Origin of the sequence: Pseudoduganella sp. RAF19 (assembly GCF_052114165.1) — a bacterium.
Taxonomy (GTDB): Bacteria; Pseudomonadota; Gammaproteobacteria; order Burkholderiales; family Burkholderiaceae_D; genus Rugamonas.
Window position 1 is genome coordinate 1 of sequence record NZ_JBFREF010000004.1, and the last position, 113,452, is coordinate 113,452.

General features: G+C 62.3%; 105 protein-coding genes and 1 rRNA gene (1 of these 106 cut by a window edge). 63 read left to right on the forward strand and 43 right to left on the reverse strand.

Annotated elements, in window-relative coordinates; translation table 11 throughout:
• Positions 1–55 precede the first annotated feature (55 nt).
• Together rrf and AB4Z19_RS11170 are read left to right on the forward strand one after the other, a co-directional pair.
• Positions 56–168, forward strand: a 5S ribosomal RNA gene (gene rrf, locus AB4Z19_RS11165).
• Positions 169–429: 261 nt separating this feature from the next.
• Positions 430–2,154 (forward strand): M4 family metallopeptidase, encoded by a 1,725-nt coding sequence (locus AB4Z19_RS11170; RefSeq protein ID WP_442023564.1) that lies wholly within the window; start codon positions 430–432, stop codon positions 2,152–2,154.
• A gap of 56 nt (positions 2,155–2,210) precedes the next feature.
• Here the strand turns inward: AB4Z19_RS11170 and AB4Z19_RS11175 are convergent, their stop codons facing one another.
• On the reverse strand, positions 2,211–2,756 hold the full coding sequence (locus AB4Z19_RS11175) for an acyloxyacyl hydrolase (RefSeq protein WP_442023566.1): 546 nt from the start codon (positions 2,754–2,756) through the stop codon (positions 2,211–2,213).
• A 156-nt stretch (positions 2,757–2,912) separates the two neighbouring features.
• On the opposite strand from AB4Z19_RS11175, the gene AB4Z19_RS11180 reads away from it, so the two are divergent.
• On the forward strand, positions 2,913–3,797 hold the full coding sequence (locus tag AB4Z19_RS11180) for an NAD(P)-dependent oxidoreductase (RefSeq protein WP_442023584.1): 885 nt from the start codon (positions 2,913–2,915) through the stop codon (positions 3,795–3,797).
• An 89-nt stretch (positions 3,798–3,886) separates the two neighbouring features.
• Here the strand turns inward: AB4Z19_RS11180 and AB4Z19_RS11185 are convergent, their stop codons facing one another.
• Positions 3,887–5,080 carry a M20 aminoacylase family protein gene (locus AB4Z19_RS11185; protein WP_442023568.1) on the reverse strand — a complete coding sequence of 398 codons (1,194 nt, stop codon included), beginning with the start codon at positions 5,078–5,080 and terminating at the stop codon, positions 3,887–3,889.
• A 94-nt stretch (positions 5,081–5,174) separates the two neighbouring features.
• Here AB4Z19_RS11185 and AB4Z19_RS11190 point away from each other — a divergent pair, with 94 nt between their 5' ends.
• The 5 genes from AB4Z19_RS11190 (at position 5,175) to AB4Z19_RS11210 (ending at position 12,451) form a co-directional block, all read left to right on the forward strand.
• Entirely contained in the window at positions 5,175–7,253 is a 2,079-nt protein-coding gene (locus AB4Z19_RS11190) for a molybdopterin-containing oxidoreductase family protein (RefSeq protein WP_442023570.1), read from the forward strand.
• A gap of 9 nt (positions 7,254–7,262) precedes the next feature.
• Complete coding sequence (locus AB4Z19_RS11195) at positions 7,263–8,393, forward strand: aminopeptidase (RefSeq protein WP_442023572.1); 1,131 nt, start codon at positions 7,263–7,265, stop codon at positions 8,391–8,393.
• A gap of 205 nt (positions 8,394–8,598) precedes the next feature.
• On the forward strand, positions 8,599–10,296 hold the full coding sequence (locus tag AB4Z19_RS11200) for a long-chain fatty acid--CoA ligase (protein ID WP_442035274.1): 1,698 nt from the start codon (positions 8,599–8,601) through the stop codon (positions 10,294–10,296).
• A gap of 38 nt (positions 10,297–10,334) precedes the next feature.
• A complete protein-coding gene (locus AB4Z19_RS11205) occupies positions 10,335–12,005 on the forward strand; it encodes a long-chain-fatty-acid--CoA ligase (RefSeq protein ID WP_442023576.1) in 1,671 nt (556 codons plus the stop codon).
• Between the two features lie 71 nt (positions 12,006–12,076).
• Positions 12,077–12,451 (forward strand): glycoside hydrolase family protein, encoded by a 375-nt coding sequence (locus AB4Z19_RS11210; protein WP_442023578.1) that lies wholly within the window; start codon positions 12,077–12,079, stop codon positions 12,449–12,451.
• Between the two features lie 155 nt (positions 12,452–12,606).
• Here AB4Z19_RS11210 and AB4Z19_RS11215 read toward each other — a convergent pair whose 3' ends face one another.
• Both AB4Z19_RS11215 and AB4Z19_RS11220 read right to left on the reverse strand, forming a co-directional pair.
• Entirely contained in the window at positions 12,607–14,187 is a 1,581-nt protein-coding gene (locus tag AB4Z19_RS11215; protein WP_442023580.1) for an alkaline phosphatase D family protein, read from the reverse strand.
• A complete protein-coding gene (locus AB4Z19_RS11220) occupies positions 14,187–14,627 on the reverse strand; it encodes an acyl-CoA thioesterase (protein ID WP_442035275.1) in 441 nt (146 codons plus the stop codon). Before AB4Z19_RS11220 ends, AB4Z19_RS11215 begins: the two co-directional genes overlap by 1 nt.
• A 64-nt stretch (positions 14,628–14,691) precedes the next feature.
• On the opposite strand from AB4Z19_RS11220, the gene AB4Z19_RS11225 reads away from it, so the two are divergent.
• Positions 14,692–16,533, forward strand: coding sequence for an ABCB family ABC transporter ATP-binding protein/permease (locus tag AB4Z19_RS11225; RefSeq protein ID WP_442035276.1), 1,842 nt, complete (start codon positions 14,692–14,694; stop codon positions 16,531–16,533).
• A gap of 12 nt (positions 16,534–16,545) precedes the next feature.
• Entirely contained in the window at positions 16,546–18,015 is a 1,470-nt protein-coding gene (locus AB4Z19_RS11230; protein WP_442035277.1) for a M20 family peptidase, read from the forward strand.
• Here AB4Z19_RS11230 and AB4Z19_RS11235 read toward each other — a convergent pair.
• Positions 18,012–18,311 carry a hypothetical protein gene (locus AB4Z19_RS11235; RefSeq protein WP_442028299.1) on the reverse strand — a complete coding sequence of 100 codons (300 nt, stop codon included), beginning with the start codon at positions 18,309–18,311 and terminating at the stop codon, positions 18,012–18,014. The genes AB4Z19_RS11230 and AB4Z19_RS11235 overlap by 4 nt on opposite strands.
• 129 nt (positions 18,312–18,440) lie before the next feature.
• A complete protein-coding gene (locus AB4Z19_RS11240) occupies positions 18,441–19,736 on the reverse strand; it encodes a dicarboxylate/amino acid:cation symporter (protein ID WP_442035278.1) in 1,296 nt (431 codons plus the stop codon).
• 146 nt (positions 19,737–19,882) lie between these two features.
• Between AB4Z19_RS11240 and AB4Z19_RS11245 the strand changes: the two genes are divergently transcribed.
• The 8 genes from AB4Z19_RS11245 to AB4Z19_RS11280 all read left to right on the forward strand — a co-directional run bounded on the left by AB4Z19_RS11245 (position 19,883) and on the right by AB4Z19_RS11280 (position 27,095).
• On the forward strand, positions 19,883–20,608 hold the full coding sequence (locus AB4Z19_RS11245) for an amino acid ABC transporter ATP-binding protein (RefSeq protein ID WP_442035279.1): 726 nt from the start codon (positions 19,883–19,885) through the stop codon (positions 20,606–20,608).
• Between the two features lie 72 nt (positions 20,609–20,680).
• On the forward strand, positions 20,681–22,135 hold the full coding sequence (locus tag AB4Z19_RS11250; protein WP_442035280.1) for an amidohydrolase family protein: 1,455 nt from the start codon (positions 20,681–20,683) through the stop codon (positions 22,133–22,135).
• A 118-nt stretch (positions 22,136–22,253) separates the two neighbouring features.
• Positions 22,254–23,303, forward strand: coding sequence for a dihydroorotase (pyrC, locus tag AB4Z19_RS11255; protein WP_442025967.1), 1,050 nt, complete (start codon positions 22,254–22,256; stop codon positions 23,301–23,303).
• 2 nt (positions 23,304–23,305) lie between these two features.
• Positions 23,306–24,106 (forward strand): DUF3025 domain-containing protein, encoded by an 801-nt coding sequence (locus AB4Z19_RS11260; RefSeq protein WP_442035281.1) that lies wholly within the window; start codon positions 23,306–23,308, stop codon positions 24,104–24,106.
• A gap of 16 nt (positions 24,107–24,122) precedes the next feature.
• Positions 24,123–25,106 carry a Gfo/Idh/MocA family protein gene (locus tag AB4Z19_RS11265; protein WP_442025965.1) on the forward strand — a complete coding sequence of 328 codons (984 nt, stop codon included), beginning with the start codon at positions 24,123–24,125 and terminating at the stop codon, positions 25,104–25,106.
• Positions 25,107–25,176: 70 nt separating this feature from the next.
• Positions 25,177–25,677 (forward strand): hypothetical protein, encoded by a 501-nt coding sequence (locus AB4Z19_RS11270; RefSeq protein ID WP_442035282.1) that lies wholly within the window; start codon positions 25,177–25,179, stop codon positions 25,675–25,677.
• Positions 25,678–25,743: 66 nt separating this feature from the next.
• Positions 25,744–26,967 carry an MFS transporter gene (locus AB4Z19_RS11275; protein ID WP_442035283.1) on the forward strand — a complete coding sequence of 408 codons (1,224 nt, stop codon included), beginning with the start codon at positions 25,744–25,746 and terminating at the stop codon, positions 26,965–26,967.
• Positions 26,964–27,095 (forward strand): hypothetical protein, encoded by a 132-nt coding sequence (locus tag AB4Z19_RS11280; protein WP_442025970.1) that lies wholly within the window; start codon positions 26,964–26,966, stop codon positions 27,093–27,095. The genes AB4Z19_RS11275 and AB4Z19_RS11280 overlap by 4 nt, the downstream gene beginning before the upstream one ends.
• Positions 27,096–27,102: 7 nt before the next feature.
• On the opposite strand, the gene AB4Z19_RS11285 is transcribed toward AB4Z19_RS11280, so the two are convergent.
• Positions 27,103–27,873, reverse strand: coding sequence for a M23 family metallopeptidase (locus tag AB4Z19_RS11285; RefSeq protein ID WP_442025962.1), 771 nt, complete (start codon positions 27,871–27,873; stop codon positions 27,103–27,105).
• Positions 27,874–27,956: 83 nt separating this feature from the next.
• Between AB4Z19_RS11285 and AB4Z19_RS11290 the strand changes: the two genes are divergently transcribed.
• Both AB4Z19_RS11290 and AB4Z19_RS11295 read left to right on the forward strand, forming a co-directional pair.
• Positions 27,957–28,205, forward strand: a complete 249-nt coding sequence (locus AB4Z19_RS11290) for an AbrB/MazE/SpoVT family DNA-binding domain-containing protein (RefSeq protein ID WP_442025961.1) — start codon at positions 27,957–27,959, stop codon at positions 28,203–28,205.
• Positions 28,199–28,519 carry a type II toxin-antitoxin system PemK/MazF family toxin gene (locus AB4Z19_RS11295; RefSeq protein WP_442035284.1) on the forward strand — a complete coding sequence of 107 codons (321 nt, stop codon included), beginning with the start codon at positions 28,199–28,201 and terminating at the stop codon, positions 28,517–28,519. The genes AB4Z19_RS11290 and AB4Z19_RS11295 overlap by 7 nt, the downstream gene beginning before the upstream one ends.
• 5 nt (positions 28,520–28,524) lie before the next feature.
• On the opposite strand, the gene recG is transcribed toward AB4Z19_RS11295, so the two are convergent.
• Complete coding sequence (gene recG / locus AB4Z19_RS11300; RefSeq protein WP_442035285.1) at positions 28,525–30,603, reverse strand: ATP-dependent DNA helicase RecG; 2,079 nt, start codon at positions 30,601–30,603, stop codon at positions 28,525–28,527.
• 65 nt (positions 30,604–30,668) lie between these two features.
• On the opposite strand from recG, the gene queA reads away from it, so the two are divergent.
• The 7 genes from queA (at position 30,669) to AB4Z19_RS11335 (ending at position 40,113) form a co-directional block, all read left to right on the forward strand.
• Positions 30,669–31,694 (forward strand): tRNA preQ1(34) S-adenosylmethionine ribosyltransferase-isomerase QueA, encoded by a 1,026-nt coding sequence (gene queA / locus AB4Z19_RS11305; protein WP_442028899.1) that lies wholly within the window; start codon positions 30,669–30,671, stop codon positions 31,692–31,694.
• Between the two features lie 25 nt (positions 31,695–31,719).
• The gene (tgt, locus tag AB4Z19_RS11310; protein WP_442035286.1) at positions 31,720–32,859 is read left to right on the forward strand and encodes a tRNA guanosine(34) transglycosylase Tgt; all 1,140 of its coding nucleotides are present in this window, start codon (positions 31,720–31,722) and stop codon (positions 32,857–32,859) included.
• A gap of 143 nt (positions 32,860–33,002) precedes the next feature.
• Positions 33,003–33,281, forward strand: coding sequence for a preprotein translocase subunit YajC (gene yajC / locus AB4Z19_RS11315; RefSeq protein WP_442026254.1), 279 nt, complete (start codon positions 33,003–33,005; stop codon positions 33,279–33,281).
• 59 nt (positions 33,282–33,340) lie between these two features.
• Positions 33,341–35,209: a protein translocase subunit SecD gene (secD, locus tag AB4Z19_RS11320; RefSeq protein WP_442026253.1), complete on the forward strand. Its 1,869-nt coding sequence runs from the start codon at positions 33,341–33,343 to the stop codon at positions 35,207–35,209.
• A 17-nt stretch (positions 35,210–35,226) separates the two neighbouring features.
• The gene (gene secF, locus AB4Z19_RS11325) at positions 35,227–36,252 is read left to right on the forward strand and encodes a protein translocase subunit SecF (protein WP_442026252.1); all 1,026 of its coding nucleotides are present in this window, start codon (positions 35,227–35,229) and stop codon (positions 36,250–36,252) included.
• Between the two features lie 184 nt (positions 36,253–36,436).
• Positions 36,437–37,762 (forward strand): MFS transporter, encoded by a 1,326-nt coding sequence (locus tag AB4Z19_RS11330; RefSeq protein WP_442026251.1) that lies wholly within the window; start codon positions 36,437–36,439, stop codon positions 37,760–37,762.
• Positions 37,762–40,113 carry a GH36-type glycosyl hydrolase domain-containing protein gene (locus AB4Z19_RS11335; protein WP_442035287.1) on the forward strand — a complete coding sequence of 784 codons (2,352 nt, stop codon included), beginning with the start codon at positions 37,762–37,764 and terminating at the stop codon, positions 40,111–40,113. The genes AB4Z19_RS11330 and AB4Z19_RS11335 overlap by 1 nt, the downstream gene beginning before the upstream one ends.
• On the opposite strand, the gene AB4Z19_RS11340 is transcribed toward AB4Z19_RS11335, so the two are convergent.
• A complete protein-coding gene (locus AB4Z19_RS11340; protein ID WP_442025581.1) occupies positions 40,110–40,604 on the reverse strand; it encodes a gluconokinase in 495 nt (164 codons plus the stop codon). The genes AB4Z19_RS11335 and AB4Z19_RS11340 overlap by 4 nt on opposite strands.
• 60 nt (positions 40,605–40,664) lie before the next feature.
• Positions 40,665–41,693 carry a LacI family DNA-binding transcriptional regulator gene (locus AB4Z19_RS11345; RefSeq protein ID WP_442025582.1) on the reverse strand — a complete coding sequence of 343 codons (1,029 nt, stop codon included), beginning with the start codon at positions 41,691–41,693 and terminating at the stop codon, positions 40,665–40,667.
• Between the two features lie 82 nt (positions 41,694–41,775).
• Here AB4Z19_RS11345 and AB4Z19_RS11350 point away from each other — a divergent pair, with 82 nt between their 5' ends.
• From AB4Z19_RS11350 to AB4Z19_RS11370, 5 genes are all read left to right on the forward strand, one after another.
• On the forward strand, positions 41,776–42,468 hold the full coding sequence (locus AB4Z19_RS11350; RefSeq protein ID WP_442025583.1) for a helix-turn-helix transcriptional regulator: 693 nt from the start codon (positions 41,776–41,778) through the stop codon (positions 42,466–42,468).
• Between the two features lie 63 nt (positions 42,469–42,531).
• Positions 42,532–43,149 carry a glutathione S-transferase family protein gene (locus AB4Z19_RS11355; protein WP_442025584.1) on the forward strand — a complete coding sequence of 206 codons (618 nt, stop codon included), beginning with the start codon at positions 42,532–42,534 and terminating at the stop codon, positions 43,147–43,149.
• A 184-nt stretch (positions 43,150–43,333) separates the two neighbouring features.
• Positions 43,334–44,008 carry a methyltransferase gene (locus AB4Z19_RS11360; RefSeq protein WP_442025585.1) on the forward strand — a complete coding sequence of 225 codons (675 nt, stop codon included), beginning with the start codon at positions 43,334–43,336 and terminating at the stop codon, positions 44,006–44,008.
• The gene (locus AB4Z19_RS11365) at positions 43,989–45,245 is read left to right on the forward strand and encodes a hypothetical protein (RefSeq protein WP_442025586.1); all 1,257 of its coding nucleotides are present in this window, start codon (positions 43,989–43,991) and stop codon (positions 45,243–45,245) included. Before AB4Z19_RS11360 ends, AB4Z19_RS11365 begins: the two co-directional genes overlap by 20 nt.
• Positions 45,242–46,063, forward strand: a complete 822-nt coding sequence (locus tag AB4Z19_RS11370; RefSeq protein ID WP_442025587.1) for an arginase family protein — start codon at positions 45,242–45,244, stop codon at positions 46,061–46,063. Before AB4Z19_RS11365 ends, AB4Z19_RS11370 begins: the two co-directional genes overlap by 4 nt.
• Here the strand turns inward: AB4Z19_RS11370 and cysC are convergent.
• Positions 46,054–46,686, reverse strand: a complete 633-nt coding sequence (gene cysC, locus AB4Z19_RS11375; protein WP_442025588.1) for an adenylyl-sulfate kinase — start codon at positions 46,684–46,686, stop codon at positions 46,054–46,056. The two genes, AB4Z19_RS11370 and cysC, sit on opposite strands and share 10 nt — an antisense overlap.
• Before the next feature lie 7 nt (positions 46,687–46,693).
• On the opposite strand from cysC, the gene AB4Z19_RS11380 reads away from it, so the two are divergent.
• Complete coding sequence (locus tag AB4Z19_RS11380) at positions 46,694–48,028, forward strand: FAD/NAD(P)-binding protein (protein ID WP_442025589.1); 1,335 nt, start codon at positions 46,694–46,696, stop codon at positions 48,026–48,028.
• On the opposite strand, the gene AB4Z19_RS11385 is transcribed toward AB4Z19_RS11380, so the two are convergent.
• The 3 genes from AB4Z19_RS11385 to AB4Z19_RS11395 form a co-directional block, all read right to left on the reverse strand.
• Positions 48,021–48,857, reverse strand: a complete 837-nt coding sequence (locus tag AB4Z19_RS11385) for an HDOD domain-containing protein (protein WP_442035288.1) — start codon at positions 48,855–48,857, stop codon at positions 48,021–48,023. The genes AB4Z19_RS11380 and AB4Z19_RS11385 overlap by 8 nt on opposite strands.
• 110 nt (positions 48,858–48,967) lie before the next feature.
• Positions 48,968–49,249 (reverse strand): hypothetical protein, encoded by a 282-nt coding sequence (locus tag AB4Z19_RS11390; protein ID WP_442025592.1) that lies wholly within the window; start codon positions 49,247–49,249, stop codon positions 48,968–48,970.
• 17 nt (positions 49,250–49,266) lie between these two features.
• The gene (locus tag AB4Z19_RS11395; protein ID WP_442035289.1) at positions 49,267–49,704 is read right to left on the reverse strand and encodes a MarR family winged helix-turn-helix transcriptional regulator; all 438 of its coding nucleotides are present in this window, start codon (positions 49,702–49,704) and stop codon (positions 49,267–49,269) included.
• Positions 49,705–49,854: 150 nt separating this feature from the next.
• Between AB4Z19_RS11395 and AB4Z19_RS11400 the strand changes: the two genes are divergently transcribed.
• From AB4Z19_RS11400 to AB4Z19_RS11445, 10 genes are all read left to right on the forward strand, one after another.
• On the forward strand, positions 49,855–50,772 hold the full coding sequence (locus AB4Z19_RS11400; protein ID WP_442025334.1) for a DMT family transporter: 918 nt from the start codon (positions 49,855–49,857) through the stop codon (positions 50,770–50,772).
• 1 nt (position 50,773) lies between these two features.
• A complete protein-coding gene (locus AB4Z19_RS11405) occupies positions 50,774–51,712 on the forward strand; it encodes a GlxA family transcriptional regulator (protein ID WP_442035290.1) in 939 nt (312 codons plus the stop codon).
• 91 nt (positions 51,713–51,803) lie between these two features.
• A complete protein-coding gene (astC, locus tag AB4Z19_RS11410) occupies positions 51,804–53,042 on the forward strand; it encodes an acetylornithine/succinylornithine family transaminase (protein WP_442025332.1) in 1,239 nt (412 codons plus the stop codon).
• Positions 53,043–53,127: 85 nt separating this feature from the next.
• Positions 53,128–54,159, forward strand: coding sequence for an arginine N-succinyltransferase (locus AB4Z19_RS11415; protein WP_442025331.1), 1,032 nt, complete (start codon positions 53,128–53,130; stop codon positions 54,157–54,159).
• A gap of 14 nt (positions 54,160–54,173) precedes the next feature.
• A complete protein-coding gene (astA, locus tag AB4Z19_RS11420; RefSeq protein ID WP_442025330.1) occupies positions 54,174–55,223 on the forward strand; it encodes an arginine N-succinyltransferase in 1,050 nt (349 codons plus the stop codon).
• Entirely contained in the window at positions 55,216–56,682 is a 1,467-nt protein-coding gene (astD, locus tag AB4Z19_RS11425; protein WP_442025329.1) for a succinylglutamate-semialdehyde dehydrogenase, read from the forward strand. The genes astA and astD overlap by 8 nt, the downstream gene beginning before the upstream one ends.
• 8 nt (positions 56,683–56,690) lie before the next feature.
• Entirely contained in the window at positions 56,691–58,031 is a 1,341-nt protein-coding gene (gene astB, locus AB4Z19_RS11430) for an N-succinylarginine dihydrolase (protein WP_442025328.1), read from the forward strand.
• 30 nt (positions 58,032–58,061) lie between these two features.
• Entirely contained in the window at positions 58,062–62,780 is a 4,719-nt protein-coding gene (locus AB4Z19_RS11435; RefSeq protein ID WP_442035291.1) for an NAD-glutamate dehydrogenase domain-containing protein, read from the forward strand.
• A gap of 4 nt (positions 62,781–62,784) precedes the next feature.
• Complete coding sequence (locus AB4Z19_RS11440) at positions 62,785–63,846, forward strand: succinylglutamate desuccinylase (protein WP_442035292.1); 1,062 nt, start codon at positions 62,785–62,787, stop codon at positions 63,844–63,846.
• A 54-nt stretch (positions 63,847–63,900) separates the two neighbouring features.
• Positions 63,901–64,413, forward strand: coding sequence for a DUF1993 domain-containing protein (locus tag AB4Z19_RS11445; protein ID WP_442035293.1), 513 nt, complete (start codon positions 63,901–63,903; stop codon positions 64,411–64,413).
• A gap of 51 nt (positions 64,414–64,464) precedes the next feature.
• Here the strand turns inward: AB4Z19_RS11445 and AB4Z19_RS11450 are convergent, their stop codons facing one another.
• Positions 64,465–65,013, reverse strand: a complete 549-nt coding sequence (locus AB4Z19_RS11450) for a glycine zipper 2TM domain-containing protein (RefSeq protein ID WP_442035294.1) — start codon at positions 65,011–65,013, stop codon at positions 64,465–64,467.
• Between the two features lie 116 nt (positions 65,014–65,129).
• Between AB4Z19_RS11450 and AB4Z19_RS11455 the strand changes: the two genes are divergently transcribed.
• Positions 65,130–65,696: a YceI family protein gene (locus AB4Z19_RS11455; RefSeq protein ID WP_442035295.1), complete on the forward strand. Its 567-nt coding sequence runs from the start codon at positions 65,130–65,132 to the stop codon at positions 65,694–65,696.
• Positions 65,696–66,808, forward strand: a complete 1,113-nt coding sequence (locus AB4Z19_RS11460) for an NADH:flavin oxidoreductase/NADH oxidase (protein ID WP_442025302.1) — start codon at positions 65,696–65,698, stop codon at positions 66,806–66,808. Before AB4Z19_RS11455 ends, AB4Z19_RS11460 begins: the two co-directional genes overlap by 1 nt.
• Here the strand turns inward: AB4Z19_RS11460 and AB4Z19_RS11465 are convergent, their stop codons facing one another.
• The 18 genes from AB4Z19_RS11465 to AB4Z19_RS11550 form a co-directional block, all read right to left on the reverse strand.
• A complete protein-coding gene (locus tag AB4Z19_RS11465; RefSeq protein WP_442025301.1) occupies positions 66,809–67,585 on the reverse strand; it encodes an FRG domain-containing protein in 777 nt (258 codons plus the stop codon).
• An 18-nt stretch (positions 67,586–67,603) separates the two neighbouring features.
• Positions 67,604–69,205 (reverse strand): methyl-accepting chemotaxis protein, encoded by a 1,602-nt coding sequence (locus AB4Z19_RS11470; protein ID WP_442025300.1) that lies wholly within the window; start codon positions 69,203–69,205, stop codon positions 67,604–67,606.
• A gap of 51 nt (positions 69,206–69,256) precedes the next feature.
• Positions 69,257–70,339 carry a porin gene (locus tag AB4Z19_RS11475; protein ID WP_442025299.1) on the reverse strand — a complete coding sequence of 361 codons (1,083 nt, stop codon included), beginning with the start codon at positions 70,337–70,339 and terminating at the stop codon, positions 69,257–69,259.
• Positions 70,340–70,418: 79 nt separating this feature from the next.
• Entirely contained in the window at positions 70,419–71,372 is a 954-nt protein-coding gene (locus tag AB4Z19_RS11480) for a PDR/VanB family oxidoreductase (protein WP_442025298.1), read from the reverse strand.
• Between the two features lie 18 nt (positions 71,373–71,390).
• Positions 71,391–72,416: a Rieske 2Fe-2S domain-containing protein gene (locus tag AB4Z19_RS11485; RefSeq protein WP_442025297.1), complete on the reverse strand. Its 1,026-nt coding sequence runs from the start codon at positions 72,414–72,416 to the stop codon at positions 71,391–71,393.
• A gap of 16 nt (positions 72,417–72,432) precedes the next feature.
• The gene (locus AB4Z19_RS11490; protein ID WP_442025296.1) at positions 72,433–72,657 is read right to left on the reverse strand and encodes a recombinase-like helix-turn-helix domain-containing protein; all 225 of its coding nucleotides are present in this window, start codon (positions 72,655–72,657) and stop codon (positions 72,433–72,435) included.
• A gap of 12 nt (positions 72,658–72,669) precedes the next feature.
• On the reverse strand, positions 72,670–73,635 hold the full coding sequence (locus AB4Z19_RS11495; protein ID WP_442025295.1) for a VOC family protein: 966 nt from the start codon (positions 73,633–73,635) through the stop codon (positions 72,670–72,672).
• On the reverse strand, positions 73,635–75,122 hold the full coding sequence (locus tag AB4Z19_RS11500; protein WP_442035296.1) for an aldehyde dehydrogenase: 1,488 nt from the start codon (positions 75,120–75,122) through the stop codon (positions 73,635–73,637). Before AB4Z19_RS11500 ends, AB4Z19_RS11495 begins: the two co-directional genes overlap by 1 nt.
• Before the next feature lie 9 nt (positions 75,123–75,131).
• Positions 75,132–75,932, reverse strand: coding sequence for an aspartate dehydrogenase (locus tag AB4Z19_RS11505; protein ID WP_442029384.1), 801 nt, complete (start codon positions 75,930–75,932; stop codon positions 75,132–75,134).
• Between the two features lie 10 nt (positions 75,933–75,942).
• Positions 75,943–77,622 carry a thiamine pyrophosphate-binding protein gene (locus AB4Z19_RS11510; RefSeq protein WP_442035297.1) on the reverse strand — a complete coding sequence of 560 codons (1,680 nt, stop codon included), beginning with the start codon at positions 77,620–77,622 and terminating at the stop codon, positions 75,943–75,945.
• A complete protein-coding gene (locus AB4Z19_RS11515) occupies positions 77,615–78,421 on the reverse strand; it encodes an SDR family oxidoreductase (RefSeq protein WP_442035298.1) in 807 nt (268 codons plus the stop codon). The genes AB4Z19_RS11510 and AB4Z19_RS11515 overlap by 8 nt, the downstream gene beginning before the upstream one ends.
• Before the next feature lie 10 nt (positions 78,422–78,431).
• Positions 78,432–79,268 carry an IclR family transcriptional regulator gene (locus tag AB4Z19_RS11520; protein ID WP_442026218.1) on the reverse strand — a complete coding sequence of 279 codons (837 nt, stop codon included), beginning with the start codon at positions 79,266–79,268 and terminating at the stop codon, positions 78,432–78,434.
• A 16-nt stretch (positions 79,269–79,284) separates the two neighbouring features.
• Entirely contained in the window at positions 79,285–80,160 is an 876-nt protein-coding gene (locus AB4Z19_RS11525) for an alpha/beta fold hydrolase (RefSeq protein WP_442026219.1), read from the reverse strand.
• 1 nt (position 80,161) lies between these two features.
• Positions 80,162–80,701 carry a cupin domain-containing protein gene (locus AB4Z19_RS11530; RefSeq protein WP_442026220.1) on the reverse strand — a complete coding sequence of 180 codons (540 nt, stop codon included), beginning with the start codon at positions 80,699–80,701 and terminating at the stop codon, positions 80,162–80,164.
• A 19-nt stretch (positions 80,702–80,720) separates the two neighbouring features.
• Positions 80,721–81,485 (reverse strand): SDR family oxidoreductase, encoded by a 765-nt coding sequence (locus AB4Z19_RS11535; protein ID WP_442026221.1) that lies wholly within the window; start codon positions 81,483–81,485, stop codon positions 80,721–80,723.
• Positions 81,486–81,495: 10 nt separating this feature from the next.
• Positions 81,496–82,290 carry an ABC transporter permease gene (locus tag AB4Z19_RS11540; RefSeq protein ID WP_442026222.1) on the reverse strand — a complete coding sequence of 265 codons (795 nt, stop codon included), beginning with the start codon at positions 82,288–82,290 and terminating at the stop codon, positions 81,496–81,498.
• A 35-nt stretch (positions 82,291–82,325) separates the two neighbouring features.
• Positions 82,326–83,300, reverse strand: coding sequence for an ABC transporter substrate-binding protein (locus AB4Z19_RS11545; protein ID WP_442035403.1), 975 nt, complete (start codon positions 83,298–83,300; stop codon positions 82,326–82,328).
• A 36-nt stretch (positions 83,301–83,336) separates the two neighbouring features.
• Positions 83,337–84,125: an ABC transporter ATP-binding protein gene (locus tag AB4Z19_RS11550; RefSeq protein WP_442026225.1), complete on the reverse strand. Its 789-nt coding sequence runs from the start codon at positions 84,123–84,125 to the stop codon at positions 83,337–83,339.
• Positions 84,126–84,422: 297 nt separating this feature from the next.
• Here AB4Z19_RS11550 and AB4Z19_RS11555 point away from each other — a divergent pair, with 297 nt between their 5' ends.
• From AB4Z19_RS11555 to AB4Z19_RS11575, 5 genes are read left to right on the forward strand one after another with little or no spacing between them, the layout of a single operon-like run.
• Complete coding sequence (locus tag AB4Z19_RS11555) at positions 84,423–85,898, forward strand: APC family permease (RefSeq protein ID WP_442035299.1); 1,476 nt, start codon at positions 84,423–84,425, stop codon at positions 85,896–85,898.
• A 4-nt stretch (positions 85,899–85,902) separates the two neighbouring features.
• On the forward strand, positions 85,903–87,864 hold the full coding sequence (locus AB4Z19_RS11560) for a S9 family peptidase (RefSeq protein WP_442035300.1): 1,962 nt from the start codon (positions 85,903–85,905) through the stop codon (positions 87,862–87,864).
• 3 nt (positions 87,865–87,867) lie between these two features.
• Positions 87,868–89,484 (forward strand): diguanylate cyclase, encoded by a 1,617-nt coding sequence (locus AB4Z19_RS11565; protein WP_442021768.1) that lies wholly within the window; start codon positions 87,868–87,870, stop codon positions 89,482–89,484.
• Positions 89,485–89,496: 12 nt separating this feature from the next.
• Positions 89,497–90,123, forward strand: coding sequence for a Vat family streptogramin A O-acetyltransferase (locus tag AB4Z19_RS11570; protein ID WP_442021770.1), 627 nt, complete (start codon positions 89,497–89,499; stop codon positions 90,121–90,123).
• A gap of 17 nt (positions 90,124–90,140) precedes the next feature.
• The gene (locus AB4Z19_RS11575; RefSeq protein WP_442035301.1) at positions 90,141–90,557 is read left to right on the forward strand and encodes a hypothetical protein; all 417 of its coding nucleotides are present in this window, start codon (positions 90,141–90,143) and stop codon (positions 90,555–90,557) included.
• On the opposite strand, the gene AB4Z19_RS11580 is transcribed toward AB4Z19_RS11575, so the two are convergent.
• Positions 90,554–90,859 (reverse strand): YkgJ family cysteine cluster protein, encoded by a 306-nt coding sequence (locus tag AB4Z19_RS11580; RefSeq protein WP_442021774.1) that lies wholly within the window; start codon positions 90,857–90,859, stop codon positions 90,554–90,556. The two genes, AB4Z19_RS11575 and AB4Z19_RS11580, sit on opposite strands and share 4 nt — an antisense overlap.
• A 25-nt stretch (positions 90,860–90,884) precedes the next feature.
• Here AB4Z19_RS11580 and lhpI point away from each other — a divergent pair, with 25 nt between their 5' ends.
• A complete protein-coding gene (gene lhpI / locus AB4Z19_RS11585; RefSeq protein ID WP_442021776.1) occupies positions 90,885–91,814 on the forward strand; it encodes a bifunctional Delta(1)-pyrroline-2-carboxylate/Delta(1)-piperideine-2-carboxylate reductase in 930 nt (309 codons plus the stop codon).
• On the opposite strand, the gene AB4Z19_RS11590 is transcribed toward lhpI, so the two are convergent.
• The 4 genes from AB4Z19_RS11590 to AB4Z19_RS11605 all read right to left on the reverse strand — a co-directional run bounded on the left by AB4Z19_RS11590 (position 91,811) and on the right by AB4Z19_RS11605 (position 97,341).
• Positions 91,811–94,075, reverse strand: coding sequence for an FUSC family membrane protein (locus tag AB4Z19_RS11590; RefSeq protein WP_442021778.1), 2,265 nt, complete (start codon positions 94,073–94,075; stop codon positions 91,811–91,813). The genes lhpI and AB4Z19_RS11590 overlap by 4 nt on opposite strands.
• A gap of 9 nt (positions 94,076–94,084) precedes the next feature.
• On the reverse strand, positions 94,085–95,770 hold the full coding sequence (locus AB4Z19_RS11595; protein ID WP_442021780.1) for a M14 family zinc carboxypeptidase: 1,686 nt from the start codon (positions 95,768–95,770) through the stop codon (positions 94,085–94,087).
• Positions 95,771–95,831: 61 nt separating this feature from the next.
• A complete protein-coding gene (locus tag AB4Z19_RS11600) occupies positions 95,832–96,395 on the reverse strand; it encodes an NADPH-dependent FMN reductase (protein ID WP_442021782.1) in 564 nt (187 codons plus the stop codon).
• Between the two features lie 46 nt (positions 96,396–96,441).
• Positions 96,442–97,341 (reverse strand): LysR family transcriptional regulator, encoded by a 900-nt coding sequence (locus tag AB4Z19_RS11605; protein WP_442021784.1) that lies wholly within the window; start codon positions 97,339–97,341, stop codon positions 96,442–96,444.
• Between the two features lie 66 nt (positions 97,342–97,407).
• On the opposite strand from AB4Z19_RS11605, the gene AB4Z19_RS11610 reads away from it, so the two are divergent.
• Genes AB4Z19_RS11610 through AB4Z19_RS11620 form a run of 3 tightly spaced genes read left to right on the forward strand, consistent with a single transcriptional unit; the run spans position 97,408 to position 98,765 of the window.
• Positions 97,408–98,055 carry a glutathione S-transferase family protein gene (locus AB4Z19_RS11610; RefSeq protein WP_442021786.1) on the forward strand — a complete coding sequence of 216 codons (648 nt, stop codon included), beginning with the start codon at positions 97,408–97,410 and terminating at the stop codon, positions 98,053–98,055.
• Positions 98,055–98,369 carry a DMT family transporter gene (locus tag AB4Z19_RS11615; RefSeq protein WP_442021788.1) on the forward strand — a complete coding sequence of 105 codons (315 nt, stop codon included), beginning with the start codon at positions 98,055–98,057 and terminating at the stop codon, positions 98,367–98,369. Before AB4Z19_RS11610 ends, AB4Z19_RS11615 begins: the two co-directional genes overlap by 1 nt.
• A gap of 18 nt (positions 98,370–98,387) precedes the next feature.
• A complete protein-coding gene (locus AB4Z19_RS11620; protein ID WP_442021790.1) occupies positions 98,388–98,765 on the forward strand; it encodes a GFA family protein in 378 nt (125 codons plus the stop codon).
• Between the two features lie 39 nt (positions 98,766–98,804).
• Here the strand turns inward: AB4Z19_RS11620 and AB4Z19_RS11625 are convergent, their stop codons facing one another.
• The gene (locus AB4Z19_RS11625; protein WP_442021792.1) at positions 98,805–99,074 is read right to left on the reverse strand and encodes a GlsB/YeaQ/YmgE family stress response membrane protein; all 270 of its coding nucleotides are present in this window, start codon (positions 99,072–99,074) and stop codon (positions 98,805–98,807) included.
• A 191-nt stretch (positions 99,075–99,265) separates the two neighbouring features.
• On the opposite strand from AB4Z19_RS11625, the gene AB4Z19_RS11630 reads away from it, so the two are divergent.
• Positions 99,266–99,745 carry a hypothetical protein gene (locus AB4Z19_RS11630; protein WP_442021794.1) on the forward strand — a complete coding sequence of 160 codons (480 nt, stop codon included), beginning with the start codon at positions 99,266–99,268 and terminating at the stop codon, positions 99,743–99,745.
• A 63-nt stretch (positions 99,746–99,808) separates the two neighbouring features.
• Here AB4Z19_RS11630 and AB4Z19_RS11635 read toward each other — a convergent pair whose 3' ends face one another.
• The 4 genes from AB4Z19_RS11635 to purB form a co-directional block, all read right to left on the reverse strand.
• Positions 99,809–100,375: a YceI family protein gene (locus AB4Z19_RS11635; RefSeq protein WP_442021796.1), complete on the reverse strand. Its 567-nt coding sequence runs from the start codon at positions 100,373–100,375 to the stop codon at positions 99,809–99,811.
• 19 nt (positions 100,376–100,394) lie between these two features.
• Positions 100,395–100,940 carry a YceI family protein gene (locus AB4Z19_RS11640; protein WP_442021798.1) on the reverse strand — a complete coding sequence of 182 codons (546 nt, stop codon included), beginning with the start codon at positions 100,938–100,940 and terminating at the stop codon, positions 100,395–100,397.
• Positions 100,941–100,959: 19 nt separating this feature from the next.
• Complete coding sequence (locus tag AB4Z19_RS11645) at positions 100,960–101,484, reverse strand: cytochrome b (RefSeq protein WP_442035302.1); 525 nt, start codon at positions 101,482–101,484, stop codon at positions 100,960–100,962.
• 199 nt (positions 101,485–101,683) lie between these two features.
• A complete protein-coding gene (gene purB / locus AB4Z19_RS11650) occupies positions 101,684–103,057 on the reverse strand; it encodes an adenylosuccinate lyase (RefSeq protein WP_442035303.1) in 1,374 nt (457 codons plus the stop codon).
• Positions 103,058–103,187: 130 nt separating this feature from the next.
• On the opposite strand from purB, the gene AB4Z19_RS11655 reads away from it, so the two are divergent.
• The 8 genes from AB4Z19_RS11655 to AB4Z19_RS11690 all read left to right on the forward strand — a co-directional run.
• The gene (locus tag AB4Z19_RS11655) at positions 103,188–103,799 is read left to right on the forward strand and encodes a glutathione S-transferase family protein (protein ID WP_442021804.1); all 612 of its coding nucleotides are present in this window, start codon (positions 103,188–103,190) and stop codon (positions 103,797–103,799) included.
• An 8-nt stretch (positions 103,800–103,807) separates the two neighbouring features.
• Positions 103,808–104,830, forward strand: a complete 1,023-nt coding sequence (locus AB4Z19_RS11660; RefSeq protein ID WP_442021806.1) for a LacI family DNA-binding transcriptional regulator — start codon at positions 103,808–103,810, stop codon at positions 104,828–104,830.
• 169 nt (positions 104,831–104,999) lie between these two features.
• On the forward strand, positions 105,000–107,357 hold the full coding sequence (locus AB4Z19_RS11665; RefSeq protein WP_442021808.1) for a TonB-dependent siderophore receptor: 2,358 nt from the start codon (positions 105,000–105,002) through the stop codon (positions 107,355–107,357).
• Positions 107,358–107,389: 32 nt separating this feature from the next.
• The gene (locus AB4Z19_RS11670; RefSeq protein ID WP_442021810.1) at positions 107,390–109,237 is read left to right on the forward strand and encodes an alpha-amylase family protein; all 1,848 of its coding nucleotides are present in this window, start codon (positions 107,390–107,392) and stop codon (positions 109,235–109,237) included.
• A 17-nt stretch (positions 109,238–109,254) separates the two neighbouring features.
• Positions 109,255–110,175 carry a PfkB family carbohydrate kinase gene (locus AB4Z19_RS11675; protein WP_442035304.1) on the forward strand — a complete coding sequence of 307 codons (921 nt, stop codon included), beginning with the start codon at positions 109,255–109,257 and terminating at the stop codon, positions 110,173–110,175.
• Positions 110,176–110,193: 18 nt separating this feature from the next.
• Complete coding sequence (locus tag AB4Z19_RS11680; RefSeq protein ID WP_442021814.1) at positions 110,194–111,552, forward strand: MFS transporter; 1,359 nt, start codon at positions 110,194–110,196, stop codon at positions 111,550–111,552.
• An 84-nt stretch (positions 111,553–111,636) separates the two neighbouring features.
• On the forward strand, positions 111,637–112,569 hold the full coding sequence (locus tag AB4Z19_RS11685; protein ID WP_442021816.1) for a PfkB family carbohydrate kinase: 933 nt from the start codon (positions 111,637–111,639) through the stop codon (positions 112,567–112,569).
• 194 nt (positions 112,570–112,763) lie between these two features.
• Positions 112,764–113,452, forward strand: the 5' portion of a protein-coding gene (locus tag AB4Z19_RS11690; protein ID WP_442021818.1) for a hypothetical protein. Its footprint extends 913 nt past the window's final position; 689 of the gene's 1,602 nt are visible here — the first part of the coding sequence; the start codon lies at positions 112,764–112,766; the stop codon falls past the right edge of the window.

The following is a 113,452-nucleotide window of genomic DNA, read 5'->3' on the forward strand; positions in this document are numbered from 1 at the left end:
CTTACTTCTTCCGGATTGCGCAGCGCGTTGAGCCAACGCGGTGCTACAAGTTATGCCTGATGACCATAGCAAGTCGGTCCCACCCCTTCCCATCCCGAACAGGACCGTGAAACGACTTTGCGCCGATGATAGTGCTGCAACCAGTGTGAAAGTAGGTTATCGTCAGGCTAGTTATTGAAAAAGCCCACCAGGCGCAGACGCCGGTGGGCTTTTTTGCTTTCTGAACCCAGGACCTGAACCAGGTGGCTGCCACGATGTGGCAGCCACCCGCTTTTGCGCCGTGGGTTACAAATGTCCTATTTGAGACAAGTGTCATCAAACTGTCTCAATTCCCAGAATTTTTGACTTCGCTTCTCCCCACCCGCTAACGTGTGCCGCACGAGATGGCATAAGCCTCCGCACATCACAACGGGACATAATGGAGAACGCATGAAAATTCGCAAGACTCTGATCGCCACCGCTATCGCTCTGGCTGCAGGCCAGGTTGGCGCCGCCAGCACGATGGCATCCCCGGTTGCTTTTTCCGCGCAGGAGAAAGCCCGCCTGATTTCCGCCTTGAACAGCGAACGCGGTAAGCACGGCCTCGACGCCGACTTCGGTTTCGCCATCGCCAGCCAGCATCCCGGTGCGAAAGGGCAGGCAATCAGCCGCCTCAATCACACTTATAAAGGCATTCGCATCTTCGAATCCGAATCGGTCGTGGTGACGGACGCCGACGGCAATATCGTCAGCGAATCGATCGGCGAGCGCCGCAAAGGCCTGGCCGGCAAGCGCATGAACCTGAAGCCTGCAATTAACGAAAAGGGCGCGATCGATGTCGTGATGAAAACCGTGCCGACCGGTAGCGGCCATATCGATCCACCGTTCGCCGAACTGGTGATCTATCCGGTGGTGATGACCGAGCGCGTCGCCGGCGCCGAGAAGAAGGCGGAGAGCGAACTGAATGCGATGGATCTGCAGGACGTGGTGTCCGGCTACAAGCTGGCCTATTTCGTGAAGACCCGTATGGTGAACGGCAATAACGCCGTCTTCCACAACACCATCGTCGACGCGCAGGATGGCTCCATCATCGAGCAGTGGAATATGGTGCAGAACGTTGTGGGTACTGGCCACAGCCAGTACAACGGCGATGTGCCGGTCAACACCACGCTGAATGGCAGCACCTATTCGATGATCGACGGCACGCGCGGCACTGGCGGCACTTTCGGTGCGATGGCGATCACCAATGCGAATCACACCACCAGCGCCGGTTCGGTGTACACCAACAGCACGAATGTCTGGGGCGACGGCAAGCAGTACATCTCCGGCGGCAGCACTACTAATGCCAACGGCCAGACCGCGGCAGTCAATGCGCTGTGGGGTTTGATGAATACCTACGACATGCTGAAGAACGTGATGGGCTGGCAGTCCCTGGACGGCAATAACACCGCCACCTACATCGCCGCTCACGTCAACACGGCATACGACAACGCCTACTACTCCGACACCTGCCGCTGCATGTACATCGGTGATGGCGGCACGTCCTTCAACAGCCTCGGTTCGATCGATGTGATCGGTCACGAAATGGGGCATGGCGTTACCGCTGCAACGTCCAATCTGACCTACAAAGGCGAGTCGGGCGGTCTGAATGAATCCGCATCGGACATCAACGGCGAAGCAGTGGAAGCCTATGCGCGCAACGGCGGCACCGGCACCGTGCTGCCTGTGCCGAGTGCAAACGACTGGATGATGGGCAAGGAGATTTCGAAGAACGGCCAGCCGCTGCGCTGGATGTGGAAGCCCAGCAAAGACGGTTCAAGCCCGGATGCGTGGAGCACATCCATCAAACGTCTTGATGTGCACTACAGCTCCGGTCCGAACAACCGCATGTTCTACTTCCTGGCCATGGGGTCAAGTTCCGTCAGCACCAGCGAATACTATTCGAAGTACCTGACGCAGGCACCGAAGGCGATGACCGGCATCGGCATCGACAAGGCTTACCGCATCTGGTTCAAGGCCAATACGACCAAGTTCACTTCGTCCACCAACTATGCGGACGCGCGCAACAAGGTGCTGGCGGCAGCGCAGGAACTGTACGGCGTGAACAGCGCGGAAGCGAAGGCTGTGCAGCGTGCTTACGCTGCGATCAATGTGGGCACCGACATCGCGGAATAAGCGCCGCATCCACGAAAAAAAACCGCTGGTTTGCCAGCGGTTTTTTCATTTGAAGATCAGAACTTGTAGGCGACGCGGACGGAGACCACATTGACGCCGCTGTTCGGCTCTTTTATACCGCCGTTGGAATAGTGCTGATACTTCGCGCCTACTTCCCAATTCTTGTCGAAGGTGTAGCCTACACCCAGGTGATCGCCGAACTCGAATGCGGTGGACAGGCGGTCGCCGTCGTTATTGTAGGTCTTCGACAGCAGGTGAGCGCCGATGCCGATCTCCGCGAAGAAGCCGGTCTTGTCGATGCTCTGGTAGCGAAGCACTGGGGTGAAGCCGATATCGGCGATGCGCTGCTTTGCGCCCGGAATGTCGTTGTACTGGCTGCCTTCCCAGTAGCCCAGTGACGCATCCCAGTAACCGGTGAGGTGGCGGCCATTCGACTCGAACCAGCTCCAGTTGGACGGCCAGTCCTTGGTAACGCCAATATGGCCCATTTTGACTTTCGCGCCGCCGGAGTATTCGGCGTACACACCGTCCACCAGATTGTCGGAAGCGAAGGCTGGTGACAGGGCCAGCGTAGCGGCAGCGGCCGCGATCAGTTTTTTCATTAGCTATTCTCTCGTGTTTTTGCTGCTGTATGCGCAGTTGCTACGGCAATGTCCCAAATTGTAGCGAGGTTCAGGAATCGCTGCTGATAACTGCTCAGTTGTTAAAATTAGCGCAATATTGTTTAAAGGGGGATTAAAGTGACCCTTCCTACACGGATTTCTTTTCTTGGCATTGGCCTGATGGGCGAGCCCATGGTACGCCGATTGCTGGCCGCAGGTTTTCCGTTACGTGCGTGGAATCGCACGCCCGGCAAAGCGGAGGCGCTGGAAGAGGCGGGTGCGCTGGCCGCGTTGACGCTGGCCGATGCGATGTCCGATGCGCAGGTCGTGATCTCGATGCTGTCTGACGGTCCGGCAGTGGGGCAGGCGATTGATGCCTGCCTGCCGTCGATGGCGCGCGGTACGCTGTGGATCGATATGAGCTCGACGCGGCAGGACGAGGCGCAGGCCTTTCACGCGAAGCTCACCGCGCATGGCTGCCGTTTTATCGATGCGCCGGTGTCCGGCGGCGTTGGCGGTGCGCAGCAAGGCACGCTGGCCATCATGGCGGGTGGCAGCGCTGCGGATTTCGCAGAGGCGCAGCCGGTGTTTGCAGCGATGGGGCGGGCGACGCTGGTTGGCCCGGCTGGCGCGGGACAGGTGGCTAAACTGTGCAATCAGCTGATCGTTGGTGGCACCATCAATATCGTGGCGGAGGCCTTATTGCTGGCGCAAGCGGCGGGCGCTGATCCAGCGGCAGTGCGCGCGGCGATACGCGGCGGCTTCGCGGAGAGCCGCGTGCTGGAGGTGCATGGACAGCGCATGCTGGAGCGGAATTTCCTGCCGGGCGGGCAGGTGCTGACGCAGCTGAAGGATCAGCACAACGTGCTCGCGGCGGCTGCAGCTGTGGGCATTGCGCTGCCGGTCACCAGCCTGGTGACGCAGCGTTATGAGTCGATCAAGGATGTGTATCCGCAGGCCGATCATTCGGCCGCCTTGCTGGCGTTGGAGCAGTTGAATCCAGGCCAGCACGTTGGCGCCGGGCCGGATAAGTTGCCGTAAGCCGCCAGCAGCGGCGGGTCGAATGACCCGCCCTACGTGGTGCGCCGGGCGCGTGCCGCTGGCGTAGGGCGGATCATTGATCCGCCATCTCAGCGCAGTGGCAGCGCCGCTTCGGCCAGGTGCACCCAGTAGCTGGCGCCGATTGGCAGCAGCTTGTCGTTGAAGTCGTAGCTGGCGTTGTGCAGCACGCAGGGACCAAGTCCGTGACCGCCGTCGCGATGATCGCCTTCGCCGTTGCCGATGAAGAGATAGCAGCCCGGTTTCTCCTGCAGGAAGAAGGCAAAGTCCTCGGCGCCCATGGTGGGTTCGACCTTATCGTCCACCTTGTCCGCGCCCACCATCGCCTTCGCGACTTCCACCGCAAACGCAGTCTCCTTCGCATGGTTCACCAGCGGCGGGTAGTTGCGTTTGAAGACAAAGTCCACTTGCGCATCGAAGGCCGTGCCGATGTTTTCCGCCAACGCCTGCATGCGCTTCTCGATCATGTCCAGCACTTCGGTGGTGAAGGTGCGCACGGTGCCGACCAGCTGCGCTTCATCAGGAATCACATTGGTCGCGCTGCCGGAGTGGATCTGAGTGATCGAGATGACCGCTGTATCCAAAGGGCTCTTGTTGCGCGTGATGATGGTCTGCCAGGCCTGAGCGATATTCACCGCGACCATGATCGGGTCAATGCCCTTGTGCGGCTGGGCCGCGTGGGCGCCTTTGCCGCGTACGGTCACGTGGAATTCGTTGGATGAAGCCATCATCGGACCTTCGCACACGCTCAGCGTGCCCGCAGCTGCGCCGGGCCAGTTGTGCATGCCGTAGATTGCGTCCATCGGGCAGCGCTCGAACAGGCCGTCTTCCATCATCTTGCGCGCGCCGGCGCCGCCTTCTTCGGCAGGCTGGAACACGAGATAGACGGTGCCATCGAAGTTGCGGTGCCTGGCCAGGTGATGCGCTGCACCGAGCAGCATGGCGGTGTGGCCGTCATGGCCGCAAGCGTGCATCTTGCCCGCGTGCTGCGACGCGTGCGGGAAGGTGTTGATCTCCTGCATAGGCAGGGCGTCCATATCGGCGCGCAGGCCGATGGCGCGTTCGGATGTGCCGTTCTTGATGATGCCGACCACACCGGTCTGGCCCATGCCGCGGATGACGGGGATGCCCCACTCAGTCAGCTTGGCAGCGACAACATCGGACGTTCTCTTTTCTTCGTAGCAGAGTTCCGGGTGCGCATGCAGATCGCGTCGGATCTGCTGCAACTCGGATTGAAACGCAATAATCGGATCGATCAGGTTCATTCTGGTGCCTCCATGGGGCCATTGTAGCCTCTGGGTGTCAGTTGGCGGAATGGTTTACGATAACGTTTTCTGCACCCGCTTCCCCGGAATTCTGATGACAAGCACACAAGTTGTTCGTGCCACCTGCCCGCACGATTGCCCCGACACCTGCGCACTCCTGGTTACCGTCGAAAACGGCGTGGCTACCGAAGTGAAAGGCGACCCGGACCATCCCACCACAGCCGGCGTGCTGTGCACCAAGGTGGCCCGCTACACCGAGCGCACGTATTCGCCGGACCGCCTGCTGCATCCGATGCGCCGCGTGGGAAAGAAAGGCGAGGGCAAATTCGAGCGCATCAGCTGGGATGAGGCGCTGGACGAAATCGCGGCGCGTCTGAAACCCCTGGCTGAGAATGAGCCGGAATCCATCGTGCCTTACAGCTATGCGGGCACCATGGGACTGGTGCAGGGCGAGTCCATGTCTTCCCGTTTCTTCAACAAGGTTGGCGCCTCGCTGCTGGATCGCACGATTTGCGCGACGGCAGGCGCCACGGGCTACAAGTACACCATTGGCGCGTCCATCGGCACGGATCTGGAGCAGTTCCAGAATGCGAAGCTGATTCTGATCTGGGGCGGCAATCCGATCGCATCCAACCTGCACTTCTGGACCCGAGCCCAGGAAGCCAAACGCCACGGCGCGAAGCTGATTGCCATCGACCCCTATCGCTCGCTGACGGCCGAGAAATGCCATCAGCACATCGCTCTGCTGCCCGGCACGGATTCCGCACTGGCTCTTGGTCTGATGCATGTGCTGATTGCCGAAGATTTGCTGGATCACGACTATATCGCGCAGTACACCGTCGGCTTTGAACAGCTGAAGGAACGGGCGGCGGAATGGACGCCGGAGCGCACCGCTGCCACCTGCGGCATTACGGTAGAAGAAGTAGTGGAGCTGGCGCGCGAATATGGCCGTACTGCCAAGGCGGGCGAGCCGGTGGCGATCCGCATGAATTATGGCGTGCAGCGCGTGCATGGCGGCGGCATGTCGGTGCGAAATATCGCCTGCCTGCCGGCGCTGGTCGGCGCCTGGCGTCACGCAGCAGGCGGCGTGCAGTTGTCGACCAGCGGTATCTTCCCGAAAAACCTGCCGGCCCTGCAGCGTACGGATTTGCTGAAGAAGCAGCCGCGCACTATCAATATGGTGACCATCGGCGACGACCTGCTGCGTCCTGCCTCGCCGGAATTCGGCCCGCAGATCAAGGCGCTGATCGTCTACAACTCCAATCCCGTGGCGGTGGCGCCGGATTCGCCGAAAGTGGCGGCCGGTTTCGCGCGGGAAGATCTGTTCACCGTGGTGCTGGAACACTTCCAGACCGACACCGCCGACTACGCCGACATCGTGCTGCCTGCGACGACCCAGCTGGAGCACGTAGACATTCACAACGCTTATGGCCACCTCTACATGATGGCTAATAATGCAGCGGTGGCGCCGATGGGCGAGTCCAAGCCGAACACCGAAATCTTCCGTCTGATCGCGGCGCGCATGGGCTTTGATGATCCGTGTTTCAAGGACAGCGATGACCAGCTGGCATCGATCGCTTTCCGCAAGAACGATGCGCGCGCGGTGCACTTTGACTGGGAGTCACTCAAGCAAAAGGGTTGGCAGAAACTGGCGGTACCAGATGCGCCCTTTGCGTATGGCAATTTCCCCACACCATCAGGAAAATGCGAGTTCTACTCGGAAAGCATGCTGCGCGATGGTCTGGACCCGTTGCCGGCCTATATTCCGAACTACGAATCGCATGCATCCAGCCCGGAACTGGCGGCAAAATACCCGCTTCAGATGATATCTCCGCCAGCCCGTAACTTCCTGAACTCGACCTTTGTCAACGTGCAAAGTCTGCGTGCAACGGAGGGCGAGCCGCACCTCGATATCCACCCTGACGATGCGGCAACACGTGGCATCAATCCCGGCGATCCGGTGCGCATCTTCAACGATCGTGGCTCCTTCGTGTGCAAGGCGCGCGTGACGGCCAAGGCCCGAAAAGGCCTGGTTGTGGGCCTCTCGATCTGGTGGAAGAAGCTGGCCAGGGATGGCAAGAACGCCAACGAGGTCACCAGCCAACGGCTGACTGACATGGGTCGCGCGCCCACGTTTTACGATACACTGGTCCAAGTGGAGAAAGCTGCTTGAGACTGATGTATGCGCACAATTGCACGCCTGAAAATACGCGCCAGATATCTGGTGACGGGGGGCGTGTGTGCCCTGGCGCTGGTGGGTTGTGCGCAGTTCAAGTATTACTTCCAGGCGGCGCAAGGCCAGTATTCGCTCTGGTCTGACGCCCGCTCCATCGACGACTGGCTGGGCGACCCGGCCACCGAGCCGAAGCTCCGGGCGCGGCTGGAAAAGGCCCGTCTGATACGCCATTTTGCAGTCAAGGAACTGCACCTGCCGGACAACGACAGCTACAAGAATTACGCCTCCCTGAAGCGGCAGTATGTGCTGTGGAATGTGGTCGCCACCCCGGAGCTGTCCTTGCGTCCCATTCAGTGGTGCTTCCCCATTGCCGGTTGCGTAAGCTACCGCGGCTATTACGATAAGGCGGATGCCGAATCCTACGCGGACGAGTTGCGCAAGGAACGCAATGACGTTTCGGTGGGCGGCGTGCCGGCCTACTCGACTCTGGGCTGGTTCAGCGATCCGCTACTGTCCACCTTCATCAACTATTCCGACGCTGAACTGGCGCGCATGGTGTTCCACGAACTGGCGCACCAGATCGTCTACATTCAGGGCGATTCCAAATTCAACGAAGCCTTCGCTACTGCGGTGGAAGAGGCCGGTGTGCAGCGCTGGCTGGACATCTACGGCAACGACGCCATGCGCGAAGCCTATGCCCGCTACAGCGCGCGGCGCCAGGACTTTCTGGCCCTGCTGGTCAGGCACCGCCAGATGCTGGCCGATAACTACGCCAGCAAATCCACGGTGAAGCACAAGCGCGAGGAAAAGGCGCGGATCTTTGCTTCGCTGCAAGACGAGTACAAGGTTCTGAAGGCAAACTGGGGTGGCTACAACGGCTACGACCGCTTCTTCGCAGAACCGCTCAATAATGCGCAATTGGCATCTGTTGCCACCTATAATGACTTGCTGCCCGGCTTCCGTGCGCTGCTTGCAAAAGAGAAAGACTTTCCGCACTTCTATGCTGCGGTGCGCAATATGAGCAATCTGCCGTCGGTTGAACGGAATGACAGACTGCAACAACTGGCGCAATCCGCGGCACATGGCGCCGAAACGACAACTGCCGCTGCGCAAAAGGAACCTAGCGGCTTGAACTGACGCTGCGCTGCAGCAGAAAGGCCGCTAGAGGACCGACACCAAATCCAACAAATCACTTGCCGAATGGCCTGCACGCACGATAGCATCTACGTTGCAGATATAGAACGGGCGTTCTTTTTTCTGACGAAGACCCGCCTGCCGCCCGGCCCTGTGCAGCCGCGCGACCCAAATACATAACGATAATTACCGAGACAAAGAGGCACAGATGGACAAAATTTGGCTGAAGTCGTACCCCCCAGGTGTTCCGTCAGAGATTGACCCCACTCAGTACCGTTCGCTGGTTCATCTGCTGGAAGAGTCCTTCCAAAAATATGCGGCACGAAATGCTTTCGTCTGCATGGACAAGTTCATCACCTACGCACAGCTGGACGACTATTCGCGCCGCCTCGGCGCCTTCCTGCAAAGCCGCGGCATGAAGAAGGGCGCGCGTGTCGCCATCATGATGCCGAACGTGCTGCAATACCCGATCGCGATTGCCGCCATCCTGCGCGCCGGCTACACGGTCGTGAACGTGAATCCGCTATACACCCCGCGCGAGCTGGAACACCAGCTGAACGACTCCGGGGCGGAAGCCATCATCATCCTGGAAAACTTCGGCCATACCCTGGAGCAGGTGCTCACCCGCACTTCGGTCAAGCACATCATCGTCGCCAGCATGGGCGAGATGCTGGGCGGCCTGAAAGGCATGATCGTCAACTTCGTGGTGCGCAGCGTGAAGAAGATGGTGCCCGCTTTTTCCCTGCCGAACGCGATGCGCTTCAAGGATGCGATGCGCCATGGCGGCGGCATGAAGCTGACGCCGGTCGAGCTGCGCCACGAAGATGTGGCCTTCCTGCAGTACACCGGCGGCACAACCGGCGTCTCCAAAGGCGCTACGCTGACCCACCGCAATATCATCGCCAACCTGCTGCAGACCGAAGCCTGGGGGCAGCCCGGCCTGAAGCGCCCGCCAGTGGTGGAGTCGATGACCATTGTCTGCGCACTGCCGCTGTACCACATCTTCGCGCTGACGGCCTGCGCGATGTGGGGCATCCGCATTGGTGCACTGAATGTGCTGATCCCGAATCCGCGCGATATCGGTGGCTTCATCAAGGAGCTGGCGAAGTACGAATTCAATATGCTGCCGGCCGTGAACACGCTGTACAACGCGCTGCTGAATCACCCCGACTTCAAGATGCTGGACTTCTCGCATATGAAGATGGCGAATGGCGGCGGCATGGCGGTGCAGCAGTCGGTGTCCGACAAATGGCTGGCCACGACCGGCGGCGCGATTATCGAAGGCTATGGCCTGTCCGAAACCTCGCCGGTGGCGACCTGCAATCCGGCCGACAGCACGGCCTTCTCCGGCACCATTGGCCTGCCGGTGCCATCGACTGATATCGCCATCCTGGACGATGCGGGCCAGCCGGTGCCGCTCGGCCAGCCTGGCGAGATCGCGATTCGCGGTCCGCAGGTGATGGCGGGCTACTGGAACCGTCCGGACGAAACCGCGCGCGTGATGACGCCTGATGGCTTCTTCAAGTCCGGCGATGTGGGCGTGATGGACGAACGCGGCTACGTGAAAATCGTCGACCGCAAGAAGGACATGATCCTGGTCTCCGGCTTCAATGTGTATCCGAATGAAGTGGAAGGCGTGGTGGCCAGCCATCCGGGCGTGCTGGAATGCGCCTGCGTCGGCGTGCCGGACGACTACTCGGGCGAAGCGGTCAAGCTGTTCGTGGTGCGCAAGGACCCGGACTTGTCCGTCGATACCCTGATGGCCTTCTGCAAAGAGAACCTGACCGGCTACAAGAAACCGAAATACATCGAGTTCCGCGAGGAGCTCCCTAAAACGAACGTCGGCAAGATCCTGCGCCGCGCTCTGCGTGACGAGGCTCCGGCCGACAACAAGAAGGCTGCATAAAGCGCGGCCCTAGTCATGAACGAAAGATGAGGCATTGAATGGAAAAAATCTGGTTGAAGTCCTACCCCGAAGGCATGCCGACGGAGATCGACCCGTCGCAGTACCGCTCCATCACGCATTTGATGGAAGAGGCCTTCCAGAAGTACGCCGACCGCAATGCCTACGTCTGCATGGACAAGTTCATGACTTACGCCCAGCTGGACCAGATGTCCCGCCAGTTCGGCGCATGGCTGCAGTCGAAAGGACTGAAGCCGGGCGCCCGCGTGGCGATCATGCTGCCGAACGTGCTGCAGTATCCGGTGGCGATGGCGGGCATTCTGCGTGCAGGTTACACGGTGGTGAACGTCAATCCGCTGTATACACCGCGTGAACTGCAGCACCAGATCAACGACTCCGGCGCTGAAGCCATCCTGGTACTGGAAAACTTCGCTACCACCGTGCAGCAGGTGCTGGGTGCGACGCCGCTCAAGCACGTGATCGTGGCCAGCATGGGTGAGCTGCTGGGTGCCGTGAAGGGCACCATCGTCAATTTCGTCGTGCGCAATGTGAAGAAGCTGGTGCCGGCTTATTCGCTGCCGACCGCAGTGACTTTCAAACAGGTGCTGTCCGAAGGTTCGCGCATGACGCTGAAGCCGGCCGAGATCAAGCCTGACGATATCGCCTTCCTGCAGTACACCGGCGGCACGACCGGCGTTTCCAAGGGCGCCGTTCTGCTGCACCGTAACGTTGTGGCGAACGTGCTGCAGAACGAAGCCTGGCTGAATATGAAGAGCGACGGCGAACAGATGGTGTTCGTGGCTGCGCTGCCGCTGTACCACATCTACTCGCTGACCATCAGCGCCTTCATGGGCATGCGCACCGGCGGCCTGAATGTGCTGATTCCGAACCCGCGCGATATTCCGGGCTTCGTGAAGGAGCTGTCCAAGTACCGCGTTGTTGTTTTCCCGGCAGTGAACACTTTATACAACGCTTTGCTGAATAATCCCGACTTCGCAAAACTGGATTTCTCCAGCTACAAGATCGCCAACGGCGGCGGCATGGCCGTGCAGCAGTCGGTAGCGGATCGCTGGCTGAAAGTAACTGGCACGCCAATTATCGAGGGCTACGGCCTGTCGGAAACTTCGCCTGTCGCCACTGCGAACCGCGTCGATATCAAGGAGTTTACGGGTACTATTGGTTTGCCGATCCCCTCGACTGAAGTGACGATTCTGGATGATGAAGGTAATGAAGTAGCCCTTGGTACTGCTGGCGAAATCGCGATTCGCGGTCCGCAGGTGATGGCCGGCTACTGGAACCGTCCGGAAGAAACCGCAAAATCGATGACACCTGATGGCTTCTTTAAGACAGGTGACGTTGGCATCATGGACGAAAATGGCTACACTCGTATCGTAGACCGCAAGAAGGACATGATCCTGGTTTCCGGCTTCAACGTTTATCCTAACGAGATTGAAGGCGTGGTGGCGGCGCATCCTGGTGTGCTGGAAGTGGCGTGCGTCGGCGTGCCGGACCAGCATTCGGGAGAAGCCGTCAAGCTGTTCGTGGTGCGGAAAGATCCAAACCTAACAGCTGAAGCACTGATGGAGTTCTGCAAGCACGAACTGACCGCTTACAAGAAACCGAAGTACATCGAGTTCCGCGACGAGCTGCCGAAAACGAACGTCGGCAAGATCCTCCGTCGCCAGCTGCGCGACGAAAAGAAGGCTGCCTGATTTAACACAAATCCGGCCTTCGGCGCAGAAGTACAGTTTGATGATTAACCGTACACTAGCCGGAGGCCGAAATGGCATTCGCCAACCCGAACCATCTGCTGCATCTGAGCCCCGAAGGCCGCCGCCGATTGCGCGAGCTTGAGGGCGCTCACGACGACATCGACTCCTCCTTCAGTGAATCCATCCGCGTGGTGGAACGCGCCGTGCAGCGCCAGATCAGTCATCAGCACCTGACGCAGGAACAGTTCGACGCGCTGGTCAGCTTTACTTTCAATACCGGCGCCAGCGGCGCGATGCTGGTGCTGCGCCGGGTGGACGCAGGCGACTTCGACGGCGCTGCCGATGCGATGGAGCGCAGCATCCACGCCCACGTGGACGGCAAAGTGGTGCGCGTGTCCAGTCTGGCCGAACGCCGGCGCGAGGAAAGCGCGCCATTGCGAAGCTGATGGCGCGGCGCGCCCGGTTGGGCGTGCCGCTGCACCTCAGCTAGACGGTGGCAGGACCGGCTACTCCTGACCTGCGAATTGCTTACGATGGTTTCATCGTACACATTGCGTGTGCCCTTCAACAGATCCAATTCCCTGGAAAACAGGGACCCACTTTACTGAGCAATCAATCCGGGCTGTCCGTCGCGGACGGTAAAGGATGCGAGCGTGGCTACGTTGCTGGCCTTGTCGCGTACATCGTCCAGCGCCTGGAACTGGACTGTGCAGCGCTCAGGACGAATGTCGAACAGCATGAAACCGCGCCGGTCGCTGCGGCCGAACTTCAGCGCCGGGTTCATGGCGACATACTGTGCGGTGCGCTCCTGAGGGCGAGAACTGGACGTGATCGACGTACCGCAGAATTCGGTCGCCACCAGGCGGTTGCCGTCGCCACGCGGGCGTGTCGCATCGCGCGCCAGTTCAGCGGCATAGAAAGTGTGTACGTCGCCGGACAGCACCAGCGGATTGCTTGCACGGCTGGATTCCAGCGCATCCAGCAAACGCGCACGGCCGGCCGCGTAACCATCCCAGCCATCAGTCCAGAAGCGTCCATCACCGTCGCTATGGATTGGCACTTGCGAAGACTGCGCCATCAGCGTTTGCTGCGCGAGGATATTCCACTGCGCGCGTGAGCTTTGCAGTCCTTCTGCCAGCCATGCTTCCTGCTGCATGCCCAGCATGGTACGGCGCGGATCGGCCAGCGCGGCGCAGGCGCGCCGATACACGGAAGACGAGCCGCCGCGTCCCTGTGGCTGGCAGGCATGCACGGAACGGTACTGGCGCGTATCGAGCACGTGGAAGCGCGCCAGTCTCCCCCAATCGTAGCGCTGGTACATGCGCACTTCGCCCAGGCCGGGCGTAAAGTTCAGGCGCACCGGCTGATGTTCGTAGTAGGCTTGATAGGCTGCGGCGCGGCGCTGCGGGAAATTTGGCGACAGCAGTTCGTCGTGCAACGGATCGTAGTCGTTGGAGACTTCGTGATCGTCCCAGGTCACGATCCACGGCGCTGCCTGGTGCGCAGCCTGAAGATCGGGATCGGACTTGTACTGCGCATAGCGGGTGCGGTACTCGGCCAAAGTGAAGCTTTCATCGCGGCGCACGGCGTGCGCGGGATGTTCCAGGCTGTAGTGTCCCCATTCGTAAATGTAATCGCCGAGGAAAGCCACCAGATCCGGCGCAGCCGCTGCAATATGGCGATGGGCGGCGTAGAAGCCGAAATCCCAGTGCTGGCAGGAGGCCGCAGCCAGCTTCAATTGCATCGGCTGCTCGCCTGCGGCGGGCGCGGTGCGCGTGCGCCCGACCGGGCTGACCGCGTCGCCCAGCATGAAGCGGTACCAGTACCAGCGTCCGGCGCGCAGACCACGCACGTCGACGTGCACACTATGCGCCAGTTCCGGCGCGGCGGTAGCTGTGCCGCGCGCGGCGATGTTGCGGAAGGCTTCGTCCTCCGCCACTTCCCAGCGCACGGCCATGGCAAGGGACGGAGTGCCCGCCGCGTTCAATGGGTCATGCAGGATGCGGGTCCAGAGGATGACGGAATCGGGCAGTGGCGAGCCGGAAGCGACGCCGAGGGAGAAGGGATAAGCGCCGTTGCCATGGCGCGCAGCCTGGGTAGGGAAGGCGCCGGCTTGCGCCATCGCGGCAAGCGCCGCGAGCCGGGCGCCGCGCAACAGCAGTTGTCGGCGCCCCTGATCCATCAATGTTCGAGCAGGCTTTCGATCGGCGGTACCTGGCGCGGTTTGCGGTCCGGGCCGGTGGCCACATAGGTCAGAATGGCTTCCGTGACCTTCACCGTCACGGCTTGCAGGCGGTTGCGCTCCGCGTAGACTTCCACCTTCACAGTGATCGAAGTGTTGCCGACTTTGACGATGTCGGCGTAGAAGGACAGCAGATCGCCCACAAACACGGGCTGCTTGAACAGGAATGAATTCACCGCCACCGTTGCTACGCGGCCGTTGGCACGGCGCGTTGCCGGCAGGGAGCCGGCAATGTCGACCTGGGACATGATCCAGCCACCGAATACGTCGCCGTAGACATTGGCGTCGGCAGGGGCGGGCATCACGCGCAGCTCGGGCATTTTGCCTGCGGGGAGGTTGTTATTGACGGGGGCGGAAATCTGTTCTTGTGGAGTGCTCATCGTGAAATCTCGTGTGGGGCTACAATTGATCGAATTGTAAACCACGAAGCACAAAGCCATCGCCATGCGCCGTTATCCGAATTCTCCACCGCCGCCCGACAGTAAAGCCCGCGCTGACCGCGGCGACATTGCAACTCTGAAAACATTACTGCCCTACCTATGGGTGTACAAATGGCGTGTGCTGGCGGCCTTGCTGGCGCTGGTCGGCGCCAAGCTGGCCAACGTCGGGGTGCCGGTGGTGCTCAAGCACCTCGTGGACCAGATGACGATTTCGCCGTCCAATCCGAAAGCCTTGCTGGTGCTGCCGGTGGCCGCGTTGATCGCCTACGGTGCGCTGCGGCTGTCGACCACCCTGTTCACGGAGCTGCGTGAATTCCTGTTCGCGCGCGTCACGCAGCGCGCGGTGCGCACCATCGCGCTGAAAGTGTTCCGCCATTTGCATTCGCTGTCCCTGCGCTTCCACCTGAACCGCCAGACGGGCGGCATGACGCGCGACATCGAGCGCGGTACGCGCAGCGTGGGCTCGCTGATTTCCTACACGCTGTTCAATATCCTGCCGACACTGGTGGAGATCACGCTGGTGCTGGGCTACCTCGTCACGCACTACGACATCTGGTTCTCGGTGATCACCTTCTGCGCGCTGGTGACCTACATTACCTTCACCGTGCTGGTGACGAACTGGCGCACGCATTTCCGCCGCACGATGAACGACCTCGATTCGAAGGCCAACAGCAAGGCGATCGACTCGCTGCTGAATTACGAAACGGTGAAGTATTTCGGTAACGAGGAATACGAGGCGAAGCGCTACGACGAAGGTTTGCAGCGCTACGAGTCCGCTGCGGTGAAGTCGCAGACTTCGCTGTCCCTGCTGAATACGGGCCAGTCGCTGATTATCGCGCTGGCAGTCACGCTGATCCTGTGGCGCGCAACCCAGGGCGTCATCGACGGCAAGATGACGCTCGGCGACCTGGTGCTGGTGAATTCCTTCATGATTCAGCTGTATATCCCGTTGAATTTCCTCGGCGTGATCTACCGCGAGATCAAGCAAAGTCTGGCCGACATGGAGCGCCTGTTCTCGCTGCTGGACGAAAACCGCGAGGTGGACGATGCGCCAGGTGCGCGGCCATTGCTCACCAGCGGCGGCGCGCAAGTGCATTTCTCGCACGTGGAATTCAATTACGATCCCAAGCGCCAGATCCTGTTCGATGTGGACTTCACCATCCCGGCCGGCACCACGACTGCGGTGGTAGGCCACAGCGGTTCCGGCAAGTCCACGCTGTCACGCCTGCTGTACCGCTTCTACGAAGTCAACTCGGGCGCCATCACGATCGACGGCCAGGATCTGCGCCAGGTCACGCAAGACTCGCTGCGCCACGCAATCGGCATCGTGCCGCAGGATACCGTGCTGTTCAATGACACGATCGAATTCAACATCGCCTACGGCCGCCCCGGCGCGACCAAGGACGAAATCATTGCCGCAGCGCGGGCTGCATCCATCCACGACTTTGTTGCCAGCCTGCCGGATGGTTATGGCACCATGGTGGGTGAGCGCGGGCTGAAGCTGTCCGGTGGCGAGAAGCAGCGCGTGGCGATTGCCCGCACGCTGCTGAAGAATCCGGCCATCCTGATTTTTGACGAGGCTACGTCGGCGCTGGATTCGAAGGCGGAGCAGGCGATTCAGGCGCAGTTGAAGGAAATTGCGAAGAACCGCACGACGATGGTGATTGCGCACCGCCTGTCCACGATTGCGGACGCCCAGCAGATTCTCGTGCTGGATCATGGACGCATTGTCGAACGCGGTACGCACCAATCACTGTTGGCACGTGATGGACTGTATGCCCAGATGTGGGCACGCCAGCAGGCGAGGACGGATGAGGAGCAGGCATCGCCTGCATTGACTAACTAACGGGGGAATTAGATGGCGGTGAAGCGGGTACTCGTAGTAGCACTTGCAGGCATTGGCCTGCTGGCAGTAGCAGCAGGAGTGAATACGGCGCTGAGCGGATCGCGTCAGCTGAAGGTGGCACCGGCACCAGCGCTGGCGATCGATGAAAACGCGGCAGCACAAAGACTGGCCGAATCACTGCGCTTCACCACCATTTCAGACGCCACCGATGCGGACGCCAACGCCGCCGAATTCGACAAGCTGCACGCCCACCTCCAGGCCAGCTTCCCCAGGCTGCATGCCGCCCTGAAGCGCGAGGATGTGGGCAGCCATGCGCTGCTCTACACCTGGCAGGGCAGCGATCCCAAAGCCGCTCCCGTGATGTGGATGGCGCATCAGGACGTGGTGCCGATTGCGCCGGGCACGGAGAAGGACTGGACGCAGCAGCCTTTCAGCGGCGTCGTCGCGGACGGCTTTGTCTGGGGCCGCGGCGCCTGGGACGACAAAGGCAATCTGTATGCGCAGATGGAGGCCATCGAGATGCTGGTGGCCAGCGGCTATCAGCCCAAGCGCACCATTTATCTGGCGTTCGGCGCCGACGAGGAAGTGGGCGGCACGCGCGGTGCGGTGGCGATTGCTGCGCTGATGAAGTCGCGCGGCGTGAAGCTGGATTATGTGCTGGATGAAGGCCTGCTGGTGCTGCAAGGTGTGGTGCCGGGACTGCAGGTGCCGGCGGCGATGATCGGTGTGGCGGAGAAGGGTTACGCAAGCTACAAGCTGGATCTGTCCACTGCACCGGGACATTCGTCCATGCCGCCGCCGCAGACGGCCATCGGCATGATGAGCAAGGCGCTGGCGGATCTGGAAGCGAACCAGATGCCGGTGCACATGAAGGGGTTGCCGCAGACCAGCTTCGAGATCCTGGCGCCGGAGATGAGCGGTTTCAATCGCGTGGCACTGTCGAACTTCTGGCTGTTCTCGCCGGTGCTGGAACGCGTGATGGTGAAGACGCCGAGCGTCAATGCCCTGATGCGCACGACCACGGCGCTGACCATGGTGAATGCGGGCGTGAAGGATAACGTGTTGCCGGGCAGTGCCAGCGCCACCGTGAATTTCCGTTTGCTGCCGGGAGATACGCTGACGGACGTGAAGGACCACATGCGCAAGGTGATCGGTAATGATGCGATCCGCATCAGCGATGCCACGACTTATAACGCAGAGGCTTCGCATGTGGCCAGCGTGGATGGTGTTGCGTATGGGATTGTGAACCGCACCGTGCGCGAGGTGTTTCCCGATGCGGTGGTGGCGCCGGGCTTGATGGTCGCTGCGACTGACTCGCGCCACTTCGAAGCGGTAAGCGACAACATCCTGAAATTCGGCCCGGTCCGCGCGACCTCCGAGGACCTGCCGCGCTTCCACGGCACCAACGAGCGCATGTCCGTCAAAAACTATGGCGACATGATCCGCTTCTACCACCAGCTGGCGCGCAACAGCAACAGCTAATGTCGCCACACGGTCGCGGCCAGCCCCACCACAGCCGCGACCAGCCCAGCTACGCAGACCAGAATTGTCACGAGCAAAGTCATCATCCAGTGAAATTGCTCATCCTGTTTGCGCTCAGCCGCGTCGATTCGTGCATTCAATTTGTCGACTGCGGACTGCACGGCCGTCTGGATAGCCATTTGCACTTCCAGCCGAAGCGCGCGGAATTCATTGGTCAAGTCGCTCATTTTTTGCTCCAGCTGAGTAAGCCGATCTCCCTGGCTCGGCGGATCATCTTGTGGTGGCATGTCGTCCATGGCGAGCTCCTGATCTAGAGCTACATTGTCGGCGGGGCAGGGCTTATGGGATTTGACCTGGCGCAGGGGCGGGAGTTCAAATTAAAAAGCCCCCGGCTGGCGGGGGCTTGGTGTTGCGGCGCGGGGCGCTTATACGACGCGGCGGGCGGCAGGTTCGGCTGCGTCCGGGTTGGCAAGTTCGCCTTCCCACTTGGCCACCACGGCGGTGGCGATGGAGTTGCCGATGACGTTGGTGGCGGAGCGGGCCATGTCCAGGAAGTGGTCGATACCCAGCAGCAGCACCAGGCCTGCTTCGGGAATATTGAACTGGCCCAGGGTGGCGGCGATCACCACCAGGGATGCGCGCGGCACACCGGCCATGCCCTTGGAGGTCAGCATCAGCACCAGCATCATGGTCATCTGCGTGCCCAGCGACATTTCAATGCCGTAGGCCTGTGCGATGAACAGCGTGGCGAAGGTGCAGTACATCATCGAGCCGTCCAGATTGAAGGAATAGCCGATCGGCAGCACGAAGGAAGCGATGCGGTTGCGCACTCCAAAGCGCTCCAGGCCTTCCAGGGTCTTCGGGTAAGCCGCTTCGCTGGAAGCGGTGGAGAAGGCCAGCAGGGTTGGCTCTTTGACTTCCGACAGCAGCTTGAACACGCGGCGTCCCAGGAAGATGAAGCCGGCGGCCACCAGCACGCCCCACAGCAGCACGATGCTGGTGTAGAACTCGGCCATGAATTTGCCGTAGGTAGCCAGTACGCCCAGGCCGCTCTTGGCAATGGTGCCGGCGACGGCGGCAAATACGGCGATCGGCGCGAACTTCATCACATAGCCGGTGACCTTGAGCATGATGTGCGCCATACCGTCCAGCGCTTCGATCAGCGGTTCGGCCTTTTTGCCGACGGCAGCAGCAGCCAGGCCGAAGAACACGGAGAACACCACAATCTGCAGGATCTCGTTCTTGGCCATGGCGTCGAAGATCGAGATCGGGATCAGGTGATTGACGAATTCCTTCGGCGTCAGGCCACTCTTATTAGTCGCTACAGCCTTCGCCGCGTCGGTCAGCGAGGCGCTGGCGTTGGCGACGGTGGCCGCGGCGTTATGGCTGAACAGCTCATCGCCGGGACGGAACAGGTTCACCATGATCAGGCCCAGCGTCAGCGACAGCACGGACGCCACGATGAACCAGCCCAGCGTCTTGGCGCCGATGCGGCCCACTTCGCTGGTATCGCCCATGCGGCCGATGCCGACCACAAGGGTCGAGAAGACCAGCGGCGCGATAATCATTTTGATCAGGCGCAGGAAGCCGGTAGAGAGCAGGGACAACTTATCGGCAAATCCCGACGGATCTTCCAGCGAGACGTTGGCCGCGTAACCAGCAATGATACCCAACACAAGGCTGGCCAGAATATAAGTGGTCAGGCGATTTTTCTTTTCCATATGCAACATTCCTGTAGTGGGTTTCCCGGTCGGGGATTGCTCGTTCGGGATGAATTTGCCGTTAGAATGGTGAACTATTGAGCAAGTCCCGCAGTATCCGTGCGCCCGAAGGGGCTGTCAAGCAAGGAAAAGGCCGCAGAATAGGCATGATTGAGATAAAAGACGTCAGTAAATGGTATGGGCAATTCCAGGTGCTCACCGATTGCAACACCAGCGTTTCCAAGGGCGATGTGATGGTGATTTGCGGACCGTCCGGTTCCGGTAAATCTACCCTGATCAAGACGGTTAACGGCCTGGAACCCTTCCAGAAGGGCGAAATTGTTGTCGATGGAACATCGGTTGGCGGCAAGGACACTAATTTGTCAGCGCTGCGCGCCCGCATCGGCATGGTGTTCCAGAATTTCGAGCTGTTTCCGCACCTTTCGGTACGCGAAAACCTGACACTGGCCCAGGTCAAGGTGCTGAAGCGCAGCGAGGATGAGGCGACCGAGCGCGGACTCAAATACCTGGACCGTGTCGGCCTGCTCGCGCACAAGGACAAGTTCCCCAGCCAGCTGTCCGGCGGCCAGCAGCAGCGTGTGGCGATTGCGCGTGCCCTGTCTATGGACCCGATCGCCATGCTGTTCGACGAGCCGACTTCCGCACTCGATCCGGAAATGATCAATGAAGTGCTGGATGTGATGGTCGGCCTGGCTCAGGAAGGCATGACCATGATGGTGGTGACGCACGAAATGGGCTTCGCCCGCCGTGTCGCCAACCGCGTGGTCTTCATGGACAAGGGCCATATCCTGGAAGACTGCAGCAAGGACGAATTCTTCGGCGCGCCGCGCTCGGATCGTGCCAAGGACTTCCTGAAGCGCATCATCCACTAACGAAAGCACTGTGGCGTGGGAGCTTTCGTTACTACGTAGATGTCTTCCGCCCGCGATCGACTTCGAGTTACCATGCGCCGCATGAAAATGACATTGATCGCAAGCGCCTTGCTGGCGCTGGGCTCCGCTGCGGCGGCTGCCGAACGCATGGCGGCCGACGTCGCACTGACCCAGGCCACGATTATCGACGTTGCATCCGGACGCCTTATCCAGGGCAAGTCCGTCGTGCTGAAGGGCGACACCATCATCGCGGTGGTGGACGACAAGGCCCTGAAGAACTACGCGCCGAAGCACACTTACCAGCTCAAAGGCAAATACCTGATGCCGGGCCTGTGGGACAGCCACGTGCACTTCGGCGGCGGTCCCGCGCTGATCGAAGAAAACAAGCAGCTGCTGCCGCTCTACCTGGCCCACGGCATCACCACCGTGCGCGATTGCGCGGGGGACCTGCCGGATAGCGTGCGGGAATGGCGCGACCAGATCAACAAGGGCGAGCTGGAAGGCCCGACCATCCTGACCTCCGGCCCCAAGCTGGAAGGCTACAAGCCGCTGTGGAAGGGCACGATTGAAGTCGGTACGCCGGAGGAAGTCAGCAAGGCACTCGATTACCTGCAATCGCGCCGCGTGGATTTCGTGAAGATCACCGAAAATACCCTGAAGCCGGAGATCTACCTGGAAGCGCTGCGCCAGGCCAAAGAGCGCGGCATGCGCACTTCCGGCCACGTGCCGGTGCAGCTGACGCTGGACCAGATGTTCAACGCCGGCCTGGGCACCGTCGAACACGAATCGTACATGCTGCGCGGCGCCACGCCGCGTGAAGCCGAACTGACCGCGCAAGTCGCAGCAGGCAAGATTACCGGCCGCGAAGCGATGCGCGCCAGCCTGGAAAGCTATGACGAAGCGGCCGCGCGCGCCACCTTCCGCCGCATGGCTGCCGCAGGCACTGCCATCGTGCCGACCCTGATCGGTTCCGAAGCGACCGCCTACCTGGACCAGAACGACCACGCCCACGACGCTTACCTGCAGTACATCGGCAAGGGCCTGCGCGCCACCTATGACTGGCGCGTGCAGCGTGCCGCCAAGGATGACGCCAGCGCCATCGCCTTCCGTCACGCCCTGTATGAAAAGTCTGCTTCGCTGCTGCCGCTGATGCAGCAGGAAGGCGTCAGCATCATCGCCGGTACCGATGCAGGCTTCCTGAATTCCTTCGACTATCCGGGCCAGGGCCTGCACGATGAACTGGGCATCTTCGTCAAATACGGCCTGACGCCGCATCAGGCGCTGAATGCCGCTGTGCTGGCGGGGCCGCGCTTCCTCGGCAAGCAGCAGCGCTACGGCGCCGTGGAAGCGGGCAAAGCGGCCGACCTGCTGGTGCTGGACGCCGATCCTCTGAAGGATATCGCGGCCACCCGCAAGATCCGCCTGGTGGTCAGCCACGGCAAAGCCTATGACCGCGCCCAGCTGGACGCCATGCTGGCCAAGGTGAAGGCCTGGGTCGCCGAGCATCCCGCACCCGCCAACCCGTAGCGTGAACCTGGTGGCTGCCACGGTGTGGCAGCCACCAGCTCCTTGCCGTGGGTTCTAAGACGGCAAACGGCCCGCCGGAGCAGGTAAAATGTCGGCATTCGCAATTTGAGAGCCGCTCATGTCCGACTTCGACGCCCCACACAGCCTCACCATCACTCGCCCAGACGACTGGCACCTGCACCTGCGCGATGGCGCGACCATGGCCAGCGTGCTGCCGCACACCGCGCGCCAGTTCGGCCGCGCGATCGTGATGCCAAATTTGAAACCTCCGGTCACCACTGTCGCCCAGGCGCAGGCTTACCGCGAGCGTATCCTGGCGGCCCTGCCAGCGGGCATGAAGTTCGAGCCGCTGATGACGCTCTACCTGACCAACAACACCAGCCCGGACGAAATCCGCCGCGCCGCCGAATCCGACTTCGTGCACGCCGTGAAGCTGTACCCGGCCGGCGCCACCACCAATTCCGACGCAGGCGTCACCGACCTGGCCAACTGCTACAAGGTGCTGGAAGTGATGCAGGAAGTAGGCATGCCTTTCCTGGTGCACGGCGAAGTCACCGACCAGGACATCGACCTGTTCGACCGCGAAGCCGTCTTCATCGAGCGCATCATGCGCCCGCTGCGCAAGAGCTTCCCGGCGCTGAACATCGTGTTCGAGCACATCACCACCAAGGACGCGGCGCAGTACGTGGCCGAAGCGGAAGGCCCGATCGCGGCTACCATCACCGCCCACCATCTGCTTTACAACCGCAACGAGATCTTCAAGGGCGGCATTCGTCCGCACTACTACTGCCTGCCTGTGCTGAAGCGCGAAGAGCACCGCCTGGCGCTGGTGACCGCGGCGACCAGCGGCGATGAGCGCTTCTTCCTCGGCACCGACTCCGCGCCGCACGCACAGGGCGCGAAGGAAGCGGCGTGCGGCTGCGCGGGCTGCTACACCGCCCTGCATGCGATGGAGCTGTACGCTGAAGCCTTCCAGCGCGCCGGTGCGCTGGACAAGCTGGAAGCTTTCGCCTCCCTGAACGGTCCGGCCTTCTACGGCATGGAGCCGAACGAAGACAAGATCACACTGAAGCGCGAGCAGTGGACCCTGCCGGAAGCACTGCCTTTCGGCGACCAGCAAGTGATCCCGCTGAATGCAGGCGAAACCATCAACTGGAAAATGGCCTGACGGTGTTTGAGGCGATCGACTGGTCCCGCTCGTGGTTCGACGCGGTGCGGGATGCCGCTTGCCGCACGGACCTTGGCGCGGACAGCGTGATCGCCTCCTTCTGCGCGCAGGCCGAAGCACTCGATCTGCGCAATCACCAGGGCCTGCCGCTGCGCTTCGTGCCGCAGGCCGATCTGCCTGAAGGCACGGCCTACGAAGAATTCATTGGCGCCACGGGCGGTGTGCCAACGCGCGACAACCTGCACGACTTTTTCAACGGCCTGGTGTGGCTGACCTTCCCCCTCATCAAACGCGAGCTGAACGCCTTGCAGTCGGCGCAGATTGCGCTTGATGGCGTCGGCAAATCGCGCGGCCCGGCCCGCGATGCGGCCACTATCTTCGATGAAAACGCAGCGCTGCTGATCGTGCGCGATGATGCGGACGGCGCTGCCCTGGTCGATGCGCTGCGCAATCACCGCTGGCGTGAAGCCTTCGTCGACCGCGCCGCACAATTCGGCAAGGACGCGCAAGTCTGGCTGTTCGGCCACGCGCTGATGGAAAAGCTGGTCGCGCCCTACAAGGCCATCACGGCCCATACGCGCGTGCTGATGGCGCCGGGTGGCTACTTTGCGCTGAGCGACGTCGAGCGCCGCGCCTGGATCGATCAGCTGGTGGCGCAGCAGCTACGCACCGAAGGCTTGCACAAAGCCGGCTTCACGCCGCTCCCCGTGCTCGGCATACCGGACTGGTGGCCGCAGCAGGACGATGTATTCTATGACGACACCACGGTCTTCCGCGCGAAACGGAAACCGTCCGCAGCTTAACGCGAAAGGAAAAAGAATGGACAAAGTTATCCGCTGGGGCATTCTCGGCACCGGCAAGATCGCCAAGGCGCTGGCCACGGCATTGAAGGAATTGCCTGATGCAGAACTCGCCGCCGTTGCTTCGCGCAGTGCTGATAGCGCTAACGCCTTTGCCGCTGAATTCGGCGCCAAGCGCGCCCACAGCAGCTATCAGGCGCTGGCCGATGATCCGGACGTGGATGTGATCTACATCGCCACGCCGCACCCTATGCACCACGAGAACGCGCTGATGTGCCTGCGCGGCGGTAAGGCGCTGCTGGTCGAAAAAGCCTTCACCGTGAACCGCTGCGAGGCGGAAGATATCGTGGCGCTGGCGTGCGAGAAAAAGCTGTTCGTGATGGAAGCGATGTGGTCGCGCTTCCAGCCGGCCATTGTGGAAGCCAGGCGCCTGATCGAAGCGGGCGAGATCGGCAAGATCAGCAATATCCAGGCCGACCTGGGCTTCATGGCCGACGTGGGGCCGGAGCACCGCCTGTTCAATCCGGAGCTGGGCGGCGGCGCCATGCTGGACCTGGGCATTTATCCGCTGTCCGTATCGGCCTTCTTCCTGGGCGATGTGGCCGAAGTGAAGGCCATGAGCGTACTCGGTCCGACCGGCGTGGACGTGCAGACCAACTTCGTGCTGCGTCATAAGAACGGCGGCCTGTCCAGCTGCGCCACCAGCCTCACCGCGCGCACCGGCGCCACCTTGACCGTGTGCGGCAGCAAGGGCTTCCTGCGCCTGCACAGCCGCTTCCACCACAGCGACCGCTTCACCATCGAGCTGAATGACGGCAGCAGCCGTGAAATCCATCTGCCGCGCGTCGGCAACGGCTATGCCCACGAAGCAATGGAAGTACAGCGCTGCCTGCGCGCCGGCCTGCTGGAAAGCCCGGTGATGCCGCTGGACGAGTCGCTGTCGCTGATGGGCGTGATGGACGACATCCGCGCCCAGACCGGCGTTCGCTACGCCGCGGACTGATGTTTGTACACCACCCGATTTTGTTAAAAAATTGATATTATCGATTTTCTAATAAATTTCGGGAGGTTACATGCAAAAAGCAATTCTCTTGGCCGCTGGGGCCGCGCTTTCACTCGCCAGTATGACGGCGTCCGCCGCTTCAATCAGCTACAAGACCGAAGCGCTGGAAGTGGTGGGCGTACTGCAGGAAATCGCAGGTCCCTCGGCGCGCTGCCCGACCCAGTTCGGCGGCACCATCACCGGCCACGGCATGAGCACCACGCTCGGACCGCTGGCTTTTGTCGCCAATGACTGCATTACCCCATCCGGCGCTATCTTCACCTTCAACAAGGGCCGCTTCATCATCCTGACTGCGTCCGGTGACCAGGTCTTCGCCAGCTACAGCGGCCAGATGGTGCCAACCGGCGTCGGCACGCAGTACGCCTTCACCGGCGGCACCTTCCAGATCACGGGCGGCACCGGCCAATACATCTTCGCCACCGGCGGCGGTGCGCTTGATGGCGGCGAAGACATGGCCACTGGCGCCGGCAATATCAAGCTGACCGGCAAAATCTCGTATTGGACCTGGTAAGGGCTGATCTGCAAGGCGGCGTGCATTCAAGTAAACTGACTTTTTTGCACTAATTAACGCCTTGCCATGACTGACTCCACGCGTGCCCTCGATCTGAAAACCGTCCTGATTTCGACCGGCGTCGTGCTGACGCTGGCGATGGGCGTGCGTCATGGTTTCGGTTTCTGGATGCAGCCGATTTCGCAAGCCAACGGCTGGAGCCGCGAAACCTTCTCGCTGGCGATGGCCATGCAAAACCTGCTGTGGGGCGCTTTCGGTCCCTTCGCGGGCATGGTGGCGGACCGCTACGGCACCATGCGCGTCGTGATTTTCGGAGCGTTGTGCTACATGGCGGGTCTGGTGTGGATGGCGACGGTGACGCAGCCCTTGTTGTTCGTGACCGGCTCCGGTGTGCTGATTGGGCTGGCGCTGGCCTGCACCGGATTTGGCGCCGTCAGTGGCATCATCGGGCGCGCTGCGCCGCCGGAGAAGCGTTCCTGGGCCTTTGGCGTGTCCGGCGCCGCCAGCTCCTTCGGCCAATTCCTCATGATGCCTGTCGAGCAGGTGCTGATTTCCACGATGGGCTGGCAGAACGCCTTCTTCCTGCTGGCTTCCGCTGTGATCTTCCTGATGCTGCTGGCCTCGCGCAATCTGCGTGAGCCGAAGCACGAAGTGGCCGCGGGTGGACATCATCAAAGCATTGGCGAAGCGTGGCGCGAAGCCGTGCGCAACCGCTCCTTCCTGCTGCTGCTGGCAGGGTATTTTGTGTGCGGCTTCCAGGTCGTGTTCATCGGCGTGCACCTGCCGGCCTACCTGAAGGACAAAGGCATCGCCAACGCGAGCGTTGCGGTGATGGCGCTGGCGCTGATTGGCCTGTTCAATATCTTCGGCTCCTTCACTGCGGGGCAACTGGGCGGCAAGCTGCCCAAGCGCTATCTGCTGTCCTTCATTTACTTCGCCCGTTCAGTGGTGATTTCCCTGTTCCTGCTGGCGCCCCTGTCGCAATGGTCGGTCTACGTGTTTGCCGCGGCCATGGGCTTCCTGTGGCTGTCCACCGTACCGCTGACTAATGGGATTATCGCCAGCGTGTTTGGGCTGAAGCATATGTCCATGCTGGCGGGCGTGGTGTTCTTCTCCCACCAGATCGGCAGCTTCCTCGGCGTGTGGCTGGGTGGTTATCTGTTCGACCTGCGCGGCAACTACGACATCGTATGGGGCATCGCCATCGCCCTCGGCGTGATGGCCGGCCTGGCTAATTTGCCGATCAACGAGCGCCCGCTGGTGCGCGAACCTCAGCTCAAGGCGGCATGATGAAAACCACGATCATGAAGGCAGCAGCATGGACGGCGATCGCCGCCGTGCTGGCGCTCGCCTTCATGGCTTACCTGCGGCCGGATTTCATGCTCGATCTGGCCAACCGCATTTACCTCTGCTTCTGACGCCAGATCAGGCGTGTTTCTTGGAGCGGCTGGATTTGTGCGAGGACGCGGACTTGCTGCGTTTGGAGGACGAAGATGCAGCGTGATGGTGTTCAGATGAAGATTTGGCGCGCTTGTAGCCGGCAGTGCTGGTCTTCGGCGCGGTAAAGGTCATTTCCGGGCCGGTGAACTGTTTGGCGTTCACGGCGGAGGTGAGGGCGCCGTCTTCCAGGTTGGCCAGCAGGTTTTTCGGGTCGATGCGCTGACCGTCCTTGAAGGCTTCCAGGTGCAGGTGCGGACCGGTGGAGTGTCCGGTCGAGCCGGACAGGCCGATCGGTTCGCCGGCGGCTACTTCGTCGCCGACGTTCACGGAGCGCTTGGTCAGGTGCGCGTACAGCGAACGCAGACCATTCAGATGCTCAATTACAACAACCTCACCGTATTTCTTATCACCTTCATAACGATTGGTCGAGGCGACGACCACGCCGCCCTGGGTTGCCATCACTGGCGTGCCCACCGGCGTGGAAAAATCTACACCACCGTGCGCGCGATGGCCGCGCAGGGCGCCGAAGAAGCTGCTCACGCGGATATTCTTCAGCGGCATCACCCACTTGGCGAAAAAGCCGGGCTTTTCCTCCTTGGCCTGCACTGGCGTCGGGGCAAGAGCCGGCACTGGCACGGCTGCGGGAGCCTGAGCCACCACAGGCGCAGCCGCCGGCGTTTCCTGCTCGGCAGCTACGGCCGGGAGGAAACACGCTGCCAATGCGACAGAAGTGATGATTTTGGTAAATTTTTTCATGAGCGGGTGAGTGTCGCACACCGCCCGGCGTCACGCAAGACTGTTCGCATGGTATAACATGGTTATAACGTTTGGAGGCAGTTATGCGCACAACAATTCGCCGAATTGGAAATTCGAAAGGGATGATCATTCCGTCAACCCTGCTCGCCGAAGTGGGTTTGGTCGATGAAGCGGAAATTACCGTGGTGGACGGCGCGCTGGTGATTCGGCCGCCAGCCAAACCTGTTCGCAAGGGCTGGGCTGAGGCCAGCAAAGCAATTGCGGAGGCTGAAGATGATGCGCTGGTCCTTCCAGAGTTCGCCAACGAAGGCGATGAAGGGCTGGTATGGTGAAGCGCGGAGAGATCTGGCTCGTCAATCTTGATCCGACAGTCGGGAGCGAAATTCAGAAATCTCGTCCTTGCGTGGTCGTATCGCCGCCCGAAATGCATGAGTATTTGCGTACCGTGATCGTGGCGCCCATGACGACCGCGAGCCGTCCGGCGCCATTCCGCATCGATGTAACGCACAGCGGCAAGAAGGGGCTGATTTTGCTGGACCAGCTACGTACCGTTGATAAATCGCGCCTCGTCAGCAGATTGGGGGCCGTCTCCAGAACCACACTGGCCGCCACACTACAGGCACTGCAAGAAGCCTTCGCCGAGTAGGCGCGTCAGACCTTCAGGAATTCCTCGCGGCCGCCGAGCCAGCGTTCGAGGTGGGCTTCGACGGTGGCGGTGTTTTCGGGGGTGGGCTCTTGCAGCAGGTGGTGGGCGATGTCGCGGGCCTGGTCGACCAGCCAGCCGTCGGTTTCGAGGTCGGCGAAGCGCAGCATGGCCTGGCCGGACTGGCGGGCGCCGAGGAATTCGCCGGGGCCGCGGATTTCGAGGTCGCGGCGGGCGATTTCGAAACCGTCCGTGGTTTCGCGCATGGTTTGCAGGCGCTGCTTGGCGACGGGGCCTAGCGGGCTTTGATACATCAGCAGGCAAACCGATGCGGCCGAGCCGCGGCCGACGCGTCCACGCAGCTGGTGCAGCTGCGATAAGCCGAAACGCTCGGCATGTTCGATCACCATCAACGAGGAATTCGGCACGTCCACGCCGACTTCAATGACGGTGGTGGCAACCAGCACGTGCACATCACCAGCGGCGAAGGCGTCCATCACCTCGGCTTTTTCGGCCGGCTTCAGGCGGCCGTGTACCAGGCCGACGCGCAGGTCGGGCAGGGCTTCGCACAGGGTTTCGTAGGTTTCGGTGGCGGTTTGCAGTTGCAGCGCTTCGGATTCTTCGATTAGCGGGCAGACCCAGTAAGCCTGGCGTCCTTCCAGCGCGGCGGCGTGTACGCGGGCGATCACTTCGTCGCGGCGGTTCTGGTCCACCACGGCGGTGACGATAGGCGTGCGGCCCGGCGGCAGTTCGTCGATCACCGAGACTTCAAGATCGGCGTAGTAGGTCATCGCCAGCGTGCGCGGGATCGGCGTGGCGGACATCATCAGCTGGTGCGGCACCAGACCGCGGCTGCCCTTGTTGCGCAGGGTCAGTCGCTGGCCGACACCGAAGCGGTGCTGCTCGTCCACGATCACGAGGCCGAGTTTGTGGAAGTTCACCGTATCCTGAATGATGGCGTGCGTGCCGATCACCAGTTGTGCTTCGCCCGATTCGACCAGCGCTATCGTGGCTTCCTTTTCCTTCTTCTTCAGGCTGCCCGTCAGCCACGCCACGTTGACGCCTAGCGGTTCCAGCCACGCGGCAATCTTGCGGAAGTGCTGGTCGGCCAGGATTTCGGTCGGCGCCATCAGCGCGGCCTGGTAGCCGCTGTCGATCGCTTGCGCAGCGGACAGCGCGGCCACAATCGTCTTACCGCTGCCGACGTCGCCCTGCAGTAGTCGCTGCATCGGGAAGTGTTCTTTGATATCGGCGCGGATTTCTTTCAACACGCGCTGCTGCGCGCCGGTCAGCTTGAACGGCAGGGAGGCTTCAAAGGCTTTCGACAGTTCGCCCACTTTCTTCAGAGCCGTCGCGCCTTTCGCGCGGCGTGCACGCTGGGCGCGTTTCAGAGATAGCTGCTGCGCCAGCAGCTCGTCGAACTTCATGCGCGTCCATGCCGGATGCGAGCGGTCGGCCAGCGCGTGTTCATCGGCGCTTGCGGGCGGATAGTGCAGGGCTTTCACCGCAGGCTCGAACGCGTGAAGACGCATGCGCAGCAGGATTTCATGCGGCACCGTGTCGGTCCAGTCAATGCGCTTCATCGCATCGGCAATCGCGCGGCGCAGTACCAGCTGGGACAAGCCTTCGCCCGATGGATACACGGGGGTGAGGGAAGTCGGCAGCGGCGCGCCTTCGTTCACCACCTTGTACGCCGGGTGTACCATCTCCGCGCCAAAGAAGCCATGCCGCACCTCGCCGCGTGCACGTACGCGCGTGCCCTCGGCCAGTTGCTTGACCTGGCTGCCGTAGAAATTCATGAAGCGCAGCTGGATATCGCCCGTCTCGTCCACGATGTGCACCAGCAGCTGGCGGCGCGGCTTGTAGGCGATTTCGTTTTTCGTGACCACGCCCTCGACCTGCGACACCTGTCCGCCGCGCAGGCACGCCTCGCGGATGGTCAGGACCTCCGTCTCGTCTTCATAGCGCATGGGCAGATGCAGCACCAGATCCATATCCGAGCGCAGACCAAGCTTGGCGAGCTTGCTCTCGGCGGTGGCGGCGGGTTTCTTTGCAGCGGCGGGCTTCTTTTGCTTCGTTTCAGGCATTTTTGCGCGATTTTTGGGCAGATGGCGTAAAATAGAGGGTTGCCCAACAGTTTCCGTAGTCCGTAATGTACTCGCTATCAGATTTCGATTTTAACTTGCCGCCAGAGCGTATTGCGCAATTTCCGCTTCCGGACCGCAGCGCGTCCCGCCTTCTGCATGTAGATGGCAAGGATCTGCACGACCGCCAGTTCACCGACATCATCGACCAGCTGCAAGCCGGCGACCTGCTCGTGATGAACAATACGCGCGTGCTGAAGGCGCGCTTCTTTGGTGTGAAGGACAGCGGCGGCAAGGTCGAGGCGCTGGTGGAGCGCGTGCTGGATACGCGCACCGTGCTGGCCCAGTTGCGCGCGTCGAAGTCGCCTGGTCCCGGCGTGAAGATCCGACTGGCCGATGCGTTCGACGTGACCGTCGGCGAGCGCGCGGGCGAGTTCTTTACCCTGCATTTCGATGCCGACGTGTTCGACCTGATCGAGCAATACGGCCGCCTGCCGCTGCCGCCTTATATCGAGCACGCGCCGGGTGAAGTGGACGAAACGCGTTACCAGACCGTCTTCAACAAGGTACCGGGCGCTGTCGCTGCGCCGACCGCCGGCCTGCACTTCGACGAAGCACTGCTGGCACGCCTGAAAGAAAAGGGTGTGAAGTTCGCCTATGTCACGCTGCACGTGGGCGCTGGCACCTTCCAGCCTGTGCGCACCGAGAATCTGTCCGAACACAAGATGCACACGGAGTGGTACACGATCGGCCAGGAGACTGTCGATGCCGTGCGCGAAGCCAAAGCGGTGGGCCGCGATGTGATCGCCGTGGGCACGACCTCGCTGCGCGCGCTGGAGTCGGCTTCGCAATCCGGCGAGCTGGTAGCAGGCAGCGCCGATACGGCCCTGTTCATCACGCCGGGCTACAAGTTCAAGACGGTCACGCGCCTGATTACCAACTTCCACCTGCCGAAATCGACACTGTTGATGCTCGTTTCGGCCTTTGCCGGCTTTACCGAGATCCGCCACGCTTACCAGCACGCGATCGCCAATGAATACCGCTTCTTCAGCTACGGCGATGCCATGCTGCTGACCACGCACAACCGCGCCTGAGCGCCGGTGCCAAAGGAATAGTTAAATGCTGGAATTTAAACTCATCAAGAAAGACACCACCGGCAAGACGCACGCCCGCCGCGGCACCGTCAAGCTGAATCACGGCGAAGTGCAGACGCCGATCTTCATGCCGGTTGGTACCTATGGCTCGGTGAAGGCGATGTCGCCGCTGGAGCTGAAGGAAATCGGCGCGCAGATCATTTTGGGCAATACCTTCCACCTGTGGCTGCGTCCTGGCAACGACGTGATGTCGAAGTTCGGCGGCCTGCATGGCTTCATGGGCTGGGACAAGCCTATCCTGACCGACTCCGGCGGCTTCCAGGTGTTCTCGCTGGGCGAGATGCGCAAGATCACGGAAGAGGGCGTGCACTTCAACTCACCCATCAATGGTGACAAGCTGTTCCTGTCGCCGGAAATCTCGATGCAGATCCAGCGCGTGCTGAATTCCGACATCGTGATGCAGTTCGACGAATGCACGCCGTACGAAATCAACGGCCGTCCGGCCACGCTGGATGAAGCGGCCAAGTCGATGCGCATGTCCCTGCGCTGGGCCCAGCGTTCGATGGATGAATTCAAGCGCGGCGAGAACCCGAACGCGCTGTTCGGCATCGTCCAGGGCGGCATGTTCGAATCCCTGCGCGACGAATCGCTGGAAGGCCTGGAAAAGATCGACTTCCCCGGCCTGGCGATTGGCGGCTTGTCGGTCGGCGAGCCGAAGGAAGACATGATGCGCGTGCTGGAACACTTCGGCCCGCGCCTGCCGGAAAACAAGCCGCACTATCTAATGGGGGTCGGCACGCCGGAAGACCTGGTGGCGGGCGTATCGAACGGCGTCGACATGTTCGACTGCGTGATGCCGACCCGGAACGCCCGCAATGGCTGGATCTTCACCCGCTTCGGCGACATCAAGATCAAGAACGCGCGTTATAAGGATGATAAGGAACCGCTGGACCCGACCTGCTCCTGCTACGCCTGCCGTAACTTCAGCCGCGCCTACCTGCACCACCTGCACCGTGCGCAGGAGATTCTGGGGGCGCGCCTGAACACCATCCACAATCTGCACTATTACCTGGACATCATGCAGCAGATGCGCGATGCCCTGGACGAAGACCGCTTCCCGGACTGGGTAAAACAGTTCCACGCGGACCGCGCGCGTGGTGTTTAAGCAAACTATTGCAAAAAGTGATATAGGCCCCAATCTCGGCCACTTCAGCGGGTGCTAGAATACAGCGCTTATTTTTTCAAACACTAATTGGAGTCACCGTGTTCATTTCCAACGCATATGCTCAAGGCGCTGATGCTGCAACCATGAGCAATTTGTCTACTTTCCTGCCGCTGATCCTGATGTTCGTGGTCATGTACTTCCTCATGATCCGTCCGCAGCAGAAGCGCGCCAAGGAACAGAAGGCCATGATGGACGCACTGGCCAAGGGCGACGAAGTGGTTACCGCCGGCGGCATGCTGGGCAAAGTGGCCAAGGTGACCGACGCCTATGTGACGGTTGAAGTTTCGCAAGGCACCGAAATCGTGGTGCAGAAAGCTTCGATCACCACCCTGCTGCCGAAGGGCACGCTCAAGGGTCTGTAAGAAAACCGGTGCGGGCGGCCACGAGCCGCCCGCTTTGTGTTGACTGAACGCTGAAGAATATGAATCGCTATCCCCTCTGGAAATATATCCTGATCGTCGTCGTGGTGCTGCTGGGCGCACTCTACACGGCGCCAAACTACTTCGGCGAATCGCCCGCCCTGCAGATCACCAGCGGCAAAGCCACCCTCAAGGTGAGCAGCGCTGTGGCGACGCAGGTGGAGGAGGTCCTGAAGAAGGACAATATCAAACAGGACGGCATCACCTTCGATCCGAGCGTCACCCACTCCGTGAAAGTGCGCTTCCCGGATACCGACGCCCAGTTCAAGGCCCGCCTGGCACTGGACAAAGGCCTGAACCCCGATCCGAACGATCCAAGCTATATCGTGACGGTCAACCTGATGCCGAACACCCCGCAATGGATGCAATCGCTGCGCGCGCTGCCGATGTACCTCGGCCTGGACTTGCGCGGCGGCGTGCACTTCCTGATGCAGGTGGACACCAAGGCTGCGCTGACCAAGCGTATCCAGGGCATCCAGGCTGCCGTGCGTAGCGACCTGCGCGACAAGAATGTGCGCCACGCCGGCATCGACCGCGTGGGCAATTCGGTGTTGATCAAGTTCCGCGACGATGCGACCCGCAAGGCCGCCGAAGCCGTGCTGACCGACCGCCAGCCTGACGTCGCCTTTGCTGAAGGCACAGACGGCGCCGACCTGACCCTGACCGTCACCCTGAAGCCGGCCGCCCTGAAAGCGACTCTGGACAACGGCGTGCAGCAGAACATTGCCACTCTGGGCAAGCGCGTGAATGAACTGGGCGTGTCCGAGCCGGTGATTCAGCAGCAGGGCGCCGACCGCATCGTTGTGCAGCTGCCTGGCGTGCAGGACGTGGCCCGCGCCAAGTCCATCATCGGCCGCACTGCGACCCTGGAAGTGCGCATGGTGGACGACACCATCACCCCAGGCACCGAGCTGACCTCCGCGATTCCGTACAACTCCGAGCTGTTCACCGTCGGCAAGAACGTGCCAGTGGTACTGACCAAGGACGTGGTGCTGTCCGGCGACTACATCTCCAGCGCCACCGCCACCTTCGACCAGAACCAGCAGCCGGCCGTGAGCCTGGACCTGAACGGCGACGGCGGCCGCAAGATGCGCGAAGCGACCCGCGAGCGCGTCGGCAAGCGCATGGCGATCGTGCTGTTCGAGAAGGGCAAGCCGGAAGTGCTGAGCGTTGCCACCATCCAGTCCGAATTGGGCAGCAAGTTCCAGATCACCGGCATGGGCAGCATCGAGAACTCCACTGAACTGGCGCTGCTGCTGCGCGCCGGTGCGCTGTACGCGCCGATGGAAGCCATCGAAGAACGCACCATCGGCCCGCAGCTGGGCGCCGAGAACATCGCCAAGGGCTTCCACTCCACGATGTACGGCTTCGCGGCGATCGCGATCTTCATGATCATCTACTACATGCTGTTCGGTTTCTTCAGCGTGCTGGCGCTGGGCATCAACCTGCTGCTGCTGGTGGCCCTGCTGTCCATGATGCAGGCCACCCTGACCCTGCCGGGTATCGCCGCAATCGCGCTGGCGCTGGGTATGGCAATTGACGCCAACGTGCTGATTAACGAGCGTATCCGCGAAGAGCTGCGCGCGGGCGCCAATCCGCAGGCGGCCATCTCCGTCGGCTTCGACCACGCATGGCACACCATTCTGGACTCCAACGTCACCACCCTGATCGTGGGCCTGGCGCTGCTGGTGTTCGGTTCGGGTCCGGTGCGCGGCTTTGCCGTGGTGCACTGCCTGGGTATTCTGACCTCGATGTTCTCCGCCGTCTTTGTATCGCGTGGCGTGGTGAACCTGTGGTACGGCCGCAAGAAGAAGCTGCAATCCCTGTCCATCGGCACCGTTTGGGTGCCTGGCGGCTCCGCAGCGAAGTAATCGAATAAGAGGACGACATGGAATTTTTCCGCATCCGTAAAGACATCCCCTTCATGCGCCACGCGTTGATCTTCAACGTGATTTCGGCGCTGACCTTCGTGGCGGCTGTTTTCTTCCTGGTTCACAAGGGCCTGCATTTCTCCGTCGAATTCAAGGGCGGCACCGTGATGGAAGTGCAGTACCATCAGGCGGCCAACCTGGAGAAGATCCGTCATACGCTGGAAGGCATGGGCTATGAACAGCCTGAAGTCACCAGTATCGACACCGCACGCGACGCCATGCTGCGCCTGCCGATCAAGCCGGGCCTGTCCAGCGACAAGACTTCGCAAACGGTCTTCGCTGAGCTGTGCAAGGTGGAAGGCGGCAGCGTCAAGGCCTTCGACAGCGTGACCGCCAAGGGTGAACACGTGAACAAGACCGGCTGCGCGGACGCCGCCGGTAACGAAGTGATCTCGCTGCAGAAGGCCGAATTCGTCGGCCCGCAGGTCGGTGAGGAACTGGCGCAGAACGGCCTGAATGCTCTGGTGATGGTGGTGATCGGCGTGATGATCTACCTGGCCATCCGCTTCGAATGGAAATTCGCAGTGGCGGCGATTATCGCTAACTTGCACGACGTGGTGATCATCCTGGGCTTCTTCGCCTTCTTCCAGTGGGAATTCTCGCTGACCGTGCTGGCGGCGGTACTGGCGGTGCTGGGCTACTCGGTCAACGAGTCGGTGGTTATCTTCGACCGTATCCGCGAAAACTTCCGCAAGCAGCGCAAGATGAGCGTGCGTGAAGTGATCGACAATGCGATCACCTCCACCATCTCCCGTACCATCATTACCCACGGCTGCACGCAGATGATGGTGCTGTCCATGCTGTTCCTGGGCGGCCCGACCCTGCACTTCTTCGCGATCGCGCTGACCATCGGCATCTGCTTCGGTATTTACTCCTCCGTGTTCGTGGCGGCTGCCGTCGCAATGTGGCTGGGCGTGAAGCGTGAAGACCTGATCAAGCCGGTCAAGGAAAAGAACGACGAAACAGGCGGCGCCGTCGTTTAAACCGACAGCATTTGCCCGCAAACGAAAGCGGCCCGCATGGGCCGCTTTTTTTATGTTGACAGGCGGGCGGCTTTGTTTGATGATAGCGCTATCATGATCCGATGGCAGGTGGGGTACACTCTCCCTAGCCTGTTTCTGCTGCGCGGGCGCGTGCTTCGCGCAGCACTTTTTTTGAGAGGTTGATGTGGTCCTGACCTGGCGGGAGAAAATCAGCTATGGCATCGCGGACATGGGCTTCAATTTTTATTGGGCCAATATCGCCACGTTCATGCTGATCTTCTATACGGACGTTTTCGGCATTTCCGCCGCGGCCGCCGCGTCGATGATGTTCCTCATTAAGATCATCAATGCTTTCACGGACCCGATGATTGGCGCAGCGGCCGACCGCACCGCCAGCCGTTTCGGAAAATTCCGCCCTTATCTGCTGTGGATGGCCGTGCCGCTGGCCGGCGCCGCCGTGCTTACCTATACCACGCCCAATCTCTCCGCCGACGGCAAACTGGTGTGGGCTTATGCGACCTATCTGCTGATGATGGTGTGCTACACCGGCATCAACATTCCCTACAACGCCCTGTCCGGCGTGATGTCTGCCGATCCGCAGGAGCGTTCCACCATCAATGGCCTGCGTTTCATTTTTGCGTTTGGCGGCAGTACCCTGGTGACGGCCGCCACGCCCGCCATGGTGCACTGGCTGGGTGGCGGCAATGAAAAATTGGGCTGGCAGCTGACGATGATCGCCTGGGGCATCGCGGCCTCCATTCTGTTCGTGCTGACCTTCGCCAACACGCGCGAGCGCATCGCGCCGCCTGAGGGCCAGAAGACCAATGTCTGGCAGGACGTGCGCGATCTGGCGGGCAACCGGCCATGGATCGTGCTGTTCTTCCTGGCGCTGATCATCATGGTCACCATTACGCTGCGCACCACCACGGCGGCTTACTACTTCAAGTATTACGTGGGCCGTCCGGATCTGATGGCGGCCTTTGTGCCGGCCTATATGCTGTCCGCCGCTGCCGGCGCCTCACTGACGCCGGTGATGACGCGCTTCGCGGACAAGAAGACACTGATGATCTTCCTGATGTCCACCACCGCCGTGCTGTCGGCCGTATTCTTCATCGTGCCGAAGGACCAGATCTGGCTGATGTTCGCGCTGCAGATCGGCATGGGCCTGGTGCTGGGGCCGAAGTCGCCGCTGGCTTTCTCGATGTATGCCGACACCGCCGACTACAACCAGTGGCGCACCGGCCGCCGCGCCACCGCCATGACCTTCGCTGCCGCCACCTTCTCGCAAAAACTGGGCACTGCGCTGGCGGTGGCCGTGATCGGCTCCCTGTTCACGGCGCTGGGCTATGTGCCGAACGCTGCGCAGTCCACCGGCTCTCAAGCGGGCATCGTGTGGCTGATGTCCCTCATTCCCGCAGCCTTCGCCTTGCTGGCGGTGGCCGTCATGTTCTTCTATAACCTGGACAGCAAAACGCTGAAACAGATACAGTCCGACCTGGAGTCAAGATAATGCTTCGCCCGATCGACAACGGTGACCGCTACGAACTGCTGTCGCCCACCGCCATGCGGCGCGCCGCAGGCTTCCTGTGGAACCGCAAAATGATGATTCAGATGAACTGCCGCGGCTATGCCGTGGCGCAGTTCATGCAGCCCGAGCCTGCGAAATACGCGCACGCGCCGAACCTGGAGGCGAAGACTTTCATGCAGCCGGAGCAGGGCTACTACGCCCATCATCCGGGCCGCTTCTTCTATATCAAGGACGAAGAGACGGGCGAGTTCTTCTCGGCGCCGTACGAGCCGGTGCGCGCCAAGGTGGACAGCTTCAGCTTCGTCGCTGGCAAGAGTGATATCGCATGGACCGTCGAACATCTGGGCCTGCGCGTGCAGATGGAACTGGGCCTGCCGGTCGATGACGTGGCCGAACTGTGGTCGCTGCGCGTGACCGATCTTTCCGGGCGTGCGCGCCGCATCAGCGTCTATCCCTACTTCCCGATTGGCTATATGTCGTGGATGAACCAGTCTGGCGAATACCGCGCGGACCTGGGCGGCATCGTTGCCAGCTGCGTGGCGCCGTATCAGAAAGTGGCCGATTACTTCAAGCAGAAGGACTTCAAGGACAAGACTTACTTCCTGTGCGAGACGCCACCCGATGCGTGGGAAGTCTGCCAGGAAGCGTTCGAAGGCGAGGGCGGGCTGCATGCCCCGTCCGCGCTGGCGCAGCCGGCGCTGGCGGGCGGCGATGCGCGCTACGAAACACCTGCCGCCGTGGTGCAATACCGCGTCGCGCTGGCCGCCGGTGCGAGCCGCGACTATCGCTTCCTGTTCGGCCCCGCGCTGGATGACGACGAAATTCGGGCCATGCGCGAGAAATACCTGTGCGCCGAAGCCTTCGCCGCGGCGAAACATGATTACGCCGAATACGTCGAGGGCGGCTACGGCTGCCTGTCGATCGAAACGCCGGATCTGGAGTTGAATAACTTCGTGAATCACTGGCTGCCGCGCCAGGTTTTCTATCACGGCGACGTGAACCGCCTGAGCACCGACCCGCAGACGCGCAACTACCTGCAGGACAATATGGGCATGGCCTTCATCAAGCCCGAAGTCGCACGCGCTGCCTTTGTGCACGCGCTGGGCCAGCAGGAAGTGTCGGGCGCCATGCCGGACGGGATTCTGCTGTACGAAGGCGCCGAGCTGAAATACATCAACCAGGTGCCGCACACCGACCACTGCGTGTGGCTGCCGGTCTGCATGAAGGTCTATCTGGACGAAACCGGCGACTATGCGCTGCTGGAACAAAAGGTAACCGGTACCGACGGCAAAACACTGACGGTAGCGCAGCGCATGTCCGCCGCGATGGACTGGCTGATGAAGGACCGCGATGAGCGTGGCCTGAGCTTCATCGCACAAGGCGACTGGTGCGATCCGATGAATATGGTTGGCTACAAAGGCAAGGGCGTTTCCGGCTGGCTGACGGTGGCCGCTGCCTATGCGATGAACCTGTGGTCCGATATGTGCGCACAGTGCGGCGACAAGGCGGGCGCCGATAAATACAAGGCAGGTGGCGCGGCGCTGAACGCGGCCGCCAACCAGCACCTGTGGGATGGCCGCTGGTTCGCGCGCGGCATCACCGACGACAATGTCGTCTTCGGCGTCGCGGCGGATAAGGAAGGCCGCATCTACCTCAACCCGCAAGCCTGGTCGATGCTGAGTGGCGCCGCCAGCGCCGGACAGCGCGCAACCATGCTGGACGAAGTCGAACAGCAGCTATACACGCCCTACGGTGTGCAGATGTTCGCGCCACCGTATTCGAAGATGCGCGACGACGTGGGCCGCGTCACGCAAAAGCATCCCGGCTCGGCGGAGAACGGCGCCGTGTACAACCACGCTGCGGTCTTCTTCATCTACAGCCTGTATCACGGCGGCGAAACCGAGCGCGCCTGGAAGCTGCTGCGCCAAATGATTCCGGGGCCGGACCAGGCGGATTATCTGCAGCGCGGCCAGTTGCCGATCTTCATTCCGAACTACTACCGCGGCGCCTGGAAAGAATACCCGCGCACGGCGGGCCGTTCCAGCCAGCTGTTCAACACGGGCACCGTGTCCTGGGTCTACCGTTGTGTGATCGAGGGCTTGTGCGGATTGCAGGGCGATGCGGATGGGCTGCGTATCGTGCCGCAGTTGCCGAAGGAATGGCCGGGCATGAAGGCCGTGCGCCGCTTCCGTGGCGCCATGTTTGACGTGAATATCCGCCGCACCGGCGGCGACAAGGTGCGCGTGTGGTGCAACGGCGAAGAACTGCCGGATGCACACATCGGCAACATCGAGCCGGGCCAGCGCTACCAGCTCGACGTCACCATTCCTTAAGCGCGGAGGATCTCCTCCACCAGCTGGGCTGGTTCCTTGCGGATGTCGAGGATCAGCCCGGCTTCATCGTCGTCCAGCGGCTCCAGCGCGGCGCATTGGCTGTCCAGCAGCGACAGCGGCATGTAGTGGTTCACGCGCGCCAGCATGCGCTGAGCAATCACTTCGCGGCTGCCGCTCAGGTGCGCAAAACGCAGCGCGGGATCGGCGGCCCGCAGCTGGTCGCGATAGCGCCGTTTCAGCGAAGAGCAGGACAGCACCAGGCCTTCGCCTTGGTCAACTGCCTTGAGGATTTGTTCAGCCAGGCTGGCCAGCCAGCCCGCGCGGTCTGCATCGTTCAGCGGAACACCGGAGCGCATCTTCGCGACGTTTTGCGGCGAATGGAAGGTGTCGCCCTCAAGGAAAGGCACGCTCAAATTCTCCGCCAGCCGCTTGCCCACCAAGCTCTTGCCGCAGCCGCTGACGCCCATCATTACCCATCGCTTTTTGCTCATGATTTCCTTAAATGATAGCGCTATCAGTTTAGACCAAAGCGCCCGTCAAGGGCAAGCGCTTTAGGCGCTTTCGCGCGCCATCAAGGTGAATCCGAGATCGATGCTATGGGCCGCCGGTTTTTCGCCGCGGATTGCGGCATGCAGCAGGGTCGCGGCCTCGAAACCGATCTGGTAGCGCGGCGTGGCGATGGTGGTGACGGATGGCTTCATCCATGCCGATGCAGGCAAGTCGTTGAAACCGCACACGGCCAGCTGTTCCGGCACATTAATGCCGCGCCGCTGGCATTGGTAGACCGCGCCGTGCGCCAGGTCGTCGTTGCAGCAGAAGATCGCGTCCAGGTTGGGAATGCGCGACAGCATGCGGCCCAGCAGTTCCGCTCCCAGCGCAATGGTGGAAGGATCGGGCACCATCACCTCCAGCTTTGGGTCGGCCATGCCGGCCTCCTGCATCGCCTTGCGGTAGCCATCGCGGCGGCGCAGGGTACGTTCGTCCAGCTGGGCGCCCATGAAACCGATGCGCTTGTGGCCCTTCTCAATCAGGTAGCGCGCCATGGTGTAGCCGGCGTCGAACTGGGAGAAGCCGACCGACATCGCCGCCGGATTGGGCGAGATGTCCATCATCGACACCACCGGCACGCGCGAGGTGGCCAGCATCTGGTTCACGCGATCGCTGTGATTCAGGCCGGACAGCAGGATGCCGTCCGGATTCGACTGCATATGCGCCGACAGCAGCTTTTCCTCTTCCGCATCCGAATAGCGGGTATTGCCGATCAGGAGCTGGTAGTTGGCGGGATCAAGGGCGGCCTGGATACCGGCCAGAACGTCGGTAAACACGGCGTTGGACAGCGAGGGCACCAGCACCACGATCACATTCGAATGGGCGGACGCCAGCGCGCGCGCCGCGCGGTTGGGCACATACCCCAGCTGCTGGATCGCCTCTTCCACGCGTTGCCGCAGAATGGACGACACCAGGTCGGGCTGATTGATGGCACGGGATGCCGTCATCGGCGCTACACCGGCGAGGTTGGCGACATCGGTGAGGGTGACTTTGCCGCTGGCGCGGCTTTTAACGGAAGGACTTTTGCTCATTAACGGGATTTCGCCATGAAACCCCTAGGCTGTCAATTCTAATTGCCGTGTTAAGCTCCCCGCTCCAACAAAAGGGAGACAAATGAGCCGTACCGGACGCCTGTTCCAGCTGATGGACGCCTTGCGCGGCAATCGCCGCCCCGTCACCGCCGCCGCGCTGGCGGAACGGCTGGGCGTGTCCGAACGGACCATTTACCGCGACATGCAGACCCTGACCGAGCTGGGTGCGCCGGTGGAAGGATCGGCGGGGCTGGGCTATCTGCTGCGCAGCGGCTTCTTTCTGCCGCCGCTGATGTTCGGCGCCGACGAGCTGGAAGCCCTGGTGCTGGGTGCACGCTGGGTGCGGCGGCAGGGCGACCCTGCACTGGCCGAGGCGGCGTCCAGCGCGCTCGCCAAAATCGCCACCGCCACGCCGAAGGACCTGCGCGACGATATGGCCGATACCAGCCTGTGGGTGCCGCTGGTGAACGAGGAGGCCGCATTCGAGGTCCACGTGCAGCCCGCGCGCGAAGCGATCCGGCGCCAGCACAAGCTGCGCATCCGCTACAACGATTTGCAGGGGGCGGCGTCCGAGCGCGTGGTGTGGCCGTTTGCACTGGCCTTTTACGACGGCAAACGTCTGCTGGCCGCGTGGTGCGAACTGCGCCAGGCGAACCGCCACTTCCGTATCGACCGCATCGAACATGCCGAGCCGCTGACGGAACGCTACCCCATGCCGCGCCATGCCCTGCTCAAGCGCTGGCGTGAAGAAAACGGCATTCCCGAAGACTCCTGACAGAAACTGACAGGGCAGGGCGATAGCATGGCTCCATTCGATCAACACTTAATGGAGTTCACCATGCGTCTGTACCACCACCCGATTTCTTCCAATGCCCGCCGTGTATTGATGGTCGTGTCGCATCTCGGCATTCAGCTCGAAGAGACTGTGATCGACCTGATGAGCGAAAACGACCGCCGGCTTTTGCTGGAAGTAAATCCGAACTGCAAAGTGCCTGTGCTGGAGGACGACGGCCTGCTGCTGTGGGAGTCCGCTGCCATCATGCAATACCTGGCGGATAAGGTACCTGGCAACGCGCTGTATCCGCACGATCCGAAAGCGCGGGCCGATATCAATCGCTGGATGTTCTGGGCCTGCCAGCACTTCTCGCCGGCCATCGGCGTGCTGGTGTGGGAGAACGTGTGGAAGAAATTGGTCACCGGCATGGACGCTGATCCTGCCGAGCTCGCACGCGGCAGCAGCGATCTGCACGACTTCGCGAAAGTGCTTGATGGACATCTCGCGCAGCGCGAATGGACTTGCGGAAATTCCGTGACGCTTGCTGACTACACCTTGGCGGCACCCCTGATGTACATGGACAAAGCGAAGCTTCCGCTCGCGCAATATCCGCATCTCATCGCATGGTTCGCACGCATGCAAGCCTTGCCGGCATGGGCGCAAACACAGGTCGCGTGGTAATTTGTGAGTTTGTGTGAAGTGCCGCACATTGTGCAGGACGTGCGAGGCTTAATATGGACTCGTCTCTTTCAGGACATCCCTAGTTTTGGACTTAGCCCGCTTTCGAGCGGGCATTTTTTTTGTTAGCATGTTCGGCACCTGAAGCTGCATGAAACGCCTATCGCTTTGCAAGGAGTGATCGATCATGGAGACCGCAGCACCTGCCGAAGCCAGCATCGACCGCTGGCAACAGAAACGCCAGCAAGCCTTCAAGGATATTCCTGACGAAGGCCGCACTATCCGCTATCTCGGAAAAGACTTTCACGTTTATCCCAACACCTTCTGGCCATTCAACGACAGCCAGCCGTTGGTGCGCAACTTCAAGATCGAGCCTGGCGACAGTGTGCTCGATGTGGGCACGGGTTCCGGGGTGATTGCCGTTTTCGCCTGCTACCGCGGGGCTTCGCGCGTGCTGGCGCTGGACATCAATCCGGCCGCCATTCGCAGCGCGAAGCGGAACGCGCACGATCATGGTTTCGACGGCGTGATGGAAGTGCGCCGTTCCAACTTGTTTGAAAAGGCGGGTGACGAACAGTTTGACGTCATCACCGCGAACCTGCCTTTCCGCAATAAGCACGCGCACGATGTGGTGGCGCGTTCGCAGTGGGACACCGACTTCCGCACCAACACTGAATTCTTCGCGCAGGTGCGCCGCCATCTGAAGCCCGGCGGACGCATCTACTTCGCCCATTCCAATTTCGGCGCGCCGGATGCAGTGCGGCGGTTGGCGAAAGAGGCGGGCTTCTCGATTCGTATGATGGCGCGCTCGCCGGCTGCAAAAGCCGAGGCCAAACAGTTCTATGCCTTCCTCATCAAATAAGGGCTTGCTGGACGCGGTCAACGCCATGCGCGCGGTGGCGCATTTGCCGTGGCGCGACAAGGTCAAACGTGTCGGCGTGATTCTGACCTCGTCGCGCTCGGGTTCCAGCCTGCTGAAAGGCGTGCTGTCGGCACACGAAGGCATTGCGGCGCTTGATGGCGAGGCTGAGCCGTATCTCGCGCTGACCGGCAATGGCTTCGGCTTCAACGCGGAGAGCGATGCCTTCAATGTGCCCGTCAACGCTGATGCGCTGGCCGATTGCATCTTCGATGGTCTGAGCGTCGCCGGCGAATTCATGCCGCCGCTGCCGGCATTGCAGGCGCGCTGGGAACGCCGCTTGCTGATGCAGTTTCCCGCGCTGTTCACGCAGCGTGACGAGCATGGACAGCTGCGGCACGTGCTGGATGAAACGCTGGCGCACGTCATGCGCTATCAGCACGAGATGTCGGAGCGAGAACTGCAGCGCATCGTGCTGTCCGCTGTGTACTGGCGCGAGCCGTGGCGCCTGGATTATTACGACGGCCGTCTGGGGCCCGGCGTTGCGGGCTTCTTCAATGAACCCGCCAAGATCGAGGAACCACCGTTCGTGCTGCCTTCGCTGTTCCGGCGTCCCTTCATCAGCGACGATGCCGAAGACAAGGTGCTGCTCTTCAAAACACCATCGGACGCTTATCGCATCGGCCTGTATGAGCAGCTTTTCCCGCAAGCGGAAATTCGCTACATCCACCTCACGCGCGGTTACGCGCAAACGGTGAATGGACTGATGGATGGCTGGCTGTCGCATTACGGCTTCTTTGCGCACGATATGGCGCGCGCTGGACACACGCTGGATATTGTCGGCTATTCCGAGCGCCAGCCTTTCGGCCGCGGCTGGTGGAAATTCGATCTGCCGCCGGATTGGCACACCCTGTCCGGCGCGAGCCTGGAAGAAGTTTGCCTGCATCAGTGGCAGTCCTGCCATCGTGCGATCCTGGACAGCGGCGTACCAGCGCTGCGCGTGGCCTTCGAAGACTTCCTCGCGGCGCCTGGCGAAACGAGCGAAGCAATCTTCGACTGGCTCGGCTTGCCGACGCTTCCGAAAGCGCCCGTGTTGCCGGTAACGATGGCCACTGAAGCGCCGCAGCCCGGCCGCTGGCGCAAGCGCAGCCATCTCCTGCTCGCGCTGGGCCAGCGTACCGATGTGGCGGAGATGATGCAGGCCCTCGGCTATCACATGGAGCCGGAGGGCTGGCAGTGAACCGCCGCCTGCTGGTGCCGTATCTGATGGGACAGCACCGTGCGGGCCTGGCGCGCGTGCGCGAATTGGATGTGCAGCCGTGGAATGTGATCGATGTCGCCGAATGCGCCGCGACCGCAATTGCCGACCGCAATGAGCAGATGCGGAACATGGGCAGGATTTATGCACGGCTGGCATCGGCGGTGCGCGAGGCGGCGCAAGCCGGCGAGCGGCCTGTCAGCATATCGGGCGATTGCGTGTCGACGCTGGGCGTGATGGCGGGACTGCAGCAGGCGGGCCGGGAGCCGCAGCGCATGTTGTGGCTTGATGCGCATGGCGACTTCCATACCTGGGGCACCACGCAGACCCAGTACCTCGGCGGCATGCCGCTGGCGATGCTGGTTGGCCGTCCGGACCGGCGTAGCGAAGCACGTGGCGGCATCGATGCATTGCGTAATGCGGTCGGCTTGCAGGCTTATCCAGAGCAGCACGTGCTGCTGTCCGATGCGCGCGACCTTGATCCCGGTGAAGATGAAGCCTTGCGCAATTCGCAGGTGGAGGTGTGCCGCATCAATGACATCATGCCGCGCCTGTCGCCGCACGAAAGCCTGTACCTGCATTTCGATACCGACGTGCTGGATGCGGAGCAGGAGATGCCTGCGCTGAAGTATCACGTGAAGGCCGGGCCGCGCATTGCGGATATCGCAGCCTTGTTCCGCCAGCTGCGCAATTTTCCTCTGGTGGCGGTGTCGGTATCAGCCTGGCATGCGGAGAAGGATGAAGGCGACCATGCGGCGCGCATATGCCTTGAGCTGCTGGATACGCTGCTTCAGGCGTAGTGGCGGGCATTGATGACGCCTTTCTGTCGCAAGGCGATCAGCACCTGGCGCGTTGCGGCGTCGGCGCCGAGGTGGTCGGTGTCGAGTACGAGTTCTGGTTTCTGGGGTTCTTCGTAGGGCGATGAGATGCCAGTGAAGTGTGCGATTTCGCCGGTGCGTGCCTTGCGGTACAGGCCTTTCACGTCGCGCTGTTCGCATACGGCGGCCGAGCAGCGGCACCAGGTTTCAATGAAGTCGCCGGGCAGCATCAGGGCACGCGCGCGAGCGCGGTCCGATGCGAAAGGCGAGATGAAGGCGGCCAGCACGATCATGCCTGCGTCCACAAACAGGCGTGCGGTTTCGGCGGCGCGCCGCACGTTCTCGGTGCGCGCTTCGGGACTGAAGCCAAGGTCAGCGCACAGCCCGTGGCGCAAGTTGTCGCCATCAAGAACGAAGGCACGGCAGCCGGCTTTCGTCAGCTGCTCTTCGACTGCCAGGGCGAGTGTGGTTTTGCCCGAGCCGGACAAGCCGGTGAACCAGACCACGGCGGCGCGGTGGCCATTCAGCTCCTCGCGCTGCCTGCGCGATACGGCGCCATGCTGCCAGACGATGTGCTTGTTGTTCATGTCGATCAATATACTCATCTAAGCGATGCGCACGATACTGATTGTTGGAGCAGGGTTTTGCGGCGTTGCGTGCGCGGTACAGCTGCTGCGCTCCGGCGCGCGCGTGCTGCTGCTCGAACGCGCGCGGCTTGGCGGCTTAGCTTATGCATGCTGCGGCGCTGAGCATTTGCTCAATGTCCCGGCGGGCAAGATGAGCGCCTTCGATGACGATGCGGACAGCTTCGTGCGATTCGCAGGCTCGCGCGCTTCGGACTTTGTGCCGCGGCGCGTTTATGGCGACTACCTTGCCGCACTTGTCGGCGAGGCGGCGCGAACGGCAGGTGATCGCCTCACGCGCGTGTCCGGCCAGGCCATTGCACTACGCCGAGATGGTGCAGGCATGATCGCCACGCTGGCCGACGAGCGCATCCTGCATGCTGATCGCGTGATCCTGGCCACCGGCCACTTTCCACCCTGCGACCCGCTCCGTTCCGCACACGGCTGGCGCGGCTTGCATCACGGCGGCGCCGGTGACGATGGCGATCACCCGCGGCGGGAGGGCGCGCGCTACCTGGCCGATCCTTGGGATGGACGGGCGCTGGCGGCGGTGCATCCTGCGGAGCCGGTGCTGTTGCTGGGCAGCGGATTGACGGCAGTGGACATGGCGCTGACCCTGCTCGCGCGCGGGGCGCGGCAGATCACCATGCTGTCGCGCCATGGGCTGCTGCCGCAGGCGCATCGCGGCTTGCGCGGGCCACCGCCGGCGCAGGACATCGGCCCCCAAGCCTTATGGGGCGATGCGAATACGGTGCGGGAGCAGTTGCGCGGACTGCGCCGCTTCCTGCGCGCGGCTGGCACGGCATGCGACTGGCGCGATGCAATGGTGGCGCTGCGCCCGCATGCGCCGGCGATCTGGCAGGCCTGGACTGAGCGCGAACGGCAGCGCTTTCGGCGCCACGTGCAGGCGTACTGGGACAATCACCGCCACCGTATATCGCCCACCGCATATGAGCCGCTGCAACGGGCGCTGATGGATGGCCGCCTGCGTGTGATGGCGGGGCGGGTGCTTGAATGCACGGAGGACGATGAGCGCGTGCGTGTCACCTTGCGCCGGCGTGGCGCGGCGGATGGCCAGCAACTGGTCGTGGCGCGGGTGATTAACTGCACGGGAAGCTGCGCGTCGCCAGTGCATTGCGATGATCCGCTGATCGCCGGCTTGGTGAGCGCGGGCGCGCTGAAGCAGGACGGGAGCGTGGCGCCAGCGTGGGCGGACCGGCTCGATTACGTCGGCCCCTGGCTGAAAGCAAAATATTGGGAAGCGACCGCGGTGCCCGAGCTGCGGCGATTCGCAGCGCTGGCCGCAGCGCGGGCGCTTACATGAGCAGTACGTCGGTCAGCGACTTGACCTCGTCCGAAGATTCGTTCATGACCGCAGTCAGCGTGCCTTCGCCGACCGCGAAATCGATGGTGTGCGCGGACACCGGCGTAGTCGCCCCAGGCGGCGTATGGAGAGGCGAGGGCACCGGCGCCAGATCGTTTGCCAGCAGCAGCGTATCGCCCAGCGTTTCCGGCGGCAGCGCGCGCATGCCGGTCCACATGGCCTCCACGGCTTCCATCACGTTCTCAGGAATCATCAGCTTTTGCAGCACGCCGCGGCCAATGGCGACCTCGCCGTGCTCGACCCATTCCTCCGGCTCGCCTTCCATCACCTGCGGATAAGTTTCAGCCTGGGCCAGCATATAGAAGCCGCCGACTTCGTGGACGATGCCGGCAAACAGCGCGGTATCCGGATCGACATGGCTGACCCGGCGCGCAATCACCTGCGCCAGCGCCGCCACGTGGGCCGTATGCTCCCATAGCTGCGCCGCCTTGGCTTTCAAAAGGGGATTGCGGATCTTGCTGCCCAGCTGGCGCATGATCAGCGATGCGACCAGTGACTGCAGCGTGCGCACGCCCAACCGGTGCACGGCCGACCGCACCGAGGAAATTTCCATCCCCGAACGGTTGTACGCAACGGAATTGGCGATTGCCACGGTGCGTGCGGCCATCAGCGGGTCAGCCTGAATCAGCTTGGCCGCGTGGTCGACATGGCAATTGGGATCGTTGAGCGCCTGCTGAAGCTTCAGCGAGGCGTTCACATTGGTGGGGAAAGCGAGCTCACCGCGGCCGGCTTGCTCCGCGATGGCTTTAAAGGCGTCCAGTCTGTCCATGCGAAAATTATATGCAAAAATTGCCCCAAAGAACTATTTTGAGACAAAAATAACGATGAATTTTTCCGCAGGCGCAACGCTGCCGCGATTGAAAAGCTTAATTTGCTTTTTTAGCCTTCGCTGAAAATCGCGTCGCAGCCCTCGCGGGTGCCTTCCGTGTCTTCCAGTTCATCGACCAATTCCAGGTCGACCAGTTCTTCTACGGCATTGGTAAAGCTGTTGTGCTTGGTTGCGCCGATGAGACGGTAGATGTCGCCGTCTTCGTTGCGGACGCCGATCAGGAGCTTTTCCTGGCGCACCACATCCGGCGTGGTGGTTTCCAGCAGCAGGTTGGCGGTGATCTGTTTATCGAAATGCGCTGGCTTGACGCCGTCGAGCAGGGTGGTTTTCAGCATTGTTTTCAGTTTCTTCAGTTTGGAGTACCGGCGGCGATGGTCGCCTTCAAGCCGGACAGTGTACGTTCAAGCGCTTCGAAATCGGCATCGCTGTACTGGCCGAACACATTGCTGCCCCAGGCGACCACTTTCGGGAACACGTCCTGAAACAGCTGATCGCCTTGCGGCGTGAGGCGGACGAAGAAGGAACGCTTGTCTTCCTCATTGCGCTCGCGCTCGACCAGGCCCTTCTGTTCCAGCCGTTCGATCACGCCGGTCAGCGTGCCCTTGGTGATCAAAGTGTGGTCACCCAGTTCTTTGTAGCTCATTCCCGGCGTGTTGCCCAGGGTAGCGATGATATCGAATTGTGCATGAGTCAGGCCGCAGCGGCGAACATGCTCGCCGGACAGACGTTCAAAGCCTTGCATGCACTCGGCCAGCAGCCGGATTGATTTCAAATAACGTTCGCCCATGGTGCGTGATTATAGCGCCCAGAACCGTGACCCCAGGTGCCTGCCACGCCGTGGCAGGCACCAGCTCCATGCCGGTGGTTTTGCTTGTGCACGCGGCTCTTCGAGATTCCGTTACCATATGCAGATAAATAACATTAACATCTGACTATCATGCCTCAACACGCGCGCGGAATACTGGCCTTGCTGATTGTGACCCTGGTCTGGGGCACGACTTTCCCCGCGATGAAGGACATGACGAATTACCTGTCGCCCAACTGGATCGTGGTGTCGCGCTTCGGCATTGCCAGCGTGCTGCTGCTGCCTTTCATCTGGCGCGCGCGCTGGAGCGACCTGCACTACGGCTTCCTGTCCGGCGTGCTGCTGTTCTTCTGCTATCTGTTCCAGGTGGAGGGCCTGTCGCTGACCACCTCCAACCGCAACGCCTTCATCTGCGGCCTGAACGTGCTGGTGGTGCCGCTGCTGGGCATCGTCATGGGCAAGTGGCCGGACCGCCGCATCGTGGTGGCGCTGGTGCTGGCCGTGGCCGGCCTGTTTGCCCTGTGCTGGGAAGGCACGCTGACCTGGAGCCGCGGCGATACCCTGGCCCTGATGGCAGCGCTGGCCTTCGGTGCGTATATCAAAGTCATGGAAGTGGTGACCCGCAAGGCGGAGCGCCTGATGACGCTGACCGCGTCCCAGATCATGACGGTGGCGGCGCTGGCCGGCCTGTGGATTCTGCTGCGCGAGGTGCCGCGCGGTGCCGTGTCGGTGCCGAACGACGCCAACGATTACTACGCCTACATCTGGGAAGGGCTGAAGCTGTACAAATGGAATCTGATTTACCTGGGCGTGGTGGCCACGGCGGCCATTATTTCCCTGCAAACCTGGGGCCAGAGCCACGCCACCGCCAATGAGGCGGCCGTGATCTATGCCTTCGAGCCTGCCTGCGCCGCCATTTTCGGCTATTTCTGGCTGGGCGAAGTCCTCGGCTGGATGGGCCTGCTCGGCGCGATCCTGTTGATCTCCGGTATGATAGTGAGCCAGTGGAATACCCCTGAGCGGCCGCCGACGTCGCTCGCCCCAGAATAAGATGTCATTTGACCAACTCAGCCGCTTGACCAAGGAGCAGCCCCTGCGCGTGCTGCTGGTCAATGCGGGCGAACCGGACAGCCTCACCTGGTCCGGCCTGGTCCAGCCTCTGCGGCTGGCCCAGCGCATCCTCAAGCAAGGTTTCGAACTGGCGATCCGCACGCCCGAGCAGGCGGTGGCCGAGCCGGGCGACTGGGACCTGGCCCTGGTGGCGGCCGACGAGCAGCAAGGTCCGCTGCCGGATGGTCTGGCGCGTGCCCTGATTGCCCGTTGCCGTGAAGCGAGCTACTGGGGTGGCGTGGGCGCCGGCGTGCTGTGGCTGGCCGATTCGGGCGCCTGCGGCGGCCTGCGCATCGCGCTGCCGTGGGCGCTGTATGCGGATACCGAAGACATCACCGAGCGCGCCATCCTCACCCCCAACCTGTACGAGATCGACGGCCGCCTGCTCAGCTGCTGCGGCGGCGCGGCCAGCCTGGACTTTGCGCTGACCCTGGTGGAGTCCCTGTTCGGCTCGCAGGTGCAGGCCGAGATCAAGGAAGCCCTGTGCATCGACCGCGTGCGCGGCCCGGACGAGCGGCAGCGCGTGGCCCTGCAAGCCCGCTTCGGGGCGCTGCAGCCCAAGCTGTCCGAGGCCGTCACCCTGATGGAAGCCAATATCGAGGAACCCCTCTCGACGGACGACATCGCCGGCCTGGTCGGCCTGTCGCGCCGCCAGCTGGAGCGCCTGTTCAAGCAATACCTGGGCAGTCTGCCGTCGCGCTACTACCTGGAACTGCGCCTGCAACGTGCCCGGCAGTTGCTGCTGGAAACAAATCATTCCATCGTGCAGGTCGGGCTGATGTGCGGGTTCTCTTCCGGCTCGCACTTCTCTACCGCTTTTGGCACATTGTTCGGCAATACCCCGAGGGAGGAACGCCAGCGCAAGCTCGCTGCAAGCTGAGCATTTTTGAAAATCCTTGTCGCAGATTCAAAAGAGTTTTAGCATCCCCGCTTTTACAATGCAGTACACCTTACTGAATGGGGATTTGCCAATGAACGCCAAGCTTGACTCGACTGCAACCACTCGCCCTGTCACCCGGCAGACTTTTGATGAAGTGATGGTGCCGACCTACGCACCCGCCTCCATGGTTCCAGTTCGTGCATCTGGCCTGGATCTCTGGGATCAGCAAGGCAAGCACTACCTGGACTTCACCTCCGGCATCGCCGTGGCCGCCCTCGGCCATTGCAACCCTGTCGTGGTGGAAGCCCTGACCAGGCAGGCCAATACCCTGTGGCACCTGGGCAATGGCTACACCAATGAACCGGTGCTGCGCCTGGCCCTGGCCATGACCGAAGCCACCTTCGCCGACCGCGCCTTCTTCTGCAACTCCGGCGCCGAAGCCAACGAAGCGGCCCTGAAGCTGGCCCGTAAATACGCCCACGGCAAATTCGGCGCGCACAAGTCGCGCATCGTGTCCTGCCTGAACTCCTTCCACGGCCGTACCCTGTTCACCGTGTCCGTTGGCGGCCAGTCCAAGTACACCGAAGGCTTCGAACCGCTGCCGCCGTCGCTGGACCACATCCCTTACAACGATATCGAAGCTGCCCGCGCCGCCATCGGCGACGACGTGTGCGCCGTGATCGTTGAGCCGGTGCAGGGTGAAGGCGGCGTGATGCCGGGCAATCCTGAATACCTGAAGGAGCTGCGCGAACTGTGCGACAAGACCGGCGCCCTGCTGATCTTCGACGAAGTGCAGTGCGGCATGGGCCGTACCGGTTCGCTGTTCGCCTACCAGGGGTATGGCATCACCCCGGACATCCTGACCGTCGCCAAAGCGCTGGGCAATGGCTACCCGATCGGCGCCATGCTGACCACCGAGGAACTGGCCAAGACCCTGTCCGTCGGCACCCATGGCACCACCTACGGCGGCAACCCGCTGGCCACCACCGTGGCACTGACCGTATTCGACACCATCAACCAGCCGGCCTTCCTGGCGCGCGTGAAGGAAGCGTCCGAGAAGCTGATCGCCAAGCTGGAAGGCCTGGTGCGCGACTTCCCGCAAGTGTTCTCCTCCGTGCGCGGCGCCGGCCTGCTGCTGGGCCTGGTGGTGGCCGAGCCGTTCAAGGGCCGTTCCAAGGACATCCAGCGCGCCGCTGAAGCGCATGGCCTGATGGTGCTGATCGCCGGCACCGACGTGGTGCGTATGGCGCCTGCGCTGGTCGTGTCCGATGCGCAGATCGATGAGGCGGACCGCCTGATGCGCCTGGGTATCGCCGATCTGACCAAGTAATTCCAGGGTCCACGGACCAACATGGCAGGGCGGGCCGCCCGGTAATTCCGGGCCCCGCCATTTCATTTAACAAGAAGGAGTCCCCATGTATGTAGTCCGTCCGGTAGAAATAGCGGATATTGCCGCCCTCGAAAAGCTGGCGGCGGTGACCATGCCGGGAGTGCATACGCTGCCGAAAACGCGCGAGAAAATCGAGCAGGCGGTGGAGCGTTCGCTGGCATCGTTCTCCGCGCATGTCGATATCCCGAGCGAAGAATCCTACCTGTTCGTGCTGGAGTCGCTGGCCGAACGCAAGATCTGCGGCACCGCGTCCATCTTCGCCTCCGCCGGCTCCAACGGCACCTACTTCTCCTTCCGCAACGACGTGATCCAGCAGGTGTCGCGTGACCTGAACATCAGCCACAGCGTGCATGCGCTGACCCTGTGTTCCGAGCTGACCGCGTATTCGCAGCTATCCAGTTTCTACGTGGACGAGAAAGTGCAGCACCGCCCGGAAGCGGCGCTGCTGTCGCGTTCCCGTCTGCTGTTTGCCGTGCAGGCGCCGCACCGTTTTGGCGACCGCTTCTTCGTGCCGCTGGCCGGCGTGACCGACGATAACGGCGGCTCCCCGTTCTGGGACGCCCTCGGCCGCAAGTTCTTCAAGATGGACTTCCTGGATGCCGAGCGCACCATCGGCGGTGCGCGTAACCGCACGCTGATCGTGGAACTGATGCCGCACTACCCCGTGTACGTGCCGCTGCTGCCGGGCGATGCGCAAGCTGCCATGGGACAGATCCATCCGTCCGGCGAACTGGCGTTCAATCTGCTGACTTCCGAAGGTTTCGAAGCGGACGAGTACATCGATATTTTCGACGGCGGCCCGATTCTGCAGGCCCACAAGCATTCGCTGCGTACCTTCACCTCCTCGCTGACCCGCCGCGTGGCGACGGCCAGCACACCGGCCGATGGCGACGCCGTGGCGACCTACGCGATCTCCACCCGCCCCGACCAGCACTTCCGCGCTGTGACGCTGGCTTGCCCGGCGCTGGAAAACACCGACACCATTGCCCTGCCGCCGAACGTGCAGGACATCCTGCGCGTTGCCGAAGGCGACAGCGTTACCTGCGTCCGCATCTGATACGAGAGCACACTATGCTAGTTGTACGCGCCATCAAAGCGACCGACCTGGACGGACTGTTCAACCTGGCCAGCCAGGTCGGCACCGGCATGACCACGCTGAAACCCGATATGAAAATGATGGGCGATCGCGTGGAAGTGGCCGTGGCCTCTTTCGCCGAAACCATTCCGCCCGAACAGCGCGACTATATGTTCGTGATGGAAGACACCGTCAATGGCCGCCTGGCCGGCGTGTGCGCCATCAAGGGCGCGGTCGGCCTGACCGAACCTTTCTACAACTACCGCATCGGCACCCTGGTGCACTCCAGCCGCGAACTGAATGTGTTCACGCGCATGGACACGCTGTACCTGTCGAACGACCTGACCGGCTGCTCCGAGCTGTGCTCCCTGTTCCTGCACCCGGACTACCGCCAGGGCAATAACGGCAAGCTGCTGTCCAAGAGCCGCTTCCTGTTCATCGCCCAGTTCCCACACCTGTTCGAGCAGAAAATCATCGCCGAGATGCGCGGCTACCAGGCGCCGGACGGTTCCTCGCCGTTCTATGAAGGCCTGGGCCGCCACTTCTTCAAGATGGACTTCCACCACGTGGACGACCTTACCGCGCTGGGCAAGAAGTCCTTCATCGCCGAACTGATGCCGCGCCAGCCGATGTACGTGGAATACCTGCCGAAAGATGCGCAGGAAGCCATCGGCAAGGTGCACGTATCGACCGCGCCTGCGCGCCGCCTGCTGGAGCAGGAAGGCATGTACTACGAGGGCTATGTCGACATCTTCGATGCCGGCCCCGTGATGCAGGCACGCGTGTCCGAACTGCGCGGCGTGCGCGAGAGCGAACTGGTGACCGTGGATGCGGACACCGATATGGCCCACGCCTGCGCGCCCGATTCGCACGAGCCACTGCTTGTTTCGAATGTCACCATGAAGGACTTCCGCATGATCGTGACGGAAGCCACCCCGGTCAACGGCAAACTCGATCTGTCGCACGCCGACCAGCAACTGCTGCACGTTCATCCGAACGATAACGTGCGCACCCTGTCTCTCAATGTGAGGAAGAACAATGTCTGAACTGAGCAATTTCATCAACGGCCAATGGAAGGCCGGTCAAGGCGAGCAGCTGGTTACCGTGAACCCGGCGGACGGCAAGCAGACTTACAGCAGCAAGGCTTCCACCGCTGAAGACGTGAACGCCGCCGTGGCCGCGGCGCGCGCCGCTTTCGATGACTGGGCCTATCGTCCAATCGAAGAGCGCATCGTGATCGTTACCAAATTCCGCGACCTGCTGAAGGAGAACGCGGAAGACCTGGCGCTGACCATTTCCGAAGAAGTGGGCAAGCCGCTGTGGGAAGCGCGTACCGAAGTGACCACCATGGCCAACAAGGTGGACATCTCCCTGCAGTCCTACAATGCCCGCACCGGCGAGAACCGCAACAAGGTTGCCGATGGCGAGGCCGTGCTGCGCCACCGTCCGCACGGCGTGTTCGGCGTGTTCGGTCCCTACAACTTCCCGGGCCACCTGCCGAACGGCCATATTGTGCCTGCGCTGATCGCCGGTAACGCCATCGTCTTCAAGCCAAGCGAATTCGCACCGCGCACCGCCATCAAGACCGTAGCGCTGTGGGAAAAGGCTGGCGTACCGGCCGGCGTGGTCAACCTGGTCAACGGCGCCCGCGACACCGGCATCGCGCTGGGCCAGAGCGAGATCGACGGCGTGCTGTTTACCGGTTCCAGCCAGACCGGCGCGGCGCTGCACAAGCAGTTCGCCGGCCAGACGGGCAAGCTGCTGGCGCTGGAAATGGGCGGCAACAATCCTCTCGTGGTGTGGAATGTGAAAGACATCGATGCTGCGGTGTTCATGGCGGTGTCCTCTGCCTTTATCTCGGCCGGCCAGCGCTGCACCTGCGCGCGCCGCATCATCGTGCAGAAGGGCGCCGAGGGCGACGCCTTCGTGCAGCGCTTCGTTGAAGTGTCGGCCAAGCTGGGCGTAGGCGCTCCGGCAGCCGAACCTGCACCGTTCATGGGGCCTGTGGTTTCCGCAGCCGTGGCTGAAAAGCTGGTGCAGGCGCAGGGCATGATGGTGGAGAAGGGCGGCAAAGTGCTGCTGGAAATGCGCCAGCTGCAGGCAGGCACCGGCTTCGTCTCCGCCGGCATCGTGGACACCACCGATGCGAAAGGCATCCCGGACGAAGAATGGTTCGGTCCACTGGCCCAGATTATCCGCGTCGACAGCTTCGACGAAGCGATCCGCGCTGCCAACGCCACCCAGTACGGTCTGGCGTCCGGCCTGCTGTCCAACGACGAATCGCTGTGGCAGAAGTTTAATCTGCGCGCACGCGCCGGCATCGTGAACTGGAACCGCCCGACCACGGGTGCTGCCAGCTCGGCGCCGTTCGGTGGCGTCGGCAAGTCGGGCAACCATCGTCCAAGCGCTTACTACGCGGCTGACTACTGCGCCTATCCGGTGGCATCGATCGAGAACAGCGCGCTGGAAATGCCGGCCAAGCTGTCCCCTGGCATGAACTTCTGAGGATCACAATGCACCCAGCTCGCGAATTCAATTTTGATGGCCTGGTAGGCCCGTCCCATAACTATGCCGGGCTCTCGTTCGGCAATGTGGCCTCCTTCAATAACGTGAAGAGCGCATCGAATCCGAAGCTGGCCGCGCTGCAAGGCCTGGCCAAGATGCGCGAGCTGGCAAAGCGCGGCTTCGCGCAAGCCGTGATGCCGCCGCAGGACCGTCCCAACTTCCGCCTGCTGCGCAGCCTGGGTTTCACCGGCAGCGATGCCGAAGTGATCTCGAAGGCGTTCAAGGCGTCGCCGGTCATCCTGGCCTGCGCCTACTCGGCCTCGCCGATGTGGACCGCCAATGCTGCCACCGTCAGCCCTTCGCCCGACACGGCGGATGGCCGCGTGCATTTCACTCCGGCCAACCTGAATAACAAGCTGCACCGCGCTTTTGAACATCTGCAATCGGCGCGCACCCTGCGCGCGATCTTTGCGGATTCGAAGCGCTTCATGGTGCACGATGCGCTGCCCGGCACGCCGGCCTTCGGCGACGAAGGTGCGGCCAATCACACCCGCCTGGCTGCTTCGCATGGCGATGCGGCCGTCGAGATGTTCGTGTATGGCCGCGTGGAGTTCGATGCATCCGCGCCTGCGCCGAAGCGCTATCCGGCACGCCACACCCTGGAAGCTTCGCAGGCGGTCGCCCGCCTGCATGGCCTGAATGCCGACCGCTCGGTCTTCATCCAGCAGAATCCGGACGTGATCGACCAGGGCGTGTTCCACAACGACGTGATCGCGGTCGGTAATGCCAACGTGCTGTTCTACCACGAGCAGGCCTTCGCGGACGAGCAGGACACGCTGGCCCAGCTGCGCAACGCCATGTCCGGCGTGGGCGCTGAGCTGAACGCCATTCGCGTGGATACGGGCGCCGTGTCCGTGGCCGATGCGGTGTCGAGCTATCTTTTCAATACCCAGCTGCTGTCCAAGCCTGATGGCAAGATGGCGCTGGTGACCCCGCATGAGTGCCAGGAGATCACCTCCGTGGCCAGGTACCTGGATGGCCTGGTGAAGTCCGGCGGCCCGGTCGATGAGCTGATCCAGTTCGACCTGCGCCAGTCCATGCGTAATGGCGGCGGTCCTGCGTGCCTGCGCCTGCGCGTGGCGCTGACCGATGAGGAGGCAGCCGCCATGCACCAGGGTGTGATCATGACGGAAGACCTGTATCAAAAACTGGTAGCATGGGTGGAGAAACACTATCGCGACCACCTCGAACCGCAAGATCTCGCGGACCCGCAACTGGCGATCGAGGTGCACACCGCACTGCAAGAGCTGGAACAGATTCTGGGCCTACCCGGCCTGTACGCGCTGTAAGCAAATACACACAACGTATTGGAGATGCAGATGAAACAAATGCCGCAAGAGCTGCGCAAGCAGACGCTCGACCTCGTCAACGCAAGCAAGGGTGGTGGGGAAGTCCCCTCGCTGATTGCCGCCTGGCTCAGCGCCCTGGATGACGAAGACCTGGCAGACGTTTCCCCCGACAGCCTGGCCCCCGTGCTGGTGGAAGGCTTCACCCAGGCAGCCCGCCGCACCAGCGAAGGCTGCCAGATTGCGCGCCTGAGCTACACCGATGCGCGCGGCGGCAAGGCCACGGCCCTGCTGATTCTGAACGACGACATGCCTTATCTGGTGGACTCCATCGTCATGGCCATGCGCAAGCTGCGCGTTACCGCGAACGGCGTGCTGAACGCCGTGCTGCCGGTGCGCCGTAATGCGGACGGCGTGGTGGAAGCCGTCGGCCAGCAGGGCGACAAGCTGGAATCCTATGTTCTCTGCCTGCTGTCCGAACAGCTTGAGGAGCCGCAGCTGAAAGAGCTGGCCGAGCGCATCGAAATGGTGGCGCGCGACGCCGCCATCGTGCGCCGCGACCTGCCTGCGATGAAGGAGCGCTTCTCCGCCATCGCCGCCGACGCAGCGACCCATGGCGAAGAAGGCCAGGAAGTCGCGGCCTTCCTCGAATGGGCCAAGAATGAAGGCTTCGAAGCCCACGGTTACGCTTATTACCAGGTGAAGCCGGGCGCACGCGAACTGGAACGCGACATCCCTAGCCGCATCGGCGTGCTGCAGGATACGGCGCACCCGGTCTACGGCACCTGCATCGCCAATATCCCTGGCGACTTCGACACGCTGTCCAAGCGTGGCCACACCCTGTCCATCGTCAAGGCGGACGTGGGCGGTACCCTGCACCGCGATCAGCAGCTGGACTTCATCGGCATCCGCAACAGCGACGCCAAAGGCGCCATCCTCGGCGAGCACTGCTTCGTGGGCTTGTTCACCCGTGCTGCGTCGATCACTCCGCTGGCCACCATGCCTTTTGCCCGCGGCCGCATCGCACAAGTGCTGAAGATTGCGGGCGTGCGCGAAACCGGCTTCCGCGCCGAGAAATTCATCGAGATCCTGGAATCGCTGCCGCGCACCGAAGCGCTGGAAGCGGAGCCGCAACAGCTGGCCGAGTTGTGCAGCGCCGTCGTGTCGCTCTACAAGCAGCCACGCGCCAAAGTGTTTGCGCGCCGCGACGTCTACACCCGCCACCTGAACGTGCTGGTCTACATCCCGCGCGAACGCTTCAGCTCCAGCGTGGCACATGCACTGGCGCGCGCCCTGCAGGAAAGCTCCGGCGCTACCCACGTCAGCTCGCAGACCCTGGTGGCGGATGGCCCGCTGGCCCGTCTCTACCTGATCGCGCATGCTGCGCGTTATCCGCTGGACCTGGAAAGCGATATCCAGCGTCCGCTGCTGACCATCCTGGATGGCTGGCACAACGAATTCTCCGAACTGGCCGACAAGGTTGGCGAAGAACCGCTGCGCAACAGCATGCGCAAGCTGTGCGCCACCTTGCCGGTCGACTACGTCGCCGCGACGCCGCCAAGCGTGGCCTTCCATGACCTGGACAAGATCCTGCGCAATGGCGACGGTTCCCGCATCGCCGTGCGTGTTGAGCTGGCGTCGGAACACAATCCTGCCACCACCATCCGCCTGTATTCGGAAGACCGCGTGCCTGCGCTGTCTGCGATCCTGCCAGCCCTGCATAACGCGGGCGTGGCGATCGACCGCGAAGCTGCGCACTCGATCCGTACCGCCGACGGCAAGCGTCATTACGTAACCAGCCTGGCCGTGGATGCCGACAGCGCCGCCAAACTGGCGCACGAGGGCATTGCCGAAGTGGCGCAAGACCTGTTCACCCAGCTGTTCAACGATGAAGCCGAAGACGGCCGCCTGAATGGTCTGGTCGTCGAAGGCGGCCTGGATGCACGCCAGGTGCTGCTGGTGCGCGCTTACATGAGCTACTGGCGCCAGACCGGTACGCAATTCTCCGTGCGCTATATCGCGGAAACCATTCGCCGCCAGCCGGCACTGGTCAAGGAAATTGTCGACGCCTTCATCCAGCGCTTCAATCCGGTGAGCAGCGAAGCCGCGCGCAATACGGCGAAAGAAAACCTGCTGGGCATCAAAGCCCGCCTGCCACAGATCAATCATGCCGACACGGAAGTGATCCTGGCCGCGCTGATCGATCTGATTCTGGCGACCCTGCGCACCAACTACTTCCAGAATGGCGGCAAGGGCGAGAAGATCATCTTCAAGTTCGACACCAGCAATCTGTCGCTGGTGCCGCAGCCGCGTCCATTCCGCGAAATCTATGTGTTCTCGCGCCGCTTTGAAGGCGTGCACCTGCGCGGCGGCCCGGTTGCCCGTGGTGGCCTGCGCTGGTCCGATCGCATGGAAGACTACCGCACCGAAGTTCTCGGCCTGGTGAAAGCGCAGATGGTGAAGAATGCCGTGATCGTGCCGGCCGGCGCGAAGGGCGGCTTCGTCTGCAAGCAGATGCCGAAAGATGCGCCGCGCGACGTGGTGGCGGCGGAAGGCGAAGCAGTCTACCGCCTGTTCATTTCCAGCCTGCTGGAAGTGACCGACAACCGCGTGCTGGGCAAGATCGTGTCGCCTGAGGACACCGTCTGCTACGACGGCAACGACCCATACCTGGTGGTGGCTGCCGACAAGGGCACTGCGACCTTCTCCGACATCGCCAACGGCATCGCCGTCAAGCGCGGCTTCTGGCTGGGCGACGCGTTTGCGTCCGGCGGCTCCAACGGCTACGACCACAAGAAGATGGGCATTACCGCGAAGGGCGCCTTCGAAGCCGTGAAGCGCCATTTCTACGAGATGGGCCACGACATGAACACCACGCCGTTCACCGTGGTGGGCGTGGGCGACATGTCCGGCGACGTGTTCGGCAATGGCGTACTGCTGTCCAACCAGATCAAGCTGCTGGCCGCCTTCGATCACCGCCACATCTTCCTGGACCCGAATCCGGATACCGCGAAATCCTTCGCCGAGCGCAAGCGCATGTTCGCGCTGCCGCGTTCCTCGTGGGAAGACTACAACAAGGACCTGATCTCGCAAGGCGGCGGCGTGTATCCGCGCTCGGCCCGTTCGATCGAACTGTCGCCGGAAGTGCGCGCGGCACTGAACATCGAAGAGACTGCGCTGACGCCGGAAGAACTGATGCACCGCATTCTGCTGGCGCCGGTGGATCTGTTCTACAACGGCGGTATCGGCACCTACATCAAGTCCTCGACCGAAACGCACGCACATGTGAAAGACCGCGCCAACGACAATATTCGTGTCAGCGGCAATGAGCTGCGCTGCAAGGTAGTGGCGGAAGGCGGCAATCTGGGCGCGACCCAGGCCGGCCGTATCGAGTTCGCCCTGGGCGGTGGCCGCATCTTCACCGACGCGATCGACAACTCCGCAGGTGTGGATTGCTCCGACCATGAAGTGAACTGCAAGATGTGGCTGGATGTGGAAGTCAACGCCGGCCAGCTGTCAGAAGCAGACCGCAACAAGCTGCTGAACGACATGACCCAGGACGTGGAAGACCTGGTCCTTCGCGACAACACGCAGCAAACCCGCCTGCTGGTGCGCGAGCTGCAGGCGCAGTCGGAGCACGCCGTGCAGGATGGCTATGCCGACCTGATCGCGGACCTGGAAGAAGAGGGCGCGCTGTCCCGCGAACTGGAGCAGCTGCCTTCCGTGGCCGAACTGGCGCGCCGCAAGGCCGATGGCCGCGGCCTGACCACGCCGGAACTGGCGGTGGTGATCGCCAACGTGAAGAACCGCTACAAACGCGTCCTTGGCGCCATGCCGCTGACGGACGAGAGCTGGGCGGAAAATGTATTGCGTCCTTACTTCCCGCAGCTGCTGGTGGCGACCCGCAAACCGCTGGCTCACCCGCTGGCCAACGCCATCCTGGCGACCGTGCTGGCGAACGAAGTGGTGAACCGCTGCGGTCCGCTGATGATCCGCGAACTGGCAGCGCAGTCCAACGCTTCGGAAACCGACGTTATCCTGGCGTGGGGCCAGGCATGGTCGGCGCTGGATCTGGCGCACACCTTCGATACGCTGGATGCAGACGCGCTGAACGTGCCACGCGCCGTGTCGATCCGCGTCGATGCGCGCACCCGCAGCCTGCTGAAGGCTGTGACGGAAGGCGTGCTGGCCGTGCCGAAGGACCAGCTGAAGGGCGGCGCCGGCATTGCCGAGTTGACCAAACTGTTCGCCCAGCCGGACACCGTGAAAAAGCTGATCGGCGATACGCATTCCGAGGTTGACGAGCAGCAGGGCCTGCGTCCTGATTTCGTGCAGGCGTGGAAGGCAGTGGATGCGATCGAAGGCGTGGCAGCCTTCGTGTTCGCAGCGCTGTCGGTCAAGCGTCCGGCGGGCATGGATCTGCCGACCTTCCTGCAAGTGGGCATGGCGCTGCGTTCCCAGGCTGGCATCGACACGCTGGAGCGCGGGCTGCGCCTGCCGGCGGCCAACAAGTCGCAGGAAGCACTGCGCAGCTACGCACAACAGGCGCTGCGCCGCACGCAGCAAAAGCTGCTGTCGCAAGTGCTGTCCCGTGCGACCGATGGCCACGATGGCGTCGAAGCGGTGGAGCTGGTGACCAACACGCTGGGTCTGTCCGGCTACGCTCCTGCGGCGGATCTGGAACAGGCAATGCTGGATGTGTGGGCGCTGTCCGAAGCCGTGAATGCGACGACCCTGGCAAAGGCGGCATAAGCGGATGACGGACAAGCAGCAAACCGGCGCCGCTGCTGGCGCCCCATCGTCAGACGTTGCGCAGGCCGCGGCCGGCGGCGGCTTGCCTCCTCCGGTGCGCGCGCTGGCCGAAGCGGATTTCAGCGCGGTCGCGCTCAGCTTCGGCGCGGCGGGTTTCTCGGTCGCTGAACCGGCCGACGGCATCATCACACTGCGCCGCGCTGTGGCCACCGGCCAGCCGGCGCGTCCTGCAGTATTGATTTCGGTCGGCGTGCACGGCGACGAAACGGGCCCTATCGAACTGGTGGCCTACCTGCTCGATGCGCTGGCGCAGGAGCCTGCAATGCTGGCCGTAGACCTGATGCTTTGCGTTGGCAACATCGGCGCCATCCGTCAGGCCAAGCGCTTCATCGACGCAGACCTGAACCGCATGTTCCGCGCCGAGCGTGGCAGCCTTGCCGGCACCGCCGAAGCCGCGCGTGCGGACGAGATGATCGCCGCCACCAGCGCCTTCTTCAAGGATGCCGGTGCTGAGCGCTGGCACCTCGATTTGCACACGGCCATCCGACCATCCTATTACCCAACCTTCGCCATTGTCCCCGATCTGATCGCGGACGGCGCTAAGGCGCAGCTGATCGGCTGGCTGGGTGAAGCGGGCATCGGCGCCATCATCATGAACCCTGCGTCCGCAGGCACCTATAGCTACTACAGCGCCGAACACCACGCCGCTGCCGGCACCACAGTGGAGCTAGGCCGCATCGGCACGCTGGGCCAGAACGACCTGTCCCAGTTCGAGGAAGCACGCGTGGCGCTGGATCGCCTGCTGCGCGGCCAGCCCGCGGGCGAAGCGGCCAGGAAGCCACACGTGTTTAAAGTCGCCCGGAACATCATCAAGCTGAGCGACGGCTTCACCATGGCGTTCGGCAAAGAGACTCAGAACTTCACGCCGCTGACCCGCGGCCAGGAAATCGCCCGCGACGGCGACACCATCTACACCGTGCAGCACGACGAAGAGCTGGTGGTCTTCCCCAATCCCGACGTACGCATCGGCCTGCGGGCAGGCATGATGGTCGTGAGGGTGTCTTAAGCAGGAATGCGGGGCATGCGCTACACTCGTCCGATCACACAGGAGGAGTAGCCCATGTCCGTTTCCATGTACCGAGTATCCGCTCCCGTCTTTGTGCGCGGCCTGAAAGTTGCAGCAGAACTGCTGCGCAAGGCCGAAGCACACGTCGAGGAGCACGGCATTGTTCCCGATGCCCTGCTGTCCGCCCGCCTGGTGGACGATATGCTGCCGCTGAGCGCACAGGTGCAGCGTGCCAGCGATACTTCCAAGGGTTCCGTCGAGCGCCTGAGCGGCGTGACCGCGCCGAAGTTCCCTGACGATGAAGCGACCTTCGCCCAGCTGCAGGAGCGCATTGCCAAGACCATCGCCTATATCGAAAGCGTGCCGCAGTCTGCATACGATGGCAGCGAAACGCGCGAAATTTCCCTGAACTTCGGTTCTTTCAAGCCGACCTTCAATGGCGAGAATTATCTGCTGGACTTCGGCCTGCCCAATTTCTACTTCCACCTCACGACCCTGCACGACATCCTGCGCAACCAGGGCGTCAAGGTCGGCAAGATGGACTTCCTCGGTCCTTACGATCTGTAAAAAAAAGCCGCCGGGCTTGCGCGCGGCGGCTGGAGGGGATGGACTTTACGATTAAGGCTGCTGGCGCGAGCGTTCCTGGACTTCGTTGCCGACGTAGCCGCCRCCGATAGCGCCGGCGATCGTGGCCAGCGTGCGGCCCTTGCCCTTGCCGACCTGGTTGCCCAGCAGGCCGCCGATCACGGCGCCGGTGCCGATGCCCAGGTAGTTCGGGCCATGGGCCTCAGGCGCTGGGGCCGGACGTGATGCCGGTTCCTGGTAGGACGCCTGTTGCTGCACGGGCTGCGTGTGGTGTACGCGCGGGCGAGGGCGCGATGCCGGAGCCTGTTCTGCGGCCGGTGCTGGCGGCTGGGCGGCATACTGTGCCTGCGCGTCGGCCTGGTTCGGGGCATACTGTGCCGGGTATTGGGCCGGAGCCTGCGCGGCCGTAGCCGCGACAGGGGCCGAAAGCTGATTGGCAGCGGCCGGCGCATTCGCGTTCGAAGTAGGAAGCCAGCCGGCAATCGCTGCCGTTCCAACGAGGGCGAGCACGGTCACGGAAATCGCAGCACCGGCAACCAGGGGATGGATACGAGGCGTTACGGTCGGGATCTTGTCGTTCATAATGTGCTCCTTCTTCGTTGGTGTTGAAACTTGGCTCCAGATTAACGGGCAGCCCGGCTGTAAGCTAGACGTGTCGCTGTATCAAAAGTAAGCATCTGTAACGTTTGGAGAACTCAATGAAACGATTGTCCGTACTGCTGTTGCTGGCCGCTGGTCTGGCGCACGCCACGCCTGCAACCTACAAGATCGATCCGAATCACACCTACCCAAGCTTCGAGGCCGACCACATGGGCATTTCGGTCTGGCGCGGCAAGTTCAACAAATCTTCCGGCACGGTGATGCTGGATAAGGCCGCAGGCAACGGCACGCTGGAAGTGAAGGTTGAACTGGATAGCATCGACTTCGGACAGGACATGCTGAATGACTGGGCCGTGAAGCCCGAATTCTTCGATGCGAAAAAATTCCCGGAAGCCGTTTTCAAGGGCAGGCTGGCCGGTTTCCAGAACGGTGCGCCGACGCAGGCCGTTGGCAATCTGACGCTGCACGGTGTGACCAAGCCCGCTACGCTGCAAATCAAATCGTTCAAATGCGTGCCGCATCCAATGCTGAAGCGTGAGCTGTGTGGCGCGGACGTCTACACCACCATCCAGCGCGACGAATTCGGTTTGGCTGCGGGCAAGGACTTTGGATTCAAAATGAATGTGGATCTGCGCATCCAGGTCGAGGCGCTGAAGGAGGAATAATGAGCCAGCTGTTTTCACCTTATGCGATCGGGCCGCTGCAGCTGGCGAACCGCATCGCCATTGCACCGATGTGCCAGTATTCCGCCGACGAAGGCCGCGCGACGCACTGGCACATGGTCCACCTCGGCCACCTGGCCTTGTCCGGTGCCGCGCTGCTGATTCTGGAAGCGACCGCCGTTTCGCCTGAAGCGCGCATTTCGCCTCACGATCTGGGGCTGTGGTCCGATGAACATGAACAGGCGCTGCTGCCGGTAGTGCAGGCGGTCCGCAAATATTCGCCGATCAAACTGGCGGTGCAACTGGGCCATGCGGGCCGCAAGGCGTCGAGCGCGCGTCCATGGGAGGGCGGCTGCATGCTTCCGCTGGAAGAGGGCGGATGGCAGACGGTGGCGCCGTCCGCTGTGCCGCACGGCGAAGGTGAGCGCACACCAACCGCGCTGGACGAAGCAGGCTTGCAGAAAGTGAAGCAGGACTTCATCGCCGCCGCACGGCGCGTGCATGCGCTGGGCATCGAAGCCATCGAGATCCACGGCGCCCACGGCTACCTGCTGCATCAGTTCCTGTCGCCGATCGCCAACCAGCGCACCGACCAGTATGGCGGCACGCTGGAGAACCGCATGCGCTTCCCGCTTGAAGTATTTGAAGCAGTACGCTCCGCCGTCCCGCCATCCATGGCGGTGGGCATGCGTATTTCCGCAATCGACTGGGTGGAGCGCGGCTGGGACGAGGACCAGAGCGTGGTGTTCGCACGTGCGCTGAAGGATCGCGGCGCGGACTTCGTCCACGTGTCCAGTGGTGGCGTGTCGCCGCACCAGAAAATTCCGCTTGGTCCCGGCTATCAGATTCAGTTCGCCAAGCGCATCAAGAAAGAAGTGCAGATGCCGACCATCGGCGTGGGCCTGATCACGGAGCCGGCGCATGCCGAGTCCATCATCGCCTCCGGCCAGGCGGACATGGTGGGCCTGGCGCGCGCCATGCTGTACGACCCGCGCTGGCCGTGGCACGCCGCCGCCGTGCTGAACGCGCAGGTGGATGCACCGCCTCAGTATTGGCGCTCGCAGCCGCGCGAGCTGAAAAGCCTGTTCGGGGAAACCAGGCTGGGACAGCGCTGATCAGGCGCGGTCGACCTGCCACAGCATTTCCAGCTCCAGGCCGATAGAGCGTGCCAGGCCATCAAGGTCGGGGAACAGCGTGGCATTGGTGATATTCATGCGGTAGAGGGCCTTCATGGCCTCTTCGCGCATGGACAGCGGCAACACGATCTTCTTCAGCAGGCGGTCGCTGTCGCCATAGTCCTGCAGGATCTCGTCCATTGGCCGGCCCAGAATGCCCGGCACCACCAGCGTGCCGGATTGCGCCACCAGTCGCCGGTCCATCTCGGTCGGCTCACCTATCCACAGCACGCCATGTTCATTTGGCAGGAAATACTGCTCGAAATTGCCCTGCGTGCGGGGATCGATGGCATCGCGATTCCAGTCCGACCGCGTGCGCGGTGCCGCGGTCCACAGACGCGGCGTGTTCAGGGCATAGATCGCGGCGTCGCGCGTGGCTTGCTCCAGCGCGAAGAATACCGCCACAAAAGGCGATTTCGTGAAATCGAGCAGACGTGTCGGCGCGCCATGGTGCTGCATCAGCGCCAGGCAGCGCAGATCGTTTTCCAGAACGCGCGTGTCGCTCAGATAGTTGTGTGCCTTGCGGCGGAAGATGCGGATGGCGCGTTCCTCGCGCAGGCGCCAGCTGCTGCGGTCCGGCATGTAGGCGCTGAGGTAGCGTTCGAGCGACGTGATCAGCGGCCAGCGTGCGTCCTTCTGGCCGCGGAAGGCCCAGCCGTCCAACGTGGTGGACAAGGCCATGAATTCAGTCCATGACGATACGCTGATTTCCTCCATCCGCTACCTCTCTGCAATTCACGCGGCCAGTCTCGGGCGCTGCGTCATGCTAACACGCGGCGGCTGCGGTGCGGTGTGCAAATCGAGACGAAACACGCTGACCAATTGCGCCAGTCCGGCCGCACGTTCCTGCATCGATTGTGCGGCGGCTGCGGCCTGTTCGACGAGGGCCGCATTCTGCTGCGTGGTTTCGTCCATCTCCACCACGGCCACATTGACTTGCGCCAGGCCGCTGCTTTGTTCGGCGCTGGCGGCGGCGATCTCGCTCACGCGGTCTGCTACCTGCACCACGCTGGCCACCACATCCTGCATGGTGGCGCCGGCCTGCTGCGCAAGGCGGCTGCCATTGGCGACACTGGCGCTGGAAGCGTCGATCAGGTTCTTGATGTCCTTTGCCGCGGCCGCGGAGCGCTGGGCGAGCGTACGCACTTCGGAGGCGACAACCGCAAAGCCGCGCCCCTGCTCGCCGGCGCGTGCCGCTTCAACTGCCGCGTTCAGGGCCAGAATATTGGTCTGGAAGGCGATGCCGTCGATGACGCTGGTGATGTCCGCAATCTGGCGCGAGGAATGGCTGATCTCATCCATCGTGCGCATGACCTGCGCCACCACTTCGCTGCTATTGCTTGCCACGCCGGATGCAACGCGCGCGCTCTGGCGTGCATCGTCCGCATGCTGGGCGTTCTGCTCCACGGTGGACGTCAGTTCTTCCATGGCGGACGCGGTTTCCTCCAGCGCGCTGGCCTGGCGCTCGGTACGCGCGGAGAGATCCATATTCCCCTGCGCGATTTCATTGGCCGCGCCGGCGATCGCCTCGGTGCCGCTGCGCACTTCGCTGACGATCTTGCGCAGGCTTTCGTTCATGTCCTGCAGGGCCGCCAGCAATTGTCCCACTTCGTCGCGGGAGTGGACTTCAATGCGGCTGCTCAAATCTCCCGCAGCGACCGTACGGGCGACGCGTACCGCCCGGTCCAGCGGCTGGGTGATCGAGCGGGTGATCCAGATGCCGAAGCCCACAGCCAGCAGGCAGGCCACGCTGGCCAGCAGGAGGATTTGCAAGCGCTTATCGCGATAAAGCTGTTCGGCATCCTGCCCGCTCTTTTCCATCAGTTTGCCGCCGCCCGCAAGGAAGCCCTTCATGCGGTTGGTGTAGGCCAGCTGGTCGGCGCGCAGAGTGGTCATCAGCAGGGTGGATGCATCCACCGTACCGCCGCTGCCTGCGAGCTTCATGAATTCGGCCTGACCGGTAAGGTACTTCGCGCGCAGGGCGATGATGTCCTGATACGCCTTGCGTCCGGCGTCGCTGGACAGCATGCCTTCCAGCCGCTTGAGACCATCGGCGACGCGCTGTTCGCCCGCCGCGATGGCGGCAGTTTCCGCCTTCAGCATGTCCGGATTATCGGCCAGCAGCATATTGCGCATCGAGATGGCGTTTTCGTTCAGCTGCAGGATCAGGTCCGTCGTCAGCACGACTTGCGGATAGCGATCCTGGACAATCTGCGATGTGGCGTCGTTCAACGCAGCCAGGCTACGCTCCGCCATGACGACGATCCCGCACAGCAGGGCCACAACAATGCCGAAGCCCGCAGCGAGGCGGGCGCCGATTTTATAGTTTTTGAACATGCAATTCTCCAGAAGCGCGTGCGGGCAGCGCGGCCCGCACACGGCTGCGGTTTAGAAGAGGTGATGCACGCCGATAGTGGTCACGAACTGGCTGCGTCCGTCGGCCACGCCGGTGCTGTTCTGGATGGCGAACTTCGCTGCGCCGCCGGCGCGCTGATAGGCGCCCTGCACATAGAATTCCGTACGCTTGGAGAAGGCGTACACATTACTCAGGCTGACCTGATTCCACTTGGCGTCGCCTTGTTTGGTGTGGGTGTAGCCCATGTTCAGCGTGGACTTCTCGCCATACTTCCAGGCTGCGCCAAGGTCGATGTTCTTCTGCTTGAAGCTCACAGCCGGCAGGTCGGCCTTGGTTTGCGTGTAGATTGCATTCAGGCGCCAACTGCCGACCACATAGCCGCCGCCGGCCGCGTAAGTGGTCAGGCGGTTGAACACGCTGGCGGCACTGCCCAGGCCAAGAGAGCCGAGATAAGTGCCGGCATAGCCCGCAGCGCGGTCGTTCAGGCGGCTGTACGCGAAGACCAGTTTCAACGGGCCGTTGGCGTAATTCAGGCCAGCGCTGACGTTGCGGCCTTTCTTGTTGTCGCCCGGCTGCTCACCGAAACCCACCATCACGCTGCCGGTCAAGCCGCTATAGGTAGGCGACGTATAGCGCACGGCGTTATTGAACTGCGAAGTATTGGCCAGCGAGTCCAGATTCCCTGGGTGGAAGAGATACCAGTTGGTGAGCTGATAACCGTTACTCAGCTTGCCCGCGTAATCGAACACCAGGTCCGGCATATTGCCAAGGGTGAAGGTGCCGAAATCGCCGGACAGGCCGACAACGCTCAGGCGGTTGAAGAGACGGTTGGCGTTGGTCTGATTGCCGGTGTCGGTAAAGAAGCCGCCCTCCAGCTGATAGATCGCTTTCATGCCGCCGCCCAGGTCTTCGCTGCCCTTGAAGCCGAAGCGGTCCGGCTGCATCGTGCCCTGGTCCACGCGGGTAACGGAACCGCCAGCCACATTGCTCACATAAGCCACTCCTGCATCCAGGCTGCCGTAAATGGTGACGCTGCTCTGCGCGTGAGCTGCTGCACCGGAAATCGCGACGGCGGATGCAACGGCTGCCTGAGCGATGTAGTTTGCCCTCTTCATATACTCCCCTTTGCTTTTGTATAGGCGGCACGAGGCCGCGTTTGTAGAAAACGCTAATTCGGTGATAAGGAAAAACGGCTTACAGGTCTAGTACGAGCTTGCGGCCACTGCAGCCTGAAACGCAGACCATCATGGTCTTGCCCGAGGTGCGCTCCGCTTTTGTGAGCACGCCATCGCGGTGTTCAATCTGGCCGTCGATGACGGCCGTTTCGCAGGACCCGCACACGCCCTCGCGGCAGCTGTGATCGACCGGGATGCCCGCATCAAGCAGAGCATCCAGCAGCGATTTCCCGGAAGGGACCAGCACGATCTTCTTCGACTGCGCCAGCTCGCATTCGTAGGAATCCGACTGCATGGCAACCACTGGTTCCGCAGCGGCGAAGCGTTCGATATGCACGTTAGGCAACTCAAGCTCTTCGCAGAACTGTTCGAAAGCATTCAGCATCGGCGTCGGACCGCAGCAGTAGAAGTGCGCGCTCGACGGTTTGCTTGCCAGGAAGGCGCGCAGGTCCGGCACGCCACCCGCTTCATCGTTGAAGTGAGTCCGCACACGGCCATCAGCGCTCAGCTGCTGCACGAAGGCGGCCTCGCCGCGGCTGCGCGAGCAATAGAACAACTCCACCGATTTACCCTGGCGCAGCAGCTCATTGAACATGCAATAGATCGGCGTGATGCCAATGCCGCCCGCGATCAGGACCGTGTGCGGCGCCGATGTCTCCAGCGGGAAGTTGTTGCGCGGCGTGCCGATCTGGATGGCCGAACCAACGCGCAGCTGTTCATGCACGTAGCGCGAGCCACCGCGGCTGTTACGGTCGTGCAGCACGCCGATCACATAGCGCTGGCGCTCCATCGGTGAATTCGACAGCGAGTAGCTGCGCACCACGCCATTCGGCAGGTGCAGGTCGATGTGGGCGCCGGCCGAAAACGGCGGCAGGTCGGCTCCCTCCGGCGACACCAGCTCCACGCTGACGATGCCGTTGGCCTCGAAGCGCATCTGCTGTACGCGCACTGTGATCTGTTGGCTGTTGCTCATGATGCGAACTCCCGTGAATCAGCTTTGCTTCTCTTCGGCGGCCAGTTGTTCCTTGGCCAGGTTGCGCAGGTGGCGGCGCAGGCGGACGATGCCCATATCGTGCTGGTACAGCATCTCGCGCTGATTGGCATCTGGTTCCATCGCTTCCAGGATCTCGCGGTCCTGTTCCAGCACGTGCCAGTGGCGCGCCTCCAGGCGATTCTTGTACAGGAAGCGCCAGGTGTCGCGCTGCCAGCCCTGCACCTTGCGTACTCGCCAGAAGAAGATGGCGCTCGCGTTCTCTTCGATCGGAGAATAGCCGCCAACGATGATGAAGTTGCCGCCAGGGCCGCCAGTTTTCGGATACGGGATCTCCAGGCGCATCCAGTGCACGCCGGTTTCGCCCCACTCGGTCCAGTCGAAGTTCACGTCGCGCTGGCCTTCCTTCTCGAAGACGAAGCCTGTATCGGTGTCACGCACGCGGAAGGTGGCGGTCGATTCGCCTTCGGCCATGGTGTGCGACTGCTTGTGCAGGAAGGTGCCGTGCATCGGGTCCAGCACATTGTCCAGCGCGTAGCGGTAGCCGCCGCTCCATTCGGCGTAGCACAGGAAGTGCGAATACTCTTCGTTGTTGCTCAGTTCCGCAGGCAGGTTCAGTGGTGGCGGTTCGTCCACGTCCTTGCTGGCGTTGAAGAGGAAGATGGCGCCGGCAGCTTCCTTGACGTGGAAGCGGCGGGTGGCTTTGGAACCTTCCAGTTTGCAGCCAGGGCTGCCGGGAACACTGGTCACGACGCCGTCGAAGCGGATTTGCACGCCGTGGTAGCCGCAGGCGATGCGGTCGCCCAGCGCAATGCCCTTTGACAGCGGCGCGCCGCGGTGTGGGCAATGATCTTCCAATGCGTGCAAGGCGCCATTCGATTCGCGCCACAGCACGAATTTCTGGCCAAGCCGGCGCAGGGATACGGGACGCTCGCCGACAAAGTGGGAAGGGCAGATCGGATACCACAGGTCTTTCAGGCCCGCGTTCAGGACGGCTTCAACCGGGTCGTTTGCTACGGTTCTCATGACGATTCCTTCTCGATCAGCATTCAGCGGCCAGGCGCGCGATTTCGGCCTGGTATCCTTCGACGGTCCACTCTCCGCCGTTCGGGTAGTTCGGTCCCTGGCGGTTCAGGTGTGCGACCAGGGCGGACAGCTCGGTAATGCCGGCAGCGAAGCCGCGCTCGATGGAGTCGCCCAACAGGTCCTCGTAAGGCGTTGGTTCGCGGCGCCGCGACTGGTGTACTTTCAGGTAGCGTTCTTGCATGATGGTCTCCGTTCAATTTTTTGGTTTATCGGTCAGGAACTTGCCGTCCGGGCCTTTGGCATTGCGCTGGCGGCGGGTATTGCCGTCGATGCCGCCTTCGATGGCCCACTCGGCGAACACGGTGGGGCCGGGTTCGAATTCGCGCGGCTCCCAGTGCTCGTCCAGCTGGTCTTCGTCGGCGTAGTATTCAATCAGGCCACCGGCCGGGTTCTTGAAGTACCAGAAGTAGGCGGACGAAATCGGATGGCGGCCAGGGCCGAGCTGCGTGTCCCAGCCGTGGCGGGACATGTTCATTCCACCGCCGAAGACTTCGTGGATATCGCGCACGGTGAAGGCCACATGGTTCAGGCCAGCCTTCGGATCAGGCGTCTGGAGCAGGAACAGGTCGTGGTGGCCGCCCACATCGGCACAGCGCAGGAAGGCGCCGCGGCCCGGATATCGGTCGGATGGCACGAAGCCGAAGTGCTCGCGGTAGAAGGCTTCGCAGGCCGCGACATCCTTCACGAAAAAGACCACGTGGCCAACTTCGATCGGCGTGGCGCGTTCATAGGCCGGGCTGCGCTCATTGATGCGCGGCTTGTCGTTCCAGGTGTTCATCTTGGCGCATTCGACGCTGACATTGTGCTTGCGTGTGACCTGGAAGCGCACGGCCAGACCGTTCGGATCGGTGCAGCCCACGCGCTCGCCGCTGGCGGTGAATCCGGGCAGGGCGCGCATGCGGTTGCTGAAGCGCTCGATCACTTCGGCGGACGATACGCCCCACACCACTTCGCGCAGCGTCGGACCGGCTTCGATGGCGGCCGGCAGTGCAGAGTCGTCGCTGCGGCGCACGATCACGCGGCAGCCGTTCAGCGTTTCGAACACCAGCGCTGCGTCGCTTTCGTCCTTCAGTTGCAGGCCCCAGTCGCTGAAGAAGCGCTTGCAGGCCGGCAGGTCATCCGCGCCGTAGGTGATTTCGTCGATACCCAGTACGTCCATTATTTCGCTCCTCCGTTAGCCCACGGCAGCGGCATGTCGTTCATGCCCCAGTAGACGCTTTTCTGTTCCATGTACTGCAGGATGCCCAGGCGGCCCTTTTCGCGTCCCAGGCCGCTGTCGCGCCAGCCGCCGAACGGGGTCGAGATGGAAAACTGCTTATAAGTGTTGATCCACACATTGCCCGCCTGGACGGCGCGTGCGAAACGCCAGGCTTTTTTGTAGTCCTGCGTCCAGATACCGGCTGCCAGTGCATACACGCTGTCGTTTGCCTGTTCGATCAGGTCTTCTTCGCTGCTGAAAGGCATGACCACCAGCACAGGGCCAAAGATCTCTTCCTGGCAGATGCGCATCTGGTTAGTCACATCCTCGATGATGGTCGGCAGGTAGTAGTTGCCCTTCTCGAAAGCCGCGCCTTGCGGACGCATGCCACCAGTGCGCACCCGGCCACCTTCGGACACGCCCAGCGCGACATAGGACTCGATGCTGTCGCGATGGCGCGCGGTAATCAGCGGGCCAAGCTGGGTGCGTTCGTCGGCGGGATCGCCAACCCGCAGGGCAGCGGCGCCCGCGGCCAGTCGTTCCATGAAGGCGTCATAGATGCCGTGTGCCACGAACAGGCGCGAACCGGCAATGCAGGATTCGCCCGAAGAACTGAAGATCCCATAGAGCACACCTGCTACGGCGTGGTCCAGGTCAGCATCTTCGAACACGATGGTCGGCGACTTTCCACCAAGTTCCAGCGACACCGGCATCATCTTGTCGGCGGCGATGTGGGCGATATGCTTGCCGGTGCTGGTGCCGCCAGTGAAGGACACGCGCTTGACCAGCGGGTGCAGCGTGATCGCGTCGCCAATCACCGAGCCTTTGCCCGGCAGGACGCTGATCAGGCCAGCCGGCACACCAGCTTCAATGCAGATGCGGGCCAGTTCGAGGGCCAGCATAGGCGTCACCTCGGCAGGTTTCACGACGACCGCGTTACCTGCCGCCAGCGCCGGCGCGATCTTTTGCGCTTCGCTGGCGATGGGCGAATTCCACGGCGTGATGGCGGCAACGACGCCCATCGGTTCGTAGACGCTCATCGTCAGGTTGTCGCCGCGCGCCGGGGTAATGGTTTCTTCCAGCGTTTCGCAAGCGGCGGCAAAGAACTGGAAAGTGGCGGCAGCGCTGGCCACCAGATTGCGCGTTTCGGTGATCGGCTTGCCGTTGTCCAGGCGCTGCAGCTGCGCCAGATCCTCGGCCTCTTCACGAATCAGATGGGCCACGCGGTTCAGTACTGCTGCACGTTCATGCGGTTTGCGCTGTGCCCAGCCGCTGGTGCGGAAGGCTTGGTCGGCGCGTTCGATGGCTTCGTTGGCGTCCGCCACGCTGGCTGCGTGCAGCCAGGTCACGGCTTCGCCGGTGGCCGGGTAGAGCGTCGCGTAGCGGTCGCCGCCGCCTTTGCGCCATTCGCCTGCCACGCAAATCAATTGGTCTTTAGTCAGGTCCATTTGTGTCTCTCAAATCGACAGGGCATGTGCGCGGTTGTTCAGGGCGCGCACCACGCTGAACACGGTCAGCGCGGAGGTTTTGGGATTGGCAGCGAGCGGCTTGCCGCGCATGGTCAGTTCCAGGTTGCCGAAGGCGCCGGAAGCTTCCACGTGGTGCACGTTCTCGTCGACGCCAGGATCGGCCAGCAGGCGTACCTGCGTATGGTCGAGGCCAAGGCCGGCCAGCGACAGCGTGGCCGCCACATTGGCGTTCTTCGGGAACAGGCGCGCCGCTTCGCGTGCCGTGCCCTCGAAAATCACGGCGGCTTCAGTCAGTGCGTCGAGATCGAACTCGCGCTCGGCCGGCGTGTCCTTCCAGGCGCGCGGTGGTTTGCGGCCGGTGTACACGACCTTTTCCAGGCCGCCGATGCGGGCCGCAGCCAGCGCATCGATGGCGCCGATGGCGCCGGACAGCAGCTGCACCTGGGTCTTGCCGCGCTGCGCCGCCTGTTCCAGCTTTTCGGCCAGGCCAGGTTCGGACAGCGCACCCACGGACACCACCATGCACGGGATACCGGCTTCCAGCGCAGGCAGAATGTGCTCCTCGATGGCCTTGTGGCCGGCACATTCGATCAGCAGGTCAGGACGTTCGCCGTTCAGGCGGCAGGCCACGCGGGCGGTCGGCACCAGGGCGCGCACGGTTTCGCTTGCCGTTTCGAGCGCCGCTTCCGGCACGATCACCAGGTCGAAAGACACTTCGGGATCGCTCTTCAGCAGGTCCATCACGCCGATGCCAATGGCGCCGCAACCGATCATCGATACATGCAGCATGCTTCGCTCCTTAAGCCGTCGCCGCAACTGGTTCGGCCGCCTTTACCGGAGGACCTGCGAACGCAGTCTTGAAGCTGCCGATCGACAGCATGTCCACTTCCAGCAGGAAGGGGCCTTTTTCCGACAGCGCCTTGCGCAGCGCGTCGCCGGCTTCCGCCAGGCTGCTGATACGCACGTGGCGGAGCTTCAGCGAATGCGACAGCTCGGCGTAATCCGGCGTGTGCAGGTCGACGTAGTGGCGGCGGCCGCCGTACTGCACGTCCTGGATGTTCTTGATCACGCCATAACCCTTGTCGTTCATCAGCACGATGACCATGTCGGCCTGTTCCTGCACGGCCGTTGCCAGTTCGCCCAGGTTCAGGATGAAGCCACCGTCGCCAGCCAGGGTGAAGGTCTTCTTGCCCGATCCGGTCACGGCTGCGCCGATGGCCGCGCCAATACCCATTGCGAGGCCCTGCCCAATACCGCCGCCCAGTGCATGCACGCCGGCCAGCGGATCGAATACGCGCAGGTAGCGGTTGCCCCAGGTCGAGTTGGACACGGTGACGTCGCGCACCCAGTTGAAGTTGCGGCCCGCAGCCTGTTGCAGCTGGTCGACCAGCGCGCTGTAAGGGCCGAGGCCATCGACCAGGCCAGCAACGGCCGTATCGCGCGCCTGCTGCAGGCGCTTGATGTGGGACGGATCGATGTTCATCTTACCTTCCAGGCGGTCGGCCAGGCCTTTCAGCGCCAGTTCGGAATCGCCGCACACGAAGTAGTCGCTTTCGTAGCAGCGGCCTTCGGCAGCCGGATCGGCGTCGATGCGGAACAGGGGACGCGGCAGCTTCAGCTCATACTTCAGCGTTTCATTGCCGCGCAGGCGGGAGCCGACCACCAGCATGGCGTCGCACTCCTGGTAGAAATTCTCCACCGGCTTGTGCAGGTTGAAGGCGCCCAGCGAACGTGGATCGTCTTCCGCCACCACGCCGCGGCCCTGGGTGGTGGTCACCACACCGAAGCCCATGTCGATCAGGCGCTTGACCTGCGCCGCGGCGCCGCGCGAACCGCCGCCCAGCCACAGCATGGGACGCTTGGCCTGCTTCAGCTTTGCCGCCAGTTCGTCCAGCGCGTGTTCGGACGGTTCGTTGCGCTGGATCGGCAGTGGCTTGAAGTCGGCCGGCATGTCGATCAGGGCAGCCTGGATGTCGATCGGGATCTCGACGCTGACCGGACCCATTGGCGGCGTCAGCGCGATCTGGACTGCCTGCTTGACCGTGCCCAGTGCAGTCTCGGTGCTGCGGATGCGGAAGGCGGCTTTCGATACGGCCTTCAGCATGGTCAACTGGTCCGGCGCTTCGTGGATATAGGACAGGCTGCGGTCCAGGTAAGGCGTTTCGATCTGGCCGGTCAGGTGCAGCAGCGGCGTGCCGGCGGTCAGCGCTTCGACCATGGCGCCTGCCGCATTGCCTGCCGCGGTGCCGGTGCTGGTCAGGCAGACACCCAGGCCGCCGGTGGTGCGGGCATAGGAGTCGGCCATATTGGCGCCGCCCGCTTCGCCGCGTGCCGGCACGAAGCGGATCTGGCCGCGCTCACCGAATGCATCGAGGATCGGCATATTGTGGATGGAAATCACCCCGAAGGCAGCTTTGACGCCACACTGTTCAAGGAAGGCCGCAATGGCGGCACCGACGGTAATTTTTTGCTTAGGCATGGCGTGCAAGTCCTCCGGAAACATCGATATGGCTGCCCGTGGTGTAGGAAGAGAGTGGCGAGGCCAGGAACACAATGGCGCGTGCTGCTTCTTCCGGAAGGCCAAGGCGGCCGAGCTGGATCTGTTTTTTCTGCGCCAGGCGGGCGGTCCAGTCGTCCCAGCTCATGGCGTTTTCTTCGGCGAGCCGCGCTTCATAGCGGCGGCGCCACTGGCCGGATTCGACCAGTCCAATCAGGATGCCGTTGACACGAATGCCATCCGGCGCGAATTCGGTGGCCAGCGAGCGCACCAGGTTATGAACACCGGCGCGTGCGGCGGAAGTGGCGACCATGTGCGGCTCTGGCTGGACGGCCAGCAGGGAGTTCACGCAAACGATGGAGGCCTGGCCGGGCGCGCGGCGCAATTGCGGCAGGAAGGCGCGCGTCGGGTTCAGCACCGAGAAGAACTTCAGTTGCAGCTCCTCTGCCCATGCGGCGTCGCTGGTATCGGCAAAGGTCGAGACGCGGCCCTGGCCGGCGTTGTTGACCAGCATGGATACGGCGCCCAGCTCGCGTTCGACCGCAGTGGCAAATTCGTTGACTTGTGCCGGCGCCAGGACGTCACAGGTGCGGGCGAAGATGCGCGCTTGCGGATATGCGGCGCACAGCTTGGCGGCAGCGCCATCGAGGCGCTCGGCATCGCGGCCGCACAGCGCCACAGCGGCGCCGGACTGCAGCAGCAATTCGACGGTGGCGTAGCCGATGCCGGACGAACCGCCCGTCACCACGGCCACTCGTCCTGTCAGGTTGGTCATGCTCATGCTGTACTCCTTAGCGCTGGAACATGTTCACGACCTGCGCGCCTTGCGCAGGGGCGTGGTCCAGCAGGCGCGACATCTCGGCGGCGTTGGCGCACACCTCGGTGATGATGCGCTGCATCTGGCCGGCGTCGATATGAGGGCCGGGGATGGTGGCGCCCAGCGCGGCGACAACCTTGCCGCTGCGGTCGCGCACCGGCGCTGCCACGGTGGAAATGCCGCGCTCGAAGAAGCCTTCTTCCAGCACGTAGCCACGTTCGCGGTCCTGCTGCACCATATTGAACAGATCCAGCACGGTGGCAGGGGTGCGCTCGGAATAGGCCTGCAGGTGCTCTTCCGGATACAGCTCGCGCAGCTGCGGCAAGGTCAGGTCCTCCAGCAGCACGCGGCCCAGTACCGTGGCGTGGGCGGGTAGGCGGGTGCCGACATTCACGGAGCTGACGAAAGGCGTCGGCATCACGGACTTGGCGACGTACACGATGGAGCGGCCGTCGCGCACCACCAGCGTGGTGGAGTAGCCGATCACGTCGCGCAGGCGTTCCAGCAGCGGACGGCCGATCTCGGTCAGCTCCAGCGACGCCAGGTATTCGAAGCCCAGGCGCAGCACTGCCATGCCGAGGCGGTAATCGCGGCCGCTTTCGCTGCGCTCCACGAAGCCCATACGTTCCAGTGTCGTGAGCAGGCGGAATACGGTGGAACGCGGCACGTCAAGGCGCTTGGCCAGTTCAGGTGCGGACAAGGTCTTTTCCTGGCGATTGAATTCGCACAGCAGGCGCAGGCCGCGTTCCAGGCCAGGCACGGTGTAGCGTTCGCTGTTGTCGTCTTCTGCGGCTTCAGGCTTGTTGGTCATTTGAAGTGGTCCCCGATTAATGTTGAAGGATTGCTGCTGCCGCGATGCCCGGCTGTTCGACATAGCAGGCGTGACCTGCGTTCTCGATCAGCGCGAAGGGCAGGCCGAAACGTTCGGCTACCGCGCGGCTGTCTTCCGGCGTGGTGATGCGGTCGGCGCTGCCGCACCACACCGCACCCGGCACGGCCGGTGCATAGTTCTCGATGGCGTCGCCGCACAGCAGGTGCACGGCTTGCGTGTAGCCGTCGGCGCGCAGTTGCGCCATATTCCAGCGCACCCAGTCGCGCTGCAGCGTGTCGGCTTGCCCGGACACCAGGCGCGCCGAGCGCTGCGTGGCCAGGCCGTGTACCCCAAGTTCACCCAGCGTGGACAGGCGCTCGCGTGCCACCTGCGTGCCCTGTTCCAGGCGGCCGGCGATGCCGTAGCCACGGGCAGGGCTGAGCAGAACCAGGCGTTCCAGCATGCCCGCGTTGGCGCCGGCGAAAGCGCTTGCCATCATCGCGCCGAGCGAGTGGCCGGCCAGCGTGCAGCGCTTGATGCCGAGGGCGTCCAGCAACTGGCGCAGGCGCGCCGCATAAGCGGCCGCCGCAGGGCGTGCAGCCGGCAGCCGGTCCGAATTGCCGTATCCGGGCGCATTCCACGCAATGACGCGGGCGTTGCGGGCCAGGTCCAGCGCGCAAGGCAGCCAGGATGCTGCGCCCGAGCCGATGCCGTGCAGCAGGACGACGACCGGCAGCGCTGCATCGGCACCGGCTGCCATTTCGCGGTAGCTCACTACGCCGCCATCAACGGCGGCCAGCTTTTCCGGGAAATGGCTGTCCAGCAGCGACAGCGCGTGCTGCAGGCCATCCGCAGCGGCGGTGGCATGGAATTGGGCGCTTGGGAAATTCATCTCAGCCTCGCTTGATCGACGCCAATGGATGCTCAGGCGGATACGTCGGCGTGATCGGCTTCTGGGCGCCCAGCATCACGCACATCAGCGCATCTTCTTCGCCGATATTGATCTCTTCGCGGTAGACACCCGGCGGGATCGACACCACATCGCGGTCGGTCAGGATGGTTTCATAGCGCTCACCGTCCTTCTCCAGCACCAGTTTCAGTTTGCCGCGCAGGACGAAGAAAACCTCTTCCACATCGACGTGCACGTGCGGCGGACCCTCGTGGCCGGCCGGGATGATCATGGTCGAGAAGGTGAAGTGCTCGGACGGGATGGTGCTGGTGTCCGAAGCGACGCCGGTGCCGCCGGTGCCGATATAGCGCATCTGTGCGCGGCGGTATTTCGGATCGTAGTCGGCCTGGAATTTCAGCGCATTCCAGTCGTACTTGCGGGTCGAGAAGCGCGCGATGCGGGTATTCATCCACTGCTCGAAGGAGGCGCCTTGCGGCTGGTCCCAGCTGCGTTTGATCTGCTTTTGTTCGGATACGTCGGTCATTTGTTTAGCTCCTGTGATCTCAATTCATTACAAAGCCGCCGTTGACGGCAAGGACCTGGCCGGTGATGAAGCGCGACAGGCCGGACAGCGCGAACAGCACGGCGCCCGTCACGTCGTCCGGCACCTGCAGGCGTTGCAGGGCACGGCCATCCTGGTAGTGCTGGTAGCGCTGGGCGGGTACGTATTCGGTCGCTTCCACCTTGGTCAGGCCCGGCGCGATGGCGTTGACGGTGATGTTGTTGGGACCTTCTTCGCGGGCCAGCGAACGGGTCATGCCGATCACGGCGCCCTTGCTTGCTACGTAGGCCAGCAGGTTCGGCGCGCCCCACAGCGGCGTGTCGGAAGCCAGGTTGACGATGGCGCCGTTGCCGGATGCACGCAGCGCCGGCAGGCAGGCATTGGTCATCAGCCAGGTACCGCGCACGTTCACCTGCATCACCTTGTCCCACATATCGATTTCGAGCTGCTGCGACGAGCGGCCGCCGGAATTGGTGATGGCGGCGTTGTTGACCAGGCCATCCAGGCCGCCCAGCCTGGCGATGGCGGCGGTGGCGCAGCTTTCGATGGAAGCCGGATCGGCCATATCCAGCGGGAAGCCGCATACCTGCAGGCCGCGCGCCTGCAATGCGGCCACGCTGTCGTCCAGCACATCGCGCAGGATGTCGGCCATGGCGACGGTGGCGCCGGCTTCGGCGATCGCCGTGGCAAACGCCAGGCCCAGGCCACGTGCCGAGCCGGTCACCAGTACGCGGCGGCCGGCGAGGAGTTTGGAAGTATCGGACATTGCGTTCTCCTTACTTCGACAGTTTCGGCAGGTAGTGCAGCACACGGCGCTCGGCCCATACGACGGCGGCGTAGGTCACGATGCCGGTCAGGGTCAGTGCGCAGATGGCGACGAAGACGGCAGCCGTATTGCCCTGGCCTTCGCCATCCACCAGCAGGAAGCCCAGGCCCTGGTTGCCGCCAACCAGTTCGCCGACCGTCACGCCGATCACTGCCAGCGTGGAAGCGATGCGCAGGCCGGAGAACAGCGCCGGCATGGCGGATCGGAATTCAACCAGGTGGAAGATCTGCCAGCGGCTGGCGTTCAGGGTGCGCACCAGGTTGACCATGTCCGGGTCCACGGTGCGGATCGCGGACAGTACATTGATCATCACCGGGAAGAACACGATCAGCACAGCGACCAGGATCTTCGGATACACGGTATAACCCAGCCACATCACGAACAGCGGCGCAAACGCGACCTTGGGTGCAATCTGCAGCGCCAGAATGTAAGGCGACAGCATGGCTTCGGCGCGCGGCGAGAGGCCCAGTGCCACGCCGACGGCGAGTCCAAGCAGGGAACCCAGCACGAAGCCGGCCACCACTTCCATCGCGGTTACGCCGAAGTGGTGCAGCAGGTCGCTGTTGTGCCACATGGCGACGGATTCCTGCAGCACGCGCGAGAAGTTAGGCAGGATGAACTCCGGCATGCCCAGCCAGGCCGGTCCCCATTGCCAGGCCGAGAGGAACACCACCAGTACCAGCAGGCTGCCGATCACGGTGCGGGCCGAGTCGTTCAGCAGCGGGCGGGATTTTGGCGCGCTCATGGCCGGGGTTGAAACGGTTGTCGTTGCGGTATTCATTAGCGTGCGGTGCCTACGAATTGGTTGGTGAACAGGTCGTTGACGGCAGCAGCCTTGCTGACGATGCCTTCGCTGACATAGAACTTCTGCACGTTCTCCATGCGCGCCGCGTCGATCTGGCCGACCGGCTGCTGGTTCGCGTACACGTATTTGCGGTACAGGTTGAAGATCTGCTCGATGCTGGCTTCCTTGCCCTTGTATGCAGGCACGGCGGCGACATAAGTTGCGGTGGCGGCCTTCGGATCTTTCATGATGTCTTCCATGCCGCGCAGAGTGGCGCGCACCAGGCGCTTCAGCAGTTCCGGCTTGGTCTTGATGGTTTCATCGGAAGCGATGATGGCCTGGGCCATGCTCTTGAAGCCGTTGGTTTCCAGGATCTCGACCTTGGCACCCGCATCGGTGGCGCTCACGATCCAGTCAGGCACGCCGGCCAGCGCCTGCGATTTGCCGCCTGCGAAAATCTGCCACACGCCGGAAGGCCCTGCCGCCTGGATTGCTGCATCGCTCTTGCCCAGGCCAATGCTCTTCATATTGCCCAGCAGTGCGTAGTAGGTGGTGTCGGTGTAGGACATCACGGTGACGGTCTTGCCCTTCAGGTCTTTCAGGTCCTTGATGCCTTCGTCCTTGTGCACGCCTACCATGGTCAGCGAACCCGCACCCAGCACGGCGATGGCTTTCACCGGCACGCCGTTGGCACGCACGATGATCGGGGTATCGCCAATCGCGCCGCCGATGACGGCATTGCCGGCGCCGATCTGCTTCGCCACGTCGACGCCACCCTTGGCTGCCACGAAGGTCACCTTCAGGTTCTCTTCCGCGTAATAGCCCTTCTGCTGCGCGATCATCCACGGTGCAAAGGCCACGGTATTCGGCGGGGCCGGCAGCAGGTAGGTGATTTCTTCCGGGGCTGCCATGGCAGGCAGGGCGCTTGTGACGGCCATTGCGCAGCCGAGAGAGGCGAGAATCTTTTTCATGCTCATACTTTCACTCCTGGTCGATGATCGTGTCGGTTAATGCAATTCCGCTTCCTGGTCCTTGCCCACCTTGAGCAGTTCCATCAGGCGGCCGGCCAGCGGGCCGATCTCGGGCAGCTTGCGGCGCTCCAGCGGGTTGTCGCGGTGCGGCAGGTTCACTTCGATTTCTTCGATGATGCTGCCGGGGCGCTCGCTCATCACCAGCAGGCGGTCGGACAGGGCGATGCCTTCGATCAGGTCGTGGGTGATGAACAGGGCCGTCTTGCGCTTCTCGTGCAGCATCTTGGCGAGGTCCTGCTGCAGGATCATCTTGGTCTGCGCATCCAGCGCGGAGAAGGGCTCGTCCAGCAGCAGCACTTGCGGATCGACGGCCAGCGTGCGGGCCAGCGCCGCGCGCTGGCGCATGCCGCCGGAAAGCTGGAAGGGGAAATGGTCCTCGAATCCTTTCAGGTGGCATTTGGCGAGCAGGTCGTCCGCCACACGCTGGCGCTCTTTGGCGCCGACGCCATCGATCTCCAGGCCCAGCGCCACATTGGCGCGGATGGAACGCCACGGCATCAGCAGATCCTTCTGCAGCATGAAGGCTACTTTGCGCACCGGGCGCGTGACCAGCTGGCCGCCGACATAGACCTCGCCCACGGTCGGCATATACAAGCCGGCGCCCATATTCAGAAGAGTGGATTTTCCGCAGCCGGACGGACCGATGATTGAAACGACTTCTCCGCTGCGGATGGAGATGTTCAGGTTACTGACCGCGGCGCGCGGTTGGGAAGTTTGCCGGTCGATGAAGCTCTTGCCGACATTGCGGAATTCAATCTCAATCATCATCTGTCTCGTTAAGTTTCATATATAAAACAAGGGTTTATATATGAGTTGTAATGTGATTGAAATATAGCAGACAAATCCCGGAGCGCTAGGGTTTTGTTCCAAATAAAAATCGTGGTTTCATAGGTAAAACAAAAGCCTCAGTAAACCGTCGCTATCTGTTGTAAAGCCACCCACAAAATACGCTGGCGGTGGTCGCGGGAAGCCCTATAATCGCTAAGTTTTTTTGACCGTAGAAAATAAGCAGGGCGCGGCGGCACAACCGGCGTGGCGGCTGCATTTACCCAAGGAAAATCTGTGAACCAAACGCTGGTACAGAAACTGACCCGTACCAAACCGGTCGGATCGGGCGGCGCGGCCGCCGAGAGCCTGCACGACACAGGACTCAGCCGCTCCATCGGCCTGTTCTCGCTGACCATGATCGGCGTCGGCGCCACCATCGGCACCGGTATCTTCTTCACCATGGTGGAAGCTGTGCCCAAGGCCGGTCCTTCGGTGATCCTTTCCTTCCTGCTGGCGGCACTGACCGCGGGCCTGACCGCGCTGTGCTACGCCGAGCTGTCCTTCCGCATCCCCGCTTCCGGTTCCGCCTACTCTTTCGCCTACAGCACGGTGGGCGAGTTCCTGGCCTTCATCGTCGCCTTCTGTTTACTATTGGAGTACGGCCTGGCCGCCAGTGCCACGGCGATCGGCTGGTCGGACTATCTGAACAACTTCCTCATCAATGCCTTTGGCTGGCAGATTCCCGAGGCATTGCGTTCGCCGATGATCGTGTCGACGGCGGAAGGCACGATCTATAACCTGAACCACTTCAACCTGCCGCCGATGATCCTGGTGGCCTTGTGCTGCATCCTGCTGATCCGCGGTACCAAGGAATCGGCGACCACCAATGCCATCATGGTGATGATCAAGCTGGCGATTCTGATCTTCTTCTCCGCGATCGCGCTGAAGGGTTTTGATATCAACAACTTCCACCCCTTCCTGAAAATGACGCCGGGTGAGCTGGTGCCGGGCGTGTCCGGCATCGCAGCGGCGGCAGGCACGGTGTTTTTCTCCTTCATCGGCCTGGACACGATTGCCACGGCGGGCGAAGAAGTGCGCAATCCTAAGCGCAATGTCCCCGTCGGCATCCTGGGCGCGCTGGCGATCGTGACGGTGTTCTATATGCTGGTGGCGATCGCTGCGATGGGCGCGCAGCCGGCGCACATGTTTGAAGGCCAGGCTGCCGGCCTTGCCGTGATCCTGCAGAACGTGACGGGCAAAGCCTGGCCCGCGCTGGTGCTGTCGGCCGGTGCGGTGATCTCCGTTTTCTCCGTGACGCTGGTGACCATTTACGGCCAGACCCGCATCCTGTACGCGATCGCCAAGGACGGCCTGGTGCCGAAGGCTTTCCAGACCGTGAACCCGAAAACGCACTCGCCGGTGGCCAACACGCTGATCGTATCCATCGTGGTGGGTATCGTGGCCGGCCTGGTCGATTCCACCTTCCTGTGGGATATGGTCTCGATGGGCACCCTGACCGCCTTCATCATCGTGTCGATCGCGGTGCCGGTGCTGCGCTCCAAGGACCACAAGGCGGGCTTGCCAACGAAAGGCGGCTTCCGCGTGCCGTTCGGCCCTTACTTCGTGCCGGCGCTGAGCATCGCCGCCTGCGCTTATCTGATGATTAACCTTTCCCACGCCACCAAGGTAATCTTTACTGTATGGATGATCGTGGCGGTGCTAACCTACTTCTTCTACGGCATTCACAACTCGCGACTCAAAAAGGTGTAAGTTCATGCAGCTGAAAGCAATCGCCCAAACAACCTTCCTGGCCACGGCCATTTTGTCTGGAGCGATTGCCCAGGCAAGCAGTGAGCAAGATCGTCAGGCACTGCGCGAATACCGCGCAGTCGCCATCTCCCCCGCCGGTGACCGCCTCGTGTCGCTGGAATCCCTGGACAGCAATGCCGCCGACAAGCGCCCGCACGCCACTGTGGTGGTGCGCGATGCGGCCAGCGGCAAGGTCCTCAACGAATACGATCCCTGCGCCGCCTGTAATTACGACCGCCCGAGCTGGTCGCCGGACGGCAAACAGGTCGCCTTCGTCGGCACCGAAAGCAAGGCGGGTACCGCCATGCTGTTCGTCGCCGGCAAAGACAAGACCCAGCCGCTGCTGACGCTGAAAGGCGTCGCCAGCACCGCGCGCTGGTCGCCGGACGGCAAAACGCTGTCCCTGCTGGCCACCATCGGTGCGAAGAAAGAGACTGGCGCCACCTCGGCCGGAGCGCGCCAGATCGGTGAAATTGGTTCGGATGAAGATGCGCAGCGCATCGGCGTCATTCCTGCCAGCGGCGGCACGCTGAAGCTGCTGTCGCCTGAGGATACCTTTGTCTATGAATACGACTGGACGCCGGACGGTAAAGGCTTCGTGTCCACCAGCGCCAAAGGCAATGGCGATAACAATTGGTGGGTAGCCAAGCTGACCTACGTGGATGCGGCCACCGGCGCGCTGCGCGTGATCGCCTCGCCGGGCACGCAGCTGAACATGCCGCGCGTGTCGGCCGACGGCAAGACCGTGGCCTACATCGGCGGCTTGATGAGCGACTTCGGCGTGGTGGGCGGCGATATCTGGACGGTGCCGCTGGCTGGCGGCGAACCGGTCAATCTCACGCCTGGCTTCAAGGGCACGTTCAACGGCATCGCATGGCGCGGCAATCAGCTGGTAGGCAGCGCGCTGCTGGGCGACCAGACGGCGCTGGTGTCGATTGACGCCAAATCGGGCAAAGCCGAACAGCGCTGGTCCGCTGCCGTGAGCTCGATGGGTTCGGATGGCCGTTTCTCCTTCAGCGCCGACGGCAGCAAGGCTGCGGCGGCGCAGGAGGACTTCGAACATGGCCCGCGCCTGGTGGCTGGTCCTGTGGCCAGGCTGCAAACCATCACGCATGACAACGAAGGCTTTGCGCCGCAAGTCTCCGTGCGCAATGTGAGCTGGCAGAACGAAGGCTTCAGCGTGCAGGGCTGGCTGATCGGCCCGCGCAATGTGGATGCGAGCAAGAAGTATCCAATGATCGTGCAAGTGCACGGCGGTCCGTCGTCGGCCGTGTCGCCGCGCTATGTGTCGGCGGGCGAGTATGGCAACCCGACGGCGCGCTTGCTGATTGAAGCGGGCTACTTCGTGTTCATGCCGAATCCACGCGGTTCCTACGGCCAGGGCCAGGAATTCACCCGCGCCAACCGCCGCGATTTCGGTGGTGGCGACTTGCGCGATATTCTGGCTGGCGTCGATGCGGCCGCTCGGGTGGCGCCAATCGATGTCAATCGCCTGGGCCTGATGGGCCATTCCTACGGCGGCTTCATGACCATGTGGGGCGTGACGCACAGCCAACGCTTCAAGGCCGCCGTGGCCAGCGCAGGTATCGCAAACTGGATCAGCTACTACGGCCAGAATGGTATCGATCAGTGGATGGTGCCGTTCTTCGGCGCCACCGCTTATGACGATCCAGCCGTCTATCGCGCTGCCTCGCCGATCGAATCGATCAAGTCGGCCAGGACGCCGACCCTGGTGATTGTTGGCGAGCGCGATGTGGAATGCCCGCCGGCGCAGTCGATGGAGTTCTGGCATGGCCTGCGCGCGATGAACGTGCCGTCCTCGCTGGTGATCTACGAAGGCGAGGGGCACTCGATGAAAAAACCTGAGCACCTGCGCGATATGCGCCAGCGCACGATCAGCTGGTTCAATCGATACCTGGGAAGTTAAGGCATGCGGGTTCGGGTAAAGCTGATGCTGGCCTTGCTGTTCACCGGGCTGGCAGCGGTGGCAATGGTGGGCGGGCTGGCGTATGTGTCGGTCAATTACAAGGTCGATGCCATCCGCCGCGATCAGGCGGCAGAGCACTTCCACCATTTCATGACGGCTTACCTGGCCAAGTACGGCGACTGGCAGACCGCCAACGCCAACGAATCCTTCGACAGCTTCGTGCGCCGCACCGCTGGCGAGCAGGGCGATCTGGCGCCTCTGCCGCCGGATCGCACAGGCCAGCGAGCGGCCTTGCAGCGCGCAGGCGCCGCCGCCGGTCCCGACGCCGACTCACCGCGCAACGGCCCGCCGGAACTGCGTCCCCACCTGGACGGCCGGCCGGACGACGCACCGCCGAATGGGCTGCGCCGGCTCGGCGGCCCACCAGACGATGCTCCCCCACACGATGGTCCGCCCCGCTTGCGCCCGACGCTGGACGGCCCTCCCGAGGATGGCCCCTCTCGCGATGGCCCGCGTGGTTTGCGCCCGATGCTGGACGGCCCACCCGAGAATGGCGCTCTTCGCGATGGCCCACCGGGGCCGCGCCCGCCGCCGCCGGACGGACCGCCGGGCCGTGGCTTTCGGCCGCCTGGTGGTCCTCCCGGCGAACCGCGCTTCCGCTTCGTCCTGGCTGATGCTGACTATCGTGTACTGCTCGGCGGCGGCCAATTCCATCCCGGCGAACTGCTGCCTGAGAAGCTGCGTCTGACCTCCCGTCCCATCCTGGTGGATGGCCGCGCCGTCGCGCACATGTCCACTGAAGGCGTGCTGACGCCCACGCGCCAGGAGCAGGAGTACCTGGACGCGATGAAGTCCTCCCTGCTGGCAGGCGTCGCCGCCGCAGCCGTGCTGGCGCTGGTCCTCGGCTGGACGCTCAGCCGGAGCCAGACGCGCAGTGTGCGCAGCCTCACGCGGGCCGTGCGCCTGATGCACAAGGGAGAACTGCGTCAACAGGTGCCCGTGCGCGGCAAGGACGAAGTGGCCCAGCTGGCAGGCGCCTTCAATGAAATGAGCGAGCAGCTGGCGCAGAAACACGAAGAGCTGGAAGCGTCGCATCAGACCATCCTGCAGCAGGCGGAGCAACTGCGCGAGTTGAGTATCCGCGACGCCTTGACCCAGCTGTACAACCGCCGCCACTTCGACGAGCAAGCGACGACCTTGTTCAACCAGGCCGTGCGCCACAAGCGTCCGCTGACGCTGGTGATCTGCGATATCGACCACTTCAAGAAAATCAACGACAAATATTCGCACGCGATTGGCGACTCCGTGCTGCGCCAGGTTGGTAGCATCCTGCGCAATCACATGCGCCTGTCCGATCTGGTGGCACGTTACGGCGGCGAAGAATTCGTGATGGCTTTTCCGGAAACGCCCGGCACACAAGCTGCAGCATTATGCGACAAGCTGCGCAGCCTGATCGAGAATTTCGACTGGCATGAAGTGCACCCGGAACTGAAGGTCACCATGAGCATGGGCGTGTGCGCCGATATCGCCGCCGGCACCGCCGAAGCCATGCTGCAAAAAGCGGACGCGCTGCTCTATCGCGCCAAGGAATCCGGCCGGAACCGCGTCTGCTGCGCGTGATAGTATTTATGCATGAACGGTCCAGACCCATCGAACAAGCACCCGATGGCGGGCTTCCCGCAGGTGTGCTTCATCAGGAATACCGTCACCAATCCGAACATCGTCATTGGTGACTACACCTATTACGACGATCCGGATGACTCCGAGAACTTCGAACGTAATGTGCTGTATCACTTCCCCTTCATCGGCGACAAGCTGGTGATCGGGAAGTTCTGCGCGATCGCGCGCGGCGTGAAGTTCATCATGAACGGCGCCAATCACAAGACCGCCGGCGTATCGACCTATCCTTTCTTCATTTTCGGGAACGGCTGGGAAAAGGCTATGCCGCAACCGGGCGAGTTACCGTACAAGGGCGATACCGTCATCGGCAACGATGTGTGGATCGGCTATGACTGCCTGATCATGCCGGGCGTGAAAGTCGGTAACGGCGCCATCATCTCATCGCGCTCGGTTGTCGTGTCCGACGTCACACCCTATTCGATCGTCGGCGGCAATCCCGCCAGGCAGATCAAGGAGCGCTTCGCTCCGGACGTTGTTGCAGAACTGGAGGCCATCGCCTGGTGGGATTGGCCAATCGAAAAGATCACCCAACATCTGAGCGCCATCACGGCAGGCGAGATTAGCGCACTCAAACTTTAACCGAAGAGGATTTCAGCATGAGCGATTCGCCGGAACAGCTTGGGCAGGACATTTTTGGTGAAATTTCGCTCGCGGCCGCGGACGCCAAACGCTGGGCGAGACAAAACTATTTTTGTGCTTACTTCATCTCAGGCGTCATCGTCGTGGCCAGCATTACTGCAGGCCTGACGGTTGGTCTTGACGAATTGCCCAAGTGGACCCGTGCTGCGCTTGCCTCCTTGCCTGCGGTGATGCTCACCGCGAGCACTGTTTTCAGGTTCGAGCAGAAGTCAGCCTGGTTCTGGAAGAAGTCCAAGGCGCTTGAGGCGCTGGTCCGGCGTCTGAAGTATGAATCCGTCGCACCTCATGAAGCAAGCCAGCTGTTTAGCCAGATTGAGGAGTCGATGGAAAAGGACTGGGTATCGTTCGGGACCGTTGGCAAAGCAAACAGTTAAATCGGCGACAGCCCATATGCGGCGCGGGCGCGGTTGCAATCGGGAGTGCCTTCGTTGAATTCGCGGCAGGTGCTGGAGCGTTGGGCGTAGATTTCGCAGCCGACGCAATCGCCCACTTCGCCGGTCAGCGCGACACAGCGCGAAGGAGCGGTGTCGGTGCCGCGCATGGCGACATGGTAGGGTGTGACGGGGATCGTCAAGTGCTGAGGGACGGAGCCACCGGGATGCGCGTCGCTTTCGCCCCAATAGAACGATACGCGGAATAGGGCGCAGCACGCGCCGCAGCCCTGGCAATGTGACATGCGGCTAATGATAGCAGGAGGATGCATGAGGGAGTCGCTCGATTCTGCCGCTACCGCAGCGCTGCTGCCGTTTCCTGCGCTCGTTTCAGCACTGCGGCGGGCGGTCGATGAGCTGGCGCGCGGTGTGATTGCCTGTCCGGCGCGGCAGGTGCAGCCGCTGCGCGCGGGCGGCATGTTGCTGTCGATGATTGCAACGGCGCCGGATATCGCTGTCCACAAACTCGTTTCCGTCGTACCGGATAATCCTGAGCGTGGATTGCCGACGATTGCCGGGCAGCTCAGCGTGGTCGATGCTGCCGATGGCGGTATCCGGCTGATTCTGGATGGCGCTACGGTGACCGAGCGGCGCACGGCGGCGTTGTCCATGCTGGGCATTGAAACGCTGCTGGGCCATGCACCGCGCCGCGTGCTGCTGGTTGGGACGGGCGTGCAGGCGCTGAGCCATGCGAAGGCACTGGCCGCGTTGTATCCGGCTGTCACAATCGATGTGGCAGGGCGCAATGCAGCCTCCCTGGAGCGTTTCTGCATGGAGCTGGATGTTTTGCTGCCGGGCGCGGGTGGACCACGTTATGCGGCGGCGGATCTTTGCGCGGTGGACGAGGCAGTCGATGTCGTGATTACGGCGACAACGAGCGCGCAGCCGGTTTATTCCTTGCCCGCGCGGGCGGGACGCTTGCTGATTGCTGTCGGGTCGTTCAAGCCTTCAGCGGCGGAGATAGGCGCGGAGACGGTACGCGCCAGCCGGGTATTTGTGGATGATCTGCACGGCGCCCGGCACGAAGCGGGGGACCTGCTGCAGGCGGGCGTGGATTGGGAGCGCGTGCAGGGCCTGAGCGCGGCGCTGACTGGGCCGCCGCTGGCTACGGCGGAGCCGGTGCTGCTCAAGACGGTTGGATGCGCGGCCTGGGATCTGGCGGCCGCGCGTGTGGCGCTGTCGATGCGCGGCGCCGGTTAAGGCTGGACGTTGCGGATGATCGCTTCGCTGTGCACGATGATTTTGTCGGCGTCGGCCTGCAGCAGCTGGATGCGGCGCTGAACCAGCGGCCAGCCTGGCCAGCCAGGGACGGACCAGCCAGCGGACGTTGCAGCCGCGGCGCCGCCCGCCGCGCCAGCTGGGACGCTGGCCAAAGCGCTGGCCGAGGTGGCGGCTGTTGCGTGGCCCGCTTTGGCGGTGGCCGCCGACGTCGCGCTTGGAGATGCTGACGGAGCGACTGTTGATGCCGAGATGCCATTGTGGCGGGCGAGGGCGACGGTCAGGGTTTGGTAGACCTGCTCGTGGCTTTGCTCCAGCATGGCGTTCACCTCACCCGCCGGAATATCCCGCACATGCCGGCGCAGAATCGCGCGCAAGGCCGCGACGTGGGCGACGAGCAGATAATTCTGCACGATGAACAAATTAATATCCTCAGCCGCGCGCTGCTTGCTGGCCGGTTCGTCGAGCATGCGCACCAGCGCCGCGCTGAGCGCCGCCAGCGCGTCCATCAGGCGCTTGCGCTGGATGCGGTAGATGAAATCGTTGCGATGCTTCCCCTGCAGCAGATCGAAGCTGGCTTCCATATAGCGCAGGTTCACGTCCAGCACATCGCGGATCAGACGTGGCAGGGATTGATACTCCCAGCTCGCCAGCACGAAGCTGAAGGCCGTCGCGATCGCCGCGCCGATAAAGGTATCGACCAGGCGCTCGTAAATCATGCCGCCGCCGGGCGAGATGATGTACATCCACAGCAGAATCATCACACTGACCGCAATCGCCGCATAGCGGTAGCGCAGATAGGTAAAGGTGAAGGTCGCCACCGTGGCGGCGATCAGCACCGCCAGCAGCACCGGCGCGTAATTGAAGAACTTCAGCACAATGGCTGTGATGATGCAGCCGATCACCGTGCCGACAATGCGGTCGCTGCGGCGCTGTTTAGTCATGCTGAAGCTGGGCTTCAGAATAATCACGATAGTCAGAATGATCCAGTAGCTATGCGCTTGATATGGCAGCATGGCTGCAATTGCCAGCCCCGCCGCGATCGCCATCGATACGCGCAGCGAGAAGCGGAAGATCGGCGAGTCCCAGCGGAAGTGCGACAGCATCAGGTCCAGCTCATACTTCTGCTGCGACAGGAAGGGCTGCAAGTCCATGTCCGCCCAATACGGCGTATTGCCCATGTCCTTTTGTGAAGCGGCATGCAAATCCGCGATCATGGTGGCGATTGCGCGCACCTTGTTGCGCTGGGCGCGCAGCACAGCCAGCGCTTCCTGGCGCGGCTTGCCCGCATCGACTTCCGTTTGCAGCTCGGCGATCTGCCGATCCAGCGCGTTGAACTCCGGCGTGTAATCGATCTCGCTGAACGAGGCGCGCTTGCGCGTGACGGCAAAGGCCACCGACTCGATATCGCGCGCCGCCTTGTAGGCCAGATCGTGCAGGGTTTTCAGCGACGGCGAATCGACCAGATGATTGCGCAGCAGCGCATAGTCCGTGTGCGTGGACAGGATCTGCTCGTACAGATCCAGCATGCAGACGTGGATCTGCACCACGATCGCGTCCTTGCGATTCTGGTGCGAACGCAGGATCAGATCGCGCGATGCCTGCTGGCGATCGGCCAGCAAAGCCTGATGGCGTACCAGCTTGTTGAACTGCTCGGTGAGGTTGTAGCGCGTGTCGTAGAAATCGGCCTTGATGTCGATATAGGCCGCCAGCTCGAACAGCGCCTCGGCCAGCACCTGCTGCTTGATGCGGTGGCGCAGCGTCCAGGCCACGCCCATTGCATACGCCAGATAAGCCAGCGCACCAAGCAGGAACAGGCCTGCGTGCGCAAAGGACTGCAAAGGCGTGAGCGTCTGCTCGATCGACATCGTCATGATGAACAGCGTCGCCAGTTGCAGCGGCATCGACTTCTTGCCGTAGACGACCATCATGCTGGCGAAGAAACTCACCGCCACCAGCAGGGCCATCAAAGGCCAGAAATAGGGGCCGAACAGGCTGATGACCAGGGTGACGGTCGTGCAGAGCAGGACCGACGCCATCATCTCGTTGAACTTGTGGCGCAGAGGACCGGGCATGTCCATCAGCGCCGTGCACAGCGCGCCGATGCCGACCGACATGGCGATGTGCACGTCGAAGGCCCACAGCGTCAGCCCGATAATGCCCACCAGGCCAGCGCCGAAGCGCAGGCCCAGGTGGAAGTAGTGGCTGTAGAAGAAAGTGCGGAGGTTTAGCGCGTAGTGCATGGCCCCGTCTTACACAATCGACAGCACCGGATAACGGCGCCATTCTGGCTCCGCGTGGCGCTTGCAATTGTGGAAGATGAAGTGGAGCACGGCTTCCTGATTGGACAGCAGCGCAGGATTGGCTTCTTTCCACGCTTCGAACTTCGCCTTCAGTTCAGGCTCGCTTTGCAGCATTTCCAGCGCCAGGTCTTCAAACACGTAGTCGGAGATGGCTTCCTTCTTCTCCAGCACCGAATTGAAGAAGCCCCAGCGGAAGAAGCTGTCGTGCGCCTGCGGTTCCAGGGTTTCGATGGCGTAGCGCGCGTTGTCCTGATCCAGCGACACGTGCCAGTCGCCCACGTTCAGATTGAAGCTGCCTTCGCGCTTCTCGACCTGCACCACGTCATGGAACATATGGCCTTCGTAAGCGTGAATGCGTGGTTGCGCCTCGGCGATGTGGTAATACTGGGCATGCACTGTGGTCGGCGATTCGATGCGGGTCATCTCAACGCCATTCCATTGCAGGCGCTCGATCACTTCGCGCCAGGCCTGCGGAATCACATAGGCTTTCGGCGCCTTGATGACGGTGTCGGCCTTGAAGTGGGTGAACCAGTTGATGTCGCGCGCCCATGGCTTGCTGCGGTCGTAGGACAGGCGGATGTAGTCGCCGATCACGCTCGGATGGCGCTTCGCTTCATAGCCCTTGAAGTGGAACTTGGCCGGGTTGGCTTCATCCATGGACCAGGTCACAGCCCATTCCTTCTGCTTGCGCTGCGCAGCTTTGGCGGCGGCGCGCAGGCCTTTGATTTCTTCGGCGTTGGCGATGGTGTAAGCCAGCGTCACTTCCACCAGGGCGCGCATGGAATCGTAGCGATCCTTGAAGGGCTTCAGCATATGCGTCTCCGGCATGAAGCCGATGATGTTGTGCAGGGCGGTGAAGCCGGTGGAGAAGCGCGGCACTTCGAGGAAGTCGGCGATGCCGTCGTCCGGCGTATCCTGCACCGGATTCACGTAAGGGCAGGTCGGCCAGCCGGCGGCTTCCATGTCCTTGTACATCTGCGGCAGCATCTTCTCGCGCAGGTATGGACCGAGGCCCGAGCCCAGCTTGTCCGGCTGGGTGTGGATCAGGGTCATGGTGTAGGTGTAGTCGGCGCCGTTGGAGGTGTGGGTATCGACCATCACATCCGGGTCCCAGGCCGTAATCAGCTTGTTGAAGAACTGCGCATTCAGCGTGTCGCACTTGATGAAGTCGCGGTTCAGGTCCAGGTGGCGGCTGTTGCCGCGGAAGCCGAATTGTTCCGGGCCTTCCTGATTCGGACGCGAAGTGTTGGCGCGGTTCAGGCAGCCGTCCACGTTATAGATCGGGACAAACAGCAGCACCGTCTTGCCCAGCTTTGCCAGGCGCTCCGGCTGGAAGCACAGGTCGCGCACCATTGCCATGCAGGCGTCGATGCCTTCCGGCTCGCCGGGGTGGATACCGTTATTGTTGAAGAAGACCGTGCGGCCTTCGCGCTTGATCTGTTCGCGGTCGAACACCCCATCCGCGCTGACGATGCCAACGTGGATGGGAATGCCCGCGTCCGAGACGGCGGCCTGCTCGAACTTCAGAATGTTGGGGAAGCGTCGCGCCAGTTCTTCGTAGAAGGCGATGCATTCGGTCCACAGCGTGGTCTGGTTCTGGTTGCCTTTTTCGTAAGGCGTGAGCAATTCTGGCATGGCGTCTGGATCTCAGAGTTGGGCGGGAAGCGCGCCGGGTAGGCGCGCTCGGATTTTACCATCAGCCCTTCGGTGCGTTTGCCTCGACCCAGTTGGCGAAAGCGGCGGCCCACTTCTTCAGCGTTTCCTTGGTCTGGTCATTGGTGACGTGGCCGTCCGGGCCGAGCAGGCTGGTGCCGTTGCCGATGTAGACCTCCGGGCCGGGCATGGTCGGCGCATTCAGCGTGACCATGCTCTGGCGCACCTGCATATTGGCCGCGAAGCCGCCCACTGCGCCGATGGAGGCGGACACCACGCCGGTTGGCTTGCCGGCCCAGATGCTCTTGCCCCATGGGCGGGAACCGACGTCGATGGCGTTTTTCAGCGTGCCGGGAATGCCGCGGTTGTACTCCGGCGTGAAGAACACCACGCCGTCCATGGCGCGCAGCTTGTCGCGGAAGGCGGTCCAGGCAGCCGGCGGCGTGTTGGCATCGTCCAGGTCCTGGTTGTAGTGCGGCAGTTCGCCGATGTCGACGAATTCGAACTGCAGCGACGCCGGCGCTTGCGCCACCAGTTCGTTGGCGAATTTGCGGTTCAGGGAGTCCTTGCGCAGGCTGCCTACGATGAGGGCCACTTTCTTGGTCATGATAGCTCCACGGTTGTCAGGGGTGATGAAGAAAAAACAATGTACATCATGCCGGCAAAACGTGCTCGTTTTGCTGCAGTTCCTCGTAAAGGTACTGGCTGAGCGCCTTGATCCTTGCCACATTGCGCAGGTCGCGATGGGTGAGTACCCACAGCTGGGTATGGAAGAGCGGGTCCGGCTCGGCCAGGCGCTCCAGCGTGCGCTCGCGGTCGGCCAGCAGGCAAAGCAGGGGCGATACGCCCATGCCGTGACGGGCGGCGTCCACCATCGTGATCAGGCTATCGGCGCGCACCGCATACTGCTGCGGCGGCACGTGCCGGGCCAGCCATTGCGCCATCGCCAGGTGGGACAGCGATTCGTCGGGCGCGACCCAGCGGTGGGCGGGCCAGTCGTCCTGCGCGATGCCCAGACGCTGGGCGCTGCGCAGGTAGGCGTGGGAGGCGTAGAAGGCCGTCGCCAGCACGCCCGCTTTGCGGCCCACGAGATTCGCGGGCGGCGTATTGGACGGGCGCACGGCGATGTCGGCTTCGCGCTGGGTCAGGTTCAGGAAGCTGTTGTTGACCACCAGCTGAAGTTGCACTGCCGGATGCAGCTCCTGGAAGCGGTGCAGGATGGGCATCAGCAGGCCATGGGCCAGCGTGTCCGTGGTAGTGAGGCGGATCGGTCCGCGCAGCTCTTCATCCAGGCCGCCCAGTTCGCGCTGGGCGGAGCCGATTTCCGCTTCGATGGGGCCGAGGCGGGCGCTCAGCGTTTCGCCGGCGGCGGTCATCACATAGCCGGATTGCAGGCGCTCGAACAGGCGCACGCCCAGCGCCTGTTCAAGGCTGTCCAGGCGGCGCAGCACCGTCGAATGATTCACGCCCAGTTCGCGCGCCGCGCCCGCGATGGTGCCCGCCCGCGCGACGGCGGCGAAATGGCGCAGATCTTCCCAGTCCAGATTATGCATATTTGCTTAACCGTTCCGCTAATTTTGAGAATTTTAATGCGTTTTTGCGGCGGCTACACTGGCTGCATGAAAACACTACACACTGCCAACACGCCCAACGGGCAAAAGATCACCATCGCGCTGCAAGAGCTGGACATGCCGCACGAGGTGGTATTCGTGGACCTTAACGCTGGCGAGCAGCATCGGCCGCCGTTCAGCGAGATGAGTCCAAACCACAAGATTCCTCTGCTTGTGGAGGAGGACGGCCGGCCGGTTTTCGAGTCCGGCGCGATCCTGATTCACCTTGCGGACCATGCCGGCCTCGCCGATTGCGCGGGACGGCTGCTGCCCGCAGGCGGCGATGCGCGCAGCGAAGTGCTGCAATGGCTGTTCCTGCAGATGGCGAGTATTGGTCCGATGCTGGGCCAGCTCTGGTTCTTCCGTCATGGTGCGAAGGAGCGCAACGAGATGGCGCTGGAGCGCTATGGACGCGAGGCGCGGCGGCTGTACGGCGTGTACGAAGAGCGCTTGCGCGAACAGCCGTGGGTGGCTGCCGGCCAGTATTCGATCGCCGATATCGCGGCCTTCACCTGGCTGCGTTCGCACCATGAGCTGGGGATTTCGATGAGCGATTACCCGGCAGTAGCGGAATGGCTGGCGCGCATCGAAGCGCGTCCCGCCGTGCAGCGCGGACTCGCCGCCGCCATTCCACCAGCGCGGGCGGATGCCGCGTAATGGCCTGGCTGCTGTTGCTGGCCGCGGCACTGGTCGACATCGCCATGGCTGTCGCGCTGAAGTATGCGGACGGCTGGACGCGGCTGTGGCCCAGCATCCTCGGCCTGCTGTTCGCCAACGGCGCCATCCTGCTGCTCACGCTCGCGCTGCGCAATCTGCCGGTCGGTACGGCGTTCGCCGTCTTCACGGGCATTGGCGCGGCGGGTGCGGCGGCGCTGGGAATTGTCTTCTACGGCGAAAGCGCGTCGCCTTTGCGGCTGGTGCTGATCGCGGTCATCGTCATGGGCATCATGGGGCTGAAGCTGGCAGAATAGCTCCTGGATAAGGAGACCATGATGACTGAACCGATTCGCGGCAGCTGCCTGTGCGGCGGCATTACCTACAAGGCCAATGGCCCGTTCTTCCGCTCCAGCCACTGCTACTGCGACAACTGCCGCAAGCAGCACGGCGCGGCGGCGGGAAGCTATGTGAACGTCGATAGCAAAGGCTTCGTGATCGAACGCGGCAAGAATCTGCTGGTGGAATTCGAATCGTCCGAATATGGACGGCGCGGCTTCTGCAAGGTATGCGGATCGTCGCTGACCTTCCGCACCACGCTGGAACCGGAGCGCATTGCGCTGGCTCTGGGCGCGATGGACACGGCCTACGACAAGCCGCTGGAACGCGAATGGTTCACCGAGCACAAGCCGGCCTGGGTGCCGGGCAAATAAAAGCCCGCCTGGCCTGGCGGGCTGCTCAGCCGTGGGGGGTTATCTGACCCGTCCGCGGAAAATTAGGTTGACGATCGCCAACAATATCACGGCGCCGAGGAAGGACACTACCAGCGACATGACGCTGAAATCGTCCGCATTGATGGTCCCCGCACCGAATAGCGGCGACAGCAGCCAGCCGCCCAGCAGGGCGCCAATGATGCCCACGACCACGTTCAGGAACATGCCCTGCTGCGCGTCGGTCTTCATGACGAGGCTGGCGAGCCAGCCGATGATGCCGCCAATAACGATCCAGATAATGAAGTTCATTGCTCACCCCCTCGGTCTTTTGGTTGACAGATCGCAGCCAGCCTATTGCCCGGCCCTGATTCCAGTGTAGGACGCGCTTCGGTAAAGGTCAGTGCGCCAGCGAACCGTTGCAGATGTGAGGCAACGAACAGATGCCGCAGCCGGGCTGGCCTAAGGTGGCAGCAAAGCGTTTATCTTGGAAAGGATTTCCCATGGACAGCAAGGACAAGGATCTGCGCCGCAAGGACGGCGACCCTCTGGACGTTGCAGAATCCCTCAGTGAGCATCCGGTCGGCACCGGACTGGGCGTGGGCACCGGCGCTGTCGCAGGCGCCGCGGCCGGCGCTCCCGGCGGCCCGATCGGCATTGCAGCCGGCGCCGCGATTGGCGCGCTGGCAGGCGGACTGGTGGGGCAGGGCGTGGCGGCTTACGTCAACCCGGCCGAAGAACGTGTCTACTGGCAGGATCACTACCGCAACGAGACTTACTTCAACCCCAACTACGACTTCGACGACTACCAGCCAGCCTATGAAGTCGGCTACACCATCCGCGGCCGCAGCGACACGCACTGGGACCAGCTGGAAGATAAGCTCGGCTCGGAATGGGATAAGGTGAAAGGCCAGTCCCGGCTGACCTGGGAACAAGCCAAAAACGCCGCCCGCGCGGCGTGGGACAAGATCGATAAAGCCTGATGGCGATGCGGCGGGTCGATGACCCGCCCTACGTAGCGCCGATCATTGATCGGCCGTTTTCTATTACTCCGCCTTGATGGCTTCGACCTGGATGGCCAGTTTGACGTCCGGGGAGAAGGCTGGGGTGGCGTAGTTCAGGCCGAAGTCGGTACGCTTGAACTCGGCGGTGGCGTCGGCGCCGCAGACTTCACGCTTCATGCGCGGGTCGACGATGCACTTGAACTTGTTGACCTTCAGGGTGACCGGCTTGGTCACGCCCAGCATGGTCAGCTCACCTTCCACGGCCACCAGCTGCTCGCCGTCGAACTTGAAGGACTTGCCCTTGTAGGTCACGGTCGGGAATTTCTCGACGTTGAACATGTCGGCCGACTTGGCGTGGGAGTTCAGCTTGTCCAGACCGAAGTCGATCGACGCTGCGTCGATGATGATGTCCATCGTGCCGGTCTTGGCCGCGCGGTCCATCTGGATGGTGCCGGAAGTCTTGTCGAACTTGCCGCGCCATACGGACAGGCCTTTGTGGTCAGCCTCGAAGCTTGGGTAGGTGTGGGTCGGGTCGATGTTGTACGTACCGGCAAAGGCAGCGGAAGCGGATACGGCCAGCAGGGCAGCGGTGAGCAGCTTGAATCGCATTACGAGTATCTCCAAAAAATTAATTACCTACGACGTGGAACTTGATCGTCACTTCATCGGCAACCATGCCGGTGTCTTTCCATTCGCCTTCGCCCACATTGAAAGCGAGACGCTTGATTGGCAGGGCGCCTTCGAATACTTGCTGGCCGCCGTCAGTCTTCACGGCGATCGGGAAGCTCACGTCCTGCACCTTGCCTTTGATGGTCAGCTTGCCCGTCACATTCAGCTTGCCCGGACCGGCCGCCTTGATGGCGCTGGACACGAAGGTCGCTTTCGGGAACTGCGCGGAATTGAACCATTCTTTCTTCGCCACTTCCTTGTTCATTTCGGCGTCGCCCAGATCGAGCGAGGCGGTGTCGATTTCAACCGAAGCCTTGGACGAATCCGGCGTGGCGGCGTTGTAGTCGATCACGATACTGGCCTTCTTGAACTTGGACTCGACCGGCACGTTCATTTGCTTGAACACTGCCGACACGCTGGTCTTGGCGGGATCGGTCTTCAGGACGGCCGCGCCAGCCACCAGCGATACCGCCAGCAGGGAAACGAGCAATGCGCTTTTCTTCATAAAAATAACTCCAACAGGTTTAGGGCAACATGCGCTTGAGCACGCTGTCGCGATCGATAAAGTGATGCTTGAGCGCGGCCAGGACGTGGGCGGCAACCGCCGCCGCCATGATCATGTTCAACCAGTAATGTACAGGTTTCAGAATTTCCTTGAGTGCAGGATCTGCGGCAAACAGGGAAGGAATCTGGAACAGGCCCAGGTATACAACGGGCACACCCGCTGCCGTGGTGTACAGATAGCCGGTAATCGGCACCGCGAAAATCAGGAAGTAGAGGAAGTAGTGCATGCCGTCGGCCGCTTTGGCCTGCAGCGCGCTCATCGAAGCCGGATGCGCTGGCGGGCGATTCGCCTTGCGCCACAGCACGCGGATCACGGCCAGCGCGAGCACGGTGATGCCCATCCATTTATGCCAGGAGTAATACTTGAGCTTGGTTGGCGTCAGGCCCGGAATATCGGTCATCACCAGACCGAGGGTGAAAGCGGCAATGATCAGCAGAGCGGTGAGCCAGTGAATCAATATTGCTGTTTTGGTATATCGTTCCATTGCTTGAATTAGTGAAAGAAATTAGTACGCATTAGGACTAAATATACCAAAGAAACGCAAAGCTTGCCTGAGCAACGCAGAGTACGCAAAGTAACAGAGAATTGCCTTAAGAAAAAGTTAAAGGGCCGCAGGGGCCCTTTTTTAACCAACACCATAAAGCTGGTGGCTGCCACAAGGTGGCAGCCACCTTCGTTATGGTTTAGATGGCTTTCGCCAGCTGAGCGGCGATACCCACGTAGTTGGATGGCGTCATGGCCAGCAGGCCATCCTTGGCTTCCTGCGGAATCGCCAGGCCATTGATGAACTCGCGCAGCGCATCCTTGGAGATGCCTTTGCCGCGGGTCAGCTCCTTCAGCTGCTCGTACGGGTTTTCGATACCGTAGCGGCGCATCACGGTCTGCACCGGCTCGGCCAGCACTTCCCAGTTCGCGTCCAGGTCGGCTTCCAGGCGGGCCGGGTTCACTTCCAGCTTGTTCAGGCCGCGCAGGCAGCTGTCGTAAGCCAGCAGGGTGTAGCCGAAGCCCACGCCGATATTGCGCAACACGGTGGAATCGGTCAGGTCGCGCTGCATGCGGGACACCGGCAGCTTTTCGGACAGGTGCTTCAGCACGGCATTGGCCAGGCCCAGATTGCCTTCCGAGTTTTCGAAGTCGATCGGGTTGACCTTGTGCGGCATGGTGGAGGAGCCGATCTCGCCCGCCTTCAGCTTCTGCTTGAAGTAGCCCAGCGACACGTAAGTCCAGATATCGCGGTTCAGGTCCAGCAAAATAGTGTTGGCACGGGCGAACGCGTCGAACAGTTCAGCCATGTAGTCGTGCGGTTCGATCTGGATGGTGTACGGGTTGAACACCAGGCCCAGGCGCTGCTCGATCACGTTCTTCGAGAACGCAGGCCAGTCGAACGATGGGTAGGCCGACAGGTGGGCGTTGTAGTTGCCCACGGCGCCGTTCATCTTGCCCAGGATTTCCACCTTGGCGATGCGCTCGATGGCGCGCTGCAGGCGGGCGATCACGTTGGCGAATTCCTTGCCCAGGGTGGTCGGGCTGGCGGTCTGGCCGTGGGTACGGGACAGCATCGGCAGCTCGGCGTTGGCGTGGGCGATTTCGGTCAGCTTGGCGACCAGGCCGTTCAGGGCCGGCACCATCACGCCGTCGCGCGCGGCCTTCAGCATCATGCCGTGGGAGGTGTTGTTGATGTCTTCCGACGTGCAAGCGAAGTGGATGAATTCCGACGCGGCCACCAGCTCCGGCACGTCCTTCACCTTCTCTTTCAGCCAGTATTCCACGGCCTTCACGTCATGGTTGGTGACGGCTTCGATTTCCTTGATGCGGGCGGCATCGGCTTCCGTGAATTCGGCGGCCAGCTTGTCCAGCAGGGCGGTGGCGGAGGCGGAGAACGGCTTGATCTCGGCGAAACCGGCTTGCGACAGGGCCTGCAGCCAGGCGATTTCCACCTTCACGCGGTGGTGCATGAAGCCGGATTCGGACAGGATAGGACGCAGCTTGTCGGTTTTGGACGCGTAGCGGCCGTCCAGCGGGGACAGGGCCGACAAGGTGGAGTAGGGCGTAGTCATAGAAAGGAAGGAGAGGCGGGAAAAAACAAGATTTTACCATTGGCGTGAAAGCCACTCGCCGTTTCTGCGCTGCGACAAAGCGCCAAACCTAGATGTTATACTGCTATCTAATTCTCGACTCTTGGCTTCTATGAAACTTATCGGTTCACTCACCAGTCCTTACGTGCGCAAGGTGCGCGTGGTGCTGGCGGAAAAGAAACTCGACTACCACTTCGAACAGGAAAATGTCTGGGCCGCCGAAACGACGATCCAGAATCTGAACCCGCTGGGCAAAGTGCCGGTCCTCGTCATGGAAGACGGCTATGTCATGCAGGATTCGCGCGTGATCGTCGAGTACCTGGACACCCTCACTCCGGTGTGCAAACTGCTGCCCCCTAACGGCCGCGAACGGGCCGATATCAAATGCTGGGAAGCCCTGGCCGACGGCGTGCTGGACGCCGGTGTACTGGTGCGCCTGGAGCGCACCCTGCGTCCCGCAAAGCAGCAAAGTCCGGAGTGGATCGAGCGCCAGCTGAAGAAAGTGGAGCTGGGCCTGGCGTCCATGTCCGAGCGCCTGGAAGACGGCGCCTGGTGCGCCGGTAATCACTATTCCCTGGCCGACGTGGCCGTCGGCTGCGCCCTGGGCTGGCTCAGCTTCCGCTTCCCGGAAATCGACTGGCGCGACAAGCACCCGAACCTGGGCAAGTTGTTTGACAAGCTGTCCGAGCGTCCGTCCTTCAAGGACACCGTGCCCGTCGCATAACGGCACGCATGGCCAAACCTACTTCCCAGGACCGCCTGCAGATGGCGGACATCGCGCGCCTTGCCGGCGTGTCCACATCCACCGTCTCGCGCGCCCTGGCGGGCAGTAAGCTGGTCAACGAAGAAACGCGCACCCGCATCATGGAGCTGGCGCGTTCGCTCAAGTACACCATCAATGTCGGCGCACAGAACCTGCGCCTGAAGCAGAACCGCACTGTGGCCGTGGTGGTGCCGTCCGACCAGCAGGTGCATCAGAGCCTGTCCGATCCTTTCTTCCTCAGCATGATCGGCTCCCTGGCGGACGCATTGACGGAGCAGGGCTTCGACATGCTGCTGTCGCGGGTCGATGCCGAGCAGCTGCACGCCGCTGCGACGCCGTTCGATACGGGCCGCGTGATCGGCATCATCCTGATCGGCCAATGGGGCCACCACGACCAGCTGAACGAAATGGCGGCGCGCCATGTGCCCATCGTGGTGTGGGGAGCCCAGTTGCCGCAGCAGCTGTATTGCACCATTGGCGGCGACAACGTCAGCGGCGGACGCCTTGCAGCGGAACACCTGCTGGCGCAGGGCCGCAAGCGCATCGCCTTCCTCGGCGATACGCGCTTGCCGGAAGTGGAGCAGCGTTATCGCGGCTATTGCGAAGCCTTGCGGGCGGCCGGTATGCCGGTTGATCCAGCCTTGTGCGTGGCGGCCTCCTTCCTGCCGGAAGGCGGACGCGAAGCCATTGCCGAACTGGCACAGCGCGGCGTGCAATACGACGCCGTTTTCGCCTGTTCCGACTTGCTGGCCATGATGGCGATTAACACCCTGCGCGAGCAGGGCCGCGCTGTGCCGGAAGATGTCGCCGTTGTTGGCTATGACGATATCGAACTTTCCTCCTATTTCCATCCTCCCCTGACCACGGTGCGCCAGCCCGTGCAGGAAGCCGGGCGTGCCATGGTGGCGGCCCTGCTGCAATTGACCGAAGGCCGGCAGGCCCCGTCCGTCGAACTCCCCACTGCGCTCGTTCGCCGTTCCAGTTCCATTTGATTGCAACCGTTTGCAATCTGGATTAAGCCTATTGCAGAAGCTTTTTTGCAAATTTATTGCAATCGATTGCAATTTTCAAAAAGCTGATGAATAATGAGGCATCTGCAGTACAGCAGACCTGGCCGCCGGGACGATGCGGCCTCGAATAAGCCCCTAATCGGAGGAGACAATGGTTTTACGCACAGCCAAACTTGGCTGCATGGCTGCCGCCATCGCTGCCGCATTCGCCAACCCTGCCAGCGCCCAGCAAACCGCGCCGGATTCCGTACCAGCTACCAGCACAGCCGCCGCGCCGGCGCAGGACGTGGCCACGACCGTCGCCGCAGCGGAAAGCCCCGCAGCACCAGTGGACGGACTGAAACTGGAACGCGTCGTCGTCACCGGCACCGCCAGCCGCAGCTCGAAAATGCGCTCCAGCGTTTCGGTCAGCACGATGGACGCCGAGAACATTGCCCTGGCAGCGCCCACTAGTGCCGCCGAAGTGCTGCGCTCCATCCCCGGCGTGCGTTCCGAATCTTCGGGCGGCGAAGGCAATGCCAACATCACCGTGCGCGGCGTGCCGATTTCGGCCGGTGGTTCGCGCTATGTGCAGATACAGGAAGACGGCTTGCCCGTGCTGCAGTCGGGCGACTTCAACTTCATTACGCCGGACAGCTACGTGAAGATCGACGGCACGCTCGACCACCTGGAAGTGGTGCGCGGTGGCTCGGCATCCACGCTGGCAACCAACTCGCCAGGCGGCATCATCAACTTCATCAGCAAGACGGGCGAGCAGGAAGGCGGCAATCTGGGTATCCAGCGTGGCCTGGGCTACGACGAGACGCGCTATGACTTCGACTACGGCGGCCGCTTCGATGCCAAGACCCGCTTCTTCATCGGCGGGCATTACCGCACTGGCGAAGGCCAGCGCAACACGGGCATGAGCACGGAAGACGGCGGCCAGATCCGCGGCAACGTCACGCGTGAGCTGGACAATGGCTGGATTCGGTTCTCCTTCAAGCATCTGGACGATAAGGCGCCGACCGCGCTGCCGGTGCCGGTGCGCGTGACGAATGGCCAGATCAGCGAAATCCCCGGCATCGACCCGCGCACCGCGACCTTTTACTCGCCGTATTGGACGCGCGACGTCTCGCTCACCAAGGACAATGGCCGCGCCTCCAGCAACGTCAACGACGGCCTGCGTGTCAAGAGCGACAGCTTTGGCATTGCCGCCCAGTTCGACCTGGGCAATGGCTTCACGATCAGCGACAACTTCCGCAAATCCAGCAACAGCGGGCGCTTCCTCGGCGTCTTCCCGGGCAATAACGGCGTGGCCGGCAATTATGTGTTTGCCACGGGACCCAACAAGGGCAAGGCCTACAACGATCTGGCTTTCTCCGCCGTGGTTTTCAATACCTCGATCGATGATGCCGGCAATACCCTGAATGACCTGAAGCTGTCGAAGACCTTCAATGTCGAAGGCGGCAAGCTGACCGCAACGGGCGGCCTGTACTCATCGATTCAGAAACTGGGCCTGACCTGGAACTTCAACGAATACCTGATGCAGCTCAGCGAAGACAAGCCGGCCTTGCTGCAGACAGCGTCGCCCACTCCCGGTTATGTCGGTCCGGCCTTTGGCGGCTGCTGCATGCGTGCGGTGGACATGGAATACAAGCTGCTCTCGCCCTACCTGAACCTGGGCTGGGAAAAAGGGCCGCTGAACGTCGACGCCAGCGTGCGCCAGGACCGCCAGCGTGCCGACGGCACGGCCAACATCGCAGCCAATGGCCTGCAGTACAACGCGTCCACCGAACAGCAGGTCGATTACAAGATCAACCATACCTCCTATTCCGTCGGCGGCAATTATCAGTTCGACCGTAACCTGGCCGTGTTTGCGCGCGTCAGCGAAGGCGTGGCCTTCAATGCCGACCGTATCCTGTTCAGCACTCCGCTGGACGGCAGCGCGCCAATCAATATCAATACGGTTAAGCAGTACGAGGGCGGTGTGAAATGGCGCTCAGGCGGTGCAAGCGCTTTCCTGACGCTGTTCCACGCCAAGACGGATGAATCGAACTTCGAGGCGACCACGCAGATCAGCACTGCCAACCGCTACAAGGCCAGCGGTGCCGAGCTGGAAGCAGCGTGGAGCCTGGGTGACTTCCGCATTAACGGCGGCGTGACCTATACCGACGCTGAAATCGTCGGTGCTGCCGCGGGCCAGGAATCGACCATCGGTCATACACCGCGCCGCCAGGCACGCTTCACCTACCAGATCGCACCGAGTTATGTGTGGGGACAGGTCACCGTAGGCGGCAGCGTGGTTGGCACCGGCCGCTCGTGGGCGGATGACGCCAACACCATCAATATGCCGGCCTTCCATGTGGTGAACCTGTTTGCCCGCTATCAGTTCAACCAAAAACTGAGCATGTCGCTGAGCGCCAACAATGTGCTCAACAAGATCGGTTACACCGAGGTCGAAGGCGATGGCCATGCCGCGCGTTCGATCGGCGGCCGTGCCGTGAAAGCGGGCCTGAACTACTCCTTCTGAATCCGATGCTGATACTGGAACCTGCAATGCCGATGTCTTCTTCCATCCACCACCTGCTGAACGCGATGCCGGAAGGCAGGCGCACAGAAGCTGCGCGGCGCTTCGGCGCTCACGGCCCGGCGCTGCACAACTGCCTGCAAGGCCTGTATGGCAGCGTGCCCGATTTCGAGCTGTGGTACGCGCGCCTGCTGGCGGAGATCGGCAAGGTGCACGGACAGCGTCCTCCCGCGCTGGCGGCGCAGGACACCGCACGCGCAGCGCAGCCGGATTGGTTCCTCGGCCAGCACATGCTCGGCTACTGCAGCTATGTAGACCGCTTCGGCGGCAACCTGCGAGGCGTCGAGCAGCGTATTCCGCACCTGAAGGAGCTGGGCGTGCGCTATCTGCATCTGCTGCCTTTCCTGAAAATGCGGGCAGGGGAGAACGATGGCGGTTTTGCAGTGGCCAGCTTTGAAGAAGTCGATCCGCGCTTTGGCAGCAATGAGGATCTGGAGGCGCTGACCGCGAGCTTGCGCAGTGCCGGCATCAGTTTGTGCGCGGATTTTATCCTCAACCACATTGCCGATGACCATCCCTGGGCGCAAGGCGCACGCGAAGGTGATGAGCGCCTGCGCCGCTTCTTCCACGTCTTCCCCGACCGCGCAATGCCGGACCGCTACGAGCGCACGCTGGGGCAGGTATTCCCTCAGGCGGCGCCGGGCAATTTCAGCGAAGTGCCGGCAATGGGCGGCTGGGTGTGGACGACGTTCTACCCCTACCAATGGGACCTCAACTGGTCGAATCCGGAAGTGTTTGCGGAAATGGCTGCCACGCTGCTGCGCCTGGCCAACCGCGGCGTCGAGGTGTTCCGGCTCGATTCCACCGCCTTCCTGTGGAAACGCGAAGGCAGCAACAGCATGAACCAGCCGGAGGCGCATGCCATCCTGCAGGCCTTGCGCGCCATCGTTGCGATTGCAGCGCCGGGCGTGCTGCTGAAGGCGGAAGCTATCGTGCCAACACGCGAGCTGCCGGCTTACTTCGGACAGCCGCAGCAGCCGGAATGCCATATCGCCTATCACAGCAGCCTGATGGCGGCCGCGTGGGGAGCATTAGCGGAGCAGGACACCGCCTTGCTGCGCCGCGTGGCGGAAGGCACGCCCGAGCTGCCGCCGCATGCCAGCTGGCTCAGTTACGTGCGCTGCCATGACGATATTGGCTGGAATGTGCTGAAGGCCGAAGCCGGCGAGGCAGGGCGCGACGGCGCGTCGCGTCTGGCTGCGATTTCCCGCTTCTTTGCCGGAGCGGGCGGCAGCTATGCACGCGGCGAGGCTTTCCAGAGCAGCGATCCGGCCGCTGCCCACGGCAGCAACGGCATGGCCGCCAGCCTGGTGGGCCTCGAAGACGCGTCCGGTGATGACGCGCTGGCGTTGCGCCGCCTGCTGCTGCTGCATGGCCTTGCGCTCAGCTTTGGCGCGCTGCCGGTGCTGTACATGGGCGATGAATTGGGCCAGACCAATGACTACAGCTTCCGTGATCGCCCCGACCGCGCGATGGACAGCCGCTGGCTTCAGCGCCCGCTGCTGAACGAGGAGCGCTTCGTTCAGCGCCGCAATGCCGCGACGCCTGCGGGCCGCGTCTATGCCGGACTGCGCGCACTGATCACCACGCGCCAGCGCCTGCCGGAGCTGGCGGCCGATGCGCCACGTCGCTTGCTGGCGGCGCCGTCCCCGGTGCTGGCGCTGGCACGCGGCGAGCGCTTCCTGGCACTCTACAATTTCTCCGGTGCGCCACAGGCGTTTGCTCTGGACGGTTTCTGGTGCGACGCTTTATCAGGACAGCCATTTTCGGGCGAGATGCAGCTTGCGCCATGGGCCATGCACTGGCTGGAGCGCGCGAAATGACAACGATGAAGACAGACATGGATGTCGTAATGTTTGGCGAAGCACTGGTGGACGACTTTGGCGACGAGCAGGTCGTTGGCGGTGCGCCCTTCAACGCGGCACGCAACCTGGCGGCGCTTGGCACGCCCACGCTGATGATCACGCGCATTGGTGAAGACGAAAACGGTGGCCGGGTGCGCACCGAATTTGAGCGCTATGGCATGCCGCAGTCCGGGCTGCAAGTCGATTCGCAATGGCCCACCGGGCGTGTGGTGGTCGAGCGGAGCATGCGCGGACATCGCTTCCATATCCTGCCCGAGCAGGCATACGACCATATTGCGTCCGCCCCTGCGGTGGCTGCGCTGGCCGGAGCGCCGCCGCGCGTGCTCTATTTCGGCACGCTGGCCCAACGCGACCTCCGTTCGCGCTCGGCTCTGCTGGACCTGCTGGCTGCCACGGCCGCCACACGCTATCTTGACCTGAATCTGCGCGAGGGCCAGTACACCGAACGTAGCGTGTTCGAATCGCTGCGCCATGCGGACATCCTCAAGGTCAACGAGGAAGAACTGGCTGCGCTATTTGCCTGGTACGCGCCCGATGCGCCGCCGGTCGTGCGCGCCGACGATACGCGGGTGCAGCAGGCCTGCTCCGGCCTGATCACCCAATTCAGTTTGCGGGCGCTGATCGTCACGCTGGGGCCGCGCGGTGCGATGTATATTGATGCAGATGGCCGCGTGATCCGCGAGCATGGCAACGAGGAGCCCTACAAGCTGGTCGACACCGTCGGCGCGGGCGATGCCTTCTCCGCAGTCTTCCTGCATGGCCATGTGCAGGGCTGGGAGCTGGCGTTGACGATGGCGCGCGCGAATGCATTTGCGGGCGCTGTGTGCGGCTTGTCCGGGGCTGTGCCGCCTGACCTGTCCTTCTACGAACAATGGCTCCAGCGCTGGCAAGCCTGACCTTACCGGAGTTACACGATGGCGCAGCATAAACCGCATCTGTCGTTCCGTCAGATCGTCAACATGAACATCGGCTTCTTCGGCATCCAGTTCAGTTTCGGGCTGCAGCAGAGCAGCATGAGCCCGATCTACAAATACCTGGGCGCCGACGAGGCAACGCTACCTTATCTTTGGCTGGCCGGTCCCGTCACGGGCCTGCTGGTGCAGCCGCTGATCGGCGCGCTGAGCGACCGCACCGTGACGCGCTGGGGACGACGCACGCCGTATTTTTTGATCGGCGCTGTGATTTGCAGCTTCGGTTTGCTGGCCATGCCCTTCAGCCCCGTGTTGTGGATGGCGGCCGGTCTGCTATGGATTCTGGACGCGGCCAACAACGTGACCATGGAGCCGTATCGTGCCTTTGTCAGCGACCGGCTGGCGGTGCGCCAGCATTCTTTGGGCTTCCTGACGCAAAGCGCCTTTACGGGGCTGGGCCAAACGCTGGCCTATCTCACGCCATCGGTGCTGGTCTACCTCGGCACCAGCCGCGATGCGGTGAACAGCCACCATATTCCTTACACGGTGATCGGCGCCTTTTTGCTGGGTGCTGTGTTCTCGCTGACTTCCGTGCTGTGGAGCTGCTGGACGACGCCGGAGTTGCCGCTGTCGCCGCAAGATGAAGCCGCATTGCGCGCCAAGCCCGGCGGCTGGCGCCATGCGGCGCAGGAGATTGCCGATGCCCTGCGCGAGATGCCGCCCACCATGAAGCAGCTGGCGGTGATGAAGCTGTTCCAGTGGTACGCCATGTTCTGCTATTGGCAATACATCATGCTGGCGCTGGCGTCCTCCATCTACAAAACGGCCGATCCCTCCTCGGCGGGCTTTCGTGAGGCGGGTCTGCTGAACGGCCAGATCGGCGCCTTCTACAATTTCATCGCCTTTATCGCCGCCTTTGCGCTGGTGCCGTTCACGCGCCGCTTTGGGCCGAAAATCACGCACAGCCTGTGCCTGACGGCGGCAGGTATCGGCATGTTGTGTATTCCGCTGGTGACTCAGCCGCTGCTGCTTCTCTTGCCGATGGTCGGCGTCGGGCTGGCCTGGGCCAGCATCATGGGCAACCCTTATGTGATGCTGGCGGGCAGCATTCCGCCCGAGCGTACCGGGGTCTACATGGGGATCTTCAATATGTTCATCGTGATCCCGATGATTATTCAGATTTTTACGCTGCCGCTGTATTACCGCAGCTGGCTGCATGGCGAGCCTGCCAATGTGGTGCGGCTGGCGGGCGCACTGCTCCTGTGTGCTGCGGTAGCTGTGCTGTTCGTCAAGCTGCGCGCGGCGCGCCCACAAGCTGCCGCGGATCCGGCTCCGGAAGTGCACTTTGGTAAAATTGGCTGAAACTCCGGCGGATCGATGATCCGTCCTACGGAATGACAACTGATTTAGGGCGGATCGTCGATCCGCCGTGCCAAAGGAGCGGCGATGTCTGAAAGAATCCTGGTATTCGGCGAAGCCCTGCTGGACGATTTCGGCACCGAGCAAGTGGCCGGCGGCGCTCCTTTCAATCTCGCCCGCACCCTGGCCGCCTTCGGCCAGCCGCAACTGATGGTGACCCGCGTCGGCCGGGATGCCGGCGGCGAAACCATTCGCGACGAATTCACCCGCTTCGGCATGTCGCCCGAGGGCATACAGTCCGATCCCGCCCGTCCCACCGGCCGCGTGCACGTCACGCGCGGCGAGGATGGCGTGCCGCACTACGACATCTTGCCTGACCAGGCCTACGACCATCTCGAAGGCGTGCTGGCGCTGGACGTATTGCGCGCCTATTCGCCGGACACCATCTGCTTCGGCACCCTGGCCCAGCGCAGCGCCACGTCGTGCCACGCCCTGGCCGCGCTGCTGGACGCCAGCCCGGCCGAGCGCTTCTTCGACCTGAACCTGCGCGATGGCTGGGTGGACGAATCCATCGTCTTCACCTCGCTGCAGCAAGCCGACATCCTGAAAGTCAACGAACAGGAGCTGCAGACTTTATTCAGCTGGTACTGCCACACCTGCCCCGGCACGGACAAGATGGATTGCGTGGTGCTGGAATCGGAGTGCCGCTCGCTGATGCACAACTTCTCGCTGAAGGGCATGCTGGTGACGCTGGGCGCGCGCGGCGCCATGTACTTCGGCGCCGATGGCACGGCCGCGCATTCGCACGATGTGCGGGCGCCGGCCAAGCTGGTGGATACGGTGGGCGCAGGCGACGCCTTTTCCGCAGTCTTCCTGCTGGGCCGCGCCCATGGCTGGGAAATACTCGCCACGCTGAATCGCGCCAACGAATTCGCGGGTGCGATCTGCGGCATCGCCGGCGCGGTGCCGCAAGACCTCAATTTCTACAAGCCCTGGCGCGAAGCCTGGGGCCTCGCATAATAATATTTTAAGTTTTTACTTTTAAATATAGCCCTGTAAGTTGCGGGAATATATTTAAAAAATACTGTTGTTTCGTGATTATTGAAGAGTATTGGCAGGTTCGAACTTTGCCATACTCGGCCTCTCCTGTGCGGCTGGATAATATTATCTGCTGCTGGGTTAATTAATATTAACTTGAAAGAGGCGAGGTAATCATGACTAAACAGTTGAAATTGAATGTCAATGATATTGTCATCTCGAAGAGCAATCAGCTGCGCGGTGACGCGCTGATGAATGCCCCGGTTTCATCCATTCAGGGCATTAGCGACAGTGCCGCCACGTCACTGAAGAGCGCACTGGGTGTCTCCACCGTTGCAGAGCTGGCCAGCCATCCTGTTGTCTTGCGCGCGCAAGCGGCCGTAGCCGCCGCGCAGGCTGCCAGTTCGCCAGGACAGGCCGCTTTTTACACGCAACTGGCCGCCAACGTACAAAGCAGCCTCGGTGCCAGCCTGCAAGGCACTTTCAGTCCGGTCAGCTATCCAAGTGGATTCCCGGTCTGCACTAAAGGCCAGAGCGGCAATTTCTACAGCCTTAATTCTCTCCAGGCGCTGGATTCGCTGCTGGAACCGGCCAATGATATTTTATTGAAATTCGAACCGCAGAATTTCTCGACATTTTATTCGCAAATACTCAGCCAAGTAACCTGGCAATTGTCGAAAGACGATGCACGCATTTTAAATAGCCCGGCAGTTGGTCAAGCCCAGCAGCAAGTGTGGGCTGCTGTGGCTCAAGACCAGGTGCCGGTAGCGCAAAATGCCGGCTGGCCGGCGCTGGTTACCTGGGTATTCAGTAATTATGGTTCCGGTCTGCCGCAAAATAACCAGGGGCTGTCCCAGGCTGCCAT

Coding starts and splice junctions, on each gene's coding strand:
- AB4Z19_RS11385 (WP_442035288.1), bottom strand. CDS start 48,857: ATGGACAGACTGGACGCCTTTAAAGCCATCGCGGAGCAAGCCGGCCGC.
- AB4Z19_RS11510 (WP_442035297.1), bottom strand. CDS start 77,622: ATGCCTAAGCAAAAAATTACCGTCGGTGCCGCCATTGCGGCCTTCCTT.
- AB4Z19_RS11685 (WP_442021816.1), top strand. CDS start 111,637: ATGTCTGAAAGAATCCTGGTATTCGGCGAAGCCCTGCTGGACGATTTC.
- AB4Z19_RS11630 (WP_442021794.1), top strand. CDS start 99,266: ATGGACAGCAAGGACAAGGATCTGCGCCGCAAGGACGGCGACCCTCTG.
- AB4Z19_RS11670 (WP_442021810.1), top strand. CDS start 107,390: ATGTCTTCTTCCATCCACCACCTGCTGAACGCGATGCCGGAAGGCAGG.
- AB4Z19_RS11655 (WP_442021804.1), top strand. CDS start 103,188: ATGAAACTTATCGGTTCACTCACCAGTCCTTACGTGCGCAAGGTGCGC.
- AB4Z19_RS11495 (WP_442025295.1), bottom strand. CDS start 73,635: ATGGACGTACTGGGTATCGACGAAATCACCTACGGCGCGGATGACCTG.
- AB4Z19_RS11395 (WP_442035289.1), bottom strand. CDS start 49,704: ATGGGCGAACGTTATTTGAAATCAATCCGGCTGCTGGCCGAGTGCATG.
- AB4Z19_RS11360 (WP_442025585.1), top strand. CDS start 43,334: ATGGAGACCGCAGCACCTGCCGAAGCCAGCATCGACCGCTGGCAACAG.
- recG (WP_442035285.1), bottom strand. CDS start 30,603: ATGCCTGAAACGAAGCAAAAGAAGCCCGCCGCTGCAAAGAAACCCGCC.
- lhpI (WP_442021776.1), top strand. CDS start 90,885: ATGAGGGAGTCGCTCGATTCTGCCGCTACCGCAGCGCTGCTGCCGTTT.
- AB4Z19_RS11270 (WP_442035282.1), top strand. CDS start 25,177: ATGCAAAAAGCAATTCTCTTGGCCGCTGGGGCCGCGCTTTCACTCGCC.
- AB4Z19_RS11470 (WP_442025300.1), bottom strand. CDS start 69,205: ATGTTCAAAAACTATAAAATCGGCGCCCGCCTCGCTGCGGGCTTCGGC.
- AB4Z19_RS11225 (WP_442035276.1), top strand. CDS start 14,692: ATGCGCCGTTATCCGAATTCTCCACCGCCGCCCGACAGTAAAGCCCGC.
- AB4Z19_RS11610 (WP_442021786.1), top strand. CDS start 97,408: ATGAAAACACTACACACTGCCAACACGCCCAACGGGCAAAAGATCACC.
- AB4Z19_RS11240 (WP_442035278.1), bottom strand. CDS start 19,736: ATGGAAAAGAAAAATCGCCTGACCACTTATATTCTGGCCAGCCTTGTG.
- AB4Z19_RS11600 (WP_442021782.1), bottom strand. CDS start 96,395: ATGACCAAGAAAGTGGCCCTCATCGTAGGCAGCCTGCGCAAGGACTCC.
- AB4Z19_RS11660 (WP_442021806.1), top strand. CDS start 103,808: ATGGCCAAACCTACTTCCCAGGACCGCCTGCAGATGGCGGACATCGCG.
- secF (WP_442026252.1), top strand. CDS start 35,227: ATGGAATTTTTCCGCATCCGTAAAGACATCCCCTTCATGCGCCACGCG.
- AB4Z19_RS11675 (WP_442035304.1), top strand. CDS start 109,255: ATGGATGTCGTAATGTTTGGCGAAGCACTGGTGGACGACTTTGGCGAC.
- AB4Z19_RS11245 (WP_442035279.1), top strand. CDS start 19,883: ATGATTGAGATAAAAGACGTCAGTAAATGGTATGGGCAATTCCAGGTG.
- pyrC (WP_442025967.1), top strand. CDS start 22,254: ATGTCCGACTTCGACGCCCCACACAGCCTCACCATCACTCGCCCAGAC.
- AB4Z19_RS11480 (WP_442025298.1), bottom strand. CDS start 71,372: ATGAGCAACAGCCAACAGATCACAGTGCGCGTACAGCAGATGCGCTTC.
- yajC (WP_442026254.1), top strand. CDS start 33,003: ATGAGCAATTTGTCTACTTTCCTGCCGCTGATCCTGATGTTCGTGGTC.
- AB4Z19_RS11640 (WP_442021798.1), bottom strand. CDS start 100,940: ATGAAGAAAAGCGCATTGCTCGTTTCCCTGCTGGCGGTATCGCTGGTG.
- AB4Z19_RS11455 (WP_442035295.1), top strand. CDS start 65,130: ATGAAACGATTGTCCGTACTGCTGTTGCTGGCCGCTGGTCTGGCGCAC.
- AB4Z19_RS11565 (WP_442021768.1), top strand. CDS start 87,868: ATGCGGGTTCGGGTAAAGCTGATGCTGGCCTTGCTGTTCACCGGGCTG.
- AB4Z19_RS11595 (WP_442021780.1), bottom strand. CDS start 95,770: ATGCCAGAATTGCTCACGCCTTACGAAAAAGGCAACCAGAACCAGACC.
- AB4Z19_RS11575 (WP_442035301.1), top strand. CDS start 90,141: ATGAGCGATTCGCCGGAACAGCTTGGGCAGGACATTTTTGGTGAAATT.
- AB4Z19_RS11540 (WP_442026222.1), bottom strand. CDS start 82,290: ATGAGCGCGCCAAAATCCCGCCCGCTGCTGAACGACTCGGCCCGCACC.
- AB4Z19_RS11200 (WP_442035274.1), top strand. CDS start 8,599: ATGGACAAAATTTGGCTGAAGTCGTACCCCCCAGGTGTTCCGTCAGAG.
- AB4Z19_RS11465 (WP_442025301.1), bottom strand. CDS start 67,585: ATGGAGGAAATCAGCGTATCGTCATGGACTGAATTCATGGCCTTGTCC.
- AB4Z19_RS11190 (WP_442023570.1), top strand. CDS start 5,175: ATGACAAGCACACAAGTTGTTCGTGCCACCTGCCCGCACGATTGCCCC.
- AB4Z19_RS11290 (WP_442025961.1), top strand. CDS start 27,957: ATGCGCACAACAATTCGCCGAATTGGAAATTCGAAAGGGATGATCATT.
- AB4Z19_RS11415 (WP_442025331.1), top strand. CDS start 53,128: ATGTATGTAGTCCGTCCGGTAGAAATAGCGGATATTGCCGCCCTCGAA.
- AB4Z19_RS11230 (WP_442035277.1), top strand. CDS start 16,546: ATGGCGGTGAAGCGGGTACTCGTAGTAGCACTTGCAGGCATTGGCCTG.
- astD (WP_442025329.1), top strand. CDS start 55,216: ATGTCTGAACTGAGCAATTTCATCAACGGCCAATGGAAGGCCGGTCAA.
- AB4Z19_RS11475 (WP_442025299.1), bottom strand. CDS start 70,339: ATGAAGAGGGCAAACTACATCGCTCAGGCAGCCGTTGCATCCGCCGTC.
- AB4Z19_RS11220 (WP_442035275.1), bottom strand. CDS start 14,627: ATGAGCACTCCACAAGAACAGATTTCCGCCCCCGTCAATAACAACCTC.
- AB4Z19_RS11665 (WP_442021808.1), top strand. CDS start 105,000: ATGGTTTTACGCACAGCCAAACTTGGCTGCATGGCTGCCGCCATCGCT.
- AB4Z19_RS11570 (WP_442021770.1), top strand. CDS start 89,497: ATGAACGGTCCAGACCCATCGAACAAGCACCCGATGGCGGGCTTCCCG.
- AB4Z19_RS11580 (WP_442021774.1), bottom strand. CDS start 90,859: ATGTCACATTGCCAGGGCTGCGGCGCGTGCTGCGCCCTATTCCGCGTA.
- AB4Z19_RS11405 (WP_442035290.1), top strand. CDS start 50,774: ATGTCATTTGACCAACTCAGCCGCTTGACCAAGGAGCAGCCCCTGCGC.
- AB4Z19_RS11615 (WP_442021788.1), top strand. CDS start 98,055: ATGGCCTGGCTGCTGTTGCTGGCCGCGGCACTGGTCGACATCGCCATG.
- AB4Z19_RS11265 (WP_442025965.1), top strand. CDS start 24,123: ATGGACAAAGTTATCCGCTGGGGCATTCTCGGCACCGGCAAGATCGCC.
- AB4Z19_RS11605 (WP_442021784.1), bottom strand. CDS start 97,341: ATGCATAATCTGGACTGGGAAGATCTGCGCCATTTCGCCGCCGTCGCG.
- AB4Z19_RS11280 (WP_442025970.1), top strand. CDS start 26,964: ATGATGAAAACCACGATCATGAAGGCAGCAGCATGGACGGCGATCGCC.
- AB4Z19_RS11435 (WP_442035291.1), top strand. CDS start 58,062: ATGAAACAAATGCCGCAAGAGCTGCGCAAGCAGACGCTCGACCTCGTC.
- AB4Z19_RS11170 (WP_442023564.1), top strand. CDS start 430: ATGAAAATTCGCAAGACTCTGATCGCCACCGCTATCGCTCTGGCTGCA.
- AB4Z19_RS11355 (WP_442025584.1), top strand. CDS start 42,532: ATGCGTCTGTACCACCACCCGATTTCTTCCAATGCCCGCCGTGTATTG.
- AB4Z19_RS11485 (WP_442025297.1), bottom strand. CDS start 72,416: ATGAGAACCGTAGCAAACGACCCGGTTGAAGCCGTCCTGAACGCGGGC.
- AB4Z19_RS11345 (WP_442025582.1), bottom strand. CDS start 41,693: ATGAGCAAAAGTCCTTCCGTTAAAAGCCGCGCCAGCGGCAAAGTCACC.
- AB4Z19_RS11350 (WP_442025583.1), top strand. CDS start 41,776: ATGAGCCGTACCGGACGCCTGTTCCAGCTGATGGACGCCTTGCGCGGC.
- AB4Z19_RS11235 (WP_442028299.1), bottom strand. CDS start 18,311: ATGGACGACATGCCACCACAAGATGATCCGCCGAGCCAGGGAGATCGG.
- AB4Z19_RS11550 (WP_442026225.1), bottom strand. CDS start 84,125: ATGATTGAGATTGAATTCCGCAATGTCGGCAAGAGCTTCATCGACCGG.
- AB4Z19_RS11545 (WP_442035403.1), bottom strand. CDS start 83,300: ATGAAAAAGATTCTCGCCTCTCTCGGCTGCGCAATGGCCGTCACAAGC.
- queA (WP_442028899.1), top strand. CDS start 30,669: ATGTACTCGCTATCAGATTTCGATTTTAACTTGCCGCCAGAGCGTATT.
- AB4Z19_RS11440 (WP_442035292.1), top strand. CDS start 62,785: ATGACGGACAAGCAGCAAACCGGCGCCGCTGCTGGCGCCCCATCGTCA.
- AB4Z19_RS11500 (WP_442035296.1), bottom strand. CDS start 75,122: ATGGACCTGACTAAAGACCAATTGATTTGCGTGGCAGGCGAATGGCGC.
- AB4Z19_RS11185 (WP_442023568.1), bottom strand. CDS start 5,080: ATGAACCTGATCGATCCGATTATTGCGTTTCAATCCGAGTTGCAGCAG.
- AB4Z19_RS11210 (WP_442023578.1), top strand. CDS start 12,077: ATGGCATTCGCCAACCCGAACCATCTGCTGCATCTGAGCCCCGAAGGC.
- AB4Z19_RS11620 (WP_442021790.1), top strand. CDS start 98,388: ATGATGACTGAACCGATTCGCGGCAGCTGCCTGTGCGGCGGCATTACC.
- AB4Z19_RS11490 (WP_442025296.1), bottom strand. CDS start 72,657: ATGCAAGAACGCTACCTGAAAGTACACCAGTCGCGGCGCCGCGAACCA.
- AB4Z19_RS11285 (WP_442025962.1), bottom strand. CDS start 27,873: ATGAAAAAATTTACCAAAATCATCACTTCTGTCGCATTGGCAGCGTGT.
- cysC (WP_442025588.1), bottom strand. CDS start 46,686: ATGAGTATATTGATCGACATGAACAACAAGCACATCGTCTGGCAGCAT.
- AB4Z19_RS11525 (WP_442026219.1), bottom strand. CDS start 80,160: ATGAATTTCCCAAGCGCCCAATTCCATGCCACCGCCGCTGCGGATGGC.
- AB4Z19_RS11535 (WP_442026221.1), bottom strand. CDS start 81,485: ATGTCCGATACTTCCAAACTCCTCGCCGGCCGCCGCGTACTGGTGACC.
- AB4Z19_RS11175 (WP_442023566.1), bottom strand. CDS start 2,756: ATGAAAAAACTGATCGCGGCCGCTGCCGCTACGCTGGCCCTGTCACCA.
- AB4Z19_RS11295 (WP_442035284.1), top strand. CDS start 28,199: ATGGTGAAGCGCGGAGAGATCTGGCTCGTCAATCTTGATCCGACAGTC.
- astC (WP_442025332.1), top strand. CDS start 51,804: ATGAACGCCAAGCTTGACTCGACTGCAACCACTCGCCCTGTCACCCGG.
- AB4Z19_RS11460 (WP_442025302.1), top strand. CDS start 65,696: ATGAGCCAGCTGTTTTCACCTTATGCGATCGGGCCGCTGCAGCTGGCG.
- secD (WP_442026253.1), top strand. CDS start 33,341: ATGAATCGCTATCCCCTCTGGAAATATATCCTGATCGTCGTCGTGGTG.
- purB (WP_442035303.1), bottom strand. CDS start 103,057: ATGACTACGCCCTACTCCACCTTGTCGGCCCTGTCCCCGCTGGACGGC.
- AB4Z19_RS11635 (WP_442021796.1), bottom strand. CDS start 100,375: ATGCGATTCAAGCTGCTCACCGCTGCCCTGCTGGCCGTATCCGCTTCC.
- AB4Z19_RS11680 (WP_442021814.1), top strand. CDS start 110,194: ATGGCGCAGCATAAACCGCATCTGTCGTTCCGTCAGATCGTCAACATG.
- AB4Z19_RS11530 (WP_442026220.1), bottom strand. CDS start 80,701: ATGACCGACGTATCCGAACAAAAGCAGATCAAACGCAGCTGGGACCAG.
- AB4Z19_RS11645 (WP_442035302.1), bottom strand. CDS start 101,484: ATGGAACGATATACCAAAACAGCAATATTGATTCACTGGCTCACCGCT.
- AB4Z19_RS11505 (WP_442029384.1), bottom strand. CDS start 75,932: ATGCTGCATGTATCGATGATCGGTTGCGGCGCCATTGGCATCGGCGTG.
- AB4Z19_RS11250 (WP_442035280.1), top strand. CDS start 20,681: ATGCGCCGCATGAAAATGACATTGATCGCAAGCGCCTTGCTGGCGCTG.
- AB4Z19_RS11625 (WP_442021792.1), bottom strand. CDS start 99,074: ATGAACTTCATTATCTGGATCGTTATTGGCGGCATCATCGGCTGGCTC.
- AB4Z19_RS11590 (WP_442021778.1), bottom strand. CDS start 94,075: ATGCACTACGCGCTAAACCTCCGCACTTTCTTCTACAGCCACTACTTC.
- AB4Z19_RS11560 (WP_442035300.1), top strand. CDS start 85,903: ATGCAGCTGAAAGCAATCGCCCAAACAACCTTCCTGGCCACGGCCATT.
- tgt (WP_442035286.1), top strand. CDS start 31,720: ATGCTGGAATTTAAACTCATCAAGAAAGACACCACCGGCAAGACGCAC.
- AB4Z19_RS11515 (WP_442035298.1), bottom strand. CDS start 78,421: ATGAGCATGACCAACCTGACAGGACGAGTGGCCGTGGTGACGGGCGGT.
- AB4Z19_RS11275 (WP_442035283.1), top strand. CDS start 25,744: ATGACTGACTCCACGCGTGCCCTCGATCTGAAAACCGTCCTGATTTCG.
- AB4Z19_RS11520 (WP_442026218.1), bottom strand. CDS start 79,268: ATGACCAACAAGCCTGAAGCCGCAGAAGACGACAACAGCGAACGCTAC.
- astB (WP_442025328.1), top strand. CDS start 56,691: ATGCACCCAGCTCGCGAATTCAATTTTGATGGCCTGGTAGGCCCGTCC.
- AB4Z19_RS11205 (WP_442023576.1), top strand. CDS start 10,335: ATGGAAAAAATCTGGTTGAAGTCCTACCCCGAAGGCATGCCGACGGAG.
- AB4Z19_RS11335 (WP_442035287.1), top strand. CDS start 37,762: ATGCTTCGCCCGATCGACAACGGTGACCGCTACGAACTGCTGTCGCCC.
- astA (WP_442025330.1), top strand. CDS start 54,174: ATGCTAGTTGTACGCGCCATCAAAGCGACCGACCTGGACGGACTGTTC.
- AB4Z19_RS11380 (WP_442025589.1), top strand. CDS start 46,694: ATGCGCACGATACTGATTGTTGGAGCAGGGTTTTGCGGCGTTGCGTGC.
- AB4Z19_RS11445 (WP_442035293.1), top strand. CDS start 63,901: ATGTCCGTTTCCATGTACCGAGTATCCGCTCCCGTCTTTGTGCGCGGC.
- AB4Z19_RS11195 (WP_442023572.1), top strand. CDS start 7,263: ATGCGCACAATTGCACGCCTGAAAATACGCGCCAGATATCTGGTGACG.
- AB4Z19_RS11340 (WP_442025581.1), bottom strand. CDS start 40,604: ATGAGCAAAAAGCGATGGGTAATGATGGGCGTCAGCGGCTGCGGCAAG.
- AB4Z19_RS11215 (WP_442023580.1), bottom strand. CDS start 14,187: ATGGATCAGGGGCGCCGACAACTGCTGTTGCGCGGCGCCCGGCTCGCG.
- AB4Z19_RS11400 (WP_442025334.1), top strand. CDS start 49,855: ATGCCTCAACACGCGCGCGGAATACTGGCCTTGCTGATTGTGACCCTG.
- AB4Z19_RS11365 (WP_442025586.1), top strand. CDS start 43,989: ATGCCTTCCTCATCAAATAAGGGCTTGCTGGACGCGGTCAACGCCATG.